A 115,343-nucleotide genomic window follows, 5' to 3' on the forward strand; every position below is an offset into this window, starting at 1 on the left:
GCCCGCCCGGAGAGCGGCTCCCGGGCAACTTCCCGGACTACCACCTGATGCCGTAGTCACCGGGAACCAACCACCGGGAACACCCCGTGCCTCACCCGATCCCCTGACGATCGGGGACGAGCGCGAACTCCCGCTCGGCGACGTCAGGCACCGTGCGCTCCACTGCCCTCACCAGGAGCGTACGGTGCCTGGACAGCGCGCCTTTCCGATCCTCCGGCGCCAACACCAGCAGGTCATCGATCCCGGCCAGCATCCGCCGCGACACCTGCGGACTCCTCGTCGCGCACCACCGGATCTCCTCGAAAGCGAGATCCACCAAGTCGGACCACTCCGGCCCCTCCTGCACGAGGCGCACCGCCCCCGCCCGGTCCCGGTGATGCACCGGCCCGAGCGGCAGACGTACGACCGCAGCCAGCAACTGCACGATCCGGTCCAGACACTGCACGGCGGTCGTCGGATCGTTCACGGCTGGGGACAGCGCCCGCAGCGCGATGTCCGACAGCTGACGCAGCCCGAACGCCAGGTCCTGGTGGAGCGTGCGCTCGACCCCCACCGAGAGTGCGTATCGCAAGGCCCGCCGGGACGGTGCGCCCTCACCATGAACGGCCAGCACCGGCGTCCCGGGCACCACGTAGTCCCCGATCCGCGGGATCAGCCGCAGGACCACCCCCTGCCGCTGAGCGGCCCGCACCACCCGCGCCACATGCACATCCCGCAGCACCCCCGCCCGCCCCTCGTACAGGACGCGCGCACTCTCCTCCGCAAGCGGTACCGCGTCCCGCTCTCCACCGGGCATCCGCCGGAGCATCCGCACGGATTCACGGGTGATGCGATCGACCACAGGCCCCACCTGCATGAGCCGCAGAGTGGCGCTCACATACGCGATGAACAGGAACAGACTCAGGCCGACCATGGCCAACGTCAGCATGCTCTGCACGAGCGGCACGGACGTGACCCGCTTCGGATCGGTCTCACTCTCGTACGAGGTCAGAACCAGCAACGAGAAGGAGAACGTCGCCAGGAACACCGTCAGAGTGAGCTTGCTGATCCGGCTCCGGGAGAAGATCCGCACCACCCGCGGGGTGAGCTGCCCGCTCGCCATCTGCACGGCCACCAGCGAGATGCTGAAGACGACACCGATGAACGTCATCATCGCCGAGCTGACGGTGGTGACGATGGTCCTGGCGTCGTCGGCGAACTTGATCAGATCACTGACCTCGCCGTACGCCCGCTCGCCCTGGAGTCGCGCAATGATCTCCGTATCCAGCGTCGAGACGCCCCACCACACGGCGAAGGCGCACAGCAGGCCCACCGTCGGAGCGAACCAGAACGTATCGCGCAGATGCTCACGCAAGGGGGACAGCGCACGGGGCCGCCGATAGCCGCGATCACTCATGCAGGCGAAGCTAGCCCGACCGTCTTCGCGGCAGCCGGACGCCGCCCGGCGATCCGCCGTACGTACTGCACGTGCACGAACGACGACAGACCGTACACAGGGCCAGGCCAACGGCTTCCGTGCGCCCGCCACCCCCACTGACCACCGAATATGCAGGTGAGAGGCACCCCAAACCCCTGGTATTGTTTTCTTTGTCGCCGCGGGAGACCGGGGCCGATCACCTAGTCCGGGTGGCGGAATGGCAGACGCGCTAGCTTGAGGTGCTAGTGCCCTTTATCGGGCGTGGGGGTTCAAGTCCCCCCTCGGACACCAACCAACCATTTCCCCACGGTCTCGCTGAGATCGTGGGGATTTGTTGTTGCGCTGGGCGTTCGGGGCGGGGGCGATCTCGGCCCGCATGGCCTGCCGGCTGGCGGTGCAGGTGAGCTGGAGTCCGAACCATGCTCCGGCGACTTCGGAACGAGCCAGCGACCTGATGCACCAGTCGCAGCACTCCGTCCAGTTGCCTGCCCGAGCCGGTAGTGCCCCGCGCAAAGCAGCATGGCGCGCGTCGATCACCGCATGACCGGCTTCGGCATCGCGTTGCCGCAACCGCAGGTGACTGACGGCAAGCGCGAAATTTCCGTGGAGGTAGGCGGCAACGGCCCGCTCGAACGCAGCGGATGGCCTCTCGGCCGTTCCCCCGTTTCCACCGCCCTCTTTCGGCGCGGTGTGTGACACCACCATTCCCCTCTGGTTGTTCGGTAGCGCAGACGCCCCCGCCCAAGGCCCCCGGTTGACTCCGCATATGCCTGTGCAGCAGAGAGTCTCAGGTGACGCACTCAAGCAATCAGGTCACGCCAACCCCCCTTAGAGCACGCGCACTTCGACCCAAGGCGTCTATGAGTCCGTGATCGACCCGGCCTCAGCGGATCAAGCCCACACCTGGGAGACGCGTCGGACACGGACCAGTAGATTCAGGCAGCACGAGACCAGGAGGGGATTCGCCCGAGGGCAACGTCCAGCAGTTCCTGTATCTCTCGGCGTGGGGTTCGCGAGTTGATCAGCAAAGAAGAAGACCGCGCCGCGCCGATAGCCGATTCTCTGGTACTACGGCTGCATGGGGATCGAACGGTTCATAGGCATCGACCTCGCCTGGGCGCAGGGCGGAGCCCGTACCAAGCCCAACGAGACAGGCGTGGCCGCCATCGACAGGTATGGCGTAGTGATCGATTGCGGCTGGACCCGTGGCCTCGAGGAGACGCTGTCGTGGCTGGCCAGGACGGCCGGCGCCGGACCGAGTCTGGCATTCGTCGACGCGCCCCTGGTCGTCGACAACCCGGTTGGGCAGCGCCCGTGCGAGCGGGAGGTCGGCCAGCGGTACGGCCGTTGGAAGGTCAGTGCGAACAGCACCAACCAGAGCTCTCCCCGGCGGGCCGGAGTGCTGCTGCGGGAAGGGCTTCAGGAGTCGGGCTGGGCCTATGACGACGGCAGGGGTGGGCCGCCAACCGGTGGCCAGGTCTTCTCCGAGTGCTACCCGTACACGACCTTGGTGGGAGTGGTCGAGCTGGGCTACGGCGAGGAACGTCCCACGTACAAGCGTCGACCGGCACGGGTTGCGACCGCACAGTGGCGAGCCGTACGGGCGGCAGAGTGCGACAGGCTGATCGCACGCATGGCGGGCCTGGCCACGGCCGATCCGCCTCTCGTGCTCTCTTCCCATCCGGTCTCCCGTCGGCTGATCACTGAGCCCTCGCCCCAGAAGACGGCTGACTACAAGCATCGGGAGGATCTCATCGACGCGCTGCTGTGTGCGTGGACGGCCGCTCTCTGGTACCGCCACGGACTGGCGCGCTGCCAAGTACTCGGAGCGGACAGCCTCCTGCCACCCGGACAGGCTCCCACCATCGTCGCGCCTGCCCGCGCCGAACAGAGGCGTGGCCGCGAAGCGCGCTCGGGCGAGGCGCTCGGCAGCTGACGGTGCCGTCATCGGTGGTCTCCTGGTGTCGGTGTGCCGCCCCTCACGTGCCGGGCGTGAACAAGCGCCCGATCAACTCGGGGTACGGGAGGCGTACTTTGTCAAGTACCTTCCTGAGGGCCTCCGGTGGGCCCGTCCGGAGCGGTGTCGGGGTACCGACGAGGCCGGGCACCGCCGACAGGTCGCCACCACTGAACCGTGATTCCGGTGTGGCCGGGGGACGTACCGCATAGGTCCGCCAGACGCATGCCGGGGGGCTCAGCAGGACCAGATGAGGGTCGGCCCATGCGGCAAACGCCCAGCGGTTCCTGCTTGCCCGGTGGCAGAGCGCACTCGACAAGCTGGCTGACGACGAGGCCGTCGAGATCGGCGTGCTGACCAAGTCGTTCCCCGGCGTGGACGACCATGGCGGCACGTTCCGCACCCACCTCGAACTCGCTGCCCTGGCCATTGCGCTGAAGCGGCGGGTCATCGTCCTGCAGGCCGTCGAGCATGCGCAGAGCGACCCTGGCAACTTGTTCGAGAGCTTCGCCCGCGCGCTCAAGGCCGACCAGCAGCGCCTCGACAAACTGGAGTGGAACCCACTACATCGCGGTGATTTAGGTAAACCAGCCGACCGGGTTCGGCCGCGATCGAGGCCCTGCCATGGCGCAGGTACTGCAGCACACAACGCCTCCGCCACCTGGCACGGGCTGCGGGAGTCCCGCTCGGTCAAGACCATGGCCATCGCGGCAAACCTGGGCGGAATCGCCTTCTCGGAAGCACGTCCGGTCTTGCGCATCCACCGCCGCCAGGAGAACGGCAAGCGGCAGATGCGGGAGATGGTCTACGCCGTCACCAGCCTCGATACCCTCCAGGCCGACTATGCTGACCTGGAGGGATACGTGCGCGGGCACTAGGGACACCGGCAGCGCGCCGCGGGCGATTGGCGCTTTGTGGAACCTGGCCATCGGCAGGCTGCGGCTGCTGGGAGCGGACAACATTGCCAAGACCACCCGAGCGATCCGAGACGCGCCGACGCACCGAAACACGCCGTCTGGATCTGGAGCATCACCGACAGCCCACTCCTACCGAGAACTTGAAGCCACCGTGGTCCGCATGGACGCGCACATGCTCAGCCCCGCCCTCACCGAATGATCCGCCAGCCCAGGTCAGACTCCTCGGCCTGGCAGTTCGCGGTTTTCTCAACATGCTTTGGGTGCGACTGCCTACGGTCACGAGGTCGACGTAACACAGGGTGACACGTGCTGACCTGTTCGACCGGCTCAGCTTGGCCAAGGGGCAATCGGGCATGGGCTTCTCCAGCTCATGCTGCCTGTGCGAGCTGTGAGACGCAGAGAGAGGATCTGCATGGCACTTGTGCGGACGGGCCGCCGCAGGGGCGTATGCGCACCCCGTCAAAATAATTGCGTGTGCATACTCTCGGGGCGTGATCTTGCGACTCGCGGGAACCTCAACATCAATTAGCCCTGTTGCGGCTGGTCAAAGGATCTCGTGAACGTCCCACTTGCTGTAGCGATACACGAGCGAGGACCTCGACCTTACGGTCGGTGTTGCGTTGTCGTACGTGATCGTGATGCCCAGGGTCTCGTACAAGGCGACCGACCATGACGCCGTCCGCCCCCGTCTGGGGGAAGGGAGTGGGACGGCTGTCCGTTGTATCGGGGAACGCCCGTCAGGGATGTGACCTGGACGGACGATACATCGGCACCTGCGGTGGCCGGTTCACGCGTCCGCCGGAGAAACTGGGCGTACGGAAGTGGCAGGGCGGACTGAGGTGATCGCCGATGTCGGACGAGAGTGTGGACTATCCGGGTCTCATCGTCCCGGTCGGACATGTCGAGCCGGTGCCGCGGCGCATCCGTGCGCAGGTCGGCGGTCAGTGGGTGTTCGACACCCGGCGCGCGGTGTACGTGTGGGAGTGGCCCGGCTATCCGCAGTACAGCATTCCGCTGCGGGATCTGACCGAGGGCGTCCTGACCGACGACGGCCGCACGGGGCGCTTGGGTCCCGGCCCCGCGCGGCGGCACTCGCTGCGGGTCGGCTCCGAGGTCCGTGAAGGTGCGGCGTGGGTCTGGGCCGAGGGAGCCCCGGAGGTACTCATCGGCACCGCCCGTTTCCGGTGGGACGCGATCGACGCGTGGTACGAGGAGGAAGAGCAGGTCTTCGTGCACCCGAGGAGCCCGTATACGCGGGTGGACGCGCTGCGCTCGTCCAGCAGCGTGCGCGTCGAGGTGGACGGCACCGTCCTGGCGGATGCGCCGTCCTCGGTGAAGCTCTTCGAGACCGGCCTGCCGACCCGTTACTACGTGGAGCGTGCCTTCGTCGACTGGGACCTGCTGCGTTTCTCGGACACGGTGACGGCGTGCCCGTACAAGGGCAGGACCAGCGGGTACTGGTCCTTCGTGAGCGGGGCCGTCACCCATGACGATGTCGCTTGGGCGTACGACTTCCCGACGGTGGCGTGCTCCACCATCGCGGGGATGGTCGCCTTCTACAACGAGCACGTCGACCTGCACGTGGACGGCGTCCTGCTTCCGCGGCCCACCGCCCTCTCACGGGCACAGTGGGACAAGCAGCAGCGGGCGCGTTCCTGAGCCGCTCGCCGTCGCCCACGGATCAGGGTGGAGCAACTGGTGCGGCGGTATTGCGGTGGACGGGGGCTCGGTCGTCGTGCCGGCTGAGGCGCCGCCGCCCACAGCCATCGGTCAGGTGCGGCTGCCCGTGCCTGACGAGGGCGTGCCGGCAGCAAACGCGGTCAGGACACGTAGGGCGGCCGTACCGGTGTTCGTCAGCAGGGCGACCGTCGGCGCCGTCCACCGGTCCAGGTGGCGCTGCAGTTCCGGATCGAGTTCGATGGTGATCCGGACATACCTGCTGTTCAGCGTGGTCACCTTGGGCGTGTGGGGTTGCGGTTCCGCCTGACCGCGCTGCAAGGCCGCGCGATAGTTGTCCTTGCGTTGCTTCATACGCCTTCCTGACGCTTGAGGAGTTCGTTCGCGAGGTCCATGTAGGCCGTTCTCTGGACGCGGACCGGACCGCCGAACGACTGGGAGTACAGGTCGAGGCGGGCGATCTGCGTGTCGAGCACGTCGAACCCCCGTTCCGCGAGCACTTCCCGGGCGTCGGCGTCGGGACCGGTACGGGTGGTGTCGGGGCGGTTGGTGCGGTTGAGCAGCACCGCGGTGCGGGCCGGCTCCGCGCGCAGGGACTGCACATCGCTCATCTCGGTCTGAATGGGGGCCATCCGGTCCAGCTCGATGGGGGCCGGAGTGACCGGCACGATCCACTCGTCGGCATGGCGCATGACGCCGCGGGCGACGCGGGCGTGGTCCTCGAGCTGAGGGGCGTCGAGCACCACGGCCTGCCGTCCGCCGAGAAAGTCGTCGATGCGACGGTGCACGTCGCCCACGGGAAGAGAGATCACGGGGAAGGGGAAGCCGCCGGCGAGTTCGCTCCAGCGCAGCGCGGAACCGGCCGGATCGCTGTCGACAAGCAGCGGGGGCAGTCCCAGCTCGTAGAGCGCATGGGCCAGCCAGACAGCACTGGTCGTCTTCCCGACTCCGGGCTTCAGGTTGACAAACGCACAGCTCAGCAGCACGTCCGCCACCGTATTGAGCCCAGCCGGCCAGTGCCGCCCGCCGCGCGGAGTGGGTGCCCGGGTTTCACCCGGGGGTGGGCCAGGTGGATGGGGGTGGGCCAGGTGGATGTAGGTGCGGCAACGATTCGACCGTAGTTGCGTCGGGCCTTCGAAAGCCCGGTCTTCTCAGGCGCGGAGGTCGACGCGGACGCCTCGCCCGGTGGCGAGGGCGGCGTCGACGAGGAGGCGGCCGATGGCGAGGTCCTGGAGGCCGAGTCCGACCGACTTGAAGAGCGTGATGTCGTCCTCACTCTTTCGTCCGGGATGCAGACCAGCGATGACGGAGCCCAGCTCGCCCTCCAGATCGTCGAACCGCAGGGCCCCCTCGTTGACCGGGATCACGATGTCGCCGGACTTCTGTCGCACCGTTGGAAGGCTGTCCACGAACACCCGCGAGCGGAGGATCGCCTCGGTGTCGACCTCGCGGTGATCCGGCCTGGGGCGCGCGCCGACCGCATTGACATGCAGTCCGGGCACGAACGAGGCGCCGTGCACCACCGGCTCCACAGCGGGGGTGAGCGTGCACAGCACGTCCACGGACTGGGCGACGGCGTGCGGCGACTCGAGCAGCCGCACCTTGAGGCCGTGTTGCTCGATGGCCTTCTGGAAGCCGTGTGCCGTTGCCCTGCTGCGGGTCCAGAAGTGCACCGTGCCGATGGGCAGCACCTCCAGCATCGCCGTCACGTGCGCGACGGCCAACGCCCCCGCACCGACCAGGCCGAGTGTCGTGCTTCCCGGCCGGGCGAGGTGCCGAGTCGCCACCGCGGTGGCCGCCGCGGTCCGGATCCGGGTCGGGACGGCCCCGTCCAGGACGGCCAGCACCTCCCCGGTGTCGGTGGAGACGAGCACGATGCTGGAACGCTGGGTCGGCAACCCGTGCTCGGCGTTCGCGGGCACGTCGGCGAGGAGTTTGACGGCCGCGAGCCCGGCCCGCTGGGAAGCGGCGGCCATCGGCAGGAAGCCCGAGTCGCTCCCCGGAAGGCGCATCAGCGCAGGCGCGGGCTGTACGGCGGTCCCGCGCGCGACATCGCCCATGGCGGCGTCGACGGCCTCGATGGTCGCACGCATGTCGACGAGCGGCTCAAGGTCGCCGCGCCTGAGGATGAGGGTCATCTTCGATACTGCCTTTCGAGGGCACGGCCGTGACCGGATGGAGCGCAGCCCGGTTCGGGCGCGGCTCGGCGGTGGGCGCAGGTACGGTCCGGGCCTGCGCCCACCCCTGGACGGGGAGCAACCCGCACGTGATCGGCTCTGTCGCGGGGCCGGTCGCCAACTTGCCTGGCTGTCGGGATTGCCCCGCCCCCGATGTCAGTCAGCCATGCGCAGGAACCCGACGTTGAAGTCCTGCTGCGTCGGCGAGAACGGGATGCTCTTGACGCGCCCGTCCGAAAGGATGGTGATGGCCGGGTAGGCGATGTAGAGCAGGGCGTGATCGGCGAGGATCTGGTTCTGCGCCTTGGTGAAGGCCGCACACGCCTTGTCTGCGGTCGCGGCGGTGTTCCCTTCCTTCAGCCACTTGTCGACCTGCGGGTTTGAGTACCAGGTGTAGTTGGTCGATCCGGCGAAGGCTGAGTTGTACTCACGGTTCAGCTGCGGCCCCGCCTCAGGGTAGGGGGCAAAGTCCCATGCGAGCGCGATGTCAGGCATGGTCGCCTGCCGGGAGATGCGGTCCGAGTACTGAGGGAACGTCACCGACTTGAGCTCCGCCTTGAGACCGATCTTCTTCAGGGAGTCCTGGAGGATGGTTCCGGCCGCGTTGAACTCGTCGACGGTCGGCTGGTAGGCGATCGTGACGGTCTTGCCTTCGGCTCCGGCCTTGCGAATGAGGGCCTTCGCCTTGTCGAGGTCCTGCTCCGGCTTTCCTGCATCGACTCGGCAAGCCATTCCTTCGGGGAGGATGGCATCAGCGATCTCACCCTGGCCCCCGAGCGCGCTCGTCAGGTGTCCTTTGTAGTCGTAGGAAAGCTGGATTGCTTCGCGGACCCTGGGGTCGGCGGTGATGCCGCCCTGCATGTTCATCCAGCCGTAGGTCTCCCGCGGGACGGGCAGTCGCATGAGTGTGAAGCGGCCGGTCTTCCTGACCTGCTCGACGTCCGCACCGGAGAGACCGTCCGTTATGTTGATGTTCCCGGCCAGGAGCTCGTCCCGACTGCCACTGCGGTCCTCCTGCATGCGGAGGACGATCGTCTTCGGTCGTTCCTTGTCAAAGGCCCAGTAGCCGGCGGAGCGCTTCAGCTGGATCTCTTGGTTCGCCGAGTACTGCGCCATGGCGAACGGCCCCGACCCCGCTTCGTGGGTTGCCAACCAGCCCTGACCGTTGTCATCGCCCTCATGCTTCTCGACGAGCTTGGAGTCGACGATGTAGATCAGGCTCAGGGCGCCGATGAACGCAAGGTCGTGCTGGGTCAGCGTGATGCGCACGTGCTGCTTGTCGATGGCCTCGGCCGACACGTAGTTCGTGAGGAATGCTGCAACGCCGGAGCCGATTCTCTTGGTGCGGTCCAGCGTGTACACCACGTCTTGCGCCGTGAACGGGTTGCCCGAGTGGAAGGTCACCCCCTCACGGAGGGTGAGCGTCAGGTGGGTTGCGTCTTCGTCGAACTTCCATGCGGTGGCGAGCTGGGGCACCAGCTTGCCGTTCGCGTCGTAGTTGACCAAACGGTCGTACATCGGAGCGAGATTGAAGTCGTTGTGTGCGTCCGAAGCCTGAAGCGGGTCGAGTGTCTCGGCGACGTTCGAGGTGCCGATGACGATCTGCGACTCGCCTCCCCGCTTTGTGTTCGGCGCCTGCATGTTGCATGAAGTCAGGGCGAGTGTCCCCCCGAGGGCGATCACGCCAGTCTTGAAGGCTCTTGCGCGCTGCCGGTCCATTGTTGTCCCTTTCATCAGAGGTTCCTTGATCAGGCGCCGGCTCGGCCGAGGGCATCCCGGTCAGGCGCATCCGGCAGGCGTGACCACTGCCCGACGCGGCGCTTCGTGAGCCACGTTCCGGCTCGTATCACGTCTCGACTTGTGGGAGGGGGCAAGCGCTCCAGTCGCGCGGGCGGCGTCGAGTAACGACGAGGTCTGCCGGCCCTCCCCGGTACTGCACTTGCTCCCCGATGCCGACCGTGACTGCTCCCTCCCATCCCTCCCGGCGCCGACTTCAGACCACGTTCAGCCGGTTCGGGATGCTGTTGAGCTCCTCGGGACCGTTCGATGTGAGCAGGACGGTGCCGCCGACGCAGACGCGCTGACCGTCGCGCAGTGCGTTCGGCTCGAAGGCGAACGCGTGTCCCTCCTGGATCACGAAGTCGCCGTCGATGGGGTGGCCGGAGGGCAGCCTCTTCAGGTGCTGGAGGGCGGGGTCGACGCCGGGGTTGATACGCGTCGCACTGTTGTAGATCGGCGACACCGTCTGCACCATCGGTCCGGTGTTCCAGGTACGCGAGCGCTGCAGAGGCTCCTCCATGATGGCCGCCAGCTCGGAGAACCGGAGACCAGGAGTGAGGGCCTCGATGCCGACGCGGTAGGACTCGAGACAGACCTCCTCCAGCTCGCGGAGCAGCGGGCTGGGTTCGCCGATCGACACGTCGATCTGCTGCTGCGACTCCTGGCCCCCGTAGAAGGCGAAGATCTCGGCCGCGATCGTGTCACCCTTGCGCAGGACGTGCGGCGCACCGCCCATCTCGAACCACTCGGGGATCGACCACGCGAACATGCTCGCTCCGGCACGCTCGAGCATGAACGGCCACCGCACCCACCCGCCGCCGGCGATGATGGCGTGGAACGCCGCCGCGGCGATCTCGTGCTCGTTACCGCCCGCGCGAGCGGTGTCCACGAACGCGTGACACGCCTGCTCGCCGAGAGCGGCAGCCTTGCGCAGCAGCACCTGCTCCTCGGGGCTCTTGACTATCACGAGGGATTCGTACGCGGCGGCGGTGTCGACCCAGTGCGCGTCGGGCAGCAGTTCCAGGACACGGGACCACGTCCTGTAGGAGATCGTGCCGGCGGCCTCGCCGACGAACCTGCCTGTCAGTCCCACGACTCCGAGCCGGCTCCGGTCGAGCCCCCGCTCCCGGAGCGCGGCCGCCAGGTTCGCCAGGCCGTCTCCGTGCTGCCAGTCCTCGACCCAGCGCTCCCACCGGGAGCCCTGCGCGTCCAGCCGGTCGAGCGGGACGTCGCCGGTGAATATGGTCGGGTCCTCGTGCTCCGTGAGGAGGACGATCGTGCGGCGACCCTCGTTGGTCAGGTAGGAGTCCGCGTGGTCCCTACCGGTCCCGAACACGACGATGCCCGCGAGCTCGTGCTCCTTCAACAGGCCACGCACGGCCGCCCAGCGCCGGTCGCGCTCCCGCAGGCTCAGCGTCGGGTAGGCCTGGTCGGTGGCGATGTCAGTCATGCTGTCCAACTCCTGTCGAGGGTGGGTTCTCCTTCGCCCATGCGGGTGAGGATCTGTCGAAGGTGCTGTGCGCTGCGATCGATGAAGTCGAGCGACTCGGGTTCGCCGACCGCGGAGTGGAGCTGCTCCCGACCGGCTGCCGTTTTGTCCGAGACGCGATCGGCGTAGGTCGTGGCCAGACGGACGACCTCGAAGGCCTCGGCGAGGGTGAGATCGGGATGACCCTCCTGCCAGCCGGGGTCGTATATCTGGAGCTCCATCTCACCGCGGGTGCTTTCGACGATGCCCTCGATCGACAGCATCAGGTCGCGCCCGAGGAGGGGTGCGAGCAAGCGGTCCCAGTCGAGGACACCCTCGCCCACCGGCACCAGGAGACGCGCGATCCCCGCTCGGGTGAAGAAGAGGGCTGCGTCGCGGACGTGGGTCGCACGGATGTAGGGGGCCGCTCGCTCCACCGCTGCGACGGGGTCCTCGCACCGCATGAGCACGTTCGCAGTGTCGAAGGTGATGCCGACGACGTCGGGCCCGACCGCCTCCACCAGCCGCACCAGCTCGAACGTGGTGATCTCCTCGTGGGTCTCGATGTTGAGGTGCACCCCGAGGTCACGCAGCACAGGCGCGAGCTTGCGCAGAAGGCGCTCGGTGGCGGCGAGTTGCTCGTCCCATCCGACGTCGGTCCGGAAGCGGTCGTAGGCGTACCGGCCCGACAACCGGAACTGGTAGTTGGCCGTCGCCGTCCACAGCTCGCGGATGCCGGCCGAGGCTGCGACCTCGACCATGCGCCGCATACCCCGCAGGTAGTCGCCCTCGCCGAGTGCCCGGATCTCGGGCGCCTCGGGGGTGACGAACGGGTTGACCTTCCCGACCCCCGCCTCTATGCGTTGGCCGAGATCGGTGGCCGCCTGCATCACGTCCCGAACCTCGGCCGCCTCCAGAGTCGGGCTGAGCTCCAGGACGGAACGGAAGTAGACACCCTCGAGCCCGCGATCTGCGGCGCGCTCCACGACAGAAACCGCAGGACGCCCGCGCACGACACCGAACTTCGAGCTGTCGACCCCAATACGCAGCATCTCGTCCTACGCTCCCGCCGGGTCGCCGCCGGCCGCAGCGAGGTCGAGGTCGACCAGGCCGTGATCGAACACGTTGGCCGGATCGAACGTCGCCTTCGTCTTTGCCAGGCGCTCGTACTTGTCGCCGTAGATCTCGCGGCCGCGGCCGGCGTCATTGCGCTCCGAGGTGAAGTTGATGTAGGTGCCGTGTTCCCACTCGCTGACGGCGGTACTGAACCGCTTGACCCAGGCGACGAGTTCGGGCCGCTCGTCCGGGTACTCCCAGTCGGCGCCGATGTTCCCGGCCCATCGCGAGTGGATGTCGGTGGTGGAGTCGTTGCTGTGGTCTCGCGGGTGGATCCTGCCCGCGATGAGCTCGAACGGGCACATGACCTGGTGCGCGATGTACGAGCTGGAATTGAGCGAGCGGCCCGGATAGGCGTCCACGTGCTCGATCACGATGTCGAGGAGCTCGTCGGGCATCTCGCGGAAGGCGACGTGCCTCCAGTAGTGGCAGATCCCGTAGCGGAACTCGTCATCGGTGGAGTGCTGCAGCGTGACGTGGGGAACCGTCCAGACGCGTTCGTAGATCGGGGTCCCGACCTCGAACATCGGCTTGCTCGACTCGGGCTCGCCGGCAGGGTCGCCATAGGTGACGGTGGCCATGGACACGATGGGCCGGCCGCGGTGTTCGCGAGGCACCTGGGACCAGTACTCGGGAGCACGGTAGAGCCGGACGTAGGAGGTGACGTTGTCCGGCATGCCCGGGCCGAGGTCACGGAACCGTTGGAGGATCTCCTTGCGGTTCTCCGTGGGGAAGAGGGCCAGACGTACGGTGGCGAGGCCGGGGAGGTCGATGTAGTCGAAGACGAACTCCGTCGCGATGCCGAAGTTGTGGCCGGCGCCCTTCAGTGCCCAGAAGAGTTCGGGCTCGTTGTTCTCGTCGACCCTGCGGATGACGCCGTCGGCCGTGACGAGCTCCACCTCGCGGAGGAAGTCGACGGTCGAGCCGAACATGCGCGACAGGTAGCCGGCGCCACCACCGAGAGTCAGGCCGGCGACACCCGTGTGGGACACCACGCCGGCCGGGAGCGCGATGTCGTACGGCTCGGCCGCCCGGTCGACGTCTCCCCAACGGCAGCCGGCTCCCACGGTGATCGTGCGACTGGCTGTGTCGATCGTGACCTGGCGCATGAGTCCCGTGTCGATCAGCACGGCGTCGTCGGACACGCTCGTGCCGGCGAGATTGTGACCGCCGCCGCGCACCGTCAGGGGGACTCCGTTGTCGCGGCACCAGCGCAGAGCCGCCGCGGCGTGCGCCGCGGTCGTGCACCGGACGACGGCCGCCGGACGCTGGTCGATGTCGGCGTTCCAAACCCGGCGCAGTGTTTCGTATCCAGGCGCCCCGGGCAGGACGACGTCGCAGTCGACCGCCGCGACGAGACCCATCAGCTCGGGCTTCTGTTGCATTGCTGTTGCACTCCTAATCTCGGGATTCTGCTCCGGAACGGCCCGCGACCTGGGTCATGAGTGCGCTCCGGGATTCGGTGAGGAACTGGCGGTAGTCGGCAGCTCTGGGAGGCGACGAGCGCAACGAGGCGAGGCACGGCGCGCGGCCTGTCGCCACCAGGTCGTCGAAGTCGGCGGCCAACGCATGCAGGGCTGCAGCATCGGCGTCGGTCATGTCCGGGTGCGCGTCGCGCCAGCCCGGGTCGTCGGGCTGCAGCAGCATCTCCGCTCGGGAGCCGCCGATTGCTTCGATGACGAGGTCGAGGTCCGGTCTGGCAGCGAGGACACAACCGAGAAGATCGGACCAGTCGATGAAGCCTCGGCCCACCGGTGTCAGGAACCTGGCCAGCCCTGCCTCGGTTCGGACGAGTACCGCATCTCGCAGGTGGGTCATGTTGACGTACGGAGCGACGCGCCGGACCGCGTCACCTATGAGCTCGCCCCGCACGGGAAGGTTCGCGGGATCCAGGCACACGCCCAGGACGTCCGAGCCGATGTCCTCGATGAGCCTGAGGATCTCGAAGGTCGTGATCTCCTCGTGGGTCTCGAGGTTGATCCTCACGCCGGCCGCGCGCAGCGACGGCGTCAGCAGCCGGAGGAAGCGAGCGGTCGCCTCCAGTTGGAGGGGCCATTCGACATCGGTGCGAAAGCGGTCGAAGCAGAAGGGCGCGGGCAGCTCGTGCTTGTAACCCCCTGTTGCGGTCCATGCCTCGGTCCAACCGTGCTCGGCACAGATGTCGATCATCCGCTCCATGCCTGTGAGATAGCTTCCACCACCCAGATCCCGCACGCGCGGCAGCTCGGCCGTCATGTAGGGGTTGACCTTGCCGAGGCCCACCTGGACGAACATCTCCCGCCGCGCAGCCTCTTCGCTGAACTCGGTGATCGCGCCCCTGTCCAGGGCCGGGAATGCTTCGTCGAGCGTCCGCACGAGGACTCCCTCGAACCCGAGGTCGCTCAGTGCCACCAACGTCTGGATCGGGTCGTCGCCCAAGAGGGACGCACCGTCCGTGAACGTCACATCGGCGCCGATCCGAGTCATCTCGCCGCCTCCTGCCGACGTGCCCGTCGCGCGCGTTCGGCCATGGGGTCCGGTACCGGAACGGCCTCCATCAAGGCTCGCGTGTAGGGGTCCTGCGGATCGTCGTAGATCGCGGGGACGTCGCCCGTCTCCGCGATGACCCCACGGTTGAGCACCACCAGTCGTGTACACAGGTACTTCACGACAGCGAGGTCGTGTGAGACGAAGAGCACCGTCAGGTCCAGCTGACGCTGCATGTCCTTGATGAGGTTGAGCACTTGGGCCTGGACCGACACGTCCAGGGCGGACACCGGCTCGTCGCAGAGGAGGACCCTGGGGCCGACCACCAGTGACCGGATGATCGCGATCCGCTGTCGTTGTCCGCCCGAGAAGTGGCGCGGGTATCTGGCCAGGTGCTCCGGGAGGAGGCCGACCACGTTGATCAGCTCATCGATCCGGGCGCGACGTTCACGCGCGGAGAACCCACCGATCACCAGCATCGGCTCTTCGAGGATCTGACCGACGGTCATCCGGGGATCGAGGCTCGAGTACGGGTCCTGGAAGACCATCTGGACCTCGCGCCGGTAACGTCGCAGATCGGCCTTCGAGGCCTCCGCGGGGTTGATGCCGTCGTACGTGATCTCGCCGGAGTCCTCCTTCTCCAGGCCGACCAGACAACGGATGATCGTGGACTTCCCGGATCCGGACTCGCCGACCAGACCGAGGATCTCGCCCTGTCGCACGTCGAACGAGACGTCGTCGAGCGCCTGGTGGGCGCCGTGTCCACGGCCGAAGCGCTTGCGCAGCCCGGCCACGCGCAGCAACACCTCAGGCATTGCTTGTCACTCCTTCCAGGGGCATGTAGTCGGCGACGGTCTTCAGCCGGACGTTCGGGTCTGCATCCAGCCGCGGGACGGATCCGATCAGGCCTCGCGTGTAGGGATGCCGTGGGCAGGCGAAGAGGTCGTCGACCGTGCGCGCCTCGACGAGGCTGCCGCGCAGCATCACCGCGACGCGGTGGGCCAGGCCGGCGACGATTCCCAGGTCGTGGGTGATGAAGAGAACCGCGAGGTCGAGCTCCCGCGATTGCTCCTCGAGCAGATCGAGCACCTGCTCCTGGACCCGGACGTCGAGAGCCGTGGTCGGCTCGTCGGCGATGAGCAGGTCGGGTTCGGCCACCAGAGCGGCCGCCATGACCACGCGCTGGCGCATGCCGCCCGAGAACTGCCCCGGATAGGCGCGCAGCCTCTCCGTCGCCTTCGGCACCCGGAGCCGGTCCAGCATCTCCGCCGCCTTGGCGTAGGCCTTCTTCTTCGACATCCCGCGGACGGTCAGCGGCTCCGCGACCTGCTCACCGATGGTGAGGACCGGGTTCAGCGCAGTCATCGGGTCCTGAAAGATCATGGAGATCTCGCGGCCCCGGATCCTGCGCATCTGACGCTCACCGCTGCCGACCAGCTCCTGCCCCTTCCAGCGGATGGAGCCCGAGAGGCGGAGGTGCGGATCGAGCTGCAGAATCGCACGAGCAGTCATGCTCTTGCCGGATCCGGACTCCCCGACGAGCGCCACCCGCTCGCCCGGCTTGATCTGGAGCGACAGGCGATCCACGAGGGTCAGGTCGCCGGCACCGCCGCCGATGCGCTCCTTCTCGGGCACGCAGACGGACAGTGCGTCGATGGACATCAGCGGTTCGTGACAGACCATCAGGACCTCCTCGACGAGGGATCGACCGAGCTGCGGACGGCGTCCCCGGCGAGTCCGAACGCGATGGCTGCGAGGGTGGTCGCAAGGCCGGGGAACAGTGCGATCCACCAAGCGGTCGTGATGTGGTCCTGCCCCTGGGCGATGAGCGATCCCCAGTCCGGGCTGGGGGGTGGGGCTCCGACACCGAGGAACGCGAGGCCGGCGATCATGACGATGGTGCCGGAGATCTCCATGCTTGCTTGCACGTAGATCGCGTCGAGTGAGTTGGGCAGGACGTGCCGACGCATGAGCCGGAGCCGCGACATGCCCAGGATCCGGGCCGACTCCACGTAGGAGCTGGTCATCGTCTCGCGCAGGATGTTGCGCATGAGGCGAGCGGTGCTCGGCCATGAGGTCGCGATCATGGCGAGCACGATCGACATCATCGACGGTCCGAGCGACGCGGCCAGGCCAAGGGCGAGCACGAGGCTGGGCAGTGACATGAGAATGTCGCAGACGCGCATGACGGCCTCGTCGATCCAGGTGGGCATCAGCGCGGCGATGCTCGCGACGAGCACGCCGATGCCCGCTGCGGAGAGGACGATCGCGACTGCGATGAGGAGGGTCCTTCCGGCCCCGGCGAGGATCCTGGAGAGCACGTCGCGTCCGACGTTGTCGGTACCGAGCAGGTGGCCGCTCCCGGGTGGGAGGAACGCCTGCTTCGTGTTCACCATGAACGGGTCGTGCGGTGTCCAGAAGATGCCTATGAGTGCCACCAGCACGAGGAGGGCGACGAGCACGAAGGCCATCCTGTCCAGCAGCGGGAAGCGTGGTCCCCCGAGGATGCGCCGGGCAGTTGTGCCGATCGACCGTCCGATCGCGGCCGGTGAGGCGTACGACCTTGCGGCGCCGGCTCCGTGACCGGTCGAGCCGGTCCGTGGCTCGTGCTCGGTGTCCGGCGTGGGCGGTTCCTCCGCCTCGCGCTCGACGACGCTTGCGCCGTCGTTGGTCATGCCGCACCTCCTGGGGCGTTGCGCACGCGCGGATCGAAGACCCGTTGGAGCATGTCGGTGATCAGCGCCGTCATGATGAAGACCGACCCGATGACGAAGACGGCTGCAAGGACGGCGAAGGTGTCCTGGCTGGTGATGGAGCCGTACAGGTAGCTTCCGATTCCCGGGAGCGAGAAGACCGCCTCGACCAGGACGGCGGCGCTGATCATCCAGCCGAACTGCATGCCGAAGATGGTCACCACCGCGCCGAGAGAGGAGCGGAACGCATGGCGCATGATGATGCGTCGCCGCGGAACTCCCTTGGAGATTGCGAACGTGATGAAGTCCGACTTCATCGCGGTCATCATGTTCGACCGGATGATGCGGGCGAGGGTCGTGATGAAGGGCATGCTCAGGGCCACGGCCGGGAGCAGCAGGTGCGCGACGGAGTCGACGACGTTGCCGATGTTGCCGAACAGAAGCGAGTCGATCACCGTGAACCCGGTTACCCGCGGTGGCGCCAATCCGACGCTGTTGGTGCCGGAGATGGGGAACCAGCCGAGGCGCAGGCTCAAGGACCAGCGCAGCATGATCGCCAGCCAGAACATGGGCACGCCCCCGGAGAGGACGAGGATGACGCGAGCGGCGATGTCTGCTGCTCGGCCTTCGTTGACTGCCGCGACGATGCCGAGCGGGGCCGCGACGGCCACCACGATGAGCATGGTCAGGACGACGAGTTGGACAGTTGTCGGGAGTACGTTCAGCAGGTCGTTCGAGACCTTCTGGTGCGTCACGACCGATTCGCCGAAGTCGCCGTGCACCAGACGCTTCATGAAGTCCAGGTACTGGACAAGGACCGACTGGTCGAGGTGGAGCTTCTCGCGCATGGCCTCGACCTGCTCGCCGGTCGCAAGCCGCCCGGCGGCCACACGCGCGACGTCGCCCGGGATCAGCTTCGACATGAAGAAGATGATCGTTGCGACTCCCCACAGCGACAGGAGAGCAAGGCAGATGCGACGGGCGATGAAGCGGGTCATCGCGTCTTGCCCGCCGTGTGTGGGGTCGTGTGGTCGAGCGCGGCTGCGAGGGCACCGAGCCACAGCGGCAGGGCGATCGCACCGGATCGGACGTCCGGGGTGCGCGTCATCGGCGCGAGGGTGATGACAACGCCTGCCAGTGCATGGCCGAGGAGCACGATCGGGCCCGCGGTCTGGATCGTCGAGCCGGAGACCAGGAACAGACCGGTGCCGATCGCGGACCCGAGAGAGAGTATCCGGATGTGCCTGTTCTTCAGGCGACTCTGCATTTCAACGTGCTTGCTCATCGGGGCTGCCCGTTCTTTGTGCGGGTAGATGGTGTCGTTGCACGTGCGGTAGGCGCGCTCGGTGGGCTCGATGCCCCGTTGCTTTGCCTCGATCAGATTCCGCCTCGTCCGGACCGGGATCGTCCGCTCGATCTGCTTAGCCAGGTGCTCTCAGGTCGCCTCTGGGCCGTGGACCCTTTGCTGTTCCTGCAGTTGTGGTCACCCCGGAACGGTGCACATTTGTTGAAGACTCGACATCTATGACCGGATTTGGCGGTACGGCCCACATCACGCCCGGCCGACGCGGATCAGTCATCAAGGAACGAGAGCGTGCCCACGGCGACGTACCCCACCCGGGCGGGTCGTCATGAAGGCCTCCTGGCGACGCACCCGGACGCCTCGGCCGAGACACTCAGGCCCTGGTCACGGACAGGGCGGCACGGGTGGGACGGGTGAGTCGGGATGGCTGGTGGAACGTCATGCGCTACTCCCGGGCGTGCCGATGGCGTGGATGACTTCTCATTTGGTATACCGATTTTCATTGCAAGGGATCACTCGTTGTGTAGCGAGTGAGCTGCGATGAGGCCTCAACATAGGGCGATGTGGGGCGAGATGGGAAGACGGCGGTTGGGCATTTTTGTGAATTGGTATGCCAATAGGAGCGGGGTGCGGTCGGGTGGGCAACTCGTAGCGTGCCGTAGGGCGCCGGTCCGGGTGACTCGTGAACCGTCTGCCGCTCGTCGGGGCCGGCTCTCCCGGGGTATGTCGCCGGTTCGGTGTCCGTCCGCGGTCCGACTCAACAGAGGCGTGTCCCGGTCGTGATCCGGAAAACGGCGTGTCGATCGTGGCTGCCGTGTCGCCCGAGCGCGGGGAACACAGCCCATGGCGGTCTTCTGCTGGACCTCGCGGACGATGACGAGGAGGAGTACGCGCGCCAGGTGGAACCGCCGGTCTTGGCACGCTCACCGGCGCGCAGCAGACCCTGGCCGAGTTCCTGCGCGTCGACCAGGGCCTACTGAGCGTAGTCGCGCAGGCGAGCGCAGCGGCGATCGAGCCCCGGGCGGACCGGAAACGGCTCGCCTCGTTCATTGCCGAGCTCCCCGCAGCAGAGCAGGACGCCCTGCTGCTGAACGCCGACATGGGCAGCGAGAGGCGTCCCGGAGCAGAGCTGCTGGCCCATTACCGGGAAGCCACCAGGGGCAACCAGGACACCGCTCCGAAAGTGCGGCGCAGCGCCGCACACTTGCTGGATGCCGCTCACGCGCAGCGCACCGGGCGCCTTGAGCGGGAACGCGCAGCACGGGAAGCGGACGAGCGCCGTCGCGTCGAGGCCGCCGAGGCGGCCCGCGCCGACCGACTGGACCACCTCACCCGCAACGCGGAGCAGACCTGGGGCAGGGGCGAGGCCCTCATCACGCAGAAGAAGTCCACAACCTACGACCGGGCCTCCGCGCTCCTGGACGACCTGCGCGCCGCCCACGCTCGCACCGGCGACATCACCGCATTCGAGGAGAGGGCCGGACGCCTGCGCGAGGCCCATCGGGGCAGGCCGGCGTTCATGCGTCGCTTCGACGAGATCGGCATTCCCCATCCACGCGAGCGGCCCGCGCGAAAATGACTTCGCGCGGGCCGTCGCCGGTGTCTGGAAACGTCAGGTGTCCTCGCGCTCCCGCGCAAGATCATTGACCCGTCCACGGACGACGAACCAGCCGCCGACCAGCGCCGCCGCGATCAGCGGCAGACACAGCACGGTCGTACGGCCCACTCCGCCGCCCCACCACATCAGGAAGACGACACCGGCGAGGAAGAACAGTGTGACGATCTGCGTGTAGGGGGCCCAGGGCAGCCGGTACGAGGGGCGGGTGACTCTGCCGTTCTGCGAGCGGTACCAGAACAGCAGCGAACAGAGCATGATCATGCCCCAGGTGCCGAGAATGCCGATCGACGCGAAGTTGAGAACGATCTCGAACGCCTGGCCGGGCATGACGTAATTGAGCACGACGCCCAGCACACCGAAACCGGCGGTCAGCAGGATGCCGCCGTAGGGCACCTGCCCCTTGTTCATCCGGCCGGTGAACCTGGGCGCGGAGCCCGCCAGTGCCATGGACCGCAGGATGCGGCCGGTGGAGTACAGCCCGGAGTTCAGGCTGGAGAGCGCCGCGGTCAGCACGACCAGGTTCATCACACCGGCCGCGCCCGGGATGCCGAGCTTGTCCATGACGGTGACGAACGGGCTCTGGTCCCCCGAGTACGAGGTGTACGGCAGCAGAAGGGCCAGGAGCACCACCGAGCCGACGTAGAAGAGGCCGACGCGCCACATGATCGAGTTGATCGCCTTGGGCATGATCTTCTCGGGGTTCTCGGTCTCGCCGGCAGCCACACCGCACAGCTCGACCGAGGCGTACGCGAACACGACACCCTGGATCACCATCAGCATCGGGAGCATGCCGGTGGGGAAGATGCCGCCGCTGTCGGAGATGGTGGAGAAGCCGGGTGTGTGACCGTCCACCGGGTGCTGGGTGACCACCAGGAAGATCCCGATGAGCATGAACGCGACCAGGGCGGAGACCTTGATGATCGCGAACCAGAACTCCATCTCACCGAAGTACTTCACCGAGATCAGGTTGGCGGTGAGTACGACGGCAAGGGCGATCAGCGCGAGGATCCACTGCGGGATGTCGCTGAACATCGCCCAGAAGTGGGCGTAGGTGGCGGCCGCGGTGATATCGGCGACGGCGGTGGTCGACCAGTTCAGGAAGTACAGCCAGCCGGCCGCGAAGGCGCCCTTCTCGCCCATGAACTCACGGGCGTACGAGACGAAGGCACCGGAGGAGGGCCGGTAGAGGACCAGCTCGCCGAGCGCGCGGACGACGAAGAAGGCGAAGACACCGCAGACGGCGTAGGCGATGGCGAGCGAGGGGCCCGCACCGGCCAGTCGCCCGCCCGCGCCCAGGAACAGGCCGGTGCCGATCGCGCCGCCGATGGCGATCATGTTGATGTGACGGGACTTGAGGTCCTTGCTGTAACCGGCATCGCCGGCGTCCCGGTGGGGGGAGCTCGTCGCCGGTGGGGCGGCGACGAGCGTTTCGGCCGCAGTGGAGCGGTCACTCATGGAGGAGATTCGCCTTTGTGAGGGGAGGGTGGGCGGTCCCGGCCATCGCCGGCCAGGAAGTCGTCACCGTGGCACGGCTCGATGGCCATCATCCGGGAATCCTGTGATTCTGGCAGTGCCCTACATCACTCAGGAATAAATCTGAGGTACATCAGAGGTTGCGGGGCGGTAAGCAAAGGAGGGGTGGAGGCGCCTCCGTGCGTCCCGATGTGCCGTGGGCGACGGTGAAGACCTTGGCGGAGGCGATGGTGTTCGCGAATGCGGTCGGGGCGCTGCGATATCGGCGACGCCGGGACCGTGGGGCAATGGATGGGCATTGCGATTTTCGCAACGCCCTCGTACGCTGACCGTATGAGTGGGACTGTGAGCGAACGTGTACGGAAAGTCATGGACGCGGCCTCGGTCCACCAGGCAGCGTTCGCCGAGGCCATAGGGCTGACCCCCGACAAACTGTCGAAGTCTCTCAGCGGCGTCCGACGATTCACGTCTCTTGACCTCGCCCGGATCGCCGAGTTCGGCAACACCACCGTCGACTGGCTGCTGACCGGCCGCGAGCCGCTCCGTCCTGCCTTCGCGGCCCGCGCAAGCGCCCCGGAAGTCGATGACCAGGGACGCGACAGACTCAGGGATCTCGTCGAAAGGTTCACGACGGCCCATGAGGTACTGGAATTTCTCGGCCGGTCACCGGAGCTGCCGGAACTGCCGTCCGTCCGGAGCGAGGTGGAGCGCCATGTCGACCAGGGGGTGGCTCTGGCCGAGGACGCATGGGCAGCCGCCGGGACACCGGCGGTCAGTGATCTGGAGACATCCGAGCTGATCCACGTCGTGGAGCGTGCCTTCGGCGTGGACGTGGCGAAGATCGGCTTGCCCAAGGGGGTCGACGGTGCGGCCTGGCAGGCGGACGGATTCCGGCTGATCATGATCGGCCGGACGAAGGTGCCGACGCGCCAGCGCTTCACGCTCGCCCATGAACTCGGGCACATCCTGGCCCGGGACGCCCAGCACCTCCTCACGGAGACTCATCTCGCGCCGGGGCGACAGAAGGACCTGACAGAGATCCGCGCCAATGTGTTCGCAGCCAGCCTGCTCATGCCCAGGGACGAGCTGAACGCTGCTGCGAAGGGGCACGACCTCACGGACGAAGAGCTCAGATCGCTCGTCGTGCGCTTCAAGGTGTCGCCGAGCGCACTCGCGGCCCGGCTTTCCCAGCTGGGCCTCATCGATGCGGAGACAAGAGGCGGACTGCGTGAACTCACCACGGAGGCTTGCCACTTGCTGACCGGACAGAGCGACGCGTTCGCAGCCCGCACTGCCTGGGCGGAAGCAGCACGGCTGCCCTTCCGCCCCATCCGGTCGCTGTACGAGGCGTACCTCGCCGGAGAGACCACCCTGCGCCCGCTGGCCGCCTACACCGGCTTGGACGTCGATGAGATCCGCGCGACGCTCGAACCCGAGCCGGGGGACGGTACACCGCCCACAGTCGACGCGGACGAAGGGGACCTGGTCTTCCAGCCATGACGCGCCGCTGTTGGTTCCCCGACAACACTGTGCTGTGCAACTTCGCGGCGGTCGACCGGCTGAGCCTGCTGGAAAAGGTCCTGGACGGCCGGGGGCGCTGGACGCAGGCGGTTGCGGCGGAGGCTCAGCAGTCGACCCGGTACTGGCCGCGGCTGCGCCAGGTGAGCGAGGACGGGTGGCTCGGCGATCCCATCGAGATCGACGACCCGGCCGAAACCGTACTCGTGGACCGCATACGCCGCGTGGTGTTCGGCGGCTCACCGTCCCGGCCGCTGCAACACCTGGGTGAGGCGGAGACGCTCGTCATTATCGAGCACCGCAGGGAGTTGGCGGACTCCGTATGGATAACGGACGACGGAGAGGCGGGCCGCTACGCCCGCCGCAAAGGCATCTGTGTCAAGAACACGGTCGACCTCATGCGGGAGGCCGTTGCCGGTGAACTGATCGTGGCAGATGACGGCTATCGACTCCTGATCGCGATGGAAGCGGCCGACCGCCATCTGCGGGGCGTCCCGCAGAGGCCGGAGGACTTGCTGCGTTGAAGCCTCCGGAAACAACTCCGGTGAGTACGGGGAGTCCTCGGACCGGGCGGCCGGACGTTCACCTTCGACTCACCGGTACTGGCGGCGGGCCGGGAAGCCCTGGCGAGAGAGCTGATGGATCGTTGGGAGGCGCAGCTCTGACTCCGGCCGGCGCGGGCAGCGACGCGCGGCCTCGCACACCGGCCTCCACCAGGAATTCGCCCGGTCGACCCGACCACGATAGGTACAGATCATCGCGAGCGCTCGTGCCCCCGGGCGTTCCCGCTGTTCGACCCGTGCGCGTCACGATGTCTGCCCCGGAACGGACCCGTACTTCCGCACTTCCGTACTCCGTGACCCGGTAGCGGACTCGGCCGGTGGCGAGGCCATCCACTCCATGGCCGCGCCCTACGAAGATCTGTTTGGATGAGGGAACGCATCATCAGTAACATCCGGCCGGCGTTGCCTTGGGGCGAGCGTGACGTAGCGTTGCCCTTTTGGTGGTGTTCGGAAAAGCACCGCAAGGCATCGTTGTGCCCTCATCAGTCATGGGGCACCGAGGGGTATTGGGATGAAGCTCTGCTTCCTCGTCGAAGAGCTGTACCGGCATGACGGCATGCCACTTGACGTGGCCCGACGACTGTCGTCGTGGGGACACCAGGTGGACGTGGTGCGCCCCGGCGGCTCGCTGCTGCGGATTTCGGAAGAGGTGCGGGCGGGGACCCATGACGCCTGGGTGCTCAAGACCGTGTCCGGCGGCCCCGGGCTCACCCTTCTGGAGGCCGCGGCGGCCGTGGGCCTGACTACGGTGAACGACGCGCGGTCGATCCGTGCGGTGCGCGACAAGGTCCTCACATCGGTCATCGCGCGGCAGCACGGGCTACCGGTTCCGGTGACCTATTCGGCACCCAGGGCCACACTGTTCGCGGATGTCCCCGACGAGCTCTTCCCCCTGGTGGTCAAGCCCGCCGATGGCAGCTCGGGGCGGGGGGTGCGGTTCGTGCCGGAACCCGGGCGCCTGGCGGAGGCGGAGCAGGCGGGGGAGGGCCAACTGATCGCACAGCCGTACGTGCCCAACGCGGGTTCCGACCTGAAGGTCTACTGTCTCGCGGGCGAGTTCCACGCGACCTTGCGACGCTCCCCGCTCCACCCGGACGGGCCGGTCGAGGAGGGAGCTGTCCCCCTGCCCGCCGAGGTGGCCGCTGCGGCGGCGAAGGTGGGGGCGGTCTTCGGCCTCGACCTGTACGGCATCGACGTGGTGCTCGGCCCCGACGGGCCCGTGATCGTCGACATCAATGACTTCCCGAGCTTCCGTCAGGTCCCGGACGCCGTGTCCCGGTTGGCCGGCGCCGTCCTCGATCTGGCCAGGGCGGGTGGCAGCGCGCGGACGGGCGTGCTCGCCCCGGCTCCGCGCATTCCCTCCCAGTCACTGATCCCCTACGGACAGCCCCACCTGCACCCCGAAGCGGACATGCTGGCGGCCGTACCGGGAGTCGCCCAGATATGAGGGTGTGTCTGCTGACCGACAAGCCGGATCATCCGCTGCTTGCCGCCGCCTCTTTCGCACTGATCGAGGCGGAGCACCAGGTGACGTTCCTGAACCCGGACACCGGGACCGGATGCCCGTCGGAACTGGTGATCCCGGACGATCTCGCCGACGTCTACCTGCTCAAGGCCCATAACGCCCGGGCGTTGGAGCTTGCCCGTTTCCTCGAATCACATGGTGCCCGGGTGGTGAACTCCGCCGCGGCGACGGAGCTGTGCCAGGACAGGAGCCGGATCGCAGCCGTGGCCGAAGGCGCCGGCCTGCCGATGCCCCGGACCAAGACCCTGGATGCGCTGTCCGAAGCCCTCCCCGGAGCGGAGCGGCCGGAGTACGGCTATCCGCTCATGGTGAAGAGTCGCCACAGCCGGCGCGCGGACCTGGTCGCCCGCGTGGACGGCCCGGCCGAGCTCCGGAACCTTGCCGCACAGTGGCCCGACGAGCCTGTCGTCCTCCAGGAGTTCGTCGCGAACAGCGGCTGGGACCACAAGCTGTGGGTGATCGCGGGAGAGGTGTTCACGGGGGTGCGCCCCGCACCGGTGGGCGCCCCGTCGGACAGTGCGCTGCCGGCGGCACTGGTCCGTGACCTGCCGCAGGACTGGACGGAAACAGCCCTTCACATGGGCGAGGTCTTCGGCCTGGACGTCTACGGTGTCGACCTGCTGGACCGCGAAGGGAAGCCCGTCGTCGTCGACATCAACGCCTTCCCGGGCATCCGCGGGCCGAAGGGCGCCCCGGCCGCGCTGGCAGCCCTGGCGTTGCAGCGCCCCGGTTTCGCTCCTCCCGCCTATGAGGCCTGACACACCCGGGCCTCCACCAGGAACTCGCTCGGCGCGCCCGACCACGACACGTGCAGCCGTCCCGGGCCCGCGTGCACGCGACGATCAGCAGGGTCCGCCGATTCTGTGCGGGAACGATGTGCTTGTACTCCTGCCCGGTTCTGGCTCCCGCACTCCCGGGACGGCCCAAAGCCTTGTGCCAGTGCCGTCATGGCAGGGGCGCACAGGGCCTGTACGCAGGGAGGGCAGGCGGTGGCGACCCACCCTGGGTGGGGACGGCCGGCGCCGTCGCAGTTATCGATCAGCGCCACCGTGATCCCGGCCGACGCCCGCCCCCGGTTCTCAACCCAGGAGCTGAGTGAAGCGGATGCTGTTGCCGAAGGGGTCGCGGAGGCCGCAGTCGATTCCGTATGGGCGGTCCGTGGGCTCATCGGTGAACTCCACGCCCCGGCCCAGCAGGGTCTCGTACGTCTTTCGGCAGTCGTCCGTGGTGAAGATGAGCGAGCCGCCCATGGCCCCCTTCGTCACCAGTTCGCGCACCTGCTGAGCCGTCTCCTCGGACATCGCTGGAGGTCCCGGCTTCTCCAGCAGGATCTGGCGTTCCGGATGGCCGGGGATGCTGACCGTGAGCCAGCGCATGAAGCCCATGTCGACGTCGGCGTTGACCTCCAGCCCCAGCTTGCCGACGTAGAAGTCGAGGGCCTCGTCCTGGTCGAGGACGTAGATCTGAGAGTGCGTGATGGCGTTGAACATGTGCATCACGCTAGTGGGTCGAGCCGGCGAAAACTTATCCAAAACTGCTCAGCCGACGGCCCATGCGGAGGGGCTGCACCCGCGCTCAGGCGCTCGGCCGCATCCACGCCTTCGTGAAGCACGTGGGCACGTTCACGGCCGCCGTCTCCTTGCGGTACGTCCTCGGTGACCGGCCGACGATGTCGCGGAAGGTGCGGCTGAAAGTGCCGGCGCTGCCGAACCCGACCTCGTAACAGATGTCCGTGATACTGCGGTCGGTCTCCCGCAGCAGAGACATCGCCCGCTCAACACGGCGGCGCTGCAGATAGCGGTGCGGCGTCTCGCCGAAGGTGGCCCGGAAGGTACGTGCGAAGTGTGCCGGCGACACATGGGCGATCCGGGCCAGGGCCGGGACGTCCAGCGGCTGCGCGTACGCGCGGTCCATCGCGTCCCGTGCCCGGAGCATGCGGCGGTTGGTCTCTTCCACGGTGCGGCTCACGGCACCATCCCACCACAGGGATACGCGGCCTCGTCAGGCTGCGAGGTCGTCGATGATCTCCCTGACCTGCCGGCTCGCCGACGGCGCCCACGCCGGGGACAGACATCGACGATGTCGTCGAGTACGACGAACAGCGCCACCTGGGCCAGGCAGTGGCCGAGGGGTTGATCTCGGGCGCCGCAGGCGCGGCTGGGGGTGTACGGCAGCACCTCGACCTGTCGGCGGACGTTGCCTGACTCCTTCGCGCGACCGGCCGCGTCTTAGAGGAGCTCACAAAATGGGCGCCCGGCTCGCGACGCCTGGCACGCACGCTCGCTGCGTTGCCGAAAGGCCCTAGTAGCTCCTTCCCCAAGCTCTCGGCTTCGTTCGAGCAGGGGAGACCCCGTCCGAGGACCTTCCAGCGCCTTGCGATCGCACGCACCAGACGCCGCAAGCGGCAACGGTGGGAGGCGGAGCGCTGGTTCATCGCGGCCGATGGCGAGTCGGGGAAGCGATTCGGGAACGAGACCATCCGCGTCACCCCGGACGGCGAAGTCAGCATCAAGCTGCCTGCCCCGCTCGCGCACCTGGCCAACGCCCAGCACGGCCGCTACGTCCTTGCCTCCACTGTGGCGTTTGCGCACCGGGGTGTGGAGTGGGCCGACCGCATCACCGCCAACCGGGCCGTCGCCTACCGCATCCACCTGAACGTGGAGCGCGGCCGCTGGTACCTCACCGCGTCCTGGCAACGCCCCGTCGTGAAGACCATCCCGCTGGAGACCGCCCGCGCCCGGGGCATGATCGGCGTCGACACCAACGCCGACCACTTCGCCGCCTACCACCTCGACCGGCACGGCAACCCCATCGGAGACCCGCACCGCTTCGGCTTCGACCTGTCCGGGACCGCCGGTCACCGCGACGCACAGCTCCGCCACGCCCTCACCCGCCTGATCCACTGGGCGGTGCGAGTCGGGGTCGCCGCGATCGGCATCGAAGACCTCGACTTCACCACGGAGAAGACCCGGGAGAAGCACGGCCGCAGGAAACGGTTCCGGCAGCTCATCTCCGGTATCCCGACCGGGAAACTGAAGGCCCGGCTGGTGTCGATGGCAGCCGAACACGGCCTGGGCATTGTCGCGGTCGACCCCGCCTACACCTCCCGGTGGGGTGCCCAGCACTGGCAGAAGCCGCTGGTCACCCCCCGCCGCACCATGTCCCGTCACGATGCCGCGGGCATCGCGATCGGGCGACGCGCCCTCGGGCACCCGGTCCGGCGTCGGACGGCACCGCCCCCGCACGACCGGAGCGATCGTGCGGGGCATCGGACCGTCCAGGCCGGACCAGGTGACCGGGGGCGTGAGGGAACCCGCCCACCCGCAACGGACCGGCCCCCCGGAGGGCCGTCACCGAACGGGACGCGAAAGCGGGAACCCAGCGCATCCCACACCGTTCGGGATGCGCCCAGTACGCAGCAGTGGGTCCAGGACTCACTCACGCACACTGGCTAGGAACGGTATTGAGCGGACGCGTTCCGTGCCAGCGCGTCGGAGGCGGAGTTGTCGAACGCCTCCTGGAGGACGATCACGTCATGGCCCTGGAAGAAGGAAGCCTTCGGTATCTCCGCGGCTCGGTGGTCCTGTCCCCAGTTCGGGTAGAGGTTCTTGCTCATCAGGAACGTGTTGTACGTGAGCACGCGCAGGGACGGGACGTCGGCCGCCGAGGCCTGAGGAGCGTTGGCGACCAGTGTGACGGCGGCGAGCGCGGCGGACAGTGTCACGCCGGAGGTGTGGTGGAGGGCGATGAGCGGTATGGGGTCTCCTGCATCTGCTGATGGGGGGTGGAACAGGCAACACACATCCAATCAGTGGGAGTTACTCATGGGTAGACGTCGGGTGTCGGGAGGCCTTCCATCGCGTATCCATGGTGGTGGAGGCCTCATCGGGCGCGCCGTCAGCGGGCGGTCGCGTAGACGATGAGGTTGTCCACCGGGTGGCCCTGGGCATCGAATGCGCCGTCGCAGGTGATGAGACGGAGGGCGCGTTCGTCGGTGCTGCCGTACACCTTCTTCGTGGGGAACGCCTTCTTGCTCACGGTCTCCGTGCCGGTGACGGTGAAGTGGGTTGCCTGACCTTGCTCGTCGCGCACGACGATGTCCGCGCCCTTGCCGATCTTCTTCAGGTCGTGGAAGACCGCCCTGCCGAACCGGGTGTCGTTGTGCCCGATGAGGACGGCTGCTCCGCGCTCGCCGGGAATCGCACCTCCGGTGTACCAGCCCGCTGTCATGCCCTTGTCCGCCGGTGGGACCTCGACGGTGCCGTCCGCGTTGAGGCCGAGCGGCAGCAGGGAACTGGTCACTCCGATCGAGGGGATCGCCACCTGGGCGGGAGCCGCGGGCTGTTCCGCCCCGGGGGAGGCGGGGGAGGCGGGGGAATTGGGGGAGTGTGTGGGGGAGCGGACAGGGGGTGCCGGCTCCGCGGCGTGGGATGTGCAGCCGGTGAGGAGGGCGAGCGTGAGGCAGGCGAGAACCGTCAGCGCGGCGGATCGCCGGGGTCTGTGGTGCGTGGGGGACATTGCGGGCTCCGGAGCAGGGGACAGGAGGAGCGGAGACGGACGGTGGCGCCGCCCATGAGGGGCGGCGCCACCGCAGAGGTCAGCCGTTGCGGTGCGCGGCCGCGCGGCGGCGCAGTACCAGAGTGCCCGCGCCCCCGAGCAGGGCCGCGGCGGCGACCGAACCCGCGACGGCGGTGGTGGTGTTGCTCGTCGTGCCGATCGGGCGCTCACCCGCGGCCACGCCGCCACGCGGCTCGGCGGAACCACGCTTCAAGGGAGCGGCCGGGACCGGGCTGGGCCTGTCGCCCGCGGCCACGCCGCCTCGGGGCGCCACCGACGGTCCCTCGCCAGGTGCGGGACTGCTCGACCCGGCTTCCGGAGCGGGCGCCGGGGTCCGCTCGGTGGACGTCATCGAAGGGCTGGGCGTTGCGTCGGAAGGGACCGATGCGAGGGCCGTGGTGGAGGGGAGGAGTACTGCGCCCGCCGCGACGGCGGTGAGGACGGCGGTGCGCAGGGTTGGACGGGGACGGTGGGACATACGTGGCTCCAGTTCCAGCCCGGCCTTGGTGGTGCCTGGATGCCGATTCGCACCAGGCGCCGGGCATGCCGTCAGCCTCGCGTGAACTTATGAAGAAGCTGTCAGATCCCTGTGGTCATCGCATCAGCCCTGATGGTCCGGGGCGGCCTCGTCCGGACGGTCCGACGGCGCCGGTGGCCGGCCCGCCGGTGTGCGATGCGGACCCGTCGGCAGGCGCAGCGTGAAGACCGAGCCCTTTCCCTCCGTACTCGCGGCGCTCACTGCGCCACCATGGGCTTCGGCGAGTTTGCGGACGATGGCCAGGCCGAGTCCGCTGCCGCCGGTGCGGCGGCTCCGCGACTTCTCCGCGCGCCAGAAACGGTCGAAGACGTACGGGAGTTGCTCGGGCGAGATGCCGCTGCCGGTGTCCTCGACGTCCACGACCACCTCGTCACCCGACTCGGCGTTGTACGCGCGCAGGGTCACGTGCCCGTCCGGAGGTGTGTGGCGTATCGCGTTGGACACCAGGTTGCCGAGGGCCTGCCGCAGCCGAACCGGGTCGGCGGTCAGGGGGAGTGGCGGGGGCCCGAGGTCCGCCGTGTGTACCGTCAGCGTCACTCCGGCCGTCTCGGCGCGGGCCTGGTGCGCCGCGGCGACCTGGCCGAGGAGGTCGTCGATCCGTACCGGCGCCGGGTGCAGACGCAGCGCGCCCGCGTCGGCCGCGGACAGGTCCTGAAGGTCGTCGACGATGTGCTGCAGCTGAACGGCCTCCTCCAGGAGCGAGGAGACGAAAGCAGGGTCGAGGTCCGCCACTCCGTCCTGCGCTGCCTCCAGCCAGCCGCGGATATTGCTCAGCGGGGTGCGCAACTCGTGGGCGACGTCGCTGACCATCACTTTCCGCTGCTCCTCAAGGCGTGCACGATGCGCCGTCATGTCGTTGAACGTGGCGGCCAGTCGCCCGATCTCGTTGTCCGCGGTGACCGGTACGGGCGCCGACTCCTCGCCGTCCCGCATCTGCTGGGCGGCACCGGTGAGTGCCTGCAACGGCCGTACGAGCCGGGCTCCAGCCAGCACCGAGGCGCCGACGGTGAGGGCGAGGACCAGGGCCGCGACACCTGCGATACGGGCGGTGTTCGCCGGTGAGAGATCGAAACCGGGAACGGTGGCGCCGCCCGCGTCCCCGATGAACAGCAGTGCGGGCGAGGCGACGTACGAACTGAGCTGCTCGCGGCGGGCGGTGCCGACGCACGACGCGATCGCCCGGTCGTTGTCACTGCTCTGGACGGTCGGCACCGGGACGGGGACAGCGGTGGAAGGCCGACGGGCCGGGCCCGGGCTCGGTTCCGGCTCGGGGTCCGGGCCCCAGGAGAGGTCCAGGCGCAGGTGTACGCCTGCACGGCCCTGGCGGTCCAGGCAGGCGTCGGCCAGCTTGTTGAGCGCGTCGAGTGCCTTCTTCTCGGTTTCGGTGGGTCTGTCCAGCGCGTCGGTCGAGCATCTGGTGCCAAGGATCCGGTCGGGGTCGTTGCCGACGATCTGGATGCGGGGGCGCCCGCTCGGTTCCTCGACGACGTCCGAGGCGATCCCGGCGTCGTTCAGGCACGCCACGCCCCGGTCGGCGGTGCGACGCAACTGCGTACGTTCGGCCGGAGGCAGGCGGAACGGTCCCACGGCCCTCGGGTCGACGCGGTCGGCCGCGGTGCCGGTCGTTCCGGAGGACTGTGCCGCCAGCGCCGTGTCCACGGAGAGCGGGTCGACTATGGCCGACGCCTGTGTGGGAAGCGCGGGCGGGGACGTCCCGGTCGCCGAGTCGGCGATGATCTCCCGGCCCTGGGTGGTCAGGGCGATCCGGCGGCCCGACCGCGTCGCCAGATCGCGGACCGTCTCGTCGACACCGTCCCACTGGGAATGACCCGCCGCGTAGCCGAGCAGCTTGGTGTAGATCCGGGCGTCCGCGGTGAGGTTCTGGCCCTGCTCCTGCTTGATGGCACCGGAGGTGGTCTGTACGGCGAGCCAGGCGGTGGCCGCCACCGAACAGGCCGCCACCAGCGCCGATACGCCCAGCAGCCGCCCGAGCAGACTCTTGCGGAGCGGCAGCCGCCGGCGGTCGACCCGCCCACGGCTACGCACGCGACGCGCTCCTTGCGGGGTCGGTCAGCTTGTACCCGACTCCGAAGACGGTGAGCAGCCGGGACGGTTTCCGCGGGGCGGGCTCGATCTTCTTGCGCAGGTTCATGATGTGCACGTCGACCGTGCGGTCGCCGATGTACCGGTCGAAGCCGTGCAGTTCCTCCAGGAGCCGCTGTCTGCTGAAGACCCGGTCGGGCTCGGCGGCCATCGCGGCGAGGATGCGGAACTCGCCCGGCGTGCATTCCACCGACGTACCGTCGACCGATATCTCGTGCCGGGCGGGGTCAACTCTGAGTGCGCCCACGGAGAGCACCTGATCCACGGCGTCCGTGGCGGAGTTCACCTGTCCTGGCCGATTCGTGCGGCGAAGGAGCGTACGGACCCGGGCCATCAGTTCGCGCGGGCTGTACGGCTTGGTCATGTAGTCGTCCGCACCCAGGTCGAGACCGAGCAGCAGATCGTCCTCGGTGGCCCGGGCCGTCAGTATCAGTACCGCCAGCTCCCGGTGCTCGGCGCGCAGGACCCGCACCACATCGAGTCCGTCCGCCCGCGGCATCATCACATCGAGCACGAGCAGGTCGGGCTTCCCGTGCCGCACCTCGTCGAGCGCGGCGAGACCGTCCCCGACGACGGTGACCGCGTGGCCCTCGCGTTCGAGGTAGCGGCGTACGAGTTCGGCCTGTTTCTCGTCGTCTTCGGCGACGATGACGTTTGCGCACACGCGGTCGATCGTAGGTGAGTCCGGGACGCCGTCCGGCGGGCAAGCCGTCGACGGAGAGGCCTCTGTTCGGCGTGCTGCCGTGCACGGCAGGCCGGGTAGCCGTTGACCCGCACGAAGTCGGCGGTGGTGGCGCGATCCTGCGCGCCGTGAAGGGATCCGGGAACGCTCCCGCACCGGTCGAGGCGGATTCCGCCCGGTCTGCTAGCTTTGCCCGATCGAACGAGAGGCCCGGGTGCGATCCCGCGGCGCGGGCAGGGCGGCGGTGGAAACCTTGGGCGTACCCCTCCGCTGGCTGATCGGCCGCCCCGAGCTGCGGCTGACGGTGCTGGCGGGGCGGGACGGGCTCGACCGGGAGGCCGTCTGGGCCCACAGCATCGATCTGGCCGACCCCGTTCCCTGGCTGTGCGGCGGCGAACTGCTGCTCACCACTGGACTGCGACTGCCGGAGTCGGAGGCCGGGCAGCGGGCGTACATCCAGCGGTTGGCGGATGTCGGTGTGGCCGCTGTCGGCTTCGGGACGGGACTCTCGCACCCGCATGTTCCCGCGGCCGTCGTGGACGCGGCCGACACGGTGGGACTGCCCCTGCTCGAGGTGCCGCTGCCCACGCCGTTCGTCGCGATCACCAAGGCCGTGATGGAACGCCTGGCCGAGCTGCAGTACGAGGGAGTCGTACGGGCCTCCCGCGTCCAGCCCCGGATGACCCGGGCCGCGCTGCGCGACGGCGCCAGGGCCGTCGTACGGGAACTGGCCGTCTCGACGCACGCCACGGTGCTGTACCTGGACGATGCCGGGACGGTGCGCGCCGCCCATCCGTCCGGTGCGGCGGGCGTCGACCCCGGTGTGCTCGCCGAACTGAGGAGAGCGGGCGGGAGCGACCGGGCGACGGAGGCGCTGAGTGCCGGACCGCACGGGGTGGTCGTCGCCCAACAGGTGCGCGTGGGCCCGCGCACCCACGGCAGACTCGTGCTCGCCGCCGACCGGGAACTGACCGCCGTCGACCACCTGTTGCTCGGGCACGCGGCGTCGCTGATCGCGCTCCAGGCGGAGAAGCCCCTGCGCCTGCAGGACGAACAGCACCGGGTCAACAGCCTCTTCCTGCGGATGGTCCTGGACGGGACACTGCCCTCGCGCACCGCCCGCGACCACCTGACGGAGGCCGGCTTCCCGGCCCGCAACGGCATCCGCGTTCTCGTACTGAGCGGTCCGAGCCCGCGGCAGGCCCTCGACGTGGTGGGCCCCCGCCTCGCCGAGACGGGTCTGCCGCGCTTCGGTGCCGTACGTGAGGGGCGTGCCGTGATCCTGCTGCCCGGGGACGGCCCCCGAGTGGGGATGCGAGCGGGTGGGGACGACGGTCCCGCAGAGAGCGCCGGACGCGGCGGAGCTACCGGTATCGGAATCGCCCGGGGTCTTGTCGACGATGCGGTCGCACGGTTCGGGCCGCGCCTCTGGGCCGGACTCAGCCTTGTGTACGAGCCCGACGCCGGGCCGCAGGCGCTCCAGGAGGCGAGCAACGCGGCCGCGGTCGCCGAGGCGCGCGGCCGGCCGGGACTCGTCGCCTTCGAGTCGCTGGCCGGACACGTGCTCGTCAGCGCCCCCGAGACCCGAGAGGTCCTGCGCCGGGTGGCCGCCGAACGGCTCGCGCCGCTGGCCGCGCACGACCGGGACAACGGCACGGAACTGCTCGCTTCCCTCCGCGCGTTCCTGGAACACCACGGGCAGTGGGGTGCCGCATCCGCCGCCCTTGAGGTCCACCGGCACACGCTGCGCAGCCGGATGGAGCGGATCCAGACGCTGCTGGGCGTGGATCTCGGCTCCGCGCACGTACGCGCCGAGTTGCTGCTCGCGCTGGCCGCCTGGGAGGGGATCGCGGACCGGTGACCGGCCGGCCGGGCGGGCGGGCGGTCACCGGTCCGCGGGGCGGCGAGCACGTGGCCGGACGCGTCGAGCGCGATGCATGCGCCGGACGCTCCGGAGCGCTGAGCGCGCCGGATGAGCTGAATGAGCCGGACGAGTTGAACGAACCGGACGAACAGGTCCTGTGAGAGCCGGGGTCCGCCGACCGGGCCGGGAGTGGCAGGCACGGGATCTCCTCCTGGATGCATGGGGATGGACCGCCGGGCCAACCGCACCCCGGTGCCGGCGGTCATGGACACATTGGAGCGCCGACTGGTCGAACGGCGGGACATTGTGTCCACTGCGTGGGGGGCTGTGGCATGCGGACAATGACGGCCTCGTCATCCCGATGCGCTCCAGGACGGTGCGTACGGACGCATACGGAAGGGAACGCCGATGCAGCAGCACGCAGGCAGTGACCGCGCCCCGGAGGCCGCCGCTCCGCCGGAGGGAGTCCCGCGCCTGCGCCACCTGGTCGCGGGGGAGTGGCGCACCGGTGCGGGCGAGGAACTGGTCGACATCGACCCGGCCCGCCCCGACGAACCGGTCGCGGTGGGGAACGTGGCCCTGCCCGCCGATCTGGAAGACGCCGTGGCAGCCGCGCGCAAGGTCTTCCCGGACTGGGCGGCCACACCCCATCACACCCGGGCCCGGATCCTTGCCCGTACCGCCGACGTGCTCGAAGCACATGCGGCCCAGTGGGGCGAGGAACTGTCCAGGGAGGAAGGGAAGACCCTGCCCGAGGGCGTCGGTGAAGTGCGGCGGGCCGCAGAGATCTTCCGCTACTGCGCAGCGGAGGCCGACCGGCCGGCGGGCGAGGTCTTCGCCTCTCCGCGGCCCGGCGAGCAGATTCAGGTGATCCACCGTCCGGTGGGTGTCGTCGCCGCGGTGACCCCGTTCAACTTCCCCGTCGCCATTCCCGCGTGGAAGATCGCCCCGGCGCTCGGATACGGCAACACCGTGGTGTGGAAGCCCTCCGGACTCGTGCCGCTGCTCGCCGTGCGCATGGCCGAGGCACTTGTCGAGGCCGGACTGCCGGACGGTGTGCTGTCGCTGTTGATCGGCGACGGCGAGCTGGGCGCGCGGCTCGTCGGCCATCCGGATGTCGACGCCGTCACCTTCACAGGATCCACCGTCGTGGGCCGCGACGTCATGGCTGTCTGCGGCCGTCTCGCCCGGCCCGTGCAGACGGAGACGGGCGGCAAGAACGCCGCCGCCGTGCTGTCCGACGCCGACCTCGAACTCGCCGTCACCGAAGTCCTCGCGGGTGCCTTCCGCTCCACTGGGCAGAAGTGCACCGCCACCTCCCGCGTCATCGTGAACGAGCGGATCGCCGACGCGTTCCTCGACCGGCTCGTCGCACGCACCGCCACTCTTCAGGTGGGAGATCCCCTCGACGACGGAGTCCGGATGGGACCGGTGATCTCGCACCGGGCACGCGACACGATCCAGCGCGCGTTGGACGAAGGCGCTGCCCGTGCAGGCGTGAGGATTCTGACCGGTGGCCGGCCCTACGACGACGAGCGATCCGCCGGCGCCTTTGTGCAGCCCACCGTCGTGGAACTCGCCGGGGACGACCCACTGTGGCGCGAGGAACTGTTCGGGCCCATCGTCGTCGTACGTCGTGCACCCGATGACGACACCGCACTCGACCTCGTCGGGGACAGCGAATTCGGTCTGGCCGCAGCCGTGTTCACCGATGACCTGCGTGCAGTGACCGCAGCCGTGCAGCGCCTGGACGTCGGGGTGCTGCACATCAACTCCGAGACCGCAGGGGCCGATCCGCACGTGCCCTTCGGCGGGGCGAAGGCGAGCGGCTTCGGCCCCAAGGAGCAGGGCCGTGCCGCCCGCGACTTCTTCACCACGACCACCACGGTCTATCTGCGTGCCTCCCGGGCAGGAACCCGATGACCGGCGCCTCTCGACTGCCGCTGTCCGGTGTGCTGGTGGCCGACTTCGGCCGGGTGCTGGCGGCACCGTACGCGACCATGCTCCTTGCCGACCTCGGCGCGGATGTGATCAAGGTGGAGCAGCAGGGGACCGGTGACGACACCCGGGCCTGGGGCCCGCCGAAGGCACAGGGTGAGGCCACCTATTTCCTCTCCGTCAACCGCAACAAGCGGTCCTTCGCCGTGGATCTGCGCGACCCGACGGGCCGCCGCAGGGCGACGGAACTGATCCGCCGGGCGGACGTGGTGTTCGAGAACTTCCGCCCCGGCACGATGGACAAGTACGGGCTCGCCTACGAGCAGGTCCGCGAACTCAACCCCGGCCTCGTCTACTGCTCGGTGACCGGCTTCGGAGCGGGCAAGGGGGCGGCGCTGCCCGGCTACGACCTGCTGATCCAGGCCGTCGGCGGACTGATGAGTGTCACCGGACCGGCCCCCGGGCAACCGGTCAAGACGGGCGTCGCGCTGGTCGACGTACTCACCGGGCTGCATGCCGCGATGGGGGTCATGGCCGCCCTGCGTCATCGGGACGCGACCGGTGAGGGTCAGCATGTCGAGGTCAACCTGCTGTCGTCGCTGCTGTCCGGCATGGTCAACCAGTCCGCCGGCTACACCCTGGCCGGACAGGTGCCGGGCATCCTGGGCAACCGCCATCCGTCGATCGCCCCGTACGAGGTCTACGAGACCGCGGACCGGCCGCTCGTCGTCGCCGTCGGCAACGACCGCCAGTTCGCCGCGCTGTGCCGGGGCCTGGACGCGGCAGGTCTGGCCGTGGATCCGCGGTTCGCCACCAACACCGACCGGGTCGCCCACGTCGACGCGCTCGCCGACGAGCTGTCCGTACGGCTCCGGCGGCGCGCGGCGGACCAATGGTTCGAGCTCCTCACTCCGCTCGGCGTGCCGTGCGGTCCGGTGAACGACCTCGCCGGGGCCTTCGACCTGGCCGAACAGCTGGGGCTTGCGCCGCGCGTCACCCCGGACGACGTGGGCGCCGAGGCCGAGGGCGGGCACGACGGTCCGATGAACCTCGTGGCCAACCCCATCGGGCTGTCCCGTACCCCGGTCCACTACGCACGGCGCCCGCCCCGGCTGGGCGAGCACACCGACTCCATCGCCGACTGGCTCGACAGCTGACCCGGCGAACCCGGCCCCCCACCACCACGCACACCTTCGTACACCCCTCCCAGGAGCACATGATGAACGGCAACAAGCCGATGAAGGACCCCCTCGCCCTGCTGGACATCGCCTCGGTGCTCAGCGACGAGGAACGCGAAATCCAGGCCACGGTCGCCAAGTTCCTCGCCGACCGGGTCCGCCCGCACATCGGCGAGTGGTTCGAGAACGCGCACTTCGCCCGTGAACTCGCCCCCGAACTCGGCAAGCTGGGCGTTCTCGGCATGCACCTGGAGGGGTACGGTTGCGCGGGCGTCGGCGCCGTCGGCTACGGACTTGCCTGCCTGGAACTCGAGGCCGCCGACTCGGGCTTCCGCAGCTTCGTGTCGGTCCAGGGTTCGCTCTCGATGTACTCGATCCGGAAGTGGGGGTCCGAGGAGCAGAGGCGGGAGTGGCTGCCCCGGCTCGCCGCGGGGGAAGCCATCGGCTGCTTCGGACTCACCGAACCCGACTTCGGCAGTGACCCGGCGGGGATGCGTACGCGTGCGGTCCGCGACGGCGGCGACTGGATCCTCAACGGCTCCAAGATGTGGATCACCAACGGCGGCATCGCCGACGTGGCCACGGTCTGGGCGCAGACCGAGGACGGCGTCCGGGGCTTCCTCGTGCCTCGCGGCACGCCCGGCTTCACCACCAGCGACATCAAGCAGAAGATGTCGCTCCGGGCATCGATCACCTCCGAGCTCCACTTCGACAACGTGCGGCTGCCGGATTCCGCCCGGCTTCCTGAGGCCCAGGGGTTGAGGGGGCCGCTCTCGTGCCTGAACGAGGCCCGGTTCGGCATCCTCTTCGGTGCAGTCGGCGCGGCCCGCGACTGCCTGCAGACGGCCATCGACTATGCGGACGCGCGCGTCCAGTTCGGCAGGCCGATCAGCGCCTTCCAGCTCACCCAGCGCAAGTTCGCCGACATGGCACTTTCCCTCGGCAATGCGGCGCTGCTCGCCCTCCACCTCGGCCGGCTCAAGGAACTCGGCAACCTCCGCCCCGAGCAGGTGAGTGCGGGCAAGCTCAACAACGTACGGGAGGCGCTGGCCATCGCCCGCGAGTGCCGGACCGTGCTCGGAGCCAACGGCATCTCCTTGGAGTACTCGCCGCTGCGGCACGCCAACAACCTCGAGTCGGTGCTCACGTACGAGGGCACCAGCGAGGTGCACACGCTGGTCGTCGGGCAGGCCCTCACCGGTCAGGCCGCCTATCGCTGAGGCGAGGTCCTCAGCCGAGCGGCAGCGCCGTGTCGGCGCGCTCGGGCTCGGAGGTCGAGGTCGAGGGCGAGCGAGAGCGCGAAGTCGCAGGCGAGGGGGTGGCCGGGATCGGGGGCCGTGGGCAACTGGCGAGGTTCCGCGCTGACCTGCGGCCGTTGAGTGATGCAGTCCGGTGGTGGACCGGCGCCCGCGCGGTCGCCCACCGGACCGCTTCACCCACCCGTCGCACCCGTCCGGACTGGGGGCGAGGTGCGCGTCCGCCACCGTGAGTCGGTGGCGCCTGTGCCTCGATGAGCCGCTCGCGGTCTGCGTCCTTGTCCGCGAGGAGGTCCGAGCCGCCGCCGAAAGGCGCCCAAAAAATTGGCGAGTACACGCCCATTGTCAGGGTGGCGGCGAAGGGGTTACATGGTCCCTGCACGCGGACGAAAGCGCTTTCTATCCGTCGGGAGACCCCGGTCGACTGACCCTTCGCCCCCGCTGGGAGGCCGTATGACACCGCCCCGCACCAGACGCTACTCACTCGCCGTCGCCGCGCTCGCCGCGACCGCATCGCTTGCCGCCGCCACGTTTCCGGCCCAGGCGGCCCACCCCTGGGCCGCCCCCACTCCGCTGCGAGCCCAGGCCGTGGCGGCGTACGACTTCGGGCACCCTGACCCTGCCGACCCCGGTCGCGAGCAGGACATCGGACGCTCCGGAACCACGCTCAGCCTGATCAACGGCGGTTCCGCGATGCGCGTGGCCGACGAGGCGTACCCGGGCGCTTCGCCCGCCCTGCAGGTGCGCCAGCAGAACCCGGCCACCGCGGGCAACGACGACTGGAAGGCCGGGGCCTGGGACGCCGAGGGCATGTCGTCCCTCGGGGCCTTCCGCAGTGCCCAGGGTGCCACTGTCATGGGGTGGTTCAAGATGACGGGCGACAATCCCGCCCTCAACTCCAACACGGCCAACCCGAGCGACCGCTACAACGCGATCGGGCTGGCCGGCGTACTGTCCGGAACCTCTGACGGTCACGCGGTGCGTGCGCTGCTCGAACTCATCCAGGTCAACGGTGAGTTGAAGCTGGTCGCGCTGGGGAGACGCCTGGACAGCGGCGCCTCCCAGACCTTCGCCGCCGACGTTCCCTGGCAAGAACTGCTGCCCCGCGGCGAATGGGTGCACCTGGCCGCGACGTTCGACTTCCGCGACGGCACCCTCGCCCTCTACCGCGACGGCAAGCCCCTGGACGGCTTCTACGTCACGCCGGGCGACCCCTGGGAACTCGCCACCACGCCGGCGCCCCACCGCGCCTCGCCCACCGATCCCCGCGGCATCAAGATCGGCGGCAGCTTCCCCCAGAACACTCGGGAGAACAACGCCTGCGACTGCCGCATGGACGACCTCCTGTTCCTGGACCGCCCGGTTCCGGCCGGAGCGGTGGCTGCGGAGTACCAGCGCATGACGCAGGGCCGCTGACCGTTCGCGTCCCTGGATCGTTTTCCCTGATTGTCGCGCCAGCCCGAAGGGATCCGCATGGCGTCACGACGTACATATCGAAGGAACTGGGCGGCCGTGGCCGTCGGTGCAGCCCTCGCCCTGGGCGGCCTCGTAGCGCCTTCCCACGCCGATGAGCCCGCCGCGGCCACGACAGCCGCCCTGACCGACCCGATTCCGCAGAAGCCCGTTCAGTCCAGGACGGGTCTCGTCCTGGAGGAGTTCGCACAGTTCCCCAAGTCGGAGCCCGTCCCGGCGCCGACGGATCCGCGCCTGATGCGCCACGCCCGGATCAACACCATCAATGAACTCCCCGACGGTTCCGGCCGGATGGCGACGCCCGACCTCAACGGAACCCTGTACCTCACCGACCCCGGCGCCGCGGCGCGCACCTCCGGGGGCACCCCGCACCCGTACCTGGACGTCAAGGCGGCATTCCCGCACTTCTTCTCGGGCCGCGGTCTCGGTCAGGGTTTCGGGTACGCGGCGTTCCACCCGGAGTTCGGCACGAACGGGCGCTTCTACACCATCCACACCGAGCTCGCCTCGCAGGCCACCGAGACCCCCGATTACCGGCAGGCCGGCACGCTCAGCTATCACGGCGTCATCACTGAGTGGACCGCCGACGACCCCTCCGCGGACGTCTTCCACGGCACCCATCGCGAGGTGCTGCGTATCGCTTTCAGCGGCCAGGTCCACGGCATTCAGCAGATCGACTTCAACCCGACGGCCAAGCCCCACGACGAGGACTACGGCCTGCTCTACCTCGCGGTGGGCGACGGAGGGCAGGGCGTCGGCAACAGCGAGCCGCAGAACCTGGCGCTCCCGCACGGCAAACTTCTGCGGATCGACCCCGCGGGCCGTGACAGCGCCAACGGCCGGTACGGCATCCCCGCGTCCAACCCGTTCGTCGGTGAGTCCGGTGCCCTCGGGGAGATCTACGCCGTAGGTATGCGGGACCCGCACCGCTTCAGCTGGGACGCGGGCGGCAGCCACCGTATGTATCTCGGTCACATAGGCGAGCACGCCATCGAGTCGGTGTACGAGGTCAAGGCCGGTGACAACTTCGGCTGGAGCGAGCGCGAGGGCCCCTTCGCCTTCGACAAGAAGACCACCGACCCGTGCGCCCGCATCCTCCCCCTTCCCGCCGATGACGCCCAGTACGGCTACACCTATCCGGTCGCCGCCTACGACCATGACCCGGGTGCCGACTGGAACTGCCGGTCCGACGTGGGCCGCGCCATCGCCGGAGGCTCCGTCTACCGCGGCAAGGACGCGCCGGCGCTGTTCGGAAAGTACATCTTCGGCGACCTCGTGGACGGCCGGATCCTGGCCGCGGACACCCGCGACATGCGCCGCGGCGCCGGCCTCGCGCCGCTCGAGCAGCTGATGCTCTTCGACAAGTCCACCGGGAAGACGGTCACCATGCGCGACCTCGCCGGAGACCAACGTGTCGACCTGCGCTTCGGCTCCGACCGCCGTGGCGGCCTGTACATCGTCGCGAAGGCCAACGGCAAGGTCTGGAAGGTGACCGGGACCCGCACCTTCGCCGACTGCGAGGTCGGCAACACCCCCACCACCCACACCACCGGGCCCGACAACTGGGCGCCGGTCACCCCGGCCAAGTGGGCGTACACCGAACGCGAGACGATCATGACCGAGCCGGGCGTCGCCCGCCCGGGACCGCGCCGCCCCTTCGAGTACGCCGTCCTGACCGCGGGCCCGCGCTACTCCTCCGTCACCGTAGAGGCGGAGGTGCGGATCGACACCCCCGTCGAGATCTCCAACCGTGACGTCATTCTCATCTGGGACTACCAGTCCGACACGCGATTCCAGTACGCGCACCTGTCGACCGACAACACCATCTATCCGCACAACGGTATGTTCACCGTCAACAACGCCGACCGGCTGCGCATCGACGACCAGTGGAACGGTACCTTCGGCGCACCTCCGGCGATCAAGGACGACGGATGGCACAAGGTGCGCCTCACCCACTGCGCCGACACCGGTGAGACCGCCGTCTACCTGGACGGCAGCAGCAACCCGCTGATCACGGCCACCGACCCGGCCTTCGCCTCGGGCCGGGTGGGCTTCGGATCCTTCGACAACGTGGGCCGCGTCCGTCACCTGAAGGTGACGGGCACTCCGGCCGACGAGTGACCTCGCGGGGGCGGGCCGAGGCCGTCGGCCCGCCCCCCCGCACCGTCGAAGGCTTCGGCACACATGTACAGGCAGCGGCCTGACAGTGTCTCCGTGATCACAAGAACATGGGGCTCAAGCAGGGAGGCGAGGCAACGGGACGAGGGCGAGCCACGTCTGCGGATCGGGCTCCGCTTGGTGCGGAGCCCAGCCCTCGGTGATCCGGCACAGTACGCCGCGGGTCTGCCGTGTCGAGCAGGGTGGTGCGAGCGTAGCTGCGCAGTGCCGCAATTCCCGACTTGGGACCCGGCGTCACGCCGCCATCGCCATCGACGCCCTGCCGCGCGCGGTCTCGCCGGCCGTCGTTCGCTCGGCGAAGACCACGATCCGCAGCACCATGAACCGTCCGATCCCCGCCAGAGCTGACGCTGACAGATAGACTGTCTGTTCGATCAGGGCCGAGGGCTCGGACCGGACGGAGTGCAGGCAGAGCAGCGCCCCTGTCGTGAACGCATAGCTTACGGCGACGGTCACCCCGGACTGAAGGTGAACCCCCACCCCTTCCGCCCGCTCCGGAAGGAGACCCGCCCGTGCAATTCGGTGGCGATGACCGTGGAGACGACGGTGACCAGCGCGTTGGCAACGGCCATCGGTATCCGGTCGCTGAGCAGCACGAGTACCCCGCTGGACGCCAGCCCGACACCGCCACCACACACGACGAACCGCACGAAGGCCGCGACGAGCGGATGAAGAGTGCGCGTCTGCGGGCGCGAAGGGGCGGTCACGAGGGGCCTCCGTAGGCTGAGTGGAACGGTGTTTCGATTCCACCCCAGAACCTACGGACCGGACGTCGTCCGAGCGACTGGGTTAATCCCCGACTTCATTGGGGGTTTCCCCCCAGGGGCCCCTGGGGGGAAACCCCTGCCGCACGGGACGTCGGAGCGACACAGTGGCGGCCGCTGCTGCAGCTCAGGCGGATATCGTGCGAGGGGCGTGTCAACGCACTTGGCTTTGCGCAGACTCACCCGACTGCTACGTCCGTGTCACGGAATGCGTGGGCACGTGGTTGCATGCCGATTCGACGGGAGTCCATGCACGTTCTTCCCGGTCGGATTCGCCGAGCAGTGGCGCACTGCCTGAAACGTCCCGGAAATCCCCTGTGCGCCGGAGGTTCTACGCTCGAGGAGGAAGCGAGGAAACGGGGGGTAGCAGACGGGAGACGAGCCTGTGGTCGGCGCCCCAGAACCTGAACCACGCCCGCCCCGAGCGGGCCGCCTGCGCTCGGTGTCCGGGCAGGACGTGCCGTTGCGCCACCACGTGGTGCACGGCTACCGCCGCGCGTACCGGATCGCCGGAGACGGTCCGGCGATCCTGCTCATCCATGGCATCGGCGACTCCTCCGCGACCTGGGCGGATCTGATCCCCGACCTGGCTCGCAACCATACGGTCATCGCCCCCGACCTTCTGGGCCACGGGGCCTCCGACAAGCCGCGGGCCGACTACTCGGTTGCGGCCTACGCGAACGGCATGCGCGACCTGCTCGGGGTGCTGGACATCGAGCGTGCCACCCTGGTCGGTCACTCGCTTGGCGGCGGCGTGGCCATGCAGTTCGCGTACCAGTTCCCCGAGCGCACCGACCGCCTGATCCTGGTAAGCACGGGCGGCGTGGGGCGGGAGGTCAACCCTGTGCTGCGAGCGGTGTCGCTGCCGGGCGCGGACCTGATGCTGTCCACGCTGCGACTGCCCGGCATGCGCAGCCAGGTCGGTCTCTTCAGTCGGCTGATCAAACGGCTCGACACCGACCTGGGGCAGGATGCCGCAGAGCTGCTCAACGTAGTGGACGCCCTCCCCGACTCCACGTCGCGCAGCGCGTTCATCAGCACTCTGCGGTCGGTGGTCGACTGGCGGGGCCAGGTGGTGACCATGCTCGACCGCTGCTATCTGGCGGAGGGCATGCCCACGCTGCTGCTGTGGGGATCGCGGGACAGTGTGGTGCCGGTCCGCCACGCCTACGGCGCGCACGCGGCGATGCCCGGCAGCCGCCTGGAGATCTTCGAGGGCGCGGGCCACTTCCCCTTCCACAGCGACTCCGTACGCTTCCGCGCCCTCGTCGAGGACTTCGTGCGCACCACGGCCCCGGCCGACTGGAGCCAGGAACGGTGGCGTGAGCTGCTGCGGGTGGGGAGGTCCGGTAGCGGGGCGGGGGAGCTGGACTCGGCGTACCACCGGGCCGTGGAGCGCGATCTGCGCGAGGCGAGTGAGCGCAGCGCCACGTAAGGTGGCGGGCTCCCCGTGCCGGGGTTCTCTGGGCAGGTCCTGTCGGCCCTGGCCCGCCGTCAGAGCTCGCCGGGCAGGAGCCGGAACGCTTCATGAGCGGTGAGTGGCCGCATCATCCGGAAGTGCCGGAACGCGGCAGCACTCCGCAGCACTCCGCTCTCGTACCCTGCGGGGCGGTGCGCAGCGTCAAAATCCCTGTCCCACCGGTGAGTTGCCCGGGCTGAGAAGGGGAGCGCGGCTCTCCACGAAGACCTTCAACGCGCCCTGGTGCTCCTCCGCGTGTGCCGGGGCTGTGCCGCCCAACTCCCGCACCTACGCGACCGCTTCGGCGCCTCCGTGGCGCTGGTGGGCACCAGCGGCGACGGCGTCGCAGAACTCCTCGTCGGCGCCCCCGGCGAGCGCGTCATCGACCGCGGCACGGACGCGGGCTCGGTCACCGCGGTGGGCGGCGCCAAGGGCGGTCCGGGCCCGGGCTCCGTGGTCCTCAACGGCCCGTCGGCGTCGGCGGCGGCCTGGCGGTCGCCTCGGCCGACCTGACCGGCAACGGCAGCAGGGACATCGTGGTCGGTGGCAAGGACAAGGTCGTCCTGCGCACCGCCGAGGGCAGCTACACCACCGTCCTCACTGCCCCGATGGGCGGCCGCGCCCCCATCCTCGCCAGCGGCGACTTCACCGAGGACGGCACGGCGGACCTGGCCGTCGGACACGGGACGAACACCCCGTTCACCCAGGGCTTCGGCGTAGTCGGGTGGCGTCCGATTTGCGCTCAAGCGAGGCCGACTTCGACAGGATCAAGACGGTTCGCGTGAACGCCATGCCATGGGAGAGGGCGGCGGCGTCCCGCCACGGTGCGAAACCGCCGCCCACCCTCCTCTCAGCCCTTGCCCCATCTATCGAAATTCGATAGATTTCCATCGTAACTCGATGTAAGGATGGGTCATGGGAAAGCTGACAGTGTGGGCGCTGCGCGCCGTCCTCGTGGTGGTGTTCGCCGGTACCGTGTTTGTTCAGGCAGGGATGGTGTGGGCGTTGGTCAGCGGGAGCGACCCGGAGGACGGGTCGCTCCCGCTGACCCCGTTGCGCGTGGTCACGATCCTGGGCATGGTGTCGGTCCAGGTCGCCCTGGTCTGCGTATGGCGGCTGGTGGCGATGGTGCGACGTGGAACCGTGTTCTCCCACGCCGCCTTCCGGTACGTGGACGTCATGATCGGCGCGATCGTGGCGGCTTCCCTCGTATGGTTCGCGGTCACGGTCCTCAATGCGCCGGGCCAGCGGGCCGACCCGGGCGTCACCGTCATCATGGGCGGAGTCGGCGTGGCCATCCTGGGGGTCGCGCTCATGGTGCTCGTGCTGCGGATGCTGCTCGCCCAGGCCGTCGCGCGCGACGTCGAAGCGGCGCAGATGCAGGCCGAGTTGGACGAGGTGATCTGATGCCGATCGCCGTCGACATCGACGTGATGCTGGCCCGGCGGAAGATGTCCGTGGGTGAGCTCGCGGACCGCGTAGGGATCACGCCCGCCAACCTGGCGGTACTCAAGAACGGCCGAGCCAAGGCGGTGCGCTTCGCGACGCTCGCCGCGCTCTGCGAGGTGCTCAAGTGCCAGCCGGGTGACCTGCTGCGCTGGGAGGCCGAGGAAGCCGCGGGCGGATGACGTGCCCGAGGGGCGGCGCGCAAACGCCTGGCACCACCGGCCCGTGACACGGCACGTGGACCGCATGGACGTGGATCGCCGATCACCCGCAGCACCGTCCCGACCCTGTTGGGTGGATTGCGGTTGACCTGCACCGCAGCGTCCTGGTCGACGATCGCGACCTGCGAACGTGACCTCCCCACCGCAAACCCCCGCCTCTTCCAGCGCGGAAGGGGCGGGGGTTCGTCGTCGGGTGGGCAGTCAGGGCTTCGCCGTAGTCGCCTGACGCCCGATTCGTGACGATCTCCGCAATGTCCCTGGTCCCTTGATTCCCCCCTCGCGGATACTCAAGGAACTGAAGACCCACCCGGGCCCCGGGTGTGAGTCGCCCGGAGTGAAGCAGGCCGAAGTCCCGTACCACACAGGCAGGGTGGACTTTCGGTCAGGGCTCCGACATTCTGTGCGAACCTTGATCGCGGGTCGGCGTCGATCCGCGAGTCTGTCCGCGAGTCCGTCCTTCGTGAGCAAGGGGATCTCTCATGAGCTCGTCCCGCCTGCCCTCCCGCCGGATCGCCGTGATTTGCACGGCCGTCGCGTTTGCACTCCCGCTCAGTGCCTGTAGTAGCAGCAGTGATGGCGCGACCGTCAATGGTGCAAAGCTGATCAAGTCCGGCCAGATAACCACCTGTACGCACCTGCCGTACGCACCCTTCCAGTCCGAGAAGGACGGGAAGGTGGTCGGTTTCGATGTCTCGATGATTGATCTGGTCGCCGAGGACCTGGGTGTGAAGCAGGTCGTCGTGGACAAGTCGTTCGAGACGATCAAGACCGGTGCCGACCTCAATGCCAGTGTCTGTGACGTGGCCGCCGCCGGCATGACGATCACCGACGAGCGCAAGCAGAATCTGGACTTCTCCGTCCCGTATTTTGACGCCACCCAGGCCCTGTTGGCACGCAAGGGCGTCAAGGCGGCGACTGTCGAGGACATCACCGAGCAGAAGCTCAAGCTCGGTTCCCAGTCCTCCACCACCGGCGAGGACTTCGCCCGTGCGCACGGCGCCGACCCTCAGTCCTTCGAGAGTTCCGATGCTGAGCTCAACGGACTGCGTACCGGCCAGGTCGATCTCATCGTGCAGGACTATCCGGTCGTGCAGAACTGGCTCAAGGACCCCGCCAACTCGGCCAAGTTCGAGATCGTGGGCAATCTCGACACCGGTGAGCAGTACGGCTTCGCGGTCCGCAAGGGTGGCAACCCCAAGCTTCTCGCGGCGATCGACCAGGCCATCAAGGACTCGAAGTCCGACGGCACGTACAAGAAGCTGTACGAGCAGTGGATCGGGCCCATGCCGAAGGGTGCCGACGCCCAGTGACCACCCTGATCAACGGTAAGGACCGGGAGGAGACGGCTGCGCGGCCCCGGATGTCGCCACGCCGCCGTCGCCGTATCTCCCGCGGGGTGCAGTACGCCGTCTTCGTGGTCGCCGTGGTGGTCGTGGGCGCGCTCGCCGACTGGCAGCAGCTCCAGAAGCAGTTTCTGGACCTGTCGGTCGCCCAGCGGCTCTTCCCCGAACTCATCACGGTCGCGTTGCTGAACACCGTGGTGTACACGCTGACCGGCTTCGGCGTCGGACTCGTACTGGGCCTCGTGGTGGCCCTGATGCGGCTGTCGTCCGTTGCGCCGTACCGCTGGCTCGCGATGGCGTACATCGAGTTCTTCCGCGGTCTGCCCGCCCTGCTGATCTTCATCTTCGTCGGGGTGGGTGTCCCGCTGGCCTTCCCGGGGATCGTCTTCCCCGGAGAAACGTACGGGCAGGTCGCCTGCGCCCTCGGCCTGGTCTCCGCCGCGTACATGGCGGAGACCATCCGGGCCGGCATCCAGGCCGTACCGCGCGGCCAGCTGGAGGCGGCGCGCACGCTGGGCATGTCGCACGCCACCGCGATGCGGTCGATCGTGATCCCTCAGGCCTTCCGGATCATCGTGCCGCCGCTCACCAACGAAATGGTCCTGCTCTTCAAGGACTCCTCGCTGGTGCTCTTCCTGGGTGTCACACTTCAGCAGCGTGAACTCACGAAGTTCGGGCGCGACTTGGCCAGTACGACGGCCAACACCACCCCCATTTTCGTCGCGGGCCTGTGCTACCTCCTGGTCACTGTCCCGCTCGGCTATCTCGTACGGCGCCTCGAGGCCCGTCATGCACAGGCGAGGTGATCACCGGATGGCGGACATGACCGCGGCGATCGAGATCCAGGGGCTGCACAAGTCGTTCGGCGACGTCGAAGTGCTGCGCGGCATCGACTTCACGGTCGCGCCCGGCGAGGTCGTATGCGTCGTCGGCCCCTCGGGGTCGGGGAAGTCGACCCTGCTGCGCTGTGTGAATCTGCTGGAGGAGCCGACCAGCGGTACGGTCACCGTCGGCGGTGTCGACATGACCGATCCGGACATCGATCTGGACGCGATGCGCCGACGCATCGGCATGGTCTTCCAGCAGTTCAACCTCTTTCCTCATCTGAACGTCCTGGACAACCTGACGATTGCTCAGCGCCGGGTTCTCGGGCGGGGCAGGGAGGAAGCCGGCCGCGTCGCCCGGGAGAACCTCGCCAAAGTCGGCCTGGCCGACCGTGAGGACAGCTTCCCCTCGCAGCTCTCCGGTGGCCAGCAGCAGCGTGTGGCCATCGCGCGGGCCCTGTCGATGGGGCCAGGGCTGATGCTCTTCGACGAGCCGACCAGCGCGCTCGACCCCGAACTGGTGGGCGACGTACTGGGGGTCATGCGCACCCTGGCCGACGAAGGCATGACGATGATGGTCGTCACCCACGAGATGGGCTTCGCCCGCGACGTCGCCGACCGCGTGGTCTTCATGGACGGCGGCCGAGTGGTGGAGGAGGGCGCCCCGGAGGATGTCCTGGCCCGGCCGGAGCACCCTCGGACCAAGGCCTTCCTCGCCCGGGTCCTGCACCCGGACGCCGTGCAGCCCGAGGCCTGACATATCCGTACGGCTCCGCCGCTGGAGCCGCGGAAGGTGGGACTGCAGCCGCACCGGACAACGGCGAGCGGCAGTGATCGCGGGTTGCCTCGCTTCGGACAGCGAGCCTGCCCGTACGCGGGTTCCGGCTCCAGGACACGTCAGGATTCCTGGCTTCGGACATGCGTCAGGGGCCGTCCGCAGACGGCCCCTGACACTGTCTGGCGATTACTGCTCGCTGCTTACCAGCTCGACCGTGAAGCCGTGGCCCGTGGAGACGGACGGCGTCTTGATCTCCGTGATCCCGGTCGCGGGGTCCGTGTACCAGCCGGACTCGGCCGAGGCGAACGCCGTCGCGGAATTCAGGTGCTGGAGGCGGCCGTCGTCCATGACCACCTGCGACGGTGCGTCCTTGCCGTGCACGGTGAACCGGTACGCCCGGGTGGCCGGCTTCCCCTGGTAACTTCCTACGCTCGCACCGACCTTGATGAGGGTGCTCGCCTCTCCGTCGGTGGGCGCCTGCACGCGTACGCGTTGCGTCGCCGAGGCGCCCTCGGCGAACTTGCGGGTCACGCCGTCGTCCTCGTACAGCGTGTACGTGCTGGTGCCCTGCGGGTACAGGTCGTAGTCCAGTTCGCTCCGGTCCCGGGTCTGCCAGGACGTCGTGCCCTTCGGCCACATCGGCACGATGGAGCCGCCCTTGACGAACAGGGGCAGGGTGTCGATCGGGGCGTGATAGCCGTTGACCGTGGTCGGGCCCTGGTAGGTCCGGCCCGTCCAGTAGTCGGTCCAGGTGCCCTTGGGCAGGTAGATGCCGTTACGGGTGTCGGAGGCCTCGTAGACCGGAGCGACCAGGAAGTCGGAGCCCGCCAGGTACTCGTACTTGGCGTTCGCGCCCAGCGTCGCGGGGTCGTCCGGATACTCCAGCCACAGTGGGCGGACCGAGCCCACGCCGGTCTTCGCGGCCTCGGCGGACAGGGTGTAGAGGTACGGCAGCAGGCGCTCCCGCAGCTGGAGGTACTTGCGGTTGATGGAGGTGTACGGCTCTCCGTCCACCCACGGTTGCTGGTTGATCTTCTTCTTGGTCGTCAGGTCCGTCGCCCAGCCGTCCATCGTCATCAGAGCCGGGAGGAACGACTTGGCCTGGAGGTCGCGGGCGTACATCTTGGCGTCGTGGCGGTAGATGCTGCCGACATCACCGGTGTTGTAGGCGATGCCGGACATGGTGGCCCCGGCGTACGTCGGGATCTGCCAGCGGACGAAGTCCCAGGACAGGGACTGGTCGCCGCTCCACAGCACGCCGCAGCGCTGCGCGCCCGCCCAGGAGACGGGCAGCCAGACGAAGCCGCGGGCGTCGCTGTTCTCCTCGATGCCGGACTTGGCCTTGTCGCAGGCGTCCAGCGCCATCCCGTACCCCTGGCCGACCCAGGCGACGTCGAGCTTCGCGACCCGCTGGCCCGCCTTCACCTGGTCGGCGAGCTTGTCCAGGCCGTTCTGGGTCCACAGGCCCAGCTGGGCGTTGTGGTCCTGGAGGCCCTTGGCCGTCTCCGGCAGGTTCTCGTAACCGCAGCCGTAGCCGTCGTTGACGAGCATCCAGCCCAGCGGGATCTGGTTCTGCGTGTAGCCGTCGGCGACCTTCAGGGCGTCCAGGGTGTGGCGCTCGCCCTGGTTGGCGTTGTGCAGGTAGCAGTCGGCGTCGCCCGGCTCGAGGCCGTACACCGGCGGCATGAACGGCTTGCCGACCAGGGCGGTGTACTTGCCGATCACCTTCTTCGCGTCACCGATGAAGTAGTACGCGTCGAGGCGACGTTCCTGCTGGCCCGTCTGGACCGGGGAACCGAAGTGGTAGACGCCGGGTGCGAAGGTGTTGCGGTAGACGCCGTAGCCGGCACTGGAGAGGTAGAAGGGCTGGGAGTTGTTGTAACCGCCCTCGTTCCAGTTGGTGTTGTTGGCGACGTACACCGTCTTGTCGCGGTGCGAGAAGCTGCCGTTCTGCTCGCCGCCGCCGAAGAACTGCTCGTCCGCGCCGCGCTCCAGACTCTGCCGCATTCCTCCGGTGGACCAGCGCAGGGGCTTGTCCTCCTGCCAGATCCGGGTCCGGTTGTCGGCCTTGTAGAGGCCGAAGCGCAGCGGCTTCTTGTAGACGCGGAGCACGGCGTCGGGGGAGCGGATCCCGTAGTAGTCGCCCTTGTCGAAGGTGCTGGTGTGCTTCTGCAGGGTGGGTTGCCTACGAATGATCGCCGTGCCGGCCGGGTCGGTGAACTCCCCGGTGGGCGTGGCCTGGAGACGTAGTTGACCACCGGTCAGGAAGTCGGCCTTCGCCTTGAGTTCTCCCGCCTCGATGGAGTAGCTGCCGTTGCCCCCGCCGAAGGAGGTCAGGTTTCCCGAGTCGGTCGTCTCCGGCAGATATGCCGTGCCGGTGAAGGAGTTGTCGGTGACGTCGTACGGCACGACGATCACGTGGTACGTCCCCTCGGCCCGGGGGATCACCGTGGCCTCGGGGTCGGCCGTGCCCGCGCTGGAGGCGACCTGCTTGCCGGCGGAGTCGTAGATGTACATGTCGAAGTCCTCGGCGGGCTTCTGCCACTCGATGGAGATCGGCACCCCGCCCTCCGGGTTGTCGTCCCAGTAGCCCTCGGGCGTCGACACGGTGAGGTCGAAGCGGTCGCAGACCTTGTTGTCCGGGTCGTCGGCCGTGGACGGACACTCCTTGGGGCCGCCGACCGTCCCCTTGGGATAGACGGGGCTCTGCCAGGTGACGCTTTTGTGGGCCTCGTCGAGCACGGCGCTCGCAGGGGTCGCCGCGTGGGCGGACTCGGCCGGGGCGCCGAGCAGGGCGGCGGCCAGGGCGGCGACCAGACCCGTCGTGGCCAGGGCGGTCCAGCGGGACCGGTGTTGAAGTCTTCGCACGGGATGCATCCCTTTCGAACCAAGCACTGGATGTTTGCAAATGCTTGAACATGCGTGAGATCGCGCAACTTCTCGCGCGAGGATTCACCCTCATGCGGGTGCATGTCAACGGTCCGGCGGAGGGATGGTCGGTGTCACCGAAAGGGCGGTGTGCCAAGGGAGTTCATCCCACTTGTGGTCAAACGTGCTTCGCTGACCGTCTCTTGTGATCGTCGAAGTGTCGAGATCGGTCGTGATTGACGCCTGAACCTTCACTCGACATCCCTATAGTGGTGCCGCGTTGATCGTGGGTCCGCAACGCGAAGCCGCCGCCACAGGAGTCAGTTCGATGACGCGCCCCTCTTCCGCCGTGCCCGTGCCCGACTCCGAAACACCCACCGGCGGCTGCCCCGTGCGGCACGACTCGGTCGCGGTGCCACTCAGCGGTCCCGAATTCCACACCGAGCCCCAGGCCCTCTACCGCACCATGCGACGTGATCACGGGCCTGTCGTGCCCGTCGAGCTGCCCGGCGGTTTCCCCGCCTGGCTGGTCATCGGATACCGGGAACTCCACCAGGTCACCAGCGACGGCGAGTTGTTCCCCCGGGACGTCGGGCTCTGGAACCAGTGGGAGAACATTCCCGAGGACTGGCCACTGCTCCCGATGGTCGGCCGTCCCATGCCGTCGATCTACTTCACCGCGGGAGCCGAGCACCGCCGCCACGTCGACATGGTGGGGCCCGCTCTGGAGGGCGCCGACCCGTTCGAAATCCGGCGCCACTGCGAGGAGTTGGCCGACCGGCTCGTCGACGCCGTCTGCACGCGGGGCGCGGCCGATCTGGTGGCCGAGTTCGCCGAGCCGCTGCCCGTCCTGGTCCTCGCCAGGCTCGTCGGCTTCCCGGACGCGGAGGGAGCGGACATCGCACAGGTGCTGAAGGACCTCGCCGACGGCGGTCCCGAGGCACAGAGTGCGCATATGCGCTTCGGGGAGCACATGCAGCGGCTGGTCGCGACCAAGCGTGCCGCGCCCGGAGACGACGTGACCTCCAGGATGCTGGCGTACCACGAGCCGTTCACCGACGAGGAATACGTCCTCGACCTGATGGCCATCACCGCCGCCGGCCATCTGACCACCGCCGACTGGATCAGCAACTCGCTGCGGCTGATGCTCACCGACGACCTGTTCGCCGACTCCCTCGCGGGGGGACGACACAGTGTGGCCGAGGCGATGAACGAGGTTCTCTGGGAGGAGAGCCCGACCCAGATCCTCGCCGGCCGCTGGGCCTCCCGCGACACCCGGCTCGCCGGCCGGAACATCCGCGCCGGGGACATGCTGCTCCTCGGCCTGGGGGCGGCCAACTCCGACCCGCACGTACGGCAGCGCATCGCCACCGAGGGAATGTCCGGCCAGGGCGGCAACAGCGCCCACCTGGCGTTCAGTTACGGTGAGTACCGCTGCCCGTTCCCCGCGCAGGAGATCGCCGAGACCATCGCCCGGACCGGTATCGAAGTGCTCCTCGACCGGTTGCCCGACCTCGCCCTCGCGGTGCCCGCGCAGACGCTCGTCCGCCGACAGTCCGCCTTCCTGCGGGGGATGACCTCGCTGCCCGTCCGGTTCACGCCCGTACGCATGACAGGAGACTTCTCTTGAACTGTCCTCACGCCGCATCCCACGAGCCCACTACGGGGGGCGCGACCGTGGTCATCGACCCCATGGTCCAGGACCTGGACGGGGAGACGGTGCGCCTGCGGGACGCCGGGCCGCTCGCCAGGATCGAACTGCTCGGGGTCCCTGCCTGGACCGTCACCCGGCATGCCGAGGCGCGTCAACTGCTCGTCGACCCACGCCTGGTGAAGGACCTCGATGCCTGGGGTCTCTGGCAGAGCGGTGCAGTGACGCATGCCTGGCCGTTGATCGGCATGATCGATGCGGGACGGTCCATGTTCACCGTGGACGGCGAGGAACACCGGCGGCTGCGCACCAAGACCTCCCAGGCGATCACACCACGCCGGCTGGAGGCCATCCGCCCGGACATCGAGAAGTTCACCGAGGAGCTGCTGGACGCCCTGGCCGAGCAGAGCAAGGACGGTGTCGTCGACCTGAAGTCCGTGTTCGCCCAGCCGCTGCCCATGCGGGTGGTCGGCATGCTGATGGGCGTGGACGAAGCCGAACACCCCATGCTGATGAAGAGGTACAAGGCCTTCTTCTCCATGCTCACCCCGCACGAGGAGCGGCTTGCCCTGCTCGCCGAGCTGGACGTCTTCTACGCGGCGCTCGTCCGCAGGAAGACCGCGCAGCCGACGGACGACCTCACCAGTGCGCTCATCCTGGCCGACGAGGGCGGAGAGCCGCTCACCGAGGAGGAGGTGGTCGGGAACCTCAAGGCCATGGTGGCGGCAGGCCACGAGACCACCATCGGGTTGATCCTCAATGCGGTACGGGCCCTGCTCGCCCACCCCGACCAGCTGCGCATGGTGCTCGACGGCGAGATCCCGTGGGACACGGTGATCGAGGAGACGCTGCGCTGGGACACCCCCACCACCCATCTGCTGATGCGGTTCGCGACGGAGGACATCCAGGTGGGCGACCAGGTGATCGCCAAGGGGGAGGGCGTCGTCATCTCCTACCGGGTCATCGGCCGCGACGTCGAACAGCACGGTCCGGACGCCGACGCCTTCGACATCACCCGAGCCACGCCGATCCGCCACATGACCTTCGGTCACGGCCCGCACATCTGCCCCGGCGCGGCGCTCTCCCGGGTCGAGGCGGGCATCGCCCTGCCCGCACTGTTCGGCCGCTTCCCCGGGCTGAGGCTCGCCGTGCCGGACGAGGAGCTCCGCAAGCTGCCGGTGATGACACAGAACGACATGGAGTCCTTCCCTGTGCTGCTGAACGGCTGAACAGGAGAGCGCGGGTCGTCCGCCGTCGTCCCCCGTCTCGGGTGACGGGGGCGGCCCGCACGGAACTCGGTCGTCAGGTGCGGAATCTGACCTCGTGTCGACCACCGCGGGTCGTGGGTTAGGGTTTCCCGTAGGTCATGAGTTCCAGTGCGCAGCCCCGGCTGGCTGGACGGCACCCCGCTCCGCTGCGGGTGCTCCGGGTGACGACCTGCCCCGTGCACGACGTACGGGGAACAGCGGACCACCGGGGTGTGAGCGGCCTGGGTCCACGATCCCGGGAAGGCGATTCCTCACCATGCTTCCTCACTCCTTTCGAACCGACGGATGCTCCCGTTACAGCCCCGGCCATCATCTGCACTGGATCCACGCCAAGAAGTGCAGCGAGGAGCCGGGCCAGGCCGTGGAGCTGCTGCTGACCGCGGACGATGTCCGTGACGACGGGTGGGTCGGGCTGCGCCCCGCGTTCGACTACGCCGAGGACCTGCCCGATGTGTGGATGCACGCTCCACATGCGCTCCAGGAGCTCCTCGCCGAGCACCGGGGACGGGTGTACTGGCTGCCGCGGTGGCACGCCCTGCGGATCGAGCACCAGGGCGACGCGGCGGTGGGGCTGGTGAACGTCGGGTTGGAGAGCGGGGAGCTGTGCGCCACCGATGCGCCCGGTTCGCGGCCGCCTCGTGGGGGCGTCACGTACGGCTTGTAGTCGCGCGCCTGGTGCGGCGGATTGCCCGGCGGTCCGCGGGCGGGGCCACCGGTTCGCTCTGCGACTTCGGGCGGATGCTGCCGAGGCACAGGACGTCGCCAGCGCGGGTCATGGCAACGACGAGCCTCGCCTTGATCAAGGCCCTCGTCGGTGAACTCTCATGCTCCGGCGCCAGGCCCGGCCGTTCGTTCGGCGGGGGCCTCCGCGACGCCCGAGGCGTCCCCGATCCAGCCTCGTTCGCGTGCCAGCAGCGCGATCTGGAAGCGGGTTCGCGCACCGAGGAGTTCGGCGGTCTCACTGATGTGCTTCTGGATCGTCCGTCGGCTCAGCCCCAGGACCCGGGCGATCGCGTCGTCCGTCAGACCCGCGCACATCAGGGAGAGGATGTCGCGCATCCGCCCCGTAGGCCGGCCGTCCGGTTCCGCCGCAGTGATCGGTGGCCGACCTGGGCCGCTGTCCAGCGACACCGGGGTCGCCCGTTCCCAGACGCTTTCGAAGAGGGCGGTGAGCACTTCGAGAAGCGTGGCCGAGTGCACGATGAGCGAACCCGCGGACGGGTCCTCCTGCCGCAGCGGCATGATGCCGGCCGTCACGTCGAACACCACCAGTTTCATCGGGAGCCCGGCCAGCAGCCGCAGTTCCCCGCCCCGGGCTGTTCCGCTCAGGGCGGTGCGCAGCGAAACGGTGTCGGTCATCCCGTCGGTGTCGTACACCGACCGGAGCCGCACTCCGTCGGGCACCGGCACCTCCGGGGTCGGCGCGTCCGAAACAGCTGCGAGGTCAGTCGGCACCGAGGTGCGGTCGAGCACCGCGGACCGGGTGACGTACGGAGGTTTGGCGAGATGGAGCACCTCGTGCCGACTGGACGCGAGCAGCTGCGCGTAACGTACCCCGACCTGCTCGGCGCTCTCCACCACCTCGAACAGGTCGGAGGTGACCCGACGGTGCGACGCCGAGCGGTATGCCTCGTGCAACCGCTCCATGTACAGCTCCGCCCGCGCCAGTTCCTGCCGCTTCTGGGCCAACAGCGAACCGAGAGTGGAGCGGGGCGGGCCCGCGCTCCAGCGCGTGGGCCGATCACCGACGCGGATGACCAGGCGCTCGTTCTCCAGTGCCTGCAGGGCGCGTTCGGCGGCTGCCGGGGTGGCCCCGAGCGCTTCGGCAACCGCCTCGCTGCTCAGCTCCGGGTGCGTGACCAGGCATTCGAGTACCCGGCCGGCCAAGGGGCCCAGACCGGTCCCGGCCCACGGCAAATCCGACGACACCGCCACAGCTGTCCCTCTTTCGGCGTGCTGGCGAGGCCGATCGTACGCGGCGGAGTCGGCCGGAGGAATTACATGCGCGTTACATCACTGTCCGGCGGGTGCGAATCCGTTCCGTTCCTGTCTGTTCCTGTTCACATCTGCGCAGTTGCGCGGACCCGCACTCCGGACCTCCTTGCCCGGCGGATTGCGCGCCGGACAGGGTGATCACAAGCCGCCGTCGCGACGGTGCGTCGAAACCTGTTCGGACATTCGGGGCCTAGTCGAGACATGTCGGCACGATGGAGATATTTCATGCCACAACCCAACCTCGCACCGGTGCGCGGAAGGTGGACCTCCCGGCGCGTCGCCGTGCTCGTCGCCGCCGCCCAGCCTGCGGAGGTGACATCGGCCCGGCCGGCCGCATCGGGACGTATGTCGAAGCCGATGCCGGTTTCCGGGTCGTCTGTTCGACTCCGCGGACACCGGCCGACGGTTCGTCCGGCGCGGCGGCGCGACCGGCAACACCGATCCGGTGACACGGTTCCGTCCCGCCGGGAACGGCTGCTGAACCGCACCACCTGCGGTGGCCGCCGGATCCCCCGCCGACGGCCGCCCCCGACTTCGATCGTCCGACTCTTCGTCGGAACGCGCGAGTTGGTGCAGTAACGCCACAAGGGTTCATGTCTTCGCCGCATGGCCAAGCGGTCGCACGCCGCCGCGCATCGTCACGCCGGAGGCACACCGAGTCTCCGGTTCCCCACCCCCACCGGCCGTCACCACGCGTCCGGACAGAAGGAGTTACAGCAGTGCCGAACAACTCCCGTGACAACAGGGGCATATCGCCTCATGGGCGTCTCTTGCATCGTGGAATCTCCCCATATGGGCGCGTCGCGACAACTGCGGCCGTTGCCATGGCCGCGCTCATCGTTTCGGCCCTCCCCGCCTCGGGCGCCGTGTCTGCCCCGGTCGGCACGGATCAAGCACCACGGCAGATAGCGGCGGAGCCCCGGCCCGGTGCCAGGTCCGTCGCGCTCTCCCCCGCGCAGCGCAGGAAGCTGCTCGAGGCTGCGACCGACGCTCGTGCCACCACCGCCCGTTCACTGAAGCTGGACGATCGGGAGGAGCTGATACCCAAGGACGTCGTCAAGGACGCCGACGGCACCGTGCACACCCGCTACGAGCGCACCTACGCCGGCCTGCCCGTCATCGGCGGCGACCTGGTGGTCCACGAGCAGGGCGCGGCCCGCACCGTCACCAAGGCGTCGGACGCGAAGGTGTCGGTGCCGACGACCAAGGCCGCCGTCACGGCCGCGACGGCGGGGAAGTCCGCCCTGGCCGCAGCAAAGACCGAGAAGACCCGGGACGCGACCCCGGACGGCTCACCGAAGCTCGTCGTCTGGCTCGGGAACGGAAGGCCCACGCTCGCCTGGCAGTCCGTCGTCGGCGGCGTCCAGGAGGACGGCACCCCGAGCAGTCTGAGCGTGGTGACCGATGCGACGACCGGCAAGCAACTCCAGAGCGTCGAGCAGATCCGCACCGGCACCGGTCGGAGCCAGTACAGCGGCCAGGTGGAGATCGGCACCGTGCAGAACGGCAGCCTCTACGAGCTGACCGACCCCGAGCGCGGCGGCCACAAGACGTACGACCTCACCGGCGTCGGCGGCAACGGCGTCCTCGTCACCGACGACGACGACATCTGGGGCGACGGAACGACGGCCAGCCGGCAGACGGCGGCTGTGGACGCCGCCTACGGCCAGCGGCAGACCTGGGACTTCTACCACGACCGGTTCGGCCGCAACGGCATCGCCGACAACGGTGTCGGGGCCTACTCCCGGGTCCACTACGGCGACGGATACGCCAACGCCTTCTGGGACGACCGGTGTTTCTGCATGACCTACGGCGACGGCCTGAACAACGCCAAGCCGCTGACCGAACTCGACATCGCCGCCCACGAGATGACTCACGGCGTCACCTACGCCACCGCGAACCTGACCTACTCCGGTGAGTCCGGCGGCCTGAACGAGGCCACCAGCGACATCATGGGCACCTCCGTGGAGTTCTTCGTCAACAACTCCACCGATGTGCCCGACTACATGATCGGCGAGCTCGCCGACGTCCGCGGCACGGGCAAGCCGCTGCGCTACATGGACCAGCCCTCCAAGGATGCCTCCGTCAAGGGCACCTCGCAGGACTACTGGACCCCCGAAACCAGGAAGCTCGACCCGCACTTCAGCTCCGGCGTGGCCAACCACTTCTTTTACCTGCTCTCCGAGGGCAGTGGGAAGAAGACCATCAACGGCATCGCCTATGACAGCCCCACGTACGACGGCCTGCCGGTCGTCGGTCTCGGCCAGCGCGACGCGACCGCCGTCTGGTACCGGGCGCTGACGCTCTACATGACCAGCAGCACCGACTACGCCGGCGCCCGCACCGCCACCCTCCAGGCCGCCGCCGACCTGTTCGGCCGGACCAGCGACGCCTACGAGGCCGTCGGCAACGCCTGGGCGGCCGTCAACGTCGGCGCCCGCTATGTGAACCACATCGCCGTGATCGCCCCCTCCACGCGGAAGTCGGCCGTCGGCCAACCGACCAGCCGTCAGATCGAGGCGACGAGTTCCCGGCCGGGCCGCCTCACGTACTCCGCGGAAGGGCTGCCCCAGGGCCTTTCCATCAACGCCGAAACGGGCCTGATCACCGGCACTCCGAGGAAGGCCGGCGACTTCGCGGCGGCCGTCACCATCAAGAACTCTCCGACGGTCAAGCGCACGGTGCGATTCGTGTGGACCGTCCTTGCCTCCGGCGGTGACTTCTTCGTCAACCCCGCCCGGTTCGACATCCCCAACTGGAAGTCCATCGAGTCACCGCTCATCGTCGGCGGCCGCAAGGGCAACGCCCCCAGTGACCTCAAGGTCACGATCGACCTCTACCACCCGTGGGTCGGCGGTCAGGTGATCAGCCTGGTCAGCGAGAACGGCACGGAGATCCCGGTCAAGAACTGGTACTGGGACACCGGCGAGGGCGAGCTGCACACCACCTACACGGTCGACGCGTCGGCGGTCCCCGCCAACGGAACCTGGAAGCTCCGGGTCCAGGACGACACCCCCGGCATCTTCACCGTCGATCCCGGCTACCTCGACAGCTGGAGTCTCACCTTCTGACCGTTCTTCTCCACCGCACCGCCCACGCCCGCCGCGCCCGGTCAACCGGGCGCGGCGGTGCGCGTATTTCTCCCCGCCGGCGGCCGGTCGGCGAGGCTGCGGTGATGGGCTTCCCGAGCGCGTTGGTTCTCGGTGTCGATGACGTGGCTCTCCTCCTGGAGCCGGCGTGCTCACCCCAGGTCGGCCGGCGTCCTCTGTGTGGTGCTCCGGGCCCGGTCCGCGCGCGGCGCTCACTCCGCGCGACCGGCGATTCGGCCGGCGCCGGGCATGACGTGAGTCAGCGCCCGTGCAGACTTCCGGAAGCACGGCAAAGGGGCGTCCGCGCTGAGTCGACCCGTGTGCTCGCGGGCGCGGGCGGCCTATCGTGGGGGTGGGCCGCCCCGCCCCGGCGCCCGTCCGGCATTACTGTGTCGAAGCGCTTCGACACTGCCTCTGGACATGCTCTGCGGGCGCAGCTACTCTCGCACTGCTGTGCATGTCACAGCCGGGAAGGGGCGCAGTCGAAGCGCTTCGCCCTTTGCTTCTGATCTGCTGTCGATCCCTTGCCCGTGCCCCTCGATCCACTGTCGTCCTGTGATGGAGAGCTGAATGGTCACCCTTGCCGAGGTCGCCCAGCACGCCGGAGTGTCCGCGAGCACGGTGAGCTATGTCCTCAGTGGGAAGCGGTCCATCTCCATGTCCACCCGGGAGCGGGTGGAGCGGAGTATTCAGCAGCTCGGGTACCACCCCAACGCCGGGGCCCGCGCCCTCGCGAGCAGCCGGTCCAACATCATCGCGCTCATGGTGCCGCTGCGCACCGACATGTATGTGCCCGTGATGATGGAGATCGCCATCGCCGTCGCCACCACCGCCCGCACCCACGGATACGACGTCCTGCTCCTCACCGGGGAGGAAGGTCCGACGGCGGTGCGCCGGATCGCGGGCAGCTCGCTCGCCGACGCCATGATCCTGATGGATGTGGAACTCCACGACGAGCGGCTGCCGCTGCTCCGCGAGACCGACCGGGCCGCCGTGCTGATCGGCCTGCCCGCCGACACCGACGGACTGACCTGTGTGGATCTCGACTTCGAGGCGACCGGAGCCCTCTGCGTGGAACACCTCGCCGGGCTCGGACACCGCGACATCGCCGTGATCGGCGAGGCGGCGGCGGTGTACGAGCGGCACACCGGGTTCGCCGAGCGGACGGTGGACGGCGTGCGGGCGAAGGCGCAGGAGGCAGGGGTGCGGGTGCTGCACCGGTCCTGCGAGGGCGGGTACGCGGCGATGGCCCAGACCCTGGCCCGGATCTTCGACGAACGGCCGGGTACCAGCGGGTTCATCGTGCAGAACGAGGCGGCCGTCGAGCCGCTGCTCAATCTGCTGCGGCAGCAGGGACGGGCGGTGCCCGAGGACGTGTCGGTGGTCGCGATCTGCCCGGAGCAGGTGGCTTCCCAGGCCTCGGTGCGTCTCACCTCGGTCGCCATACCGGCACAGGAGATGGGGCGGCGCGCCGTCGAGCACGTCGTGGCGAAGCTCGGCGGGCGCGGGACGGACGAAGTCGAGCTGCTGACACCGGAGTTGACGGTGCGGGCGAGCAGCGGTCCAGCGCCGCTGGGCTGAGCCGCGCGGGCCGCGGGGCACGGTTCCCACGTACCGTCGCGCTCCCGGGCTTCGGCCTCCGTGCCGTCGCTCATGGTGTGGTGCTTCGCAGCACGGCGACGCCGTAACGGCCCAGCTCCACAAGGCCGTCGACGTCCTCCCCGGTCAGCAGATCCACGTGTGGGCCGGGGACCGGCACGGTGACACTGCCCCGCCCGTGGTGCAGCAGGAACAGCAGCTCGCCGCGGCGCACCGCCTCCACATCCTCCGGCAGTCCGGCCAGCACCGGCCCGGCCCCCGCCTCTGCCGCCACCCGGCCGAGCAGGGCGCGCAGCGCCTCCGGTTCGGGCAGCGTCGACAGGTAGTAGGCGCGGTCCCTGCGCAGGACCGCCGGCAGCCCGTCCAGCTCGCCGCCACGGTACGCGGAGATGATCTCCGTACCCGGCTCCGCCTCCAGCTCCTCCGACCAGACACCTGCCCGGAAGCCGTCGCACTCCACCGTCGTGTCCGCGTCGAGCGGCCACCACTCGTGGAGCGTACGGATGCCGAACAGCTCGCGCAGCCGCTCGTCCATGCCGCCCGGCCTGATCCGGTCGTCCACGTCCGCGACCCCGCTGAAGAAGCCGCAGACCAGTGTCCCGCCGCCGCGCACATAGCCGACGAGGTTGTTGATCGCGGTGTCCGACAGCAGATAGAGCTGCGGCACAGCCACCATCCGGAACCGGCTCAAGTCGGCGTCCGGGCGGGCGAATTCGGTGGCGGTCCCGGTCTCCCACAGGGCGCGGTGCCAGCTCTGCACCAGTTCCGTGTAGTCGAGGAGCGCGGAGGGCCGCCCCTCCTGCCCACTCGCCCACCACGAGTCCCAGTCGTGCAGGACGGCCACCTCGCCGGGCACGTCCGTGCCGCTCACCGCCGCGCCGATCGTGGCGAGTTCGGCGCCGAGCCGCTTGATCTCCCGGAAGGTACGGCCGTGCTCGCCGGCATGCGTGAGCATCCCGGAGTGGAACTTCTCCGAGCCCTGCCGGGACTGCCGCCACTGGAAGTAGCAGACCGCATCGGCGCCGCGCGCCACGGACTGCAGTGACCAGAGCCGGTTCAGACCGGCCGGCTTGGGATGGTTGACGCCTCGCCAGTTCACCGGCCCCGCGGCCTGTTCCATGAGCATCCACGGCCCGGCGGCCTGCGAGCGCGTCATGTCGGCGAGCATCGCGTTGTACTGACCGCCCTGCGGGTCCTTCGGGTCGGGGTAGATGTCGACGGAGACGATGTCCTCCTGCGCCGACCACGCCCAGGCGTCCTGGCCCGACCACAACGGCATGAAGTTGGTGGTCACCGGGATGTGCGGGGTGTGCCGGGCGACGATGTCCCGCTCGGCCGCATAGCACTCCATCAGGGCGTCGGACGTGAACCGCTTGAAGTCCAGCACCTGCGTGGGGTTCTTCATGTACTGCGCCTTGCGCGGCGGCAGGATCTCCGTCCAGGTGTCGTAGCGCTGACTCCAGAACGCCGTTCCCCACGCCTCGTTGAGCGCCTCGACGGCGCCGTAGCGGTTCTGCAGCCACCAGCGGAAGTGTGCGGCCGTCTCGTCGCACCAGCAGTGTGTGCAGTACTCGTTGTTGATGTGCCACACGGTGAGCGCCGGGTGGTCGGCGTACCGCGCCGCCAGGTCCTCGGTGACGGACGCCGCGTAACGGCGGTAGACCGGCGAACTCGCGCAGAAGTGCTGCCGCGATCCGTACCAGACGACCGAACCGTCCTCGGCGCGAGGAAGTGTCTCCGGGTGCTTCACCCCCATCCACGGCGGCGGGGACGCGGTCGGTGTGGCGAGCACGACGCCGATGCCATGGGCGTGCATGAGATCCATCAGGCGGTCCAGCCACCCGAACTCGCGTGCACCCGGACGGGGTTCGATCCGCGCCCAGGAGAACACCCCGAGGGTGACGGAGTTGACCCCGGCCTCCTTCATCAGCCGTGCGTCGTCCTCCCACACCTCCTCGGGCCACTGTTCGGGGTTGTAGTCGCCGCCGAAGAGAATGCGGCCACGGGTTGCGTCGCGCAGGGACGGCATGGAGTTCTCGTTCCTCATCGAGGGTCTGCGTACTGGATGCCGCGGCCGTTGGTGCCCAGGTAGACACGGCCGTGGACGCGGGGGTCGCCGGTGATCGCTTCGCCGGTCCAGCCCCACTGGTGGCTGTCGTCGTTGATCCGGACCCAGGTGGTGCCCGCATCGTCCGAACGCAGCACCGCCACCCCGTCGAACGTGGCGGCGACCCGCCCGGACTGGAAGATCGCCGGGTAGCCGGCGTGGACCGGGCGACGCCCGGACGTGCCGCCCCGGACCGGCGCGGGCGCACCGAAGCCCAGCGCGTGCGAGGCCTGGCAGCCCGCCACCGCAGTGAACGTCACGCCGCCGTCCCCGCCGTGCGCCATTGGTGGGGCTCGGCGCCCCGAGTCGCCTGCGGTCTGCGCCGGCCGGCGGCATGGGCGGCGGGTTCCGCGACCGGCAGGGCAACGGCCGCAGCCGCGACAGCTGCTCCCGCCAGTACGGTGCGACGACGGGGCGTGGGCGCGGACGAAGCGCGCATGGCGAACACCTTCCGGTGGAGGAAAGGAGAGCGGGAGAGAGGGGGGCGCGGTGAGAAGAGGGCGTGCGCTGCGGATCAGCCCTTCACGGCGCCCGTGAGCATGCCCTTCTGGAAGTGCTTCTGGACGAACGGCGACAGCACCGCGACCGGGATCAGCGCCAGCACCATGACCGCCATCTGCACGGCGAGACTGTTGATCTGACCGCTGCTGACCGCCGCGCCCATGGCGCCCGGCGGAACCTGGTGCTGCAGGACGAGCTGGCGCAGGATCATCTGCAGCGGATACTTCTCGCTGTCCTGGATGTACAGCATCGCGTTGAACCACTGGCTCCAGTAGCCGACCGCGTAGAAGAGCGAGATCACCGCGATGACCGCACGGGACAGCGGCATGATGATCTGCAGCAGGATCCGCCACTCGCCGGCGCCGTCGATCCGGGCCGCGTCGATCAGTTCGGGCGCGGTGTCCATGAAGAAGCCGCGCAGCACCAGGATGTTGAAGACACTGATCGCGCTGGGCAGGATCATCGACCAGTAGCTGTTGCTCAGGCCGATGCCCGTGACCAGCAGATAGGTCGGGATGAGTCCGGCGCCGAAGAACATCGTCGCCATCAGCGTCATCAGCAGTTTGCCGTGCGCGAAGGAGTCCCGTCGGCTCAGTCCGTACGCGCACAGCACCGAGATGACCATGCTGAACGCCGTACCGACGACAGTCAGGCCGACGCTCACCAGGGCGGCTCGGGTGACGGCGCCGCCGCTGAGCAGTTCCTTGTACGCGACGAAGGTGATGGCCTTGGGCCAGACGACCAGGCCACCCGCGTCGTTGATCGTCTTGGTGTCGGAGAGGCTGGTGACGATCACCACCCATAGAGGCACGAGCACGATCGCGCAGATCGCGACGAGACCGAAGCCCTTGAAGGCGAGACCGGTCCTGGTGGGTTCCTCCTCCCACACGGGGCGTGGCTCGATCCGCAGCGCGCGCTGGAGCGGAGACTCCGTGGGCCCCATGGAGGGTTGCTCCGTCCGGTTCCTGTCCTTGTCCGTTTCCAGGAGAGTCGTCATTTCTTGGAGTACACCCCCTGCTCGCCCAGCATGTGGGCGACCTTGTTGGCACCCAGCACCATGGCGACGCTGAACAGTCCCTTGAAGATTCCGGCGGCGGCCGCGTAGCCGAAGTCGCCGGTCTTGATGCCCGTCCACCAGATGTAGGTGTCGAGGATTTCGGAGGCGCCCGGCCCGACCTGGTCGCGCTGGAGCAGGATCTGCTCGAAGTCGAGATTGAGCGCACTGCCGACCCGCAGGACGAGCAGCAGCGCGATGACCGGGCGCAGCGCGGGCAGCGTGACATGCCACATGCGGCGCCAGCGCCCCGCACCGTCGACGGCCGCCGCCTCGTACAGATCGGTGTTGACGGCGGCGAGTGCGGCGAGGAAGACGATCACGCCCCACCCGGCGTCCTTCCACACGGCCTGGGCGGTGACCAGGAACTTGAAGAAGCTCGCATTGGTCATCAGATCGAAGCCCTCATGACCGTGTTCCCGCAGCCATTGTGCGACCAGGCCGGCCCCGCCGAACATCTGCTGGAAGACGGTGACGACGAGCACCCAGGAGAAGAAGTGCGGCAGATAGACGACGGCCTGTACCCAGGCCCGCACCCGCGCACTCATGATCGTGTTGAGCAGCAGGGCGATGGCGATCGGGATGGGGAAGAAGAGGATCAGCTGGGTCAGGAAGATGACCAGTGTGTTGATGAGGACTTGCCAGAAACGGTAGTCCTCGAAGATCCGGGCGAAGTTGTCGAAGCCGACGAAGGGGCTGCCGGTGATGCCCAGGTCGTACACGTCGTAGTCCTGGAAGGCCACGATGTTCCCGAGCAGCGGGATGTAGTTGAAGATCAGCAGCAGTGCGATGGCGGGCAGTGTCATCAGGACCAGCGTGCGGTCCCGGCGCAGGCGCAGGCGCCACGTGATGCCGCCGGCCGCCGGTGGGGTCCTCGCCGGGCGTTTGCCCGTCCTGCCGTCGCTACTCGTTCCGCTGTCCCTGCTGGTGCTGTCCCCGCTGTCGCTGTCGCCGATCGGGTCCGTCGGCCGGTCGGCCGCGCGGTCCGTCTCGGTCGCAACCGTGCCCCGTGGCTTCACCGTGTGCTCCCCATGTCGTGCTCTCCGCCCTGGCCGCCGGGCGTCCCTGCGTCCGGCGGCCGTCTCGCTGCCTTACGTACGTACGGGTCCGTGTCCGCCGTACGGGTCAGTTGCCGGAGCCGTTCTTGTCGAGAATGTCCTGGTACCAGTCGCGCAGCTTGTCGCCGCCGCTGTTCTTCCACGTCGTCACTGCGGCGTCGACGTCACTGACCTTCTTGCGGCCGCGCCGGATGTCCTTCTGCAGGTCGTCGAAGGGCGTGTAGAGGGAGGCGTACCGCTGCGGTTCGACGATCTGCATACCGAAGAAGAGCGGCTTCTTGACGTTCGGGGCCTGTCGGGCCATCCAGCCGGCGTAGTCCTTCACCAGCTGCGGCTCGTCCGGGAACGCGACGGTGTGCGGGGGCGACGCGAGGAACATGAAGGTGGAGGGCTGGGCCTCCTGGATGCCCTGTGGCGTGAAGGTCGGCACCCCGTCCTTGATCGTGTAGTGGGTGTCCTGCACGCCGTAGTTGGTGAGCATGAACTCCTTGGTGCCGTACGGCGCCGCGGCGAAGTCGGCGACGGCGAGGATCTCCTCGATCTTCGCCTTCGGCAGCTTCTTGCTGAGGAAGGTGAAGATGCCTGCCGGGTCGTCCTGCCACAGGGCCGGCTTTCCGCCGTCGTGGTTGAAGAAGTCCAGCGCCTGCATGTCGAACTTCGGGTTGGCGGTGGCCTGTTCGGTGACCATGCCCTTCCAGCCGCCGGTGCCGTCGTTGTACATCAGGACGCGTCCGCCGGTGAAGCGGATCTTGGAGTCGGCGTCCTTGCCCGCCTCGGCGTCGGGGTGGACGTAACCGCCCTCGTGGAGCTTGCGGGCGAAGGCGAGCGCCTCCCGGTACTCCTGCGTCTCGATCTTGTGGACGAGCTTGCCGTTCTCCAACTTCCAGTAGTGCGGGGCGTCGGGCAGCAGCCCGAAGATCTTCTGGATGCAGGTCCACAGGTCGTCGAAGGCCCAGACCTTCTTCTTCGCGTCCGTGTACTCCTTGCCGAAGGCCAGCAGATCGTCGGCGCTCGCCGGCACGGCTCCGGAGCCGACCACATCCTTGCGGTAGAAGATCGCGTTGCCGAGGATCGGGGACGGCATGGGCAGACCGCGGAGCTTGCCGCCGAAGACGGAGTACTGCCAGGCACCGGTCGGGATGTTCGCCAGGTTCGGGTACTTCTTGATCGCGTCACCGGCCAGGTACGGGCTCAGGTCGGCGAACTTGGCGACGATCGCGTTGCGGATCTGGCCCTGCATGTTCCAGCCGGGGATGGTCACGACGTCCGGGATGTCCGAACCGGCGAGCACGGCGCCGATCTTGTCCTGGTACGTGTTGCCGTCCTGCGGGTCGAAGTTCAGCGTCGCGCCGACGGCCTTGTTCACGGCCGTGTAGTACGGGTTGTTCTTCTTCGGGACGGTGCCCCACAGCGGGGTCATGATCCGGAACGCGGAACCTTTGCCCGGCGCGGACTTCACCGATGCGACCAGCGGGTCGGGCAGCTTGGTGAAGCCGGGGCTCGAACCGTTGACGCTCGCCACGTCGGGCTGGACCAGATTCGACGGGATGTAGTCCGGCAGGACCTTCTTGAGTGCCTTGCCCGTCGTCGTACCGTCCTTGCTCCCGGAGCCGGAACCGCCGCCGCACGCGGCGAGCAACGGTACCCCGCCGGCCATGGCGACCGCGGCGACGGCGCTGGAGGCGAGGAAGCTTCTCCGGCTCGGGGCGGTGGAGGCGGGGGAGGAATTCGGCGTCATTGCGTCAACCCTTCGAGGCGCACCAGGACGACACGCGGCGGGCGACCGCCGTTCGGCTCCTGTGTCTGAGGTGAGGCGTTACTGGCTGGGCCGGGGGGACCGGCGGAACCGGCTGAACCTGCCCAGGTGAAGCGGTTCAACAAGGAGGTGGCAGAGCATGTCACCATCCGGGGAAATCAAAGGTGACAGGCACTCCATCGAGGCTCTGTCGAAACTCAGTCGAAGCGCTTCGATGTTGCAGTGAGGTTAAGTGAAGCGCTCCGGCCGCACAAGAGTCGGTTTCCAGATTCCCCCGACCTGTTTCCGAACCGTTTCCCGGCGCCACGGGGCTCGGTTGCGGACAACTGGCGGAGGTGCACCCTTGACACCTGCGGGGTTGGGAACAGAGCATCGAAGCGCTTCGAAAGATCTTCCGATGCCTGGACAGATCCCTCGAAGCCCGGCCACCTCTTTCCTGGCACGGACATCGAAAGACCTCCCACCTTTCCAAGGGGACCCGCACGTGACGGAACAACCGCAGCCCTTCCGCGACCCGCAGCTGCCCTTCGCCCAGCGCATCGACGATCTGCTCCGGCGGCTCACCCTCGACGAGCGGATCGCGATGCTGCACCAGTTCGCGCCCGCGGTGGACCGGCTTGGGATCGGCGCCTTCCGCACGGGCCAGGAAGCCCTGCACGGCGTCGCCTGGATGGGTCCCGCGACCGTCTTCCCCCAAGCCGTCGGACTGGGTGCCACGTGGAACGACGAGCTGGTGCGCCGGGTCGGCGAGGCCGTCGGCAACGAGGTCCGCGCCAAGCGCGCCAAGGACGACCGGGTCGGCCTCAACGTCTGGGCCCCGACGGTGAATCTGCTGCGCCACCCCCTCTGGGGGCGCGGCGAGGAGGGATATGCGGAGGACACCGCGCTGACCTCCGCCATCGCCGTCGCGTACACCCGGGGACTGCGCGGCGACCACCCGCACTACTGGCGGACCGCCCCCGTCCTCAAGCACTGGCTCGCGCACAACAACGAGACCGACCGTGACATCTCCTCCTCGTCGGTCCGCCCCCGGGTCCTGCACGAGTACGACCTCCGGGCGTTCCGCGACGCCGTGCAGTCGGGCGCGGTGGCCGGGGTCATGCCCGCGTACAACCTGGTCAACGGGCGGCCCAACCACGTCTCGCCGCTCCTGTCCCAGCAGCTGCGGAGCTGGACCGAGCAGTCCCTCGTGGTCTGCTCCGATGCCGGGGCGCCGTCCAACCTGGTCGACTCCGAGCACTACTTCGACACCCACGAAGAGGCCACGGCCGCCGCGCTGAAGGCCGGGGTCGACAGCTTCACCGACCACGGCCAGGAATCCGCCGTCATGACCGGCCGCATCCGCGGTGCGCTGGAGCAGGGTCTCCTCGACGAGCACGACATCGACACCGCGGTCCGCCGGCTCCTGGGGCTGCGCTTCTCGCTCGGGGAGTTCGACCCCGGGCTCGACCCGTACGCGGACACCACCGCCTTCGACACGGCCGAGCACCGGGCGCTCGCCCAGGAGGCCGCCGAACAGGCGGTCGTCCTGCTGAAGAACGACGGACTGCTGCCGCTCGACTCCGAGGAGAGGGGAACGGTCGCCGTCGTCGGCCTGCTCGCGGACACCTGCAAGCTCGACTGGTACAGCGGCACACTGATCCACCGTTCCACCCCGCTCGACGGGATCCGGGCCCGGTTCGGCGCGGACCGGGTCACCTTCGCGGAGGGCGCCGACCTGGTCCGCCTGAAGTGCGCGGCGGGCTGGCTGCAGATCCCCGAGACCGACGACGGCGACAGCGCCGACCGGGGCGCGGAGGGCGCCCTCGACCCGGCACTCCTGGCCGGCCGCACCGACCTGCCCCCGCTGACCTGCGGCGACACCCCGTCCGAGCTGGCGCTCGTCGACTGGGGCAACGGCGTGATCACCCTGCGGGACCCCGCGGGCCGCTATCTGTCGGTCGCCGAGGACGGTTACGTACGCGCGTCCGCGGATGAGCCGGGCGGCTGGATCGTCCAGGAGACATTCCGCCGGGAAGAGGTGGAAGGGCACGTCGGAGGTCACCGCCTTCTGCACATCGGAACGGGTAGGTATGTCTCTGTCGCCGCCGACGGCGTAAAGGTTGCCGACGCGGACGAGAAAATTTCCGGCGATACCGCCGCGGGGGCCGCCACCGTCTTCGAGATCGAGGTGACCGAGCACGGGGAGGACACCGTGGCCCGCGCGGCAGCCGCCGCCGACACCGTGATCGTCGTCGTCGGCAACGACGCCCACATCAACGGCCGCGAGACCGAGGACCGCACCACCCTCGACCTGCCCGCCCAACAGGAGCGCCTGTGGCGCGCCGCGCACGCCGCGAACCCGCGCACGGTCCTGGCGGTCACCTCCGCCTATCCGTATGCACTCACCGACGCCGCGGCCGTACTTCCCGCTCTGCTCTGGACGGCCCACGGCGGCCAGGCCGCCGGGACCGCGCTCGCCCGGATCCTCTCCGGCGACGTCTCCCCGGCCGGCAGGCTGCCGCAGACCTGGTACACCTCCGACGCCGAACTGCCCGGCCTGCTCGACTACGACATCATCGGCTCCCGGCAGACGTACCTGTACTACGAGGGGACACCTGTCTTCCCGTTCGGCCACGGGCTGTCGTACGCCGCGTTCACCTACTCCGGTGCGAAAGCGGAGCTCGACGGCGACCTGCTGCGGGTGTCGCTGACCGTCACCAACACGGGCACCGTCGCCGCCGACGAGGTCGCCCAGCTCTACGTACGGGCCGTGGCACCGTCCGTCGTCCGGCCGCTGCGGCAGCTCGTCGGACACCGCCGCCTGCACCTGGCGCCGGGCGCCGGGCAGCGCGTGGACTTCACGGTTGCGGTGACCGAGCTCGGCCACTGGGATGTGGCGCACGGCCGCTGGACCGTCGAGCCCGGCACGTACGAGGTCCTGGCCGGAGCCTCCAGCACGGACATCAGGCTCACCGCCGCCGTCACGGTCGGCGGCGAACCGTCCGGCCCGCGCCCCGTCCTGCACCGGGGTCTCGAAGCCGCCGACTACGACGAGCAGCTCGCCACCGAGATCGTCGACCGTGCGAAGACGGACGGCGACGCCGTCACCGCCACCGCGCCCGGCAACGAACTCCTCTACCGTCGCTGCGACTTCGCGGTCGGAATCCGCGTCGTCGCCGTGTCCGCGGCGGGGCAGGGTGCCGTGGAGATCACGGTCGACGGCCGCACCACGGACATCGACATCCCCGCCACCGACGGACCGTACGACTACCGAGCCCATGAGGCGCCGCTGACGGCCTCCGGTGTCCAGGACGTGCGCGTCACCCTGCGCGGCACCGTGCGCCTTGCCGGGCTCACCTTCACCGGAGCCGCCGAGTGACCTCGCCCGCCCGCCGAACCCCCGCCACTTCCCGCCCAGTTGCCCCCGGCAAGGAGTCCTCATGAAGTTCACCGACGGCTTCTGGCTCATGCGTGAGGGCGTCCGCGCCTGCTACGCGACCGAGATCCGCGATCTGCGCGTCACCGCAGACCGGTTCACCGCCTACGCGGCGGTCAAGCACGTCGCCCAGCGCGGCGACACGCTCAACACCCCGCTGATCACCGTCGACTGCTTCTCCCCGGCGGAAGGGATCATCGGCGTACGCACCACTCATCACGCAGGCAAGGTCAACCACGGGCCGGACTTCGAGTTCCCCGGACTCGACCCCGCGACCGCCGCCGCCCGCACCCGCCGGGACGGCGCCGTCACCGAACTGACGAGCGGCCCGCTGACCCTGCGCATGGACGGCGACGGACCGTGGGGCATGACCTTCCTCGACTCCGGGGGCCGCCGGCTCACCGCGGTCGACGCCAAGGGCACCGCCTTCGCCACCACTCCCGACGGCGCGCACCACATGATCGCCCAACTCGCCCTGGACGTCGGCGAGAACGTCTACGGGCTCGGCGAGCGTTTCACCCCGTACGTCAAGAACGGCCAGACCGTCGACATCTGGCAGGCGGACGGCGGCACCAGCAGCGAGCAGGCGTACAAGAACATCCCCTTCTACCTCTCCTCGCGCGGCTACGGCGTCTTCGTCAACCACCCCGGCAAGGTGTCGTTCGAGATCGGCTCGGAGTCGGTCGGCCAGGTGCAGTTCAGCGTCGAGGACCAGTCGCTGGAGTACTACGTCGTCGCCGGCCCGACCCCGAAGGAGATCCTTGCCCGTTACACCGCACTGACCGGCCGGCCCGCGCTGCCCCCGGCCTGGTCGTTCGGCCTCTGGCTGACCACTTCGTTCTGCACCTCGTACGACGAGGAGACCGTCACCTCGTTCGTCGACGGAATGGCCGAGCGCGACATTCCGCTGTCGGTCTTCCACTTCGACTGCTTCTGGATGCGCGAGTACCAGTGGTCGGACTTCCAGTGGGACCCGGATGTCTTCCCCGACCCGGAGGGCATGCTGGCCAGGCTCAAGGAACGAGGCCTGCGCATCAGCATGTGGATCAATCCGTACATCGCCCAGAAGTCGGCGCTGTTCGCGGAGGGCGCCCAGCACGGATATCTGGTGCGACGGCCGAACGGCGACGTCTGGCAGTGGGATCTGTGGCAGCCCGGCATGGCCCTCGTCGACTTCACCAATCCGGCCGCCCGGGAGTGGTACAACGCCAAACTGCGTGTCCTCCTCGACCAGGGCGTCGACTGCTTCAAGACGGACTTCGGCGAGCGGGTGCCGACGGACGTGGTCTGGCACGACGGTTCCGACCCCGAGCGGATGCACAACTACTACGCGCAGATCTACAACCGCACCGTCTTCGAACTCCTGGAGAAGGAGCGCGGGCACGGCGAAGCGGTGCTCTTCGCCCGCTCGGCGACGGCGGGCGGCCAGCAGTTCCCGGTCCACTGGGGCGGCGACTGCTTCGCCTCGTTCACCGCGATGGCCGAATCGCTCCGCGGAGGCCTCTCCCTGTCCCTGTCCGGGTTCGGCTTCTGGAGCCACGACATCGGCGGCTTCGAAGGCACCCCCGACCCGGCGGTCTTCAAACGCTGGCTCGCCTTCGGACTGCTCTCCTCGCACAGCCGCCTGCACGGCAATGTGTCGTACCGGGTGCCGTGGGCGTTCGGCGACGAGGCCGTGGACGTGGCCCGGAAGTTCACCCTCCTCAAGCACCGCCTCATGCCGTACCTGTACGGGGTCGCGGCCGAGGCCCACCGCACCGGTATCCCGGTGATGCGTCCGATGTTGCTGGAATTCCCCGGCGACCCCACGACCCGGATGCTGGACCGCCAGTACATGCTCGGCCCGGACCTGCTGGTGGCCCCGGTCTTCACGGAGGACGGTCAGGTCGAGTACTACGTCCCCGAAGGCACCTGGACCCACCTGCTGACCGGCGAGACGGTCACCGGGCCGGTCTGGCGCCACGAGACACACGGCTTCGACAGCCTGCCGATCCTGGTCCGCCCCGGTGCCGTGCTCCCGTGGGGTGCGGACGACCAGCGCCCGGACGGCGACTGGCTGGACGGACTGACGCTGCGCGTGTTCGGCCCGGCGTCGGCGACGACGGGTACGCCGGTCACGGTGCCGGACCTGGCAGGCGTCCCGGCGGCGACCTTTCACGTCACACGGGACGCGGACACGCTGCGGGTCACGGCCGACGGAACGGACCGGCCGTACCGCGTGATCGTGGAGGAGAGCGGGGCGACGGGGGAGGGGACGGTGAGGGTGACCGTGACGGGCTGACCCTTGGCAGAGGCCCGTCGGCAGCCCGGCGCACCGGGCTGCCGACGGGCCTTCGGCGAGCGCTGCACCGCCGGTGATCAGCCCAGGCCGTCGGCCATGATGTCGGCCCTCCGCGGCCGGCAGGACGCAGACGCCGGTCGCGTACAGCTCGCGATCTCGCAACTCGGTCGCCGTCCCCTGCGAAGGGCTCGTCACTGGGTGAACCGCGGCAGCCACTTGGCCTGATAGTCGGGGTGGCCGGCATCCTCCGCCGCCATCTGCCGGACGACGAATCCGAGCCCGACCGCGCGGCCCGAGGGGAAGTCGTGGTGAGGGCGGTCGACGTCCAGGGCGGCGACCTCCTCGTACTCGTCCAGGAGCACTCTGCTCGTCTCGATGCGGCGAAGTGTGCGCGCGGGATCCTGCAGGGCGATGTGGTCGTCGTAGCCATGCGTCCGCAGGCTGAACGCGATGGCGCTGGTCCGGTCGTGGACCTCGCCCGGCGTCTCGGCGGGGCACCGCCAACTCGCGCCGCCGGCCACTCGCGCGACTTGTTCCTCCTCGGCCAGGCGGGCCCGGACAAAGGCCACCATGTCGGAGTTGTCAGTCATCGGGTTCCGCATCCTCCACAGTCGGGTACGGCCCCGAACCGGCAAGATCACTCGCCGCTCCGGGGCCGCGCTGTTCGTTCAGCACGAGGATGCCGTACGGCGGAAGCCGAGGGCACATCGCGCCCGCGCGCGTTCCGTCATACGGACACGCTCTTTGCCGAGTTACCGCGCCCGCACGGTGGCCAGCACGTCCCGGTCGGGCTGCAGGGTCAGCGTCGGCACGGGGTTGACGTCACCCGGGTCCACGTCCAGGTCGAACCGGCGCGCGAGCACCGCCAGGATCAGCACCGCCTCGACCATCGCGAACCGCGTACCGAGGCAGACCCGGGGTCCGCCACCGAACGGGAACCAGGCGTACTCCGCGATGTCGTCGCCGTTGTCGGTGTCCCAGCGCTCCGGGCGGAACGCCTCAGGCTCCGGGAACCACCGCTCGTCGCGGTGCGTCGCCCACTGGCTGCTCCACACCCTCGTTCCCTTCGGCATGTCCACGCCGCCGATCCGCGCCCCGTCCTTCGCGACTCCGGTCACCAGCCAGATCGTCGGGTACAGCCGCAGCGTCTCCTTCACCACCGCCTGGGCGTACGTCAGCCGCGCGTAGTCGTCGAACTCCGGCTCCCGGTCGCCGAGGACACGGTCCAGCTCCTCGGTGAGCGCCGCGCGCGTCCGCGGATTGCGCGACAGCAGGTACCACGCCCACACCAGTGTGGAACTGGTCGTCTCGTGCCCGCCGATGTACAGGGTGACGGTCTCGTCGCGGATCTCCTGGTCCGTCAGGTGTGCGCCGGTCTCGTCCACCGCGGTCAGCAGCCGGCTCAGCAGGTCGGGGCGCTCGCCGTCGCCGTCGCGGTGCCGGGCCACGACGCGGCCCACCTCGGCGTCGATGACCGCGGCGGCCTTCTTGATCCGGGCTCGGCCGGGCGTCGGCACCCAGTCGGGGAGCAGGGCGCCGATGCCGCTGAACTCCTTGCCGATCTCCTGCTGGGCGACATCCATCGCCCGGCCCATCGCCTCGGCGTCCGCCGGGGTGTCCACCCCGAAGATGGTGCGGACCGCGATCTTCTGCGTCAGCGCGGCCATCTCCCGCTTGATGTCGATGCGTTCACCACCGGACCAGGTGTCCGCGAGCTCCACCGTGCTGCCCGCCATCGTCGCCGCGTACGACCGCACCTGCTTCGGCCGTACCGAGGGCTGGACCAGGGACCGCTTCCGCCGCCAGTCCGGACCACGCGCGACCACCACGCCGTTGCCCATCACGGTACGGAACGCGATGCCCAGCGCCGGCTGGTCGAAGGTGCGCTCCGTCTCGGTGAGCAGCTCGCCTATGCACTCCGGATCGGCTATGAACACACAGGGGTTGGGGCCGAAGCGCCATCGCACCATGTCCCCGTACCCGCGCAGCCGCTCGAAGAACTCCAGTGGATTCTTCCCGAACTGCGGCAGATTCCCGAGGAACGGCAGCCCCTTCGGGCCCGGTACGGGCACGTGGCCGCGCGATTCGGCATCGGCGGCCGGGCCGGTCTCCGTGGACATGAAAGATCTCCGCTCCCTGGTGGCGCACCGGTATCCGGTACGCGGCGACGTGGCTCGACTCCGGAGTTCCGCAGGGCCGATGGCCCCATCGGCCTTGTGGAGTACGTGAGTTGTCGAGGGTATCCGGGTCTCGTTACGGGAGTGTGGTCGGTCGGGACGGTGCCGCGGACCGGGATCCTGCCCGCTCTCCCGTCCGCGTGACGGGAGAGGGGTGATCCGTCAGCGGTCGCCGGTCCTCCCGATCCCGAATGATCCGGCCTGTTCAGCGGACGGCTCGGCCACGGGAAACGCCGCGGCGCCCCGCCCCACCGGTGTGGGGCGAAGGCGCCGCGCATGCGGGCCGGTTCGCGGCCGGGCAGGTCAGGCGCCCGGCGGGACCCGGGACGGGCGGCCGTTGCCGCGGGTGAGGGAGTAGCCGAACATGGCCGCGAGCGCGCCGAGTACGCCGCCGCCCACGGTCCAGATCCAGCGGTCCGTCCACCAGCCGGAGGCCCAGCCGTCGTCCGGCTCGGTGTTGAGCGGGACCCGGAGCGGGGTGTCGCCGTCGTCCGAGGCGTCGTCCGTCGTCTGCTGCGCCGCGTACGCGTAGGGCGCCAGCGGTTCGCTCAGCTTGCCGTCGACGTCATGGGCGCCGCCCTGGTCGGCCGCCGTCACCTCGACGGCGGTCTGCACCGGCTGCCCGAGGTCGGCCGACGGCAGGTCGACGACCGTCAGGCGCACGTAATAGTTGCCCGGCAGCGGGTCGTTCGCCCACGGCTCGGACCAGGCCCGGACGGTCCGCAGGACGCAGGAGAGTTCGACGGTCGACGCGTCGGCGGCCGCCTTCCTGGTCTGGTGGCCGTACATGCAGGCCTGCCGGCGCCGCAGCCCGTCGTACACATCGACCTGCCAGGTCGAGGCGCCGTGCCGGGTGGTGGCCTCGGGCAGGGTGACCGTCGCCTTGACGGTGGCGCGCTGTCCCGCGTCGGCCGGGAACACCCAGTACAGGTAGTCGCCCGTGGATGCCCCGGCGGTGGCGCGCTGGCTCGGCTGGATCGTCGTCGCGGTACGGAAGGTGGTGCCCGCCTCGGTGGGTCCCGTACCGCCGTCGGATGCGCTCGGGCTCGGGCTCGCCGACGGGTCGTCGGCCGCGGCCGAACCGGCCGACGTCAGCAGGGCCATCCCGGCCAGCAGGGCACCCGCGAGTACCCGTCGTGTACGCACCATCAGTTGGTCCTCCATACGGCGATGCGCCAGCGCGAGATCCAGCCGAAGAGCAGACCCGCGATCAGTCCGGTCAGGACGAGTACGCCCAGGAGCCACCAGCCGCGGCCGAGACCGAACGCGGCGGCATCGGCCGCGTCGTCCGGCGCGTCCACCACGTCGACGGTCAGCTCGACCGGCATGCCCGGTGAGGTCTTCACCGAGGCGGGGGCCGAGAAGGAGTTGCTGAGCTGCAGACAGACGGTCTCCGCGGCCGGCTTGTCCTCGCTGTCCGTGCCGTCCTGCTCCGGCTTGGGATAGCGCAGCCCGGACGAGATCGCGTCGGTGCGACCGGTGCCGGACTCCGAACCCCTGACGATCTCGCGGCCGTGCACGGTCACCGCGCGCAGCAGCACGCCGTAGTCGTTGTTGACGGCGCGGTCCGCGGACACGCTCACCGAGGCGCGCAGCTCCTGGCCGGGCAGCACGTCCACCCGGTACCAGCGGTGCTCGCCGATCTTCTCGCGGTCGGTGTAGAGGCCCGCCTTGAGCTGAGGTGCGGCGGAGCAGCTGTCCGCGCCCTTGGTGGCCACGGGGGTGACGACGGGCTCGGCCGCCCGGTCCACCAGCTGCTTGACGCGGCCGGAGAGTTCATCGGTGTGCTGTACGGCGGTGTAGGTGCCGCCGGTCGCCTCGGCGATGCAGGTCAGCTGCTCGCGGATCTTGGCGTTCGGCACCAGGCCCAGCGTGTCGATGACGAGGTGGATGCCGCGGGCGGCGATGTCGCGAGCGACCTCGCACGGGTCGAGCGGGCCGCAGGTGTCCTCGCCGTCGCTGATCAGCACGATCCGGCGGGTGGAGTCGCCGCCTTCGAGATCGTCGGCGGCGCCCAGCAGGGCGGGCCCGATCGGGGTCCAGCCGGTGGGGGCCAGCGTCGCGACCGCGGTCTTCGCCTCCACCCGGTCGAGCGGGCCGACCGGGTAGAGCTGCTTGGTGTCCTTGCAGCCGACCTTCCGGTCGTCGCCCGGGTAGTCGGCGCCGAGGGTCCGGATGCCGAGCTGCACCTGCTCCGGCACCGCGTCCAGGACCTCGTTGAATGCTTGCTTCGCCGCGCTCATCCGGGACTGGCCGTCGATGTCACGGGTCCGCATGGAACCGCTGACGTCGAGCACCAGCTCGACCTTGGGGGAGGCTTTGGTGGGGGTTTCATCGGCGGCGGCGGGGAGGGCCGTGCCGAGCCCGGCGGTCAGGGTGGCGAGCAGGATGCCCACCCCGGCCGTCAGCCTTCTTCTTATGATCATCGCCGGATACTAGTGAAGATCACATGCCACCCCCAAACCGGTCCGGGGGCTGCCGGGATGGCGTTGTCCCGGGCCGGCGGGGGCGAGTGACAATCAGTCAGCGGTCGTTGCAGGATGTGGTGACCGGGTGGCTATCGGTCCCCGCCGAGCAGTGGTCCTGCGGCCCGCTCCAGTACCGAGTTGACCCGGTTCCAGGTGTCCATGTCCCGTGCCATGGGCGGCAGTTCGGTTTCCGTCTCGGCTCCCTCGCCGGCGTTCCAGCCGGCGGCGATCGCGACGGGGTCCTCGCCGCCGGCCGCCGCCGCGGCGAGAGCGGCGGCCCCCAGGGCCACCAGTTCGCCGCTGCCGGGCACGATCACGGGCCGCCCCGACAGCCGTCGTACCGTCTCCACCCAGGCGCGCCCCTGCGCGCCGCCGCCGATCAGGCGCAGCGGGCGGGCAGCGACCTCGGGGTCGGCCGGATCGAGCCCACAGGCCCGCAGCAACTCGTCCAGGGCGCGCAGCACGGTGACGACCGCGCCTTCGTAGGCGGCGCCGAGCAGTTGCTGTGGGGTGGTGTCGTGCCGTAGTCCGGTGAGCAGACCGGAGGCGGTGGGCAGATCGGGGGTCCGCTCGCCGTCGAGATAGGGGAGGAGCACCGCCTCGCCGCCGGGCGCCGCGTCGTTGCGGTCCAGGCCGAGCAGGGCGGCGACCTTGTCCACGGCGAGCGTGCAGTTGAGCGTGCAGGCCAGCGGGAGGTACGTGCCGTCGGCGGCGGCGAATCCGGAGAGCGCCGCCGACGCGGGCCGGGTCCGGGAGGCGGCGAAGACCGTACCCGAGGTGCCGAGGCTGAGAACGGGGTGGTCCAGCAGCCCGGCGCCGCCGAGACCGAGGCCGACGGCGGCACTCATGTTGTCGCCCGTGCCCGCCGCCACGGCGATCCCGGCCGGCAGGCCGAGCGCCTGCGCAGCCTCATCGGTCAGCGAACCGGCGCGGGACGCACCCGTGTCGACCACCTCGGGCAGCAACGTGGCATCCAGGCCGAGCAGTTCGAGCAGCTCGGGGTCGTACGTGCCGGTGGCGGTGGAGTACCAGCAGGTGCCCGACGCGTCGCCGGGGTCGGTGACGGCCGCGCCCGTCAGCCGTTCGGTGAGGAAGTCGTGGGGGAGGCGGATCGCGGCGGTCGCGGCGGCGGTCTCCGGCTCGTTCTCACGCAGCCACTGCCACTTCGACGCGGTCATCGCGGCCACCGGGACCGACCCGGTGCGGGCGGTCCAGGCGTCCGCGCCGCCCAGTGCGGCGGTGAGGGCGGCGGCCTGCGGGGCGGAGCGGGTGTCGTTCCACAGCAGGGCCGGGCGCAGCGGGCGGCCCGCACGGTCGAGGACGACCAGGCCGTGCTGCTGACCGGCGACCGCGATGCCGGTGACGGCCGCGGCGGGCACGCCGGATTCCTTCAGGCCGGCGGCGACGGCGGTGCGCAGCGCCTGCCACCACACCTCGGGGTCGCTCTCGCGGGCCCCCCCCTCGCCCGTGACGATATGCGGGGCACGTCCGACGGCGAGCAGTCGGCCGGTTGCGGCGTCGATGAAGGCCGCCTTGGTGGACTGAGTGGAGCTGTCCACGCCGATGACGACGGTACGCGGCGGCATGGGGTTACCTCATTCTCGCGGTACAGGGGGCCACGGAGGGCCGGACGGCTGGTGCGATCTATTTGATCGTACGGAAAACAAATTACGCGATCGGGCCCGCCCGGAACAGGGGTCGTCCTTGATTCCCGGTGGTGGGGGGTTTACGTCTCCGCGGGGCACCGTGCATGATTAGTCATGACACTGAACAAATAGGGGTTCGGCGGCCTCCACCGGCCGCGGGCCCGACGGCACCGAAGGTGGTCAGACAATGACGGAACGCTTCAGGCCCACCCCGGGGGACAAGTTCACCTTCGGCCTGTGGACCGTGGGCTGGCAGGGGCGCGACCCGTTCGGCGACGCGACCCGCGCGGCGATCGACCCCGTCGAGACCGTGCAGCGCCTCGCCGAGCTGGGTGCGTACGGGGTGACCTTTCACGACGACGACCTGATCCCGTTCGGCTCGTCGGACACCGAGCGCGAGAGCATCGTGAAGCGGTTCCGGCAGACGCTGGACGCGGCCGGGCTCGTCGTGCCCATGGCGACGACGAACCTCTTCACCCACCCCGTCTTCAAGGACGGTGGATTCACCGCCAACGACCGGGACGTGCGCCGGTACGCCCTGCGCAAGACCCTCCGCAACATCGACCTCGCCGTCGAACTCGGCGCCACCACCTATGTGGCGTGGGGCGGCCGCGAGGGCGCCGAGTCGGGCGGCGCGAAGGACATCCGGGTCGCCCTCGACCGGATGAAGGAGGCCTTCGACCTGCTCGGTGACTACGTCGTCGAGCAGGGCTACGACCTGAAGTTCGCCATCGAGCCCAAGCCGAACGAGCCGCGCGGCGACATCCTGCTGCCGACCATCGGCCACGCCCTCGCCTTCATCGAGCGCCTGGAGCGCCCGGAACTCGTCGGCGTCAACCCGGAGACCGGCCACGAGCAGATGGCCGGGCTGAACTTCCCGCACGGCATCGCGCAGGCCATCTGGGCGGGCAAGCTCTTCCACATCGACCTCAATGGCCAGTCCGGCATCAAGTACGACCAGGACCTGCGCTTCGGCGCCGGTGACCTGCGCCAGGCGTTCTGGCTCGTCGACCTGCTGGAGACCGCCGGTTACGAGGGCCCGCGCCACTTCGACTTCAAGCCGCCGCGGACCGAGGACTACGACGGTGTCTGGGCGTCGGCCGCGGGCTGCATGCGCAACTACCTCATCCTCAAGGAGCGCGCCGCCGCCTTCCGCGCCGACCCGGCGGTCCAGGAGGCGCTGCGCGCGTCCCGGCTCGACGAGCTGGCCCGGCCGACGGCCGAGGACGGCTTGGCGGGGCTGCTGGCCGACCGCTCGGCGTTCGAGGACTTCGACGTGAACGCGGCGGCCGAGCGCGGCATGGCGTTCGAGGTGCTGGACCAGCTGGCGATGGACCACCTGCTCGGGGTCCGCTGACAGCACGGGCGGATGATCCGGGGCCGGGCGGGTCCGCCCCCGCCTCCGCATGCGAGTCCGGGCCGTACCTGTGTCAGGACAGGTACGGCCCGGCTCCGGTTTGAGTCCGGGTCGTATACCTGGGTCAGTCGGGTGCGGCGACTGCGGTTCGAGTCCGGGTCGTACCTGTGTCAGGCAGGTCCGGCCCGGCCTCCGTTTCAGCCCGCCACCCGCGCCGCGTACGCCACCGGGTCGGTCAGTACGTCCTGCATCACCAGCGCTGCCGCACCCCGTGCCGCGTCGCCCGCGACCGACGAGGCGCGCAGCCGGCCGCCGCGCGGGGACCACAGCCCGGACACCACCCGGCCCGTCAGCTCCTCGTCGACGGGCGGCGACAGCCACGGCATCAGGCCCCGGTATATCCCGCCGAGCACCACCGCGTCCGGGTCGAGCAGATTCACCGCCCCGGACAGCACCCGCCCCAGCATCCGGCCCGCCTCCACCACGGCGGCCACGGCCCGCTCGTCCCCGGCCCGGGTGCGCCGCTCCAGCTCGGCCACCCCGATGCCGCTGCCGGTCTCCTCGATCCCGGCCGCCCGCAGCAGCGCCGCCTGTCCCGCGTACTGCTCCAGACAGCCGCGCGAACCGCACCGGCACTCCGGCCCCTCCGCGTCCACCACCACATGCCCGATCTCACCGGCGAACCCGTGCGCGCCGCGCAGCAGTTCACCGTCGATGACCAGGGCGCCACCGACGCCGATCTCGCCCGTCAGATACAGAAAGCTGCGGATCTCGTCGAGCCCGCCGAACCAGAGCTCGGCCAGCGCCGCCAGATTGGCCTCGTTCTCCGAACTCACCGGCAGTTCCGGGCTGCCGGGGCGCAGCGCGGCGAGCGACGCGGCGAAGAGTTCCTCCGCCGGGACCTGATTCCAGCCCAGGTTGGGCGCCTGGCGCACCGCGCCGCCCGACACCAGTCCGGGCAGCGCCAGAGCCACGCCGACCGGGAAGAGCTCCTGTTCGGCCGCCGAATCCAGGGTGCGGGCCGCGATCCGGGCCGCCCGCGCCAGCACCTCGGCGGGCGGAGCGCCCCGGTTGTCGAGGTGTTCCGTCAGCCGGACCCGGCCGGTGCCCGCCAGGTCCACGACACAGACCGACACGTAGTCGATGTTGACCTCGACGCCGAGCCCGGCGGGGCCGGTGCGCGCCACCTTGAGTGCGGTGCCGGGGCGCCCGGCCTGCCCGCTGAACGTCTTGCCGGACTCGGTGAGGAACCCGCTGTCGAGCAGCTGCTCGACCAGCGAGGACACGGCGGCACGGGTCAGCCCCACGCGTGCGGCCACCCCGGCCCTGGTCGCCTCGCGCTCGCCCTCGTCACGGACGGCCCGCAGCACCAGGCTGAGGTTGCTCCGTCGCACGGTGTCCTTGTCGGCCTTGGGTCCCAGCGTCGTGAGGTTGCTCTTCATATCGCTGCTGAGCCTATGCGATTCCGCACGTCAGTACGGTCCGGAGCGGGCACCGGTTCCCCTCGCGGCATGCGGCGGAACCCGCCGTGTTCGAGGTGCGGGCCGCGATCCGCAGCACTGGCGACCGGGCGCGGTCGCCGACGGGCCGTCCGCCGCAGCGACGCATGCACGCTCGACTTCAGCCTCGTGGACGGAACGAAGCCCCGGTGTGTCCACAGCCGGTCGTCGTCCGACGGACCGCATCAACCAGGGCGTGGTGGCCGCGTACGCATGTACGGGACCACCACGCCCCGGACCGCCGGCTCATGCCGTGGCGCCGCGCTCCTTCAGCATGTCGGCCATCAGCCTGATCTCCGACTGCTGGCCCAGGACCATGCCCGCCGCCAGATTCCTGATCTCTTCCGTGCCCGCCGCGTCGGCCGCCGCCTGTGCCATCTCCGCGCCGGCCCGGTGGTGCTCGGTCATCAGCCGGAGGAACCGCACCTCGGCGTCCTTGCCCTTCGCCGCCCGCAGTGCGTCCAGCTCGGTGTCGGTCGCCATGCCCGGCATCAGCGAGCCGTCGCCCCTGGGGGCGACGGTGTGGCCCATCCACTCCATCGGGGGGCGGTCGGAGCTCTTGGCACGGCCCCACATCTCCAGCCAGCCGAGCATCATGCCGCGCTGATTGGCCTGGGTGTTGATGATGTCGTACGCGAGCCGCCGCACGTCCTCGTCGGACGTCCGGTCACGGACGATGAACGCCATCTCGACCGCCTGCTGATGGTGGATCGACATGTCGCGCGCGAACCCCACATCGACCGACGTCTCCGCGGGCACGGCCGACCGGGCCGCCCCCTGGGGGGTGGACGACGCCGACGGCCGTACGAGCATGAGTGCCACCAGCCCCAGCGCCAGCAGCAGTACCGCAGCACCCGCCAGCACCATCGGCCGCGGCGCGCGGACCGAGGACGTCACTTGGCGATCCCGCCGGTGCAGGCGGCGCCCGGCTCCGGTGTCTGCGGACCCTGGACGTACTTGGTGAAGAACTGCGCCACGCGTGCGTCGGTCGCGCTCTTCACCGTGACCTGCTTGCCCCAGGCACTGAGGATCAGCGGGGCGTCCTGGTCCTTCACGGGGCTCATGAGCGAGTACGGGGTCTTGGCGACGCGGTCCGCGAGCTTCTTGATGTCGGCGGGCTGCGCCTTGTCGTTGTACGTGACCCAGACCGCGCCGTGCTCCAGCGAGTGGACGGCGTTCTCGTTCGGGATCGCTTCGGTGTAGACGTCGGCGTCGCAGTTCATCCAGACCGGGTTGTGGTCGCCGCCGACCGGCGGGTTCATCGGGTAGTCGACCGGCTTCTCGACATGGTTCTGGGTGAGCTTGTCCCAGCTCCGCTCGCCCTGGACGGGGGAGGACTTGGCCTTCTCCTCGGCCTGGTCCTGCTTGTCGGCTGTGGACATCAGATAGCCGCCGCCCGCGACGAGTGCGGCGACGACGGCGACGGAGGCGGAGATGGTGATGATGCGGTTCCTGCGCTCGCGGGCCCGCTCCTTGCGGCGGGCCTCCTCGAGCTTGGCGCGGCGCGCGGCGGCAGGGGTGTTCTGCTTCTTGGCGGAAGCCATGGAGAGTCCTCGGGTTCGACACGATGTACGGAAAGAGGGCAGGGCGAGAGAAGGGGCCCTGCTTCTAGATCCGTTGAACCTGAAGACGGAGACGGTCGACGGCGCCCACGGCGTCGTTGGAGGGGCCGCGGATACCGGTGGCGCCGGCGAGCCGGCCGGCCGGAGCGGTGACCGCCGTGCCGGGGAGCGCGAGAGGTGCGGCCTGGGCGGGCAGCACGACGGGTGTCGCGTGCTCCGAGAGACCGTGGCAGGAGCTGCTGACGCCCCGGTCGTCCGGTGCGACGACCACGACGATCCGCGCGGTGGAGGCCGGGGGTCGAGTCGGGGCAGGAGTCGCGGCCGCGGTCGCGGTCCGGACCGTGGTGTGGTGTGCGGCCGCGCCCGCCTCGGCGAGCGAACAGCACGAGACCATGGCCAGCAGGATGAGCAGCCAGCCGAGAACGGCCGACGCGCGGGCGCCGGCCCGTCGTCGGTCGGTCCGTTCACTGAGTCTGGTCACCCCGACATCGTACGTGGTGTGTGAAGTTTCAACGAGTGTGGGGATGCTATTGATGTGACGGATGGGGCTTGCCCTGTCGGATCGGCGGGATAGTGTGCCCCGGTGACAACGCACTCGAACGTATCTGCGGGCTGGTATCCGGATCCGCACGGCGCGCCCCAGCTGCTGCGCTACTGGGACGGTTCCCAGTGGACCGAGCACACGAACCCGGCAGGCGGACAGCAGCCCCAGGCTTCCGCTCAGCCCCAGGCGCCCGCGCAGGCTCCCGCTCAGGTCCAGATGCCCCACCAGCAGGCGGCCTCCCAGCACCAGCAGGCCGTCCCTCAGCAGCAGGGCATGGCTCCCGGCGGTGCCACGCTCTTCAATCAGCAGGTCCTGGTCGTGAACCAGAAGGCCAAGCTGATCGAGGTGACGAACGAGTACCGCGTCTTCGATCAGCAGGGCAACACGATCGGCTCGGTCGTCCAGGTCGGCCAGAGCGCGCTGCGCAAGGTGCTGCGGTTCGTCTCCAGCATCGATCAGTATCTGACCCACAAGCTGGAGATCCGTGACGCGTACGGACAGCCGCAGCTGCTGCTGACCCGGCCGGCGAAGTTCATCAAGTCCCGGGTCATCGTGCAGCGCCCGGACGGGCAGCCGGTCGGCGAGATCGTGCAGCAGAATGCCATAGGCAAGATCAACTTCGCCATCATGGTGGACGGTCAGCAGATCGGTGCCATCAAGGCGGAGAACTGGCGCGCCTGGAACTTCGCGATCGTCGACCACAACGACGCCGAGATCGCCCGGATCACCAAGACCTGGGAAGGCCTCGCGAAGACGATGTTCACGACGGCGGACAACTACGTGCTGCAGATCCACTATCAGCTGCCCGAACCGCTGCTCAGCCTCGTCGTGGCGACGGCCCTGACCGTGGACACGGCCCTGAAGCAGGACGCCCGCGGCCTCGGCTGACGGGATCCTGTCGTACACAGCAGCCTGCGCCCCCGTACGTTCACGTACGGGGGCGCAGGCGTGTACGCATGCCGTCGCACGGCCCTGCCCCACGTCGGATGACCCGGTGGGAGGGTGACGGTCAGGCCATGATGCCGCCCCATCTGCCGCCCGGATGTCTCTCGGGCGCCGCGCAGCCCGAACTCTGCCGGTCGCGGACGATCCGCTCCTGGGGCCGTGGCAGTGCACCGACGTCCCCGCCGTCCTCGTGGCCTTCTCCGGCCCGGCGATCCGGCGGCGGAACCTGAGGCGCGGGCAGACTCCGGGGAGGAGGCCCGCGACGGGACCGAGCAGTGGCAGGACACCTGGCCCGCCGAGACCGCTGTCCGTGAGCGGGTCACCGCCCGCGACGGCCGGCTGGTCCGAGGCGGTCAGTTCGTAGGAGAGGCGTCCGGCCCGTCGGTCTCCTGTATCTCCTCCAGGACCCTGCGGGCCACCGCGAACGCCGAATTCGCGGCAGGCACACCGCAGTAGACCCCGGTCTGCAGCAGTGCCGCGCCGATCTCCTCCGGTGTCAGACCGTTGCGCAGTGCCGCCCGGACATGCATCGCCAGTTCGTCGTGGTGCCCGTGCGCGACGAGCGCCGTGAGCGTGATCAGGCTGCGCTCGCGGCGGGACAGGGTGGGGTCGGTCCAGATCTCGCCCCAGGCGTACCGCGTGATGAAATCCTGGAACCGGGCGGTGAATCCGGTCGTGCCGGCCTGGGCCCGGTCCACATGCGCATCGCCGAGCACCTCTCGCCGCACCGCCATGCCGCTGTGGCCGCTCCGGTTCGCACCGAAGTGGCCGCGCAGCGCCACCCGTACCGCCTCGGGGTTCTCGGCGGGCGCCAGGTGCGAGGTCGCAGCGAGCTCGGTGAGCGTGGCGTCGGGGATCGCGTCGGCGAGCTCCCGGGCGTGTGCGGGGGGTGTCGCCGGGTCCTCGCGTCCTGCGATCACCAGCGTCGCCGCCCGGATTTCCGAGAGCCGGAGCCGCAGATCGTACGCGGCGAGCGCGTCGCAACAGGCGGCGTACGACGAAGGATCGGTGGCCCGGAGATCGTCGAGCAGTTCCGGGGCGGTGAAGCCGGGTGTGAACCAGCGCGCCGCGGCCCCGGCCGCGACCGGGGCGAGTCCGTCCCGCCGGACCAGCGCCGCCCGCTCCTGCCACGGCCCGGGCTCGCCGAAGTGCGCGGAGGAGCAGACGACGGCGAGCCGGTCGATGCGCTCCGGGTGGTGCACGGCGAGCCAGAGGCCGACCGCGCCGCCCAGCGAGACCCCCGCGTACGAGAACCGGTCCAGGGACAGCGAGTCGGCCAACTCCATCACCAGCGCGGCAAGATCGGCGACCGTCGCACCCGGCCCGATCAGGTCCGCGGCCGATCCGCCGTGCCCGGGCAGATCCCACCGTACGACCCGGTGGGCGGTGGAGAGGTCGGGCGCGACGGCGTCCCAGAGCCCGGTCGACGTACCCAGCGAGGGTCCGAGCAGCAGCGGGGGAGCGGCGGTCGGACCCTCCGTGCGGTGGTGCAGAAGGCGGTCGGGCGCGGATGTCATCGGCGGTCCAATGCACGGTCGGTGAGGGGGCCCGCGGATCCGGTGTACCGGGCGGGGTCGGTCAGTTCGGCCAGGTCGAGACCGGCGAGCTCCGGCTCCTCGTCCAGGACGTCGAAGAGCACATCGGAGAGGTCGGTCGTCTCGGACCGGGCCCGGTCCGCGGCGCCCGCCAGGACGTCCCTGGCGCGGGCCCGGCCGATGCGTTCGGCAAAGGCGGCGGCCAGCCGCTCCGAGACGATCAGACCGTCGGTGAGGTGGAGGTTCTCCAGCATGGCGTACGGGACGATCCGCAGTCCCGCCGAGAGTTCGGCGCCGTCCCGCGCGGCGCCGCCGACGAGGCGCAGAAGATCGCGCAGCGGCTCCCACTCGGCGTGCCACGCCCCGGCGGGCCGCTCGTCCTCGGCGGCCAGCGAGCCGTACAGCGTGGCCGCCAGGCCGGGCGCCCGGCGGGCGGCGGCCGCGATCAGCGTGGCACGCACGGGATTCGCCTTGTGCGGCATGGCGGACGAACCCCCGAGCCGGCCCTCCTCGACCTCGCCGATCTCGGTACGGGACAGCGTGAGCACATCGGCCGCTGTCTTGCCGAGCGCGCCCGCGGTGAAGGCGAGCGCCCCGGCGAGATCGGCGACCGGGGTGCGCAGGGTGTGCCAGGGCAACACCGGTTCCACCAGTCCGAGTTCGCGTGCGTACGCGGCGACGAGGGCGAGCCCGTCCACGTTCTTCTCCTCGAAGGAGAAGGCGGAGAAGGCGGCCAGGGTTCCCGCCGCACCCCCGAGTTGGGCGGGGAGGGAATCCCGTACGGAAGCCAGACGGTCCCGTGCGTCGAGGATCAGTGCACGCCACCCGGCGACCTTGAGCCCGAATGTGGTCGGCACGGCGTGTTGCGTGAGCGTACGGCCCGCCATCGGTGTGTTGCGGTGCGCGGCGGCGTGCCGCGCCAGCTCGTCCGCCATCCGCACCAGATCGTCGAGCACCCCGGCCAGTGTGCGTGAGGCGACGAGCATCGCCGCAGTGTCCAGGATGTCCTGGCTGGTCGCACCCCGGTGCACATACGGCCGCACCTCCTCGGGCACCGCCGCCGCGAGGTCGGTGACCAGGGGGATGACCGGGTTGCCGCCGGAGCGTGCCCGGAGCGCCAGATCCCTCACGTCGAAGCGGTCGGCGTCCGCCGCCTGCGTGACCGCCCGCCCGGCTTCCGCCGGGGCGAGCCCGCATGCGGACTGGGCGCGGGTCAGCGCCGCCTCGGCGTCGAGCATCGCCTGCAGGACGGCGCGATCGTCGGTGCTGGCCTCGGCGGGGGAGCCGGCCCGCCCGGGGGCGAGCAGACCGGCATCGCTCTCGTACGTCACGTGAACTCCAGGAAGACCGTTTCGCCGGCACCCTGCAGATGGATGTCGAACCGGTGGGTGCGCCGGTCGGTGGGCGTCGCGATCAGTGTGGCCCGGCGTTCCGCGTCCAGCGACTCCAGCAGCGGGTCACCGGCGGGCACGGTGCCGTCCGCAGCCCGCAGATAGATCCGGGTGTACAGGTGGTGGAGCAGTCCGCGGGCGAAGACGGCGACCGAGAGATACGGGACACCGCCCGGCGGCAGGGTCCGTACCGCCCACCGGCCGTCGGCGTCGGTCGGGACGCGGCCGAAGCCGGTGAATCCGACGCCGTCGCGGCCGATGACCCGGCCGGTGACCGGGTCGTGCCGCAGCGAGCCGGGGCGGCCGGTCCGCGAGCCGTCCGGGGCAGGCTGCCAGATCTCGATCAGCGCGTCGGGGACGGGGGCACCGCTGCCGTCGAGCACCAGCCCGTGCACGGTGATCGTGTCCGGATGGCCGGCCGGCGCGATGTCGCCGCCACCGGCGAACGGCAGCGCGTACCCGTAGAACGGGCCGACGGTCTGGGACGGGGTCGGGGCGTGGGTCATCAGTGGTGGCCTTCCTCGATCCAGGTGGCGGACGGTCCGTCGAGAACGATGTCCCAGCGGAAACCGAGCGACCACTCGGCGACCGAACGGTCGTGGTCGTACGTCGCGACGAGCCGCTCCTGGGCGGCCGGGTCGGTGACGGACTGGAGAATCGGGTCGTACGGCAGGATCGGGTCGCCCGGGAAGTACATCTGGGTGACCAGACGCTGGGTGAACGCCGTCCCGAAGAGCGAGAAGTGGATGTGCGCGGGGCGCCAGGCGTTGTCGTGGTTGCGCCACGGGTAGGCGCCGGGCTTGACGGTGGTGAAGCTGTAGCCGCCGTCGTCGTCGGTCAGACAGCGGCCGAACCCGGTGAAGTTGGGGTCCAGGGGCGCCGGGTGCTGGTCGAGCTGGTGCGCGTACCGCCCCGAGGCGTTGGCCTGCCACACCTCGACCAGTTGCCCGCGGACCGGGCGGTCCTCCCGGTCCAGGATCCGGCCGGAGACGGTGATGCGTTCACCGAGCGGCTCGCCCTGGTGCTGCCGGGTGAGATCGCGGTCGAACGCGGTGACGTCCGTAACGCCGAAAGCCGGTCCGGACAGCTCGACGGCCTCGGGATCGGCCAGCGGGATGAGTGACCGGTGCGGGTGGCGGTAGTGGCTGCTGCGATACGGAGGGTAGTCGCGCGGCGGATGGTGCGCACCGGCGGGCGCGCCGGCGTGGACCTTGGCGACCTCGGCGTCGATGTCTTGCTGACTCAGCCCGTCGGGCAGGGGATAGGTGGTCATGTCACGGTTTGTCATGTCGCGGCTCCGGAGACGGGTGGATTCCGAGGGGAACGAGGCGCGTCGGACGCCCGGGTCATGCGGCCTCGGGGGCGCGCAGCGAGGTGAGCCCCTGGGGTGCGGGCGGCGCGGTGGCGCCCGGACCTGCTGCGCCGTGACACCGGGGTGCAACTCGGTGAGGACCAGCTCATCACCCTCTCCTCCGACACATTGCTCAGTGCACTGAGTATTTGTTGACGCGCCAGAAGCTATCCATGCCGGAGCAGTGAGGTCAAGGCCCTCAGTACACTGAGATCCTGGAGAGGGAAGAAGCAGCAGAGAGGGCGATGTCTGTGTCCGCGGTTGACTTGAGCAGGCACCCCGGGCATCTGGCCCGCCGCCTCCAGCAGGCGCACTACCTGCTGTGGAACACGATGGTCTCGGAGGAGACGACCTCCCCGCAGTTCGCCGTGCTGAATGCCCTGATCGCCGAGCCCGGCCTCGATCAGCGCACGGTGGGGGAGCGGGTCGGACTCGACCGCTCCACCATCGCCGAGGTCATCAGCAGACTTTCGCGGCGCGGACTGCTGGACAAGGTCCGCGACCCGCAGGACGGCCGCCGCTCCCTGCTGCAGCTCACCGAGGACGGGGTGCGTACCCACCGGAGGATCTCCCTGCGGGCGGCCAGGATGAACCAGGTCTTCCTCGGTCCGCTCTCGGCCGAGGAACAGGCTGTCTTCTTCGATCTGCTGCGCCGGGTCTCGGACGCGGCCGAGGGGCTCCGTCATCCTGAGGAGCCCCTCGGCGCCGGAACGTCCGGCCTCTGACGTCTTCGGGGATGCCTGGGGGGTAGCCCTGAGTTCCTCTTAGTCCCCGTCGCCTGCACGGTGGATCCCGAACGCCGCTCCGTGCGGGTCGCGGACCACCGCGATCTGCCGGCCGCCCGGGAGGGTCCTCGGTGGCATCATCAGTTCACCGCCCGCGCCCAGCGCGGTGGCCGTGGTCGCGTCGACGTCCGTCACCGCGAAATAGGGCAGCCAGTTCGGCGGCGCCTCGGGCGGGAGTGTGTCTTCGCTCGCCAGCAGGCCGCCGAAGTCGGCGCCGTCGACACCTCACTGGGGGTAGGACTTCGACGCGGTGACCGTCCAGCCGAGGACGGCCGGGTAGAAGGCGAGTGCGGGATCGGCCTCGCGGGTGACGAGTTCGACCCAGCCGAGCGAGCCCGGAACGTTCAGCAGCTCGACGCCCGCGAAGGCCCGGCCCTGCCACAGCGAGAACACCGCGCCGGACGGGTCCGCGACGACCGCGAATCTCCCCTGGTCGAAGACGTCCATCGGGCCGACCAGTAGTGAGCCGCCCGCCGATGTCACCTTCTCCACCGTGGCGTCCGTGTCCTCGGTGGCGAACGAAACCGTCCAGGCGGGTGGCCGGCCCGGCTGGTAGACCGGGCTGAGGGCGGCGACGCGCGCAGCACCGAGGTGCGCCATCGTGTAGCCGCCGGCCTCCTCGCGCGGATCGGTCTCGGACCGCCAGCCGAAGAGTGCCGTGTAGAACGATGTGGCCGCCGGGATGTCCGGGGTGCTCAGCTCGATCCAGCAGGGGCCGCCGGGCACCGGTTCGGAGAGCTTCATTCCGTTCCCTCTGTTTCTCTTCCGGGGGCGCGCGCGTGTGTGTGTGGGTCTTCCCGCAACCTACGACCGGCCGTGGAGCCGGGCCATCCGGGCGACGGCCGTGGTCGGGGAGAAGTGTTTTACAGGTGTAATACCTGTTAAGATGTTTGGGTGAGTGATACGACCATGCGAACCCGGCAGCCCTCCGTCCGTAGACTTCCGCTGGCCCCCGCCCTGCGCCTGGCCCGCCCCTCGGACATGTGGTTCAAGCCGGCGCTGAGCGTGGTGGTCGCTTCCGCCGTGCCGAACCTGGCGCTCTTCGCCTTCGACCGGCTCGACCTCGTCATGTACACGATGGCCGGTTCGCTCTGTGCGCTGTACGGCCACAGCCTCCCGTACGCCCGCCGCGCCCGCACCGTCGCCGCAGTCGTCCTCGGCATGCTCGTCGGCTTTGCGATCTCCCTGGTCACGGCCTCGCTCACCGACTCGACGGCCGTACTGATCGCCGTCGGCGCACTCCTCGCGGCCGGGCAGAAGGCGCTCTGCGACGCCGCCCGCATCGGGCCTCCCGGGCATGTGATCTTCACGTTCGTCACCTCGGCCGCCCTCTTCGCCCCGCAGCACCTGGGTCAGGTGCCCGGGCACCTCGCGCTCACCGTGGCGGCGGGCGCGGTCGCCTGGCTGGTCACCGTCGGTCCCGCCCTGATCCGCCGGGAGGGACCCGAGCGCCGCGCCACGGCCCGCGCGCTGGACGCCGCCGCCGCATACGCCACCGACCCGGGACACCGCACCCGGCACGCCGCGGCAGCCGCCGTGCACGCCGGCTGGCAGACGCTGCTCGCCGCCGGGCGCCCCACCCCCGTACGCCGGGCGCTGGAACGGCTCCTCGTGCACGCCGAAGCCGCCCTTGCCGATGCTGCCCTCGGGTCCCGCACCGCCGACCCCGACCGGCTGCGTGCCTGGGCGGAGCAGACCCGGGCCCGCGGTCCCGTCCCCGCTCCGCTGTCCGCCCCCGGCACCGCCGAGGAGCTCTTCGGGATCGACGCCGAGCGGGCCGCACGGCGGACCGGAAGCCGCCGCGACGCCCGCCGGGCACTGCTGCGCGCGCTCGCCCCCGGCTCCCCGCTGCTGCCCATCGCCGCCCGTACCCTCATCGGCTGTGCCCTCGCCGGATACGTCTCCATGGCCTTCGGCGTCGGCCGCCCCTACTGGGCGATCGTCACCGCCGCCTCCCTCTACCAGGTCAACGTCACGCTCTCCTGGAACCGAGCCCTGCAGCGCACCCTCGGCAACCTCCTCGGCGTGCTCGTCTTCGCCGCCGTCCTCCCCGTCACCCGGACGGGGCCGCTTGCGCTCATCGGCTGCTGCCTCTTCTTCAACTTCGCCGCCGAGGCACTGATCACCCGCAACTACTGGCTCGGCTCCATTGCCGTGACCCCGATGGCCCTTCTCGTCATCGAGTTCGGCGGCACCCACCCCGCCGGTGAACTCATCGGCGACCGGGTCCTGGACACCGTCATCGGCGCCGCCGTCGGACTGCTCGCCGCCATGGCCGTCACCAACCGCCGGGCCGGCGGGCGCCTGGAGCGGGCCCTTGCCGCCACCGACAGGGCCCGCGCCGACGCCGCAAAGACCCTGGCCGCCCCGGCACCCGCACCCGCCGCGCTCGACGCCGCTCGCCGCAGGCTGACGGGATCGCTCGTCGAGCTGCGCGAGGCGGGCGACACCGCGGCGGGCGAATGGTGGCAGCGCGCCCTGCCCGAGGAGCGGGTCCTCGCGGCGGAGCAGGCCGGACACCGTACGCTCGCGGCGACAGCAACACGGCAGGGGCTGATCGTCCCCGCCCAGGAGAACGGAGCGGTGTGACCGACGACATCGTCGCCTCGGTGGTACGGCAGTGGCAGGCCGTCAACCCGGAGCTGGACACCGGACCGATGGAACTCATCGGGCGCATCAACCGCTGCGCCGCCCTGCTCCAGCAGGCGGAGGACGCCCCGCTGCGCTCCGCCGGGCTGAGCCGCGCCGAGTTCGACCTGCTCGGCGCGGTGCGCCGTACCAACCGTGAACTCACCCCCGGTGAACTGGCCAGGGAAACGTTCTCCTCCGGCGCCGCCGTCACCAAACGCCTCCGGGGCCTCCAGGAGCGCGGCCTGGTCGACCGCCGCAGTGACGCCCGGGACCGCCGCGTCGCGCACGTCCGTCTCACCGACGAGGGGCGCGCCCTGGTCGACGAGCTGCTGCCCCGGCAACTGGCGTACGAACGCACGGTGCTGTCCGGTCTCGACGAACGGACCCGGGGCGAACTCAGCTCCCAGCTCAGTGAGTTGCTGGTCCAACTGGAGGGACGCCTCGGCGGGGCCCGGCGCTGAACCATGCACCGGGCCCCGCTCCGCGCGGGTGGGCGGCGGCCACCGGTGGTCAGGGGCGGCGCGGGGGCCGGTCGGCACGGGTTCCGCCGGGCGGCCGGTTGACGGTCCTGCCGGCGGTACATCCCGTGGTGGGCGCCCGAAGACATGACCGGGGGGTGACGGCTCGGACCGCCGTGTAGTCGCCGTCCACGACGAGTTCGGTGCCGGTCACGAAGTCGGCCTCTTCGGAGGCGAGGTGGAGCGCGCCGTGCGCGATGTCCTGCGGGGAACCGCGGTGTCCCATCGGCGTGGAGTCCAGCATCCGTCGGGCGTGGGCGGCGGCCTCCGGGGACGGGTCGGCGCGCTCTTTCTGCGGCGCTATCACTGATCGTCACTCCTTGCGCACGGTCCGAGGCGGTGCGTGCAAAAACTCGTGAGTGTATTACCGCGGGAACGCTCGCGCAGGGGGGTTGGGTGAATGTGCCGAAGCACTGTTTCGATCTGACTAAGCTCACGCGCAGTGAAGTCGAGTTGATATGAATTCGAGCGCTTGTTGCCTCATGCCCTACAAGTGCGTATACCTCCCGAATCAACCGCCAGAGGTCTTAGATGGCTCGTGTTGAATCACCGCCGATCCAGCGAGAAATTTCCCTTGCCCGAGCCGCGTTGCTCCCCGTTCTCCTGACGGCCGGCGCGACCGCTGCCGCCGCGGCGCTGGTTTCCGGGGCCGCCCGGGGCGCAGTCGTCTGGTGCGGCGCGGTCACCACCGTCGTGGTCGCCGTGCTCACCGTCGCGCTGGCCCGTCGTGCCCGCGCGATGCGCAGACAGCGCGCGGAGTACGAGCACCGCCTGGCCGTCCTGGAACACCGCCTCGCCACCCATGACGAAGAGGCCATCCGGATCAACAAGGAGCTCCTGCCCGCCGCGATCCACCGGCTCCGCGTGGGCAACTCGCCCGACGAGGTACTGCGCGACATCGTCGACGCCGACGAGGTCTACCGCGACCTTCCCGACGCCCAACGCGCCCTCGTCCACACGGTGCTGAAGATCATCGACAACGAAGAGGCGATGCGCGACTCCGCGCAGCGCGCCTTCGTCAACGTCGCCCGGCGCGTCCAGGCGATCGTCCACCGGCAGGCCAGCGAGCTGCGGGAGATGGAGGAGCACCACGGGCGAAACCCCGATGTCTTCGACGACCTGCTCCGCATCGACCACGGAACCGCGCTGATCGGTCGGCTCGCCGACTCCATCGCGGTACTCGGCGGCGCCCGTCCCAGCCGTCAATGGCCCAAGCCCGTACCGCTGTTCAGTGTGTTGCGCGGTGCCATGTCCCGGATCCTCGAATACCCGCGCGTCGACCTGCACTCGATCGCCCAGGTCGCCGTCATCGGCACCGCCGTCGAACCGCTCATCCACGCCTGCGCCGAACTCCTCGACAACGCCACCCGCTACTCGCCGCCGCAGACCCGCGTGCACGTCACCGCGGTCGAGGTCCAGACCGGCATCGCCATCGAGATCGAGGACGGCGGCGTCAGCCTCAGCGAGGAGGCCCGTGCGCGGGCCGAGAACATGCTCGCCCGGGCCCAGGCCGGGTCCAACATGAACGACCTCGGCGAGTCCCCCCGGCTCGGCATGGCCGTCGTCGGCCGGCTCTCCCGGATGTACGACCTCCAGGTCTCGCTGCGGCAGTCCGCGTACGGCGGCGTCCGCGCCGTACTCGTCGTGCCCCGCGCCATGATCACCACCGGTCCCGCCCCGGGTATCGCCCACGGCATCGGCGCCACGTCGAGGCCCACCAGCGACATCGACGTGGCGGGCATGAAGCACGTCGTCCCGCCGCGCAGCAAGCGCCGTGAGCCTCTCCCGGTGGAAGCCCGCCCGGCCACCGGACCGGTCGCCTCCGACTCCCGGCCGGTGGCCGTGTCGGCGGCCATGGGCGACGACGCCCCCGTGGTGACCGAGTGGACCGCGGGCGGACTCCCGCAGCGCCGCAGCCGCGGCCGCGTACCGCTGGGCTCGCACAACCTCCCCGCGCAGCCCTCCGCTGTGCCCTCGGGACAGCGCAACGGTCACGCCAACGGGAGCGACAACGGCAAGGAGCAACCCCCCGGGCTCTGGCTCGAGGCCTTCACCAACGCCGTCAACGGCGTGCCGCAGGAGCCGAAGGCCGGCGAAGACACCGATGACGCGTGGGACAAGGGAGACCTGAAGTGATCCAGCAGCGCGGGAATATGGACTGGATGCTCAAGGAACTGGCCGACGACGTCCCGGACATCCATCAGATCGTCGTGCTCTCCGCGGACGGCCTGCGCATCGCCCGGCACGGTGGCGACCCCGATGTCGCCGACCGCCTGGCCGCCGCCTGTGCCGGGCTGCAGAGTCTGGCGGCCGCCGTCGCCTCCGAAATCCCTTACAGCGACGGTCTGATGCGGCTCGTCGTCATCGAAGTCACCGGCGGATTCTTTTACTTGATGGCCGCGGGGACCGGTGCGTACCTTGCCGTCCTTGCCGGAGAGACGGTGGACGCGGGACTCGTCGGAGCACGGATGCGCGACATGGTCGTCCGGATCGGTGCCCATCTCACGAGCCCGCCGCGCCATGACGGGCAGGCCGGATGAGCTCTCCCCGACGAGAGCGCCGGGAGGCTGATCCGGTGCTGAGCGACCCGGAGCGGCTGTACGTCATCACCGGCGATCCCGACGGTGGCGAGCGAGCGGCGCTCGACCTGGTCACGATGGTCGTTGCGAAGGAGCAGCCGACGCCGACGGTCCAGCCCGAGCAGGCCGTGATCCTACGGCTCTGCCAGGCACCGTTATCCGTCGCCGAGATCTCGGCCTACCTCAGCCTGCCGTTCAGCGTGGTGACCTCGCTCCTCACCGAACTCCTCGCGAGCGAACTGATCGAATCACGCGCGCCCATCGCCCGCGCCACTCTCCCGGACAGATCCCTTCTCGAAGCGGTGATGCATGGACTTCAGAAACTCTGACACGATCACCGGCCCCAGGATCGAGGACATCCTTCCGACCACGGCCACGGCCGCTGTGAAGGTGGTCATCGTCGGCGGGTTCGGGGTCGGCAAGACGACCATGGTCGGTTCCGTCAGCGAGATCCGGCCCCTGACCACCGAAGAGACCATGACCCAGGCCGGGGTCGGCGTGGACGACAACTTCGGGGTGGAGAGCAAGACCGCCACCACGGTCGCCATGGACTTCGGCCGCATCAGCATCAGCGAGGAACTGATCCTCTACCTCTTCGGCACCCCGGGCCAGGAACGCTTCTGGTTCCTGTGGAACGGTCTCTTCGAGGGCGCCCTCGGCGCCGTCGTCCTCATCGACACCCGGCGTCTCGAGGTCAGCTTCGACGTGATCGGACGCCTGGAAGAACGCGGTGTGCCGTTCGTCGTCGCCATCAACACCTTCCCGGACGCCCCGAAGCACCCCGTCGAGGCGTTGCGCAGCGCACTGGACCTGCCGGACGAGGTGCCGATGATCGACTGCGACGCCAGACTGCGCGGCTCCAGCCGCGATGTGCTGATGACCCTGATGCGCTATCTGCACAGCCTGGCCGTCCCGCTCGCCTGACCACCCCTGCTCGCACGCCGTCTGATCATTCGCACTGATCCTTGGAAGCCTGATCCCTGGAGCGATCGTGACAACCCCTTTCCATCACCAGCCCGGAGCGGCCATGGGGCCGGTTCCGCCCCCCGAATGCCCGGCCCACGGGCTGGGCGTCGGACCCGGCGGGCTGCGCCGGTTCTACGGCCCCGAGGCCGAGCGGGACCCGGCAGGGCTGTACGACAAGCTGCGCGCCGAACACGGCACGGTGGCGCCGATCCTGCTGCACGGAGACGTACCCGCCTGGCTGGTGCTCGGGCACAGCGAGAACCTGCACATGACCCGCACCCCCTCGCAGTTCTCCCGCGACTCCCGGCGCTGGCGGGCCCTGCAGGACGGCAGCGTCGCCCCCGACCACCCGCTGGCCCCGATCTTCACCTGGCAGCCGGTGTGCGTCTTCGCCGACGGCGCCACCCACGAGCGGCAGCGAGGCGCGGTCACCGACAGCATGGCGCGCATCGACCACCGCGGCGTCCGCCGCCACATCAACCGCTACAGCAACCGGCTCGTCAACGAGTTCTGCCGGGACGGCCGTGTCGACCTGGTCGGTCAGTTCGCCGAGCGGCTGCCGATGATGGTGATGTGCGAGATTCTCGGCATGCCCGAGGAGTGCAACGACCGGATGGTGCAGGCCGCCCGCGACATGACCCGGGGCACGGCGACCGCCGTCGCGAGCAACGCGTACGTGGTCGCCGCACTGGACCGGCTCGTCCGACGCCGCCGGACCGAACCCGCCGCCGACTTCGCCACCTGGCTCGTCGAGCATCCCGCGGGCATGACCGACACCGAGGTCACCGAGCATCTGCGGCTGATCCTCATCGCCGCGTACGAGGCGACCGCCAACCTGATCGCCAACGTGCTGCGGATGGTCCTCACCGACCCACGGTTCCGGGCCAGGCTCAGCGGCGGCCACATGACGGTGCCGGAGGCGGTCGAACAGACCCTGTGGGACGAGCCGCCGTTCACCGCGGTCTTCGGCCGCTGGGCGGTCGGCGACACGGAGCTGGGCGGGCAGCGGATCAGGGAGGGCGACGCGCTGATCGTCGGCATCGCACCGGCCAATACGGACCCGGTGGTTCGTCCCGATTCGGCCGCCGACATGGAGGGCAACCGCGCGCACCTGGCGTTCAGCGGCGGACCGCACGAGTGCCCCGGGCAGGACATCGGACGGGCGATCGCGGATGCCGGCGTCGACGCCCTGCTGATGCGCCTTCCCGACCTCGAACTCGCTGTCGAGGAAAGCGAATTGAACTGGATCGGGAACATCATGTCCCGGCATCTGCTGGAGTTGCCGGCCGGCTTCGCGGCACGCTCGCCGCAGGACGACGACGAGCCGCCGTCAATGGCACGGCGCACACCGCCGCGCGAGGACTGGGAGGTGCAGTCGCCGGCCCCGCACACGACTCCCGCGCCCGATCCGGCGGGGGTGGCCGCGCAGGCCGGGCAGAGCCCTGCAGGCGGGGTGTGGACCGACGCACCGCCCCATGGTGCGTCCGCCGACCGGATCCCGCAGCAGCGCAGGCCCGCCGCACCGGCGCGGCTGTGGCATGCGGTGACACGGTGGTGGAGCGGCTCCTGACCGGGCCGTCCGCGGGGCGACATGCGTACGGGCCGGTGGAGCGGGGCCCCTGGCGCCGGGCCACCGGCCTGCGTGGTGCTGCCGTGGTGGCGGGCACGGTGCAGGCACAAGGTCCCCCGTACCATGCGGAAGCGTGAAGCTGACAATTCTGGGCGGCGGCGGATTCCGGGTCCCACTCGTGTACGGGGCGCTGCTCGCCGACCGTGCCGAGGGCCGTGTCACCGCCGTCACCCTGTACGACACGGACGCCGACCGGCTCACCGCCATTGCCCGCGTCCTCGCCGATCAGGCCGAAGGGGTGCCGGACGCACCCGCCGTCCTTGCCACGACCGAGCTCGACGAGGCACTGCGCGGCGCCGACTTCGTCTTCTCCGCGATCCGGGTCGGTGGTCTCGAAGGACGGGCCGCCGACGAAAGGGTGGCCCTCGACGAAGGCGTGCTCGGGCAGGAGACGGTCGGCGCGGGCGGCATCGCATACGGACTGCGCACCGTCCCCGTCGCCGTCGACCTCGCCCGGCGCATCGCCCGGCTCGCCCCGCATGCCTGGGTCATCAACTTCACCAACCCGGCGGGTCTGGTCACGGAGGCGATGTCCCGTCACCTCGGCGACCGGGTCATCGGCATCTGCGACTCCCCGGTGGGCCTGGGCCGCCGGATCGCCCGGACCCTCGGCGTCGACCCCGAGCGGGCCCGGATCGACTATGCCGGCCTCAACCACCTGGGCTGGGTACGCGGGCTGCACGTCGACGGCCGCGACGAACTGCCGCGCCTGCTCGCCGACCCGCACCTGCTCGGCTCGTTCGAGGAGGGAAAGCTCTTCGGCACCGACTGGCTGCAGTCACTCGGTGCGATCCCCAACGAGTACCTGCACTACTACTACTTCAACCGGGAAGCCGTCCGCGCCTACCAGGATGCGGAACAGACCCGCGGCGCCTTCCTCCGCGATCAACAGGATGGCTTCTACGCCCGGATGAAGGACCCGGCCGCTCCCGCCTTCCCGGCCTGGGACCGGACCCGCGCCGAGCGCGAGGCCACCTATATGTCGGAGAACAGAGAGGTCGCCGGGGTCGGCGAGCGCGACGAGAGCGATCTGGAGTCCGGCGGGTACGAGCAGGTCGCCCTCGCACTCATGCGGGCCGTCGCGCGTGACGAACGGACCTCGCTCATCCTCAATGTCCGTAATCGCTCCACGCTCTCCGTGCTCGACGCCGACGCCGTCATCGAAGTGCCGTGCCTCGTCGACGCGAACGGTGCCCGTCCCGTCAGCGTCGACCCCCTCCCTTACCACGCCGTCGGACTGGTCACCGCGGTCAAGGCCGTCGAACGCGCCGTCCTGGACGCGGCCGCGAGCGGCTCACGCGCGACCGCCGTCCAGGCCTTCGCACTGCACCCCCTCGTCGACTCGGTCTCGGTCGCCCGTCGGCTGGTCGACGGATACATGAGGGTCCATCCCGGACTCGCCTACCTGAACCGTCCTTGAGCGCCCGGCCCCTGCCTCCTGGCCCCCGCCTTCGGGTATTCCGTACCCGAAGGCGGAGCCGGCTGTCGGCCGCGGAAGGAGGGCGGGTGCCCCGGCCGGTGTACCGAGGAACCCGCAGCGACGTCGCCGTTCCGCACCTCCTCCTGGTGCGTACGACGACGAGCGCGCACACGCGTCGAACTCCGTGCGGAGAAAGTCGGTTTCCCGCCTGATCCCGGTTCCCTACACTGACCGGGAATCGCGCGCTACCACGCCGACGCAGCGCGCGCCGTGACGAGTGAGGGGAGCCCGGCCGTGCGCTACCGCACCGCTGTTGTTGTTCCCCGGTCACGGTATGAGGTGATCCTGGTGTCTTCGTACGCCCGGTGCCGGCTGCGCGGCCGGAACCGGATGTCCGTGACGAACACCTGACCCCTGTCAGCCCGGTGTCGAGTCAACCGGTCGGGAACATTCCGATGAGGCTGCGCCGCATCAGGGGTTCCCACGTGGCCTGACCGCGGGCCCATTCGTCCCGGAAATTGCGCTGCCCGTTCCGGATCATCCCGAAAGGCCATGGGCCGTGCGCACCAACCTGAACCGTCATCCCACAAGCCCGCTGACCGGCGTCCGCAACCTCGGCATCCTCGCTCACGTCGATGCCGGCAAGACCACCATCACCGAACGGATCCTGTACGTCACCGGGTCCACGTACAAGCGTGGCGAGGTCCATGACGGGACGACCGTCACCGACTTCGATTCCCAGGAACGCGACCGTGGGATCACCATCTTCGCCGCTGCGGTGAGCTGTGCCTGGGACGGCCACCGGATCAATCTGATCGACACCCCGGGCCACGTCGACTTCTCCGACGAGGTGGAGCGCTCGCTGCGGGTGCTGGACGGAGCGATTGCGGTGTTCGACGCTGTCGCCGGGGTCGAGCCGCAGAGCGAGTCGGTGTGGCGGCAGGCCGATCGCCACGGGGTGCCGCGCATCGCCTTCGTCAACAAACTGGACCGGGCCGGTGCCGACCTCGACACGGCGGTCGAGTCGATCCGGGCGCGGTTGCATCCGGCCCCGCTGGTGGTCCAGTTGCCGATCGGAGCGGAGGACGGATTCACGGGGGTGGTCGATCTGCTGCGCATGCGGTCGCTGACCTGGGCCCGCGACACGTTCGAGGAGGGCCCGGTGCCGGAAGCGCTGCGCGAAGAGGCGCACCGGCGCCGCCGGCTGCTGGAGGAAGCGGTGGCGGAACTCCACCCGGGCGCTCTGGAGGAGTTCTGTGCTCGGTCGACGGTCTCCGCGCAGACTCTGGCATCCGCGCTGCGCGACCTGACCCGTACCGGTGAGGGCGTGGTGGTGTTGTGCGGCTCGGCGTACCGCAACTGCGGGATCGAGCCGCTGCTGGAGGCGGCAGTGGCCTATCTGCCCTCGCCGCTGGACGTGCCGGCGGTACGCGGCACCCGGGGCGGCGAGCCGCAGGAGCGGGCCGCAGACCCGGAGGCGCCGTTCGCGGCGCTGGTGTTCAAGGTGAATTCGACCGCCACGGGGCGGCTGACGTACCTGCGTGTGTATTCCGGAACGATCGAGAGAGGAGATGCGGTGCTGGACGTCGGCGCGCGGCGCACCGAGCGGATCGGCCGGATTCTGCGGGTCCAGGCCGACCGCCACGCGGAGACGGACCGGGCGGTGGCCGGGGACATCGTCGCGGTGGTCGGGCTGAAGTCGGCCCGAGCCGGGGCCACGCTGTGTGTACCCGCAGCTCCTCTGCTCCTCGAACCGCCGACCGTCGCCGAACCAGTGGTCTCCGTGGCGGTCGAGGCCCGCAGGCGCACCGATACGGACCGGTTGGCGTCGGCGCTGGCGCGGCTGGTCGAGGAGGATCCCTCGCTTGCGGTCAGGACCGATCGCGAGACGGGCCAGACGGTCCTGTCGGGGATGGGCGAATTGCATCTGGAGGTGGCGGTGGAGAAGATCCGGCGCGCCCATGGACTGGATGTCGGCATCGGTCGGCCGAGGGTGGCCTACCGGGAGACCGTCGCGCGCGGTGTGTCGGGGCTGGTGTACCGGCATGTCAAGCAGGACGGAGGCGCCGGCCAGTTCGCCCATGTCGTCCTCGACACGGAGCCGTTGGAGTCCACCCCGGGCACGTCCGGTGACAACGGCACCGGCAGCGCTGTGGACTTCGTGTTCCGGTCGACTGTCGTCGGTGGCAGGGTGCCGCAGGAGTTCGTCCGGGCGGTGGAGGCCGGCTGCCGGGATGCTCTTGCCGAGGGGCCTCTCGGCGGTCACCCGGTGACCGGGCTGCGGGTCACGCTGACCGACGGAGCCACGCATGCGAAGGACTCCTCGGAGATGGCGTTCCGGACGGCCGGCCGGCTCGCACTTCGGGAGGCCCTGCGCGCCGGTGTCATGGTGCTGCTGGAACCGGTGGTCGAGGTCACGGTCACCGTGCCCGACGACGCCGTGGGCGGGGTGCTCGGCGACCTGGCGGCACGGCGCGGTCGGGTCTCGGGTTCGGTCGCACGGGCGGGCACGGCGGTGATCACCGCGACCGTGCCGCTGGCCGAGCTGTTCGGCTACGCGACCCGGTTGCGCAGCCGGACCCAGGGCCGGGGGACTTTCACCACCCGTCCCACCGGCTTTGCCCCGGCGCCCAGCAAGGCGCCTGACGGGATGGCGTCCCGGTGACGCAACGGCCGGCCCCGCCGAACCAGGGCGGGGCCGGACCGGCCGTCGTGCCTGCCGGCCCGGTTCGCCCTGTGCCACGGCATACCGGACCCGTGTCCCGCGCATGTCTGCGTGGACCGAGCGGGCGGCACGCAGACCGGCTGTCGTGACGGAACTCAGCAGAGGCGCCGGCCTCCGGTCGCGGCACAGGCGGTCAGGGCCGTGCTCGGCCGGGCCCGGCGTGCCCCCGCCGGGCCGCCGCGCTCACCCGGGCGCGGTTCGCACAGGCTGCGTGGTCGGTCACCGCGACGCGAGGCGCGCGTGCGGCCCGGACCGGGAGGTGTCCGCGGTGCTGGCGGCCCGGTGGGCATCGGTACCGCCGCGGTCGAACGGGCGCCCGTCGGCGCACTCCCGGAGGCTGAGGCACAGGTGAACCGCCCGCCGACGTGGGCACGGGCCGCTCCGGCGGCTTGGGCGAGAGTGGAGTTGACATGCTCCCGCACCCGCATGCCGTACGGATCTCCGGCCGTCGCCCCGGGAGAACGGGGCCGAGCCCGGAGCGTCATCAGCCTTCGGCGGCCCGGAGTTCGCTGCTGATCAGGAGGTGGAGCTGAGCCTCCAGCCAGGCGTCGGTGCGCCCGTTCTCCGGCTGCTGGTCCAGGGTGTTCAGGAACGCCCGCAGCAGTGCCGCCGCTCGGGACAGCCCGGTCCGTGACAGGGCGGTCGCCGCCGCGTCGATACGGGACCTGGCCGGTGCCGTCGGACGGAGCAGCCCGTTGTGGGCCGCGGCGGCAAGAGCGGATATCGCCTCGTCCAGCGCCTCGGTCAGCGGATCGGGTACCCGGTGCGCGGCCGCTGCCAGGGCCGTGGACCCGTCACCACGGGCCAGATCGGGCACCGTCACCCCGGCCGGGGTGAGCACCGCGATCGGGTCGATCCGGATCCCGCCGCCGGCGCGGTGCACCGAACCACTGACGTGCGTGGCTCCGCTCTCCAGCGCATCGGCCAGGGCGTCCAGGGCGCCGGGGCACTCCGGCCGGTAGGCGGACGTCAGCAGGGCGGACGTCCCCGAGACGTCCCGTACCACTGCTTCGAGGCGCTGTTCCGCGGGGTCGTACCCGACGCTTTCGATCACGGAAAGGGCGACCACCCGGACGGTTTCCGCCTCGACGCGGGGGCGGATCAGCCGCGGCGGCTGCCCCTCCCAGCCCGCGGCGAGCGCCGACAGATCCCGTACGAGCAACGGCTCGGGGAGATCCGTCCAGGCCGCGCCGACCGGGGTGATGCTCGTGGTGCCGAGGCGGCCCCGGGTGATGGTGAGGGCGCGGCTCGCCGTGCGCCGGATGCTCTCGCTGACCAGGCTTCCGGTGGCCAGCGACGCGAGGGGCGTGGACAGGACCCGGCGCGTGGCGAGCCGGTGGCCCGTGAGCTCCTGGCCGTCGGTGGCGGTCCACTCCTTGCGGAGCACCAGGACGGTGCCTGCGCCGGGGTGCGCGAAATACACCTCGGCGACGAGTGCTTCGGCCGTGCCGCGGACCCGGCAGCCGAGCGAGGTGAGCCGGACCCGGCGCAGCGGGGTGTCCCCGGTCTCCCGGGTGCCGAGGGCGCCGGGGACCGTGGCGGCCCGTCGACGGGCGTGAACCTCGGTCAGCAGAGCGGCAACCAGCTCCGGGCGGTAATGGGCACCGCGGTCGGCGTAGGCGGTGAGCTGGCCGATCAGTTCGGCGACCGCACCGGCGGGCCAGTGCAGGGACGCAGCGGTCATCGCCTCACCGGCGCGGGTCAGTGCAGCGCGGAGCACCGGACCGGCATGGGCCACGCCCTCCCGCAGCAGTTCGTCGGCGAGCGCCGCGACGGCGTTCAGTTCGGGCCGGGCCGCGGGGTGCGTGTCGGTGGAGCGGCCGCCGACCTGCACAGGGGCGGAACGGTCCTCGGTCCCCGCTTCGTCGGCGGCCCGGAACGCCCAGACCGCCAGCGTCACCATCTCGTCCCGCACCGCGGCGGACGCGTCCGTCAGCGCGTACGCGATCTCGCCGGGCACCGGGAACCGCACCGTGCAGGTGGGCAGTTCCACCCACGGACCGGGGCGGTCAGCAGTGGGGCGGTGCACCAGGGCGCCGTAGCCGCGGTCGAACGTGCGACGGGCCGCGGTGAGTGCCCGGGCACCGAGAGCCTCGGTCAGGGCGCGGTCGCAGACGCTGCCGGGCGACCAGTCACTGACAGGGGAGGGGCAGGCGTCCGCGTCGGTCTCGGCATGGCGCTGATAGGCGAGGACGAGGCCGATGAGGTGGCGGCACACGCCGGGTGCGGCGCAGCTGCAGCTGCCGTCGCCCAGACCGGCGCCGGGCGGCAGGACTGCTGTGGTGCCGTCGTCGAAGCGAGCGCTCACGGTGGTGTCGGGCCCGGTGGTGAGGGCGGGCGCCGTGCCCGCGTCCAGTTCCTTCGTGGCGCGCTTGACCAGGCCACGATTGGCGAGCGCGGCGAGCGTGTCCGGGGTGAGGGCCAGCAGGTCGGCACGGGGTGCGGACACGCTGGATGTATCGGTGCTTGCCTCCGCCGTCGTCCCGGTGCTCATCCCGGACCCTGCGTCGGTGCTCGTCCGGGTCATCGGCCCAGCCTCTCGGCGACGAACTCGGCCAGTCGGCCCGGTGTCATCGCGCCGATGTGCGCCCCCGCCTCGGCGAGTCGGCCGGCCAGTTCGCGGTCGTAGTCGGGATTCGCGTCCTCGTCCAGCGCGGCCAGGCCGAGTACCGTGCTGCCCTGTTCCACCAGCCCGCGCACCGTGCGCACCAGCCGGTAGGAGTCGCCGCCCTCGTAGAAGTCGGTGATCAGGGCGACGATCGTGCGACGCGGGTTCTCCACCAGACCCGCGCCGTACTGCACGGCCCGTGCGATGTCCGTGCCGCCGCCGAGCTGGACCCGCATCAGCAATTCCACCGGGTCGGTCACATCGGAGGTCAGATCCACCACATTGCTGTCGAACGCGACCAGGTGCGTCTTGAGACCGGGCAGCCCCCACAGGCAGGCGGCGGTCACCGCCGAGTGGATCACCGATCCGACCATCGAGCCCGACTGGTCGACCAGCAGAATCAACTGCCATTGCGTCAGATGGCGTTGGGTACGGGAATGGAAGTGCGCCCGCTCGATCAGAAGGCGCCGTTCCGTCGGCTGGTAGTGGGCGAGGTTGGCCCGTACGGTCCGCCGGAAGTCGAAGTCCCTGGCAAGCGGCACCCGGCTCGGCTGCCGGGAGCGGGTGCCGTGGAACGCCCGGCGAATCTCCGGCTGCAGCTTGGCCAACAGCTGCTTGACGACCGACTCGACGATGCGCCGGGCCAGCCGCAGCACCTGCGGGTTCATCAGATGCTTGGTGCGCAGCACCGCCCGCAGCAGGGTCGGGCTCGGCTCGACGCGCTCCAGGACCGCCGGGTCGGTGACGATCTCCTGGATGCCGTACCTCTCGACGGCGTCCCGCTCCAGGCGCTCGATGGTCTCCTTCGGGAAGAGCCGGTGGATGTCGTCGAGCCAGTCGATCGCGGTCACCGGCGAGGGGCCGTCCCCGCCCGTGCGGCGGGCGGCCGTCCCCGACCGGCGTACACCGCGCCTGGCGAGGTCGGGGTCCCGGCCGTAGAGCCAGTCGAGCGCGGCATCCCGGTCGGCATGACCCGGCCCCAGCGGGCCGGTGTGCCGTTCGGCTGCGGAGCCGAGGATCAGCCGCCAGCGTTCCAGTCCCGGGTCGGGAACCCCGCAGGGATCCTGGGCGGTCGTGTGCGTCATCGGGTCGGGCGTCGTGGTCATGGTGCGGCTCCCAGGCCGTAACGGGACAGCAGTCGGGACACGTTCTCCTCCAGGGCGCCGGCGCGGGCGATCACCAGCGGGTCCGCGGTGGTCCGCAGCAGCGTGCGCGACGAGCCGCGTACCCCGCGCCGCCGCAGCAACTGCCCGGCGATCCGTTCGCGTTCGCGCGGCGGGAAGAACGCGAACGCCTGACGCAGAGCGGGCAGACCCGACAGGAAGTCACGGTCGGGCAACGCACAGACGACGCTGTCCAGCACATCGACGAGAGACTCCGCGCCCGACCGGTCCCCGCCGCCCTCCGCCTCCCCCGTCACCTCGTCGCGGGCGAGGGCGAACAGTCCGGCCAGCCAGTCGCCGAGCGCATCCGTACCGGCCGCCGCCACCGCACGCACCGCCGCGGCGCGATCCCCGGACACCCCCGACGAGCCCCCCAGCACCCGGTGCATCCCGAAAGCGGCGCCCCGCAGATCGATCGGCGCATCCGCGTCACGGCTCATCCGCAGCGCGATCCCGGCCACGGCCGGCCGGGACACCGCAAGCAACTCCTGCGCGTGCAGCACCGCATCCCGCACAGCCACCACGGCCCGCAGCCGGGGGAGGTCCACACCCGACCCGCCGCGCGCGCCCTCCAGGAGCCACAGCAGCCGCTCCGTCGCCCTATCGATCACAGCGGCGAGCAGCGGACCGCGCGCCACCCCGAACACCCGGTCGTGCCGCCACAGCCCCAGAGTCGTGGCGAGTACGTCGCCGAGCGGCCCGACGGCCTTCAGCTCGCCGGTTCGCGCCACCAGTTCGGTGAGCAACTGCTCCGACAGCGTGCCCACCCCGCACAGCACGGCGTCGAACAGCACCTCGGCCAGTGCGTCGGCCCCGGCGGCAACGCCCTGGGTCCGCTCGGTGAGCGCGGCCGCTGCCGCCTCCGCCAGGCTCGCCCCGTAGGCCCCCGCCTCGACCAGCGCGGCCTCCCGCCCCTGTGACGGCCGAGGCTCCCACCGCTCGGTGAACACCGGGTCGATGCCGTGCTCGGGACCGGCGGTCCGACCGTGGCCCGGGATTCCCAGCACCCGCAGCCGGTGCAGTACCCGGCTCCGCTCCAGATCGGCGGCGTCGGTGAGGTCGAGGCGGTACGAGGAGCTTCCGCCGTCGAGGCCGAGTCGGCCGAGCTGCGCCGCCACATCGTGCACCAACGGCGGTGCCGGGGTGGCGGGATGCAGCCGCCCCACGCGGTCTCCGCTGCAGGCCGCGACCATCTCGACGACGGCGGGGTGGTCGCCCGTCGTCAGCGTGCCCCGGGTCGTCCATGGCAGCGGTCGGTCCAGGTCGTCCGTGATCAGGGCGCCCGCGAGGCCGTCCAGCACATCGATCCTGGCGGGCCGTGGATGGCCGCGCAGCGTCGTGAGGCCCTCGGCCAGACTGCGGGCCGCGATCAGATCGGCGGTGGAAACCGGGAACTTCCGGGCCCGCAGCCGCTCGACGACCACCCGCAGCAATGCGTCGGCGGCCGCCCGGGGACCCGACTCCCACACCTGCTGGTAGTAGCCGGGCGACGGCATGCCCGACTGATACCCGGAGAACGCGTCCAACTGCCGGAACGAGTACGGCACGAGGAAGCTCCCGGCCTGCGCCTCCTCCGGCGGAGCGGGCACCTCCGGCCACCCGTCGGCCCCGAGCGCCCAACCGTGCGCGGCGCTCCCGCGGTCCCCGCCGGATGACGCCAGGGCCCGCAGCGCCGGCTGGTGGAAGCCACCGGTCACCACCAGCACCGGCCCTTGCCCGGCGACAGCGACCGCGGCCCGCACCCACGCCGCCATGTACGCCTCCCGCGCCCGGTCGCCCGCATCCGCCTCCGCGTCCCCGCGTACCAGCGCGAAGTACGCATCGAGACGCGCGGCGAGACCGTCGTCCGGCTCCACCTCGAACAGCCGGTCCCAGAGCGCGTCCGAGGAGTCCACCGCGAAATGACGGCAGAGCCGCTCGGTCGCCTCCGCGTACCGGACCTCCGCGTCGGCGTACCGGTTGGTGCGCTCCGCGAACGCCGGATGCCAGGCCGGCAGGTCGATGAAACGGACCTCCGCCCCGGCGGCCCGGCCCGCCCGCAGTGCGACCCACTCGGGCGAGTAGTCGCACAGCGGGGCCCAGGACGTAGCGGCCCGCTGCCCGTCGCGGTAGTGGCTGAACACCGCGACCGGCAGCTCGTGTCCGAGCAGCAGTTCGTCCAGCCGGGCGTTCATCTCGGCCGGGCCCTCCACCAGGACGTGGGCGGGGCGAAGCTCCTCGATGGTCCGCTCGACGAGCCGGGCGCAGGCGGGGGAGTGGTGGCGCACCCCCAGGAAGACGGCGGACATCAGTCGGCCAGCAGGTGGCGCGCGTCGTAGAGGGCCTGCCACTGCGGGCCGCGGCGGCGCGGCACGTGCTGTTCCAGGTAGCGGCGCAGCCGTGCCAGGTCCTCCGGGCTGTCCTTGGCCGCCGTACCGGCCAGGCAGGCCACGACATCGGCCGCGCTGCCCGGTTCGCCGCGCAGGAACCAGCCGCGTACGCCGACCGCATGGGCGACCGAGACCGCTTCCGCCGTGCTCATCACCGCCGAGGGCCGGTCCGAGCCCGTCCCCGAGCCGTCGGAACCGCCTGCCCCGGCGCCCGCGCGCAGCTCGCGGAACGTACCGACCAGCACCTCCAGCACATCCCGGTCCGGCGGCGGCTCCACGCCCGAGCGCCGCAGCAGCGTGCTCACCTCGGCCTCGACGAGCGCCAGCTCGGTGTCCAGGTCGGGGATCGGGAACACCGTCTCGAAGTTGAATCGCCGCTTGAGCGCCGCGCTCATCTCGTTGACGCCCCGGTCCCGGGTGTTGGCCGTCGCGATCACGTTGAACCCCTGCCGGGCGAAGACCATGCCGTCCGGCCCGGTCAGCTCCGGGATCGCCACCACCCGTTCGGAGAGCAGCGAGAGCAGCGAGTCCTGCACCTCCAGCGGGCAACGGGTGATCTCCTCGAACCGTACGAGCCGGCCCTCCGCCATTCCGCGCAGCATCGGCGCCGGGACGAGCGACCGCGTCGAAGGTCCCTCGGCGACCAGCAGCGCGTAGTTCCAGCCGTACTTGATCTGGTCCTCGGTGGTGGCGGCGCCACCCTGCACCGTCAGCGTCGAGTCCCCGCTGACCGCGGCGGCGATCAACTCGGAGAGAAGCGACTTGGCGGTACCCGGCTCGCCCACCAGCATCAGGCCCCGGCTTGTCGCCAGGGTCACCAGCGCCCGGTCGACGAGCGACGGGTTGCCGACGAACTTCCGGCTGATGCCCGCGTCCGTGTCACCGATGATGAAGCGGCGGGCCGCCCGCAGGCTCAGCTCCCAGCCCGGCGGCCGTGGATCGCGGTCGCCGGCGCGCAGCGTGTCCAGCTCCGCCGCGTACCTGACCTCGGCCGGGGGCCGCTGCACGGAGGGCCCCGACACCTCGTCCGTCGTCTGCGCGGTCACGACGCGACTCCCTCGGTCAGCTCCGTCAGGTCGGCGAGGAGTTCGGAGACGGTCACCGTGTCGAGCCCGGCGAACCGCAGCGGATAGGAGCGGCGGGGGAAGTGGTCGCTGGGGTGATCGTCGAGCCACACCGTTTCGAGGGTCTGGTCCGGGAACATGTCGACGACTCCGACCGCGATCCCGTCGTCCAGGGCGATCACCAGGTACACGTTGTCCGCGAGCCGCTTGGAGATCCACCGCTCGACCCCGGCGTCCTGCGGCGTCCCCCGCTCCCAGCCGCGTCGCTCCAGCCCGAGCACCTTGCCGGTCGGCACTTTGAGTCCCTCGAACCGGGTCAGCCGGTGGCCATCGGCCTCTTCGTCCGTCAGCCGGAACACGGCGCGTCCCAACTGTGGGAACGGCTGCAGGATCTCGTAGTCCGCGAACACCTCGGACCAGTCGTCCAGCCGTTCGCCCAGCGCCAGTGGGTGCGCGATCCGTACCGTCGCCCCGTCGGCCGGCTCGAAGGTGTCGTCCTCGACATCCGCGAAGGTACGGTCTTCAGCCACCCGGAACGCGGTGGTCACTCCGTCGGTCTCGCTCAGCCACACCAGTCGGCGCACCAGATGCCAGAGCAGCGGATGCTGCAGGAACAGCTCCCGGAACTCGGCCATCGTCCAGGAGCGCCGTGCGACCATCGCCGCCTCCAGGCGCCGCACCTGGTCGGAAGCGATCGTCCGCACATCCTTCTTCAGCGCCATGAACCGCTTGCGCTCGGCCGGGGCCAGCTCCGCGTCGTCCCGCGCACCCGGCATCGGAAGATCCTTGCGGCGCTTGCCGTCGTCGTCCAGCACATAGGGCCGCAGCTGTTCGTCGAACGCGACGGTGAATCGGCGGGTGCCGTAGTCCACGACCGTGGAGCCCTCGGCGTCCAGTCCGAGGTCCGGCACCAGCCGGTCGGAGAGCTGCTCGCCGGTCAGCCCCAGCCCCGAGGCGACCTCGGCTATCTTCTCCTGGGCCCGGACCTTCAACGCCTTGAACTTCACCCGCTGCGAGATGCCGTGCAGATGCAGCAGTGCCACATCCGTGCCGATGGCGGCGAGCACGTCGAGACCCTCGACCGCCCGGTGGTGTGCGCCCTCGCCGGGCCAGGCGCGGATGACCGGCGTGAGCCGACGCACCGTCCCGTCGTCACCGAGCAGCCCGAGCGCCTGCAGCGTCCAGGACTCCTTGGCCGGCATTCCGGCCAGCCGCCACTGCTCGAACAGCGCCCAGGCGAAGGCGGCGAGCGACTCCGGATCCGCCGTCTCCATGAGGGCGGCAACGCCCGGATAGGTCTCCCCCGGCTTGGACAGTGCCAGCATCATCAGGGCATTCCGGACCGACTCCTCCGGCAGAGCGCCGCCGCCCCTGACCAGGATCTGCGGCAGCAGAGCGGCCTCCGCCCATTCGGGGACGACCGGCAACCTGGCGGGCAGCGCCCGCTCCAGCGGATCGGCCGCCAGCAGCTCGTCGACCACGGCCGCGGCTGCCGCGCCGTACCCTGCGGCGGCGTCGTGCACCACCGCGTCCCCGTGGACCGCGGCGATCTGCACCAGCGCCTGCTCGGCGGCGCGACGGGAGGGTCCCGCCTTGCCGACCGCGTCCGGCACCAGGTGGGCGGCAGCCGTGGCGCCGTGCCGGGTGAACCATGAACGGGCGGTCGCCGCAGTCGACTTGAGCCGTGCCGACCAGTCCGCCATGTGCCGGGCGACCGCGACATCCACATACGGCAGGAGCAGCGGGGCGATGGAGCTCGGCTGATGGGGCGCCGCGCGGAGCAGCACCGGAAGCATGTCGAGTCCGAAGCGGGCGGCGACCGGCTTCAGCGTCTCCTCGACGTCCCACAGATCGTCCGGTGCCCACTTGTCGAGCCAGGGCCTGACTTGCTCCTCCGGGCCGTGCAGGAACACCCAGGCGGGCTCGAGGCTGGTCAGCGCGTCCGTCGCCTCGTACACAGCGACCTGCTTCTCCCAGTACGGCGCGTCCTCCTGCCCGTGCTCGCGGTTGTACCAGGAGCGGCAGGTGGCCCACTCCTCCTTCTCTCCCGGAAGCCAGGACACGGTCGGCTCCGCCTCGGCCGTCAGCCCGCTGATCACCGTGGCGGTGGTGCGCTTGCGCGGCCGGGACCACGGCGGGGAGACCAGCAGCTCCGGCAGCGTGTCCGAAGCGACGTCGGCGACCCGGCCGACCGGGTTGAGCAGCGGATCGATCACCGCGACAAGGTCGGGGTCGAGCGTCGCAAGCACCGTCGTCACCACGTCGCGGTGGGCGCCGATGTGACCCGCGAGCAGCAGCCCGGTCGACTCGGCGGACCCCGGAGCCGAACCGTCCCGCACGGCCGCGGCGAGCAGTCGCAGAGCGCGGACCGGATAGCGGTGCGCCGCCCTGAACAGCGCGGCCCGGACGTGCTTCGCGTCCGAGTGGGCAAGGAGAAAGCCGAACGCCTCGTCCGACGGGAGTTCCACCAGCGCGTTCGCGAGGAACTTCACGTAGTCCACGGAGTAGTTGTCGCTCAGACGGACGGCCAGCAGCGGCGCGACCGCCGTTCCGATGCCCTCGGCGACCGTGCCGACCGTTGCGGCCGACCAGGTGTAGCCGACGTGCCTGCCCAGTTCGCCGACCTGCTCGGGAGCGTTGAGCGAACAGAACACCATGGAGCGCAGGGTGCCGTCGCTCTCGCCGGTCACCTGCGGGTCGGCGCAGAGCTCGGCCACCCACTCCGTCTCGCTCGGCACCAGGTACGACACGACGATCCGGCGCACCACCTCGTCGCGGCAGCCGCCGAGCGCGGCGACCGCGACCCCGTAGGTCTCCTCGTCGGTGGTGGCGAGGAGCGCGCGGACCCGGTCGGCGGCCGGTCGTCGCGCCCCCGACCAGTAACCGCCGCGACGGGCCGTCAGCGATTCCAGCCACGGGTCGTACCGGCGCCTGCCTTCCTGGGTCCGGTGCGCCTCGACCATGAACAGCTCCACCACCGCCCGGGCGGCGAACGGCAGCCCGTACTCATGGACCCAGTGGTCCGCCCACGCCGCGTACGTCAGCGGGTGAAGGCCGACCACCGAGGCGAGGACCGCCGCACCGACCGGATCGGGGCTGCCCGCCAGATGTGCTCGGGTGGCCTCGACAAGCCGGTCGTCGCTGCGGGGAGCCGCCAGGAATTCGGCGATCCACTCGCGGTCCTCGGAGAGCCTGAGCTCCACCGAGTCCAGCGTGTCCTGCGCGATCCTGGCCGTCGCGCGCCGCACACCCCCGCGCCTCGGGTGGAGATGGCGCCGCCAGACGGCCGGCAGCTCGAAGGTGTCCTCGTCGGGAAGGGCGCCCGGAGTCCCGTCCGACACAGCGCCTTCGGCGACCACCGGGGCCGGGCTCACCGCTGATGCCGCCCCGCCCACCTCGCGGTACCCCTTGCGTTCCTTCTCCGCGATCGTCCTGCGCAGCTGTTCCTGCGCGGCGTCCGCCGACGCGAACTCCTTGGTCTGCGTCCGTCCGTCGC

At 69.9% G+C, this 115,343-nt stretch carries 92 protein-coding genes, 1 tRNA gene, 5 pseudogenes and 1 riboswitch (2 of these 99 only partly in view); of the genes and pseudogenes, 46 read left to right on the forward strand and 52 right to left on the reverse strand.

Annotation, left to right across the window (positions count from 1 at the left end):
* Positions 1-56 carry the end of an aldehyde dehydrogenase family protein gene (locus ACFU8W_RS18710; protein WP_384038175.1) on the forward strand. The gene continues 1,516 nt to the left of window position 1, outside the view, so 56 of the gene's 1,572 nt are visible here — the last part of the coding sequence; its start codon lies off the left edge, out of view; the stop codon is at positions 54-56.
* Positions 57-91: 35 nt separating this feature from the next.
* Here the strand turns inward: ACFU8W_RS18710 and ACFU8W_RS18715 are convergent, their stop codons facing one another.
* Positions 92-1,396, reverse strand: coding sequence for a DUF2254 domain-containing protein (locus ACFU8W_RS18715; RefSeq protein WP_384038178.1), 1,305 nt, complete (start codon positions 1,394-1,396; stop codon positions 92-94).
* Positions 1,397-1,620: 224 nt separating this feature from the next.
* On the opposite strand from ACFU8W_RS18715, the gene ACFU8W_RS18720 reads away from it, so the two are divergent.
* The 5 genes and pseudogenes from ACFU8W_RS18720 to ACFU8W_RS18740 all read left to right on the forward strand — a co-directional run bounded on the left by ACFU8W_RS18720 (position 1,621) and on the right by ACFU8W_RS18740 (position 5,950).
* Positions 1,621-1,708 (forward strand) — tRNA-Leu (locus tag ACFU8W_RS18720).
* A gap of 228 nt (positions 1,709-1,936) precedes the next feature.
* Complete coding sequence (locus ACFU8W_RS18725; RefSeq protein WP_384038180.1) at positions 1,937-2,113, forward strand: hypothetical protein; 177 nt, start codon at positions 1,937-1,939, stop codon at positions 2,111-2,113.
* Positions 2,114-2,495: 382 nt separating this feature from the next.
* Complete coding sequence (locus tag ACFU8W_RS18730; protein ID WP_384038183.1) at positions 2,496-3,353, forward strand: DUF429 domain-containing protein; 858 nt, start codon at positions 2,496-2,498, stop codon at positions 3,351-3,353.
* A gap of 311 nt (positions 3,354-3,664) precedes the next feature.
* Positions 3,665-3,928: pseudogene (locus tag ACFU8W_RS18735) on the forward strand (hypothetical protein); the annotation flags it as partial.
* A gap of 1,212 nt (positions 3,929-5,140) precedes the next feature.
* Positions 5,141-5,950, forward strand: coding sequence for a DUF427 domain-containing protein (locus tag ACFU8W_RS18740; protein ID WP_384038185.1), 810 nt, complete (start codon positions 5,141-5,143; stop codon positions 5,948-5,950).
* 111 nt (positions 5,951-6,061) lie between these two features.
* Here ACFU8W_RS18740 and ACFU8W_RS18745 read toward each other — a convergent pair whose 3' ends face one another.
* The 13 genes from ACFU8W_RS18745 to ACFU8W_RS18805 form a co-directional block, all read right to left on the reverse strand.
* Positions 6,062-6,322, reverse strand: coding sequence for a hypothetical protein (locus ACFU8W_RS18745; protein WP_384038188.1), 261 nt, complete (start codon positions 6,320-6,322; stop codon positions 6,062-6,064).
* Entirely contained in the window at positions 6,319-6,954 is a 636-nt protein-coding gene (locus ACFU8W_RS18750; RefSeq protein WP_384038191.1) for an AAA family ATPase, read from the reverse strand. The genes ACFU8W_RS18745 and ACFU8W_RS18750 overlap by 4 nt, the downstream gene beginning before the upstream one ends.
* Before the next feature lie 165 nt (positions 6,955-7,119).
* Positions 7,120-8,106 carry an ornithine cyclodeaminase family protein gene (locus ACFU8W_RS18755; RefSeq protein ID WP_384038194.1) on the reverse strand — a complete coding sequence of 329 codons (987 nt, stop codon included), beginning with the start codon at positions 8,104-8,106 and terminating at the stop codon, positions 7,120-7,122.
* Positions 8,107-8,301: 195 nt separating this feature from the next.
* On the reverse strand, positions 8,302-9,864 hold the full coding sequence (locus tag ACFU8W_RS18760) for an ABC transporter substrate-binding protein (protein ID WP_384038196.1): 1,563 nt from the start codon (positions 9,862-9,864) through the stop codon (positions 8,302-8,304).
* A 274-nt stretch (positions 9,865-10,138) separates the two neighbouring features.
* Positions 10,139-11,374 (reverse strand): M24 family metallopeptidase, encoded by a 1,236-nt coding sequence (locus tag ACFU8W_RS18765; protein ID WP_384038198.1) that lies wholly within the window; start codon positions 11,372-11,374, stop codon positions 10,139-10,141.
* Positions 11,371-12,444, reverse strand: a complete 1,074-nt coding sequence (locus tag ACFU8W_RS18770; protein ID WP_384038201.1) for a sugar phosphate isomerase/epimerase family protein — start codon at positions 12,442-12,444, stop codon at positions 11,371-11,373. Before ACFU8W_RS18770 ends, ACFU8W_RS18765 begins: the two co-directional genes overlap by 4 nt.
* 6 nt (positions 12,445-12,450) lie before the next feature.
* Positions 12,451-13,893: an FAD-binding oxidoreductase gene (locus tag ACFU8W_RS18775; protein ID WP_384038204.1), complete on the reverse strand. Its 1,443-nt coding sequence runs from the start codon at positions 13,891-13,893 to the stop codon at positions 12,451-12,453.
* A 13-nt stretch (positions 13,894-13,906) separates the two neighbouring features.
* Positions 13,907-14,974, reverse strand: coding sequence for a sugar phosphate isomerase/epimerase family protein (locus ACFU8W_RS18780; protein WP_384038207.1), 1,068 nt, complete (start codon positions 14,972-14,974; stop codon positions 13,907-13,909).
* Positions 14,971-15,789: an ATP-binding cassette domain-containing protein gene (locus tag ACFU8W_RS18785; RefSeq protein WP_384038209.1), complete on the reverse strand. Its 819-nt coding sequence runs from the start codon at positions 15,787-15,789 to the stop codon at positions 14,971-14,973. The genes ACFU8W_RS18780 and ACFU8W_RS18785 overlap by 4 nt, the downstream gene beginning before the upstream one ends.
* Positions 15,782-16,657, reverse strand: a complete 876-nt coding sequence (locus tag ACFU8W_RS18790) for an ATP-binding cassette domain-containing protein (RefSeq protein WP_384038212.1) — start codon at positions 16,655-16,657, stop codon at positions 15,782-15,784. Before ACFU8W_RS18790 ends, ACFU8W_RS18785 begins: the two co-directional genes overlap by 8 nt.
* Complete coding sequence (locus ACFU8W_RS18795; RefSeq protein WP_384038215.1) at positions 16,657-17,649, reverse strand: ABC transporter permease; 993 nt, start codon at positions 17,647-17,649, stop codon at positions 16,657-16,659. Before ACFU8W_RS18795 ends, ACFU8W_RS18790 begins: the two co-directional genes overlap by 1 nt.
* Positions 17,646-18,665 carry an ABC transporter permease gene (locus ACFU8W_RS18800; RefSeq protein ID WP_384038218.1) on the reverse strand — a complete coding sequence of 340 codons (1,020 nt, stop codon included), beginning with the start codon at positions 18,663-18,665 and terminating at the stop codon, positions 17,646-17,648. The genes ACFU8W_RS18795 and ACFU8W_RS18800 overlap by 4 nt, the downstream gene beginning before the upstream one ends.
* A complete protein-coding gene (locus tag ACFU8W_RS18805; protein WP_384038221.1) occupies positions 18,662-18,952 on the reverse strand; it encodes a hypothetical protein in 291 nt (96 codons plus the stop codon). The genes ACFU8W_RS18800 and ACFU8W_RS18805 overlap by 4 nt, the downstream gene beginning before the upstream one ends.
* Before the next feature lie 1,117 nt (positions 18,953-20,069).
* Between ACFU8W_RS18805 and ACFU8W_RS18810 the strand changes: the two genes are divergently transcribed.
* Positions 20,070-20,549: a hypothetical protein gene (locus ACFU8W_RS18810; RefSeq protein WP_384038223.1), complete on the forward strand. Its 480-nt coding sequence runs from the start codon at positions 20,070-20,072 to the stop codon at positions 20,547-20,549.
* A gap of 33 nt (positions 20,550-20,582) precedes the next feature.
* On the opposite strand, the gene ACFU8W_RS18815 is transcribed toward ACFU8W_RS18810, so the two are convergent.
* Positions 20,583-22,043 carry an amino acid permease gene (locus tag ACFU8W_RS18815; RefSeq protein WP_384038226.1) on the reverse strand — a complete coding sequence of 487 codons (1,461 nt, stop codon included), beginning with the start codon at positions 22,041-22,043 and terminating at the stop codon, positions 20,583-20,585.
* Between the two features lie 351 nt (positions 22,044-22,394).
* Between ACFU8W_RS18815 and ACFU8W_RS18820 the strand changes: the two genes are divergently transcribed.
* The 4 genes from ACFU8W_RS18820 (at position 22,395) to ACFU8W_RS18835 (ending at position 26,425) form a co-directional block, all read left to right on the forward strand.
* The gene (locus ACFU8W_RS18820; protein WP_384038229.1) at positions 22,395-23,561 is read left to right on the forward strand and encodes a helix-turn-helix domain-containing protein; all 1,167 of its coding nucleotides are present in this window, start codon (positions 22,395-22,397) and stop codon (positions 23,559-23,561) included.
* Positions 23,558-24,103, forward strand: coding sequence for a hypothetical protein (locus tag ACFU8W_RS18825; protein ID WP_327243284.1), 546 nt, complete (start codon positions 23,558-23,560; stop codon positions 24,101-24,103). Before ACFU8W_RS18820 ends, ACFU8W_RS18825 begins: the two co-directional genes overlap by 4 nt.
* 550 nt (positions 24,104-24,653) lie before the next feature.
* The gene (locus ACFU8W_RS18830; RefSeq protein WP_384038233.1) at positions 24,654-25,589 is read left to right on the forward strand and encodes a RimK family alpha-L-glutamate ligase; all 936 of its coding nucleotides are present in this window, start codon (positions 24,654-24,656) and stop codon (positions 25,587-25,589) included.
* Positions 25,586-26,425, forward strand: coding sequence for a RimK family alpha-L-glutamate ligase (locus ACFU8W_RS18835; RefSeq protein ID WP_384038236.1), 840 nt, complete (start codon positions 25,586-25,588; stop codon positions 26,423-26,425). The genes ACFU8W_RS18830 and ACFU8W_RS18835 overlap by 4 nt, the downstream gene beginning before the upstream one ends.
* Before the next feature lie 321 nt (positions 26,426-26,746).
* On the opposite strand, the gene ACFU8W_RS18840 is transcribed toward ACFU8W_RS18835, so the two are convergent.
* Positions 26,747-27,157: a VOC family protein gene (locus tag ACFU8W_RS18840; RefSeq protein WP_345511129.1), complete on the reverse strand. Its 411-nt coding sequence runs from the start codon at positions 27,155-27,157 to the stop codon at positions 26,747-26,749.
* Positions 27,158-27,242: 85 nt separating this feature from the next.
* Positions 27,243-27,635 carry a helix-turn-helix domain-containing protein gene (locus ACFU8W_RS18845; protein ID WP_384038239.1) on the reverse strand — a complete coding sequence of 131 codons (393 nt, stop codon included), beginning with the start codon at positions 27,633-27,635 and terminating at the stop codon, positions 27,243-27,245.
* A gap of 374 nt (positions 27,636-28,009) precedes the next feature.
* Between ACFU8W_RS18845 and ACFU8W_RS18850 the strand changes: the two are divergent.
* A pseudogene (locus tag ACFU8W_RS18850) lies at positions 28,010-29,122 on the forward strand (IS200/IS605 family accessory protein TnpB-related protein); the annotation flags it as partial.
* 5 nt (positions 29,123-29,127) lie between these two features.
* Here the strand turns inward: ACFU8W_RS18850 and ACFU8W_RS18855 are convergent.
* The 5 genes and pseudogenes from ACFU8W_RS18855 to ACFU8W_RS18875 all read right to left on the reverse strand — a co-directional run.
* Positions 29,128-29,424, reverse strand: a pseudogene (locus tag ACFU8W_RS18855) (sphingomyelin phosphodiesterase); the annotation flags it as partial.
* 140 nt (positions 29,425-29,564) lie between these two features.
* A complete protein-coding gene (locus tag ACFU8W_RS18860; protein ID WP_384038242.1) occupies positions 29,565-30,185 on the reverse strand; it encodes a class F sortase in 621 nt (206 codons plus the stop codon).
* A 79-nt stretch (positions 30,186-30,264) separates the two neighbouring features.
* Positions 30,265-30,702 (reverse strand): hypothetical protein, encoded by a 438-nt coding sequence (locus ACFU8W_RS18865; protein ID WP_384038245.1) that lies wholly within the window; start codon positions 30,700-30,702, stop codon positions 30,265-30,267.
* Positions 30,703-30,825: 123 nt separating this feature from the next.
* Complete coding sequence (locus tag ACFU8W_RS18870; protein WP_384038248.1) at positions 30,826-32,808, reverse strand: sensor histidine kinase; 1,983 nt, start codon at positions 32,806-32,808, stop codon at positions 30,826-30,828.
* Positions 32,801-33,529 carry a response regulator transcription factor gene (locus ACFU8W_RS18875; RefSeq protein ID WP_384038250.1) on the reverse strand — a complete coding sequence of 243 codons (729 nt, stop codon included), beginning with the start codon at positions 33,527-33,529 and terminating at the stop codon, positions 32,801-32,803. Before ACFU8W_RS18875 ends, ACFU8W_RS18870 begins: the two co-directional genes overlap by 8 nt.
* Before the next feature lie 262 nt (positions 33,530-33,791).
* Here ACFU8W_RS18875 and ACFU8W_RS18880 point away from each other — a divergent pair, with 262 nt between their 5' ends.
* From ACFU8W_RS18880 to ACFU8W_RS18910, 7 genes are all read left to right on the forward strand, one after another.
* Positions 33,792-35,408, forward strand: coding sequence for a PucR family transcriptional regulator (locus tag ACFU8W_RS18880; RefSeq protein ID WP_384038422.1), 1,617 nt, complete (start codon positions 33,792-33,794; stop codon positions 35,406-35,408).
* The gene (locus ACFU8W_RS18885) at positions 35,405-35,572 is read left to right on the forward strand and encodes a hypothetical protein (RefSeq protein ID WP_384038253.1); all 168 of its coding nucleotides are present in this window, start codon (positions 35,405-35,407) and stop codon (positions 35,570-35,572) included. Before ACFU8W_RS18880 ends, ACFU8W_RS18885 begins: the two co-directional genes overlap by 4 nt.
* 247 nt (positions 35,573-35,819) lie before the next feature.
* Entirely contained in the window at positions 35,820-37,334 is a 1,515-nt protein-coding gene (locus tag ACFU8W_RS18890; protein WP_384038257.1) for an aldehyde dehydrogenase family protein, read from the forward strand.
* Positions 37,331-38,506, forward strand: coding sequence for a CaiB/BaiF CoA transferase family protein (locus tag ACFU8W_RS18895; RefSeq protein WP_384038261.1), 1,176 nt, complete (start codon positions 37,331-37,333; stop codon positions 38,504-38,506). Before ACFU8W_RS18890 ends, ACFU8W_RS18895 begins: the two co-directional genes overlap by 4 nt.
* 62 nt (positions 38,507-38,568) lie before the next feature.
* Positions 38,569-39,747, forward strand: coding sequence for an acyl-CoA dehydrogenase family protein (locus ACFU8W_RS18900; RefSeq protein ID WP_384038425.1), 1,179 nt, complete (start codon positions 38,569-38,571; stop codon positions 39,745-39,747).
* 489 nt (positions 39,748-40,236) lie between these two features.
* Positions 40,237-41,199: a hypothetical protein gene (locus tag ACFU8W_RS18905; protein WP_384038265.1), complete on the forward strand. Its 963-nt coding sequence runs from the start codon at positions 40,237-40,239 to the stop codon at positions 41,197-41,199.
* Positions 41,200-41,295: 96 nt separating this feature from the next.
* The gene (locus tag ACFU8W_RS18910) at positions 41,296-43,377 is read left to right on the forward strand and encodes a PQQ-dependent sugar dehydrogenase (protein ID WP_384038268.1); all 2,082 of its coding nucleotides are present in this window, start codon (positions 41,296-41,298) and stop codon (positions 43,375-43,377) included.
* Between the two features lie 291 nt (positions 43,378-43,668).
* Here the strand turns inward: ACFU8W_RS18910 and ACFU8W_RS18915 are convergent, their stop codons facing one another.
* Complete coding sequence (locus tag ACFU8W_RS18915; RefSeq protein WP_384038271.1) at positions 43,669-43,890, reverse strand: hypothetical protein; 222 nt, start codon at positions 43,888-43,890, stop codon at positions 43,669-43,671.
* On the reverse strand, positions 43,887-44,141 hold the full coding sequence (locus tag ACFU8W_RS18920; protein ID WP_384038274.1) for a hypothetical protein: 255 nt from the start codon (positions 44,139-44,141) through the stop codon (positions 43,887-43,889). Before ACFU8W_RS18920 ends, ACFU8W_RS18915 begins: the two co-directional genes overlap by 4 nt.
* A gap of 499 nt (positions 44,142-44,640) precedes the next feature.
* Here ACFU8W_RS18920 and ACFU8W_RS18925 point away from each other — a divergent pair, with 499 nt between their 5' ends.
* The 8 genes from ACFU8W_RS18925 to ACFU8W_RS18960 all read left to right on the forward strand — a co-directional run bounded on the left by ACFU8W_RS18925 (position 44,641) and on the right by ACFU8W_RS18960 (position 50,248).
* A complete protein-coding gene (locus ACFU8W_RS18925) occupies positions 44,641-45,633 on the forward strand; it encodes an alpha/beta fold hydrolase (protein WP_384038277.1) in 993 nt (330 codons plus the stop codon).
* Positions 45,634-45,900: 267 nt separating this feature from the next.
* On the forward strand, positions 45,901-46,170 hold the full coding sequence (locus ACFU8W_RS18930; RefSeq protein ID WP_384038280.1) for an FG-GAP repeat protein: 270 nt from the start codon (positions 45,901-45,903) through the stop codon (positions 46,168-46,170).
* A 23-nt stretch (positions 46,171-46,193) separates the two neighbouring features.
* Complete coding sequence (locus ACFU8W_RS18935) at positions 46,194-46,442, forward strand: hypothetical protein (RefSeq protein ID WP_384038283.1); 249 nt, start codon at positions 46,194-46,196, stop codon at positions 46,440-46,442.
* Between the two features lie 130 nt (positions 46,443-46,572).
* Positions 46,573-47,064, forward strand: coding sequence for a DUF2975 domain-containing protein (locus ACFU8W_RS18940; protein WP_384038286.1), 492 nt, complete (start codon positions 46,573-46,575; stop codon positions 47,062-47,064).
* A complete protein-coding gene (locus tag ACFU8W_RS18945; RefSeq protein ID WP_384038289.1) occupies positions 47,064-47,285 on the forward strand; it encodes a helix-turn-helix domain-containing protein in 222 nt (73 codons plus the stop codon). The genes ACFU8W_RS18940 and ACFU8W_RS18945 overlap by 1 nt, the downstream gene beginning before the upstream one ends.
* 518 nt (positions 47,286-47,803) lie before the next feature.
* Positions 47,804-48,634, forward strand: coding sequence for an ABC transporter substrate-binding protein (locus ACFU8W_RS18950; RefSeq protein WP_384038292.1), 831 nt, complete (start codon positions 47,804-47,806; stop codon positions 48,632-48,634).
* Positions 48,635-48,684: 50 nt separating this feature from the next.
* Complete coding sequence (locus tag ACFU8W_RS18955; protein ID WP_384038428.1) at positions 48,685-49,473, forward strand: amino acid ABC transporter permease; 789 nt, start codon at positions 48,685-48,687, stop codon at positions 49,471-49,473.
* A 7-nt stretch (positions 49,474-49,480) separates the two neighbouring features.
* Positions 49,481-50,248 (forward strand): amino acid ABC transporter ATP-binding protein, encoded by a 768-nt coding sequence (locus ACFU8W_RS18960; RefSeq protein ID WP_384038295.1) that lies wholly within the window; start codon positions 49,481-49,483, stop codon positions 50,246-50,248.
* Between the two features lie 207 nt (positions 50,249-50,455).
* Here the strand turns inward: ACFU8W_RS18960 and ACFU8W_RS18965 are convergent, their stop codons facing one another.
* Positions 50,456-53,137 carry a TIM-barrel domain-containing protein gene (locus tag ACFU8W_RS18965; protein ID WP_384038297.1) on the reverse strand — a complete coding sequence of 894 codons (2,682 nt, stop codon included), beginning with the start codon at positions 53,135-53,137 and terminating at the stop codon, positions 50,456-50,458.
* A gap of 328 nt (positions 53,138-53,465) precedes the next feature.
* Here ACFU8W_RS18965 and ACFU8W_RS18970 point away from each other — a divergent pair, with 328 nt between their 5' ends.
* The 3 genes from ACFU8W_RS18970 (at position 53,466) to ACFU8W_RS18980 (ending at position 56,720) form a co-directional block, all read left to right on the forward strand.
* Positions 53,466-54,767 (forward strand): cytochrome P450, encoded by a 1,302-nt coding sequence (locus ACFU8W_RS18970; protein WP_384038300.1) that lies wholly within the window; start codon positions 53,466-53,468, stop codon positions 54,765-54,767.
* Entirely contained in the window at positions 54,764-56,017 is a 1,254-nt protein-coding gene (locus ACFU8W_RS18975; protein ID WP_384038303.1) for a cytochrome P450, read from the forward strand. Before ACFU8W_RS18970 ends, ACFU8W_RS18975 begins: the two co-directional genes overlap by 4 nt.
* 133 nt (positions 56,018-56,150) lie before the next feature.
* Positions 56,151-56,260: riboswitch (SAM riboswitch) on the forward strand.
* 52 nt (positions 56,261-56,312) lie between these two features.
* The gene (locus tag ACFU8W_RS18980; protein WP_384038306.1) at positions 56,313-56,720 is read left to right on the forward strand and encodes a hypothetical protein; all 408 of its coding nucleotides are present in this window, start codon (positions 56,313-56,315) and stop codon (positions 56,718-56,720) included.
* A gap of 158 nt (positions 56,721-56,878) precedes the next feature.
* Here ACFU8W_RS18980 and ACFU8W_RS18985 read toward each other — a convergent pair whose 3' ends face one another.
* Complete coding sequence (locus ACFU8W_RS18985; RefSeq protein WP_384038309.1) at positions 56,879-57,985, reverse strand: LuxR C-terminal-related transcriptional regulator; 1,107 nt, start codon at positions 57,983-57,985, stop codon at positions 56,879-56,881.
* Positions 57,986-58,875: 890 nt separating this feature from the next.
* Here ACFU8W_RS18985 and ACFU8W_RS18990 point away from each other — a divergent pair.
* Complete coding sequence (locus ACFU8W_RS18990; RefSeq protein WP_384038312.1) at positions 58,876-61,122, forward strand: M4 family metallopeptidase; 2,247 nt, start codon at positions 58,876-58,878, stop codon at positions 61,120-61,122.
* A 588-nt stretch (positions 61,123-61,710) separates the two neighbouring features.
* Positions 61,711-62,721, forward strand: coding sequence for a LacI family DNA-binding transcriptional regulator (locus ACFU8W_RS18995; protein WP_384038315.1), 1,011 nt, complete (start codon positions 61,711-61,713; stop codon positions 62,719-62,721).
* A 70-nt stretch (positions 62,722-62,791) separates the two neighbouring features.
* Here ACFU8W_RS18995 and ACFU8W_RS19000 read toward each other — a convergent pair whose 3' ends face one another.
* The 6 genes and pseudogenes from ACFU8W_RS19000 to ACFU8W_RS19025 form a co-directional block, all read right to left on the reverse strand.
* Positions 62,792-64,768: a beta-galactosidase gene (locus ACFU8W_RS19000; protein WP_384038432.1), complete on the reverse strand. Its 1,977-nt coding sequence runs from the start codon at positions 64,766-64,768 to the stop codon at positions 62,792-62,794.
* Between the two features lie 14 nt (positions 64,769-64,782).
* Positions 64,783-65,115, reverse strand: a pseudogene (locus tag ACFU8W_RS19005) (1,4-beta-glucanase); the annotation flags it as partial.
* Positions 65,103-65,285, reverse strand: a complete 183-nt coding sequence (locus ACFU8W_RS19010; RefSeq protein ID WP_384038318.1) for a hypothetical protein — start codon at positions 65,283-65,285, stop codon at positions 65,103-65,105. The gene ACFU8W_RS19010 and the pseudogene ACFU8W_RS19005, both read right to left, overlap by 13 nt.
* 75 nt (positions 65,286-65,360) lie before the next feature.
* Complete coding sequence (locus ACFU8W_RS19015) at positions 65,361-66,344, reverse strand: carbohydrate ABC transporter permease (protein ID WP_384038321.1); 984 nt, start codon at positions 66,342-66,344, stop codon at positions 65,361-65,363.
* Positions 66,341-67,420 carry an ABC transporter permease gene (locus tag ACFU8W_RS19020; protein WP_384038324.1) on the reverse strand — a complete coding sequence of 360 codons (1,080 nt, stop codon included), beginning with the start codon at positions 67,418-67,420 and terminating at the stop codon, positions 66,341-66,343. Before ACFU8W_RS19020 ends, ACFU8W_RS19015 begins: the two co-directional genes overlap by 4 nt.
* 106 nt (positions 67,421-67,526) lie before the next feature.
* Complete coding sequence (locus ACFU8W_RS19025) at positions 67,527-69,116, reverse strand: extracellular solute-binding protein (RefSeq protein WP_384038435.1); 1,590 nt, start codon at positions 69,114-69,116, stop codon at positions 67,527-67,529.
* 583 nt (positions 69,117-69,699) lie between these two features.
* On the opposite strand from ACFU8W_RS19025, the gene ACFU8W_RS19030 reads away from it, so the two are divergent.
* Positions 69,700-72,576 (forward strand): glycoside hydrolase family 3 C-terminal domain-containing protein, encoded by a 2,877-nt coding sequence (locus ACFU8W_RS19030; protein ID WP_384038327.1) that lies wholly within the window; start codon positions 69,700-69,702, stop codon positions 72,574-72,576.
* Between the two features lie 61 nt (positions 72,577-72,637).
* On the forward strand, positions 72,638-74,914 hold the full coding sequence (gene yicI / locus ACFU8W_RS19035; RefSeq protein WP_384038330.1) for an alpha-xylosidase: 2,277 nt from the start codon (positions 72,638-72,640) through the stop codon (positions 74,912-74,914).
* 191 nt (positions 74,915-75,105) lie between these two features.
* Here yicI and ACFU8W_RS19040 read toward each other — a convergent pair whose 3' ends face one another.
* From ACFU8W_RS19040 to xylB, 5 genes are all read right to left on the reverse strand, one after another.
* The gene (locus tag ACFU8W_RS19040) at positions 75,106-75,504 is read right to left on the reverse strand and encodes a DUF6221 family protein (RefSeq protein ID WP_384038333.1); all 399 of its coding nucleotides are present in this window, start codon (positions 75,502-75,504) and stop codon (positions 75,106-75,108) included.
* Between the two features lie 162 nt (positions 75,505-75,666).
* On the reverse strand, positions 75,667-77,034 hold the full coding sequence (locus ACFU8W_RS19045; protein WP_384038336.1) for a cytochrome P450: 1,368 nt from the start codon (positions 77,032-77,034) through the stop codon (positions 75,667-75,669).
* A 360-nt stretch (positions 77,035-77,394) separates the two neighbouring features.
* A complete protein-coding gene (locus ACFU8W_RS19050) occupies positions 77,395-78,240 on the reverse strand; it encodes a hypothetical protein (RefSeq protein WP_384038339.1) in 846 nt (281 codons plus the stop codon).
* Positions 78,240-79,517, reverse strand: a complete 1,278-nt coding sequence (locus ACFU8W_RS19055) for a VWA domain-containing protein (protein ID WP_384038342.1) — start codon at positions 79,515-79,517, stop codon at positions 78,240-78,242. The genes ACFU8W_RS19050 and ACFU8W_RS19055 overlap by 1 nt, the downstream gene beginning before the upstream one ends.
* Positions 79,518-79,648: 131 nt before the next feature.
* Positions 79,649-81,145, reverse strand: a complete 1,497-nt coding sequence (xylB, locus tag ACFU8W_RS19060; protein WP_384038345.1) for a xylulokinase — start codon at positions 81,143-81,145, stop codon at positions 79,649-79,651.
* A gap of 247 nt (positions 81,146-81,392) precedes the next feature.
* Between xylB and xylA the strand changes: the two genes are divergently transcribed.
* On the forward strand, positions 81,393-82,562 hold the full coding sequence (xylA, locus tag ACFU8W_RS19065; RefSeq protein WP_345511077.1) for a xylose isomerase: 1,170 nt from the start codon (positions 81,393-81,395) through the stop codon (positions 82,560-82,562).
* Between the two features lie 197 nt (positions 82,563-82,759).
* On the opposite strand, the gene ACFU8W_RS19070 is transcribed toward xylA, so the two are convergent.
* From ACFU8W_RS19070 to ACFU8W_RS19085, 4 genes are all read right to left on the reverse strand, one after another.
* Complete coding sequence (locus tag ACFU8W_RS19070) at positions 82,760-84,004, reverse strand: ROK family protein (RefSeq protein ID WP_345511076.1); 1,245 nt, start codon at positions 84,002-84,004, stop codon at positions 82,760-82,762.
* A 303-nt stretch (positions 84,005-84,307) separates the two neighbouring features.
* The gene (locus ACFU8W_RS19075; protein ID WP_384038438.1) at positions 84,308-84,928 is read right to left on the reverse strand and encodes a DUF305 domain-containing protein; all 621 of its coding nucleotides are present in this window, start codon (positions 84,926-84,928) and stop codon (positions 84,308-84,310) included.
* A 26-nt stretch (positions 84,929-84,954) separates the two neighbouring features.
* A complete protein-coding gene (locus ACFU8W_RS19080) occupies positions 84,955-85,605 on the reverse strand; it encodes a DUF3105 domain-containing protein (protein ID WP_384038349.1) in 651 nt (216 codons plus the stop codon).
* A 64-nt stretch (positions 85,606-85,669) separates the two neighbouring features.
* Entirely contained in the window at positions 85,670-86,104 is a 435-nt protein-coding gene (locus ACFU8W_RS19085; RefSeq protein WP_384038352.1) for a hypothetical protein, read from the reverse strand.
* A gap of 102 nt (positions 86,105-86,206) precedes the next feature.
* Here ACFU8W_RS19085 and ACFU8W_RS19090 point away from each other — a divergent pair, with 102 nt between their 5' ends.
* The gene (locus tag ACFU8W_RS19090; protein WP_384038355.1) at positions 86,207-87,055 is read left to right on the forward strand and encodes a phospholipid scramblase-related protein; all 849 of its coding nucleotides are present in this window, start codon (positions 86,207-86,209) and stop codon (positions 87,053-87,055) included.
* A 410-nt stretch (positions 87,056-87,465) separates the two neighbouring features.
* Here ACFU8W_RS19090 and pcaD read toward each other — a convergent pair whose 3' ends face one another.
* Genes pcaD through pcaH form a run of 4 tightly spaced genes read right to left on the reverse strand, consistent with a single transcriptional unit; the run spans position 87,466 to position 91,311 of the window.
* Positions 87,466-88,629: a 3-oxoadipate enol-lactonase gene (pcaD, locus tag ACFU8W_RS19095; protein WP_384038358.1), complete on the reverse strand. Its 1,164-nt coding sequence runs from the start codon at positions 88,627-88,629 to the stop codon at positions 87,466-87,468.
* The gene (pcaB, locus tag ACFU8W_RS19100) at positions 88,626-89,978 is read right to left on the reverse strand and encodes a 3-carboxy-cis,cis-muconate cycloisomerase (protein ID WP_384038361.1); all 1,353 of its coding nucleotides are present in this window, start codon (positions 89,976-89,978) and stop codon (positions 88,626-88,628) included. The genes pcaD and pcaB overlap by 4 nt, the downstream gene beginning before the upstream one ends.
* Positions 89,975-90,544 (reverse strand): protocatechuate 3,4-dioxygenase subunit alpha, encoded by a 570-nt coding sequence (gene pcaG / locus ACFU8W_RS19105; protein ID WP_384038364.1) that lies wholly within the window; start codon positions 90,542-90,544, stop codon positions 89,975-89,977. The genes pcaB and pcaG overlap by 4 nt, the downstream gene beginning before the upstream one ends.
* Positions 90,544-91,311, reverse strand: coding sequence for a protocatechuate 3,4-dioxygenase subunit beta (gene pcaH, locus ACFU8W_RS19110; RefSeq protein WP_384038367.1), 768 nt, complete (start codon positions 91,309-91,311; stop codon positions 90,544-90,546). Before pcaH ends, pcaG begins: the two co-directional genes overlap by 1 nt.
* A gap of 329 nt (positions 91,312-91,640) precedes the next feature.
* Between pcaH and ACFU8W_RS19115 the strand changes: the two genes are divergently transcribed.
* Positions 91,641-92,114: a MarR family winged helix-turn-helix transcriptional regulator gene (locus ACFU8W_RS19115; RefSeq protein ID WP_384038371.1), complete on the forward strand. Its 474-nt coding sequence runs from the start codon at positions 91,641-91,643 to the stop codon at positions 92,112-92,114.
* 39 nt (positions 92,115-92,153) lie between these two features.
* Here ACFU8W_RS19115 and ACFU8W_RS19120 read toward each other — a convergent pair.
* A pseudogene (locus ACFU8W_RS19120) lies at positions 92,154-92,918 on the reverse strand (VOC family protein).
* Between the two features lie 165 nt (positions 92,919-93,083).
* Between ACFU8W_RS19120 and ACFU8W_RS19125 the strand changes: the two are divergent.
* Both ACFU8W_RS19125 and ACFU8W_RS19130 read left to right on the forward strand, forming a co-directional pair.
* Positions 93,084-94,763: an FUSC family protein gene (locus ACFU8W_RS19125; protein ID WP_384038441.1), complete on the forward strand. Its 1,680-nt coding sequence runs from the start codon at positions 93,084-93,086 to the stop codon at positions 94,761-94,763.
* On the forward strand, positions 94,760-95,266 hold the full coding sequence (locus tag ACFU8W_RS19130) for a MarR family winged helix-turn-helix transcriptional regulator (RefSeq protein WP_266979247.1): 507 nt from the start codon (positions 94,760-94,762) through the stop codon (positions 95,264-95,266). The genes ACFU8W_RS19125 and ACFU8W_RS19130 overlap by 4 nt, the downstream gene beginning before the upstream one ends.
* 49 nt (positions 95,267-95,315) lie before the next feature.
* On the opposite strand, the gene ACFU8W_RS19135 is transcribed toward ACFU8W_RS19130, so the two are convergent.
* A complete protein-coding gene (locus ACFU8W_RS19135; RefSeq protein WP_384038375.1) occupies positions 95,316-95,630 on the reverse strand; it encodes an SDR family oxidoreductase in 315 nt (104 codons plus the stop codon).
* A 224-nt stretch (positions 95,631-95,854) separates the two neighbouring features.
* On the opposite strand from ACFU8W_RS19135, the gene ACFU8W_RS19140 reads away from it, so the two are divergent.
* The 7 genes from ACFU8W_RS19140 to fusA all read left to right on the forward strand — a co-directional run bounded on the left by ACFU8W_RS19140 (position 95,855) and on the right by fusA (position 104,583).
* Positions 95,855-97,459 carry a sensor histidine kinase gene (locus tag ACFU8W_RS19140; RefSeq protein ID WP_384038378.1) on the forward strand — a complete coding sequence of 535 codons (1,605 nt, stop codon included), beginning with the start codon at positions 95,855-95,857 and terminating at the stop codon, positions 97,457-97,459.
* Positions 97,456-97,863, forward strand: a complete 408-nt coding sequence (locus ACFU8W_RS19145; RefSeq protein WP_037698641.1) for a roadblock/LC7 domain-containing protein — start codon at positions 97,456-97,458, stop codon at positions 97,861-97,863. The genes ACFU8W_RS19140 and ACFU8W_RS19145 overlap by 4 nt, the downstream gene beginning before the upstream one ends.
* Entirely contained in the window at positions 97,860-98,231 is a 372-nt protein-coding gene (locus tag ACFU8W_RS19150) for a DUF742 domain-containing protein (RefSeq protein WP_384038381.1), read from the forward strand. The genes ACFU8W_RS19145 and ACFU8W_RS19150 overlap by 4 nt, the downstream gene beginning before the upstream one ends.
* Complete coding sequence (locus ACFU8W_RS19155; RefSeq protein WP_345511057.1) at positions 98,212-98,826, forward strand: ATP/GTP-binding protein; 615 nt, start codon at positions 98,212-98,214, stop codon at positions 98,824-98,826. The genes ACFU8W_RS19150 and ACFU8W_RS19155 overlap by 20 nt, the downstream gene beginning before the upstream one ends.
* A 67-nt stretch (positions 98,827-98,893) precedes the next feature.
* The gene (locus ACFU8W_RS19160; protein ID WP_384038384.1) at positions 98,894-100,438 is read left to right on the forward strand and encodes a cytochrome P450; all 1,545 of its coding nucleotides are present in this window, start codon (positions 98,894-98,896) and stop codon (positions 100,436-100,438) included.
* 133 nt (positions 100,439-100,571) lie between these two features.
* Complete coding sequence (locus ACFU8W_RS19165) at positions 100,572-101,918, forward strand: 6-phospho-beta-glucosidase (protein ID WP_384038387.1); 1,347 nt, start codon at positions 100,572-100,574, stop codon at positions 101,916-101,918.
* A 559-nt stretch (positions 101,919-102,477) separates the two neighbouring features.
* The gene (fusA, locus tag ACFU8W_RS19170) at positions 102,478-104,583 is read left to right on the forward strand and encodes an elongation factor G (RefSeq protein ID WP_384038390.1); all 2,106 of its coding nucleotides are present in this window, start codon (positions 102,478-102,480) and stop codon (positions 104,581-104,583) included.
* 544 nt (positions 104,584-105,127) lie between these two features.
* Here fusA and ACFU8W_RS19175 read toward each other — a convergent pair.
* The 5 genes from ACFU8W_RS19175 to ACFU8W_RS19195 all read right to left on the reverse strand — a co-directional run.
* A complete protein-coding gene (locus ACFU8W_RS19175) occupies positions 105,128-107,092 on the reverse strand; it encodes a hypothetical protein (RefSeq protein WP_384038393.1) in 1,965 nt (654 codons plus the stop codon).
* A gap of 74 nt (positions 107,093-107,166) precedes the next feature.
* Complete coding sequence (locus ACFU8W_RS19180) at positions 107,167-108,357, reverse strand: VWA domain-containing protein (RefSeq protein ID WP_384038396.1); 1,191 nt, start codon at positions 108,355-108,357, stop codon at positions 107,167-107,169.
* A complete protein-coding gene (locus ACFU8W_RS19185) occupies positions 108,354-110,702 on the reverse strand; it encodes a DUF5682 family protein (RefSeq protein WP_384038399.1) in 2,349 nt (782 codons plus the stop codon). Before ACFU8W_RS19185 ends, ACFU8W_RS19180 begins: the two co-directional genes overlap by 4 nt.
* Complete coding sequence (locus ACFU8W_RS19190; protein WP_384038402.1) at positions 110,702-111,829, reverse strand: AAA family ATPase; 1,128 nt, start codon at positions 111,827-111,829, stop codon at positions 110,702-110,704. Before ACFU8W_RS19190 ends, ACFU8W_RS19185 begins: the two co-directional genes overlap by 1 nt.
* Positions 111,826-115,343 carry the 3' portion of a DUF4132 domain-containing protein gene (locus ACFU8W_RS19195; protein ID WP_384038405.1) on the reverse strand. It continues 160 nt past the right edge of the window, so 3,518 of the gene's 3,678 nt are visible here — the last part of the coding sequence; its start codon lies off the right edge, out of view; the stop codon is at positions 111,826-111,828. The genes ACFU8W_RS19190 and ACFU8W_RS19195 overlap by 4 nt, the downstream gene beginning before the upstream one ends.

This window comes from Streptomyces sp. NPDC057565 (genome assembly GCF_042801455.1).
GTDB classification, from domain to species: Bacteria; Actinomycetota; Actinomycetes; order Streptomycetales; family Streptomycetaceae; genus Streptomyces; species Streptomyces yanii.

What these genes read in the sequence shown, in the direction of transcription:
- ACFU8W_RS18715 (WP_384038178.1), bottom strand. Translation starts at nt 1,396, where the DNA reads ATGAGTGATCGCGGCTATCGGCGGCCCCGTGCGCTGTCCCCCTTGCGT.
- ACFU8W_RS18725 (WP_384038180.1), top strand. Translation starts at nt 1,937, where the DNA reads ATGGCGCGCGTCGATCACCGCATGACCGGCTTCGGCATCGCGTTGCCG.
- ACFU8W_RS18730 (WP_384038183.1), top strand. Translation starts at nt 2,496, where the DNA reads ATGGGGATCGAACGGTTCATAGGCATCGACCTCGCCTGGGCGCAGGGC.
- ACFU8W_RS18740 (WP_384038185.1), top strand. Translation starts at nt 5,141, where the DNA reads ATGTCGGACGAGAGTGTGGACTATCCGGGTCTCATCGTCCCGGTCGGA.
- ACFU8W_RS18745 (WP_384038188.1), bottom strand. Translation starts at nt 6,322, where the DNA reads ATGAAGCAACGCAAGGACAACTATCGCGCGGCCTTGCAGCGCGGTCAG.
- ACFU8W_RS18755 (WP_384038194.1), bottom strand. Translation starts at nt 8,106, where the DNA reads ATGACCCTCATCCTCAGGCGCGGCGACCTTGAGCCGCTCGTCGACATG.
- ACFU8W_RS18760 (WP_384038196.1), bottom strand. Translation starts at nt 9,864, where the DNA reads ATGGACCGGCAGCGCGCAAGAGCCTTCAAGACTGGCGTGATCGCCCTC.
- ACFU8W_RS18765 (WP_384038198.1), bottom strand. Translation starts at nt 11,374, where the DNA reads ATGACTGACATCGCCACCGACCAGGCCTACCCGACGCTGAGCCTGCGG.
- ACFU8W_RS18770 (WP_384038201.1), bottom strand. Translation starts at nt 12,444, where the DNA reads ATGCTGCGTATTGGGGTCGACAGCTCGAAGTTCGGTGTCGTGCGCGGG.
- ACFU8W_RS18775 (WP_384038204.1), bottom strand. Translation starts at nt 13,893, where the DNA reads ATGCAACAGAAGCCCGAGCTGATGGGTCTCGTCGCGGCGGTCGACTGC.
- ACFU8W_RS18780 (WP_384038207.1), bottom strand. Translation starts at nt 14,974, where the DNA reads ATGACTCGGATCGGCGCCGATGTGACGTTCACGGACGGTGCGTCCCTC.
- ACFU8W_RS18785 (WP_384038209.1), bottom strand. Translation starts at nt 15,789, where the DNA reads ATGCCTGAGGTGTTGCTGCGCGTGGCCGGGCTGCGCAAGCGCTTCGGC.
- ACFU8W_RS18790 (WP_384038212.1), bottom strand. Translation starts at nt 16,657, where the DNA reads ATGGTCTGTCACGAACCGCTGATGTCCATCGACGCACTGTCCGTCTGC.
- ACFU8W_RS18795 (WP_384038215.1), bottom strand. Translation starts at nt 17,649, where the DNA reads ATGACCAACGACGGCGCAAGCGTCGTCGAGCGCGAGGCGGAGGAACCG.
- ACFU8W_RS18800 (WP_384038218.1), bottom strand. Translation starts at nt 18,665, where the DNA reads ATGACCCGCTTCATCGCCCGTCGCATCTGCCTTGCTCTCCTGTCGCTG.
- ACFU8W_RS18805 (WP_384038221.1), bottom strand. Translation starts at nt 18,952, where the DNA reads ATGAGCAAGCACGTTGAAATGCAGAGTCGCCTGAAGAACAGGCACATC.
- ACFU8W_RS18810 (WP_384038223.1), top strand. Translation starts at nt 20,070, where the DNA reads ATGGGCAGCGAGAGGCGTCCCGGAGCAGAGCTGCTGGCCCATTACCGG.
- ACFU8W_RS18815 (WP_384038226.1), bottom strand. Translation starts at nt 22,043, where the DNA reads ATGAGTGACCGCTCCACTGCGGCCGAAACGCTCGTCGCCGCCCCACCG.
- ACFU8W_RS18820 (WP_384038229.1), top strand. Translation starts at nt 22,395, where the DNA reads ATGAGTGGGACTGTGAGCGAACGTGTACGGAAAGTCATGGACGCGGCC.
- ACFU8W_RS18825 (WP_327243284.1), top strand. Translation starts at nt 23,558, where the DNA reads ATGACGCGCCGCTGTTGGTTCCCCGACAACACTGTGCTGTGCAACTTC.
- ACFU8W_RS18830 (WP_384038233.1), top strand. Translation starts at nt 24,654, where the DNA reads ATGAAGCTCTGCTTCCTCGTCGAAGAGCTGTACCGGCATGACGGCATG.
- ACFU8W_RS18835 (WP_384038236.1), top strand. Translation starts at nt 25,586, where the DNA reads ATGAGGGTGTGTCTGCTGACCGACAAGCCGGATCATCCGCTGCTTGCC.
- ACFU8W_RS18840 (WP_345511129.1), bottom strand. Translation starts at nt 27,157, where the DNA reads ATGTTCAACGCCATCACGCACTCTCAGATCTACGTCCTCGACCAGGAC.
- ACFU8W_RS18860 (WP_384038242.1), bottom strand. Translation starts at nt 30,185, where the DNA reads ATGTCCCCCACGCACCACAGACCCCGGCGATCCGCCGCGCTGACGGTT.
- ACFU8W_RS18865 (WP_384038245.1), bottom strand. Translation starts at nt 30,702, where the DNA reads ATGTCCCACCGTCCCCGTCCAACCCTGCGCACCGCCGTCCTCACCGCC.
- ACFU8W_RS18890 (WP_384038257.1), top strand. Translation starts at nt 35,820, where the DNA reads ATGCAGCAGCACGCAGGCAGTGACCGCGCCCCGGAGGCCGCCGCTCCG.
- ACFU8W_RS18895 (WP_384038261.1), top strand. Translation starts at nt 37,331, where the DNA reads ATGACCGGCGCCTCTCGACTGCCGCTGTCCGGTGTGCTGGTGGCCGAC.
- ACFU8W_RS18900 (WP_384038425.1), top strand. Translation starts at nt 38,569, where the DNA reads ATGAACGGCAACAAGCCGATGAAGGACCCCCTCGCCCTGCTGGACATC.
- ACFU8W_RS18905 (WP_384038265.1), top strand. Translation starts at nt 40,237, where the DNA reads ATGACACCGCCCCGCACCAGACGCTACTCACTCGCCGTCGCCGCGCTC.
- ACFU8W_RS18940 (WP_384038286.1), top strand. Translation starts at nt 46,573, where the DNA reads ATGGGAAAGCTGACAGTGTGGGCGCTGCGCGCCGTCCTCGTGGTGGTG.
- ACFU8W_RS18945 (WP_384038289.1), top strand. Translation starts at nt 47,064, where the DNA reads ATGCCGATCGCCGTCGACATCGACGTGATGCTGGCCCGGCGGAAGATG.
- ACFU8W_RS18950 (WP_384038292.1), top strand. Translation starts at nt 47,804, where the DNA reads ATGAGCTCGTCCCGCCTGCCCTCCCGCCGGATCGCCGTGATTTGCACG.
- ACFU8W_RS18955 (WP_384038428.1), top strand. Translation starts at nt 48,685, where the DNA reads ATGTCGCCACGCCGCCGTCGCCGTATCTCCCGCGGGGTGCAGTACGCC.
- ACFU8W_RS18960 (WP_384038295.1), top strand. Translation starts at nt 49,481, where the DNA reads ATGGCGGACATGACCGCGGCGATCGAGATCCAGGGGCTGCACAAGTCG.
- ACFU8W_RS18970 (WP_384038300.1), top strand. Translation starts at nt 53,466, where the DNA reads ATGACGCGCCCCTCTTCCGCCGTGCCCGTGCCCGACTCCGAAACACCC.
- ACFU8W_RS18980 (WP_384038306.1), top strand. Translation starts at nt 56,313, where the DNA reads ATGCTTCCTCACTCCTTTCGAACCGACGGATGCTCCCGTTACAGCCCC.
- ACFU8W_RS18990 (WP_384038312.1), top strand. Translation starts at nt 58,876, where the DNA reads ATGGCCGCGCTCATCGTTTCGGCCCTCCCCGCCTCGGGCGCCGTGTCT.
- ACFU8W_RS18995 (WP_384038315.1), top strand. Translation starts at nt 61,711, where the DNA reads ATGGTCACCCTTGCCGAGGTCGCCCAGCACGCCGGAGTGTCCGCGAGC.
- ACFU8W_RS19000 (WP_384038432.1), bottom strand. Translation starts at nt 64,768, where the DNA reads ATGCCGTCCCTGCGCGACGCAACCCGTGGCCGCATTCTCTTCGGCGGC.
- ACFU8W_RS19010 (WP_384038318.1), bottom strand. Translation starts at nt 65,285, where the DNA reads ATGCGCGCTTCGTCCGCGCCCACGCCCCGTCGTCGCACCGTACTGGCG.
- ACFU8W_RS19015 (WP_384038321.1), bottom strand. Translation starts at nt 66,344, where the DNA reads ATGACGACTCTCCTGGAAACGGACAAGGACAGGAACCGGACGGAGCAA.
- ACFU8W_RS19025 (WP_384038435.1), bottom strand. Translation starts at nt 69,116, where the DNA reads ATGGCCGGCGGGGTACCGTTGCTCGCCGCGTGCGGCGGCGGTTCCGGC.
- yicI (WP_384038330.1), top strand. Translation starts at nt 72,638, where the DNA reads ATGAAGTTCACCGACGGCTTCTGGCTCATGCGTGAGGGCGTCCGCGCC.
- ACFU8W_RS19040 (WP_384038333.1), bottom strand. Translation starts at nt 75,504, where the DNA reads ATGACTGACAACTCCGACATGGTGGCCTTTGTCCGGGCCCGCCTGGCC.
- ACFU8W_RS19045 (WP_384038336.1), bottom strand. Translation starts at nt 77,034, where the DNA reads ATGTCCACGGAGACCGGCCCGGCCGCCGATGCCGAATCGCGCGGCCAC.
- ACFU8W_RS19050 (WP_384038339.1), bottom strand. Translation starts at nt 78,240, where the DNA reads ATGGTGCGTACACGACGGGTACTCGCGGGTGCCCTGCTGGCCGGGATG.
- ACFU8W_RS19055 (WP_384038342.1), bottom strand. Translation starts at nt 79,517, where the DNA reads ATGATCATAAGAAGAAGGCTGACGGCCGGGGTGGGCATCCTGCTCGCC.
- xylB (WP_384038345.1), bottom strand. Translation starts at nt 81,145, where the DNA reads ATGCCGCCGCGTACCGTCGTCATCGGCGTGGACAGCTCCACTCAGTCC.
- xylA (WP_345511077.1), top strand. Translation starts at nt 81,393, where the DNA reads ATGACGGAACGCTTCAGGCCCACCCCGGGGGACAAGTTCACCTTCGGC.
- ACFU8W_RS19070 (WP_345511076.1), bottom strand. Translation starts at nt 84,004, where the DNA reads ATGAAGAGCAACCTCACGACGCTGGGACCCAAGGCCGACAAGGACACC.
- ACFU8W_RS19075 (WP_384038438.1), bottom strand. Translation starts at nt 84,928, where the DNA reads ATGGTGCTGGCGGGTGCTGCGGTACTGCTGCTGGCGCTGGGGCTGGTG.
- ACFU8W_RS19080 (WP_384038349.1), bottom strand. Translation starts at nt 85,605, where the DNA reads ATGGCTTCCGCCAAGAAGCAGAACACCCCTGCCGCCGCGCGCCGCGCC.
- pcaD (WP_384038358.1), bottom strand. Translation starts at nt 88,629, where the DNA reads ATGACATCCGCGCCCGACCGCCTTCTGCACCACCGCACGGAGGGTCCG.
- pcaG (WP_384038364.1), bottom strand. Translation starts at nt 90,544, where the DNA reads ATGACCCACGCCCCGACCCCGTCCCAGACCGTCGGCCCGTTCTACGGG.
- pcaH (WP_384038367.1), bottom strand. Translation starts at nt 91,311, where the DNA reads ATGACCACCTATCCCCTGCCCGACGGGCTGAGTCAGCAAGACATCGAC.
- ACFU8W_RS19125 (WP_384038441.1), top strand. Translation starts at nt 93,084, where the DNA reads ATGCGAACCCGGCAGCCCTCCGTCCGTAGACTTCCGCTGGCCCCCGCC.
- ACFU8W_RS19140 (WP_384038378.1), top strand. Translation starts at nt 95,855, where the DNA reads ATGGCTCGTGTTGAATCACCGCCGATCCAGCGAGAAATTTCCCTTGCC.
- ACFU8W_RS19150 (WP_384038381.1), top strand. Translation starts at nt 97,860, where the DNA reads ATGAGCTCTCCCCGACGAGAGCGCCGGGAGGCTGATCCGGTGCTGAGC.
- ACFU8W_RS19155 (WP_345511057.1), top strand. Translation starts at nt 98,212, where the DNA reads ATGGACTTCAGAAACTCTGACACGATCACCGGCCCCAGGATCGAGGAC.
- ACFU8W_RS19180 (WP_384038396.1), bottom strand. Translation starts at nt 108,357, where the DNA reads ATGACCACGACGCCCGACCCGATGACGCACACGACCGCCCAGGATCCC.
- ACFU8W_RS19185 (WP_384038399.1), bottom strand. Translation starts at nt 110,702, where the DNA reads ATGTCCGCCGTCTTCCTGGGGGTGCGCCACCACTCCCCCGCCTGCGCC.